The organism is Azospirillum sp. FG154, assembly GCF_057809575.1.
Genome location: NZ_JBMDKF010000005.1, coordinates 112,483 through 223,088 on the forward strand (window position 1 = coordinate 112,483; position 110,606 = coordinate 223,088).

The window sequence follows — 110,606 nt, forward strand, 5'->3', positions numbered from 1 at the left end:
CGAGGCGCTGGGGCTGACCCCGGTCGTCAAGCGCGTGGCCCTGCGCACGCCCTGGCGCCAGCTCAGCCCCTATTTGCGGATCGGCAACCGGTTCGCCGCCAGCGCCAAGGGCGATCCGATCCGCGCGCCCTGGCCCGATCTGTTGATCGGCACCGGGCGGCAGAGCGTCGCCGCCTCGCTGGCGGCGCGGGCGCAATCCGGCGGCAAGACCTTCACCGTGCAGATTCAGGATCCGCAGATCGCGCCCCGCCATTTCGATCTGGTGGTGGTGCCGCGCCACGACAAATTGCGCGGCGACAACGTGCTGGTGACGCGCGGCGCCCTGCACCGGGTGACTCCCGCCATTCTGGCCGACGCGGCGGCCCGATTCGCCCCGCGTCTGGCCCATCTGCCCAGCCCGCGAATCGCGGTGCTGATCGGCGGCGACAACGGCGTCTACCGGCTGACCCCGACCATCATGGGGCAGGTCGCCGACCAACTCGCCAACCTCGCCCGCAACCACGGGGCCGGGCTGATGGTGACGCCGTCGCGCCGCACCGGGGCCGACAATGAGGCGATCTTGCGCGCCCGCCTGTCCGGCCTGGCGGCGGAGGTGTGGGACGGAACCGGCGAGAATCCCTATTTCGGCTATCTCGGGCTGGCCGACGCCGTGGTCGTCACCTGCGACAGCGTGTCGATGACGTCGGAGGCCTGCTCCACCGGAAAACCGACCTATGTGATTGAACTGGACGGCGGATCGCCGAAATTCCGCTCCTTTCACGACGGGCTGTATCAGGATGGCCTCACCCGGCGGTTTGACGGAACGCTCGCCCATTGGGACCATCCGCCGCTCGACGACACCGAACGGGTCGCCGCCGACCTGCGCCATCGGCTGATCGCCCACCGGGCGCGCCACCATCATGGCCAACCTCCTGGATGACCTTTGGACCGTCCAGCGGATGCGCGACCAATCGGCGCACGCCCTGGTATGACCAGTTTTCCGCTTCCCTCCCGCCGCGCGCGTGCCATAAACGCGGCGGGTTTTGTCCCGCGCCACCGATTCCTTCCCGGATGATCCACCGATGACCTCGCCCGCCGCCGCCGTCGCCCAGAGCTTCCTGCGCTGCCTGGACGGCAGCACGTCCGCCGCCCAGCCCTATCGGCACTGGCTGTTGTCCAACGCCCTGCCCGAAGACAGCGCCGACGCCATCGCCGCCCTGCCCTGGGGGCCGCCGCCGGTGTCCGACACCTACGGCAAGCGCGAGACGAACAACGCTTCACGCACCTATTTCGGGGCGGAAAACCGCGCGAACTATGACGTGTGCGAGCAGGTGGCCCAGGCCTTCCAAAGCCGCGCCGTCACCGACGCCATTCAAAAGACCTGCGCCGTCGATCTGTCGGGGACCAACCTGCGCATCGAATATTGCCAGGATACCGAAGGCTTTTGGCTGGAGCCGCACACCGACATCGGCGTGAAGAAATACACGATGCTGGTCTATCTCTCGAAAGGGCCGGGCTGCGAGGATTGGGGAACCGACGTGCTGGACGGGACGAAGACCATCGTCGCCCGCGCGCCCTACGCCTTCAACGAGGGGCTGATCTTCATCCCCGGAACCGACACCTGGCACGGCTTCGCCAAGCGCCCGATCAACGGCGTGCGCAAGTCGATCATCGTCAACTATGTGTCGTCGGAATGGCGGGCGCGCCAAGAGCTGTGCTTCCCCGATCAACCCATTGCGTGATTTATAGCCGCTGACCGTCGGCCCACCCGCCGCGCCTCGCCTGGAGACCCCGCCGATGTCCATGCTTGATCTGGACAAGTTCCGCGCCACCCCCCTGCAACATGATCCCTACGACTTTCTCTGCGTCCCGGGATTCGTGAAGAAAGAGCATCTGGAGGCGTTGCACCGCGATTACCCCAAGGTGGACAAGCCCGGCTCCGTTCCGCTCGGCGTGTTCCCGCAGGGGCCGGCCTTCGACGCGCTGATTGAAGAATTGAAGGGGCCGGAGGTGTGCAAGGCCTTTTCCGACAAGTTCGGAATCGACCTGTCGGATTACCCGACCATGTTCACCGCGCGCGGCATGTGCCGGGCGACCGACGGCAAGATCCACCCGGACTCGGCCAGCAAGATCGTCACCGTGCTGATCTACATGAACCCGCCGTGGGAAGCCACCGGCGGGCGGCTGCGCATCCTGCGCTCCCAGGATCTGGAGGATTACGCGGCGGAGGTTCCGCCGGAGGAAGGCACGCTGATGTGCTTCCGCCGCAGCGACACCTCATGGCACGGCCATTACCCGTTCGAGGGCCAGCGCCGCGCCGTTCAGATGAACTGGGTCAAGGGCAGCGTCTACATCTGGCACGAACAATGGCGCCACCGCGTCGGCGTCTGGGCCAAGAAGCTGTTCGGCGTCGAGCAGAAAGGCTATTGAGCGGGCGCTCGTTTGAGCGCTTGCCCCCACCCCGACCCTCCCCCGCTGTCGCGGGAGAGGGAGCCTTGATTCTTGTCGGCGCGCGGCGGAGTTCCCTCTCCCGCCATAAGGCGGGGGAGTGTTAGGGAGGGGGCGCGGCGCTTTCACCCCGCAAGGGTCCACACCGGCGCGCCCAGATCCTCGCGGAAGGCGAAGCGTTTGAGGTGGTCGATCACCACCTCCTGAAGCCGGGGCAACGCGTCGGCGTCAGCCTCAAGGGCGATGTCCAGCCCTTCGGCGTCGGCGGCCAAGCGGCAGAAACGCCCCTCGCCGAACGGGATTTCGCCCCGGCCATCGCCATGGGTCACGGCGAATTTGTGCGCCCAATGCTTGCACAGTTGAGTCAGATAGCGTTGCGCCTGATCGGTCGCCACGCGGGTCGTCGATGTCGCCATGGTTGGCGTTCTCCTCTTTTGAAATCTTAGGACCGCTCGACCGCCAGCGCGGCGGCGTCGATGGCGGCGGCGACGGCGTCGGTCTGTTCGGGCGTCAGATCGCCGCGCGACAGGCGCAAACGCAGGGCCAGCTTGAAGTTTTCAATCGCCCGGACGATTTGCGGGGCGCGTTCGCCGCCGTGGCGGGCGCGGGCGTGAGCGATTCGTTCGCGGATCGCCGCCACCGTGACGGCGTTGGCCTTCAGCGCGTCGGCGCCGTCGGGCGTGACCTCATAGAGCTTCTTGTTGCCCTCGGTCGAGGCGACCCGGATGTGCCCCTGCTCTTCCAGCATGGTCAGGGTCGGGTAGATGACGCCGGGGCTGGGGCTGTAGGCGCCGCCGACCAGATCCTCGATGGCCTTGATGAGGTCATAGCCGGAATGCGGCTTTTCCTCGATCAACCACAGCAGGACCAACCGCAAATCGCCCTGGTCGAACACCCGGCGCTCGCCACGTTCGCGACCGCCGCCCCAACCGCCGGGACCGCCGAAGCCGCCCCGTCCGCCGCCATGACCGCCGCCATGACCGTGGCGGCCCCGCCCGCCGCCATGACCGTGGCCGTGACCATGGCCGTGATCGTCCGCGTCGTCGGACTCGGGACGGGAAAAACGACGCCCGCAGGCGTGAAACATATGCCGAAGCATGGAACCCTCTTTTGATGCAGTTTCGATATAACGAAAACTTAGATATATCGAAACTCACTCGGTTTCAAGAGGGGTTGCGAGCGGTTCGCAAAAAAAATCCATCGCGGGCCGAATCCGGGCCGCCGGACAAATCTCTGTTGCCCCTTCCGGCGACGGGCTATAACTGCGCCCCGGTTTGTTCCCTTCGCGTGTGTGGCAATGCCCCTTCGGATCGAAACTTTTTCCAACGTCACCGGCGGCTCCAGCTTCTTCAAGGCGGTGGGCCACCCGTTGGCGGCGCCCAAGGCGGCCATTCTGATGGCGCGGCTGGCGTCCTTCGGTCCGGTCGCCTTTTACGACCCGCTGGGGCTGCTGTCGGGTCTGGCCGAGTTCTACGACCTCTCCGCCATCCCGGTCGCCGGGGTGTTCGTGCAGAATGTCGAGCTGGTGGGAACCCAGGTGTTCGGCCATGCGGCGCGAGCGGTGACGGACCTGCCGACCTGCGGCGCGCGCACGGTCTTCGTCGTCGCCTTCGATTCGCAGCGCTGCGAGGGCCACATCGCCCATCTGATTCCGAAGGATGTCGGCGTCGTTTCGCTGGACGCGATGCGCGTGCCGGAGGACATGCTGAACGATCCGGCGCATTACCTGTCGAAATTCAACTGGGCGACCAACTTCGCCTGGTTCCGCGACGAGGGCGGCCACCACACCCGCATCGTGTCGGCCAATTACTGGCCGCGCTATGGGGCCAAAGGCACCCGGCTGTGGGCCTGCCTGTTCGATCAAGCTGGTCGCCCGATCACCGAATGGACGGAGCCGATGCCGCCGGCCGACGGCACGGTGGTGATCGACAGCCAGCAGGTGCGCGCCCGGCTGGGGTTGGGCGATTTCTGCGGCACCCTGTTTCTGCACGTCATCGGCGCCGCCGGGCATGACGTGGTGAAATACGCGCTGGACACCTACGGCGACGACGACGCCGTTCTGTCCTGCACCCACGACGCCAACGCCTGGCCCGCCGAACGCTACGCCGGTCTGCCCGCCCCGCGCGACGATGAGCGGGTGTTGCTGTGGATCCAGAACAGCCACCCGACGCCGATTCCGGCGGGGACCGTCGGGCTGAACCTGATGGGATCGGACGAAATTCGCACGGTCGCGCAGGAGATCGCCCCCTTCGCCACGCTGGCGCTCGACAGCCGCGACCTGTTTCCCGACGCGCGTTGGCCGCTTCAGTTTGAAATCCAGGCGGGCAAGCATTTCGTCCGCCCTCGTTACGAGGTCGTATCGACCAACGGACGCCGCCGCATCGCCCACGCCAACGTCGAACGCACGGATCTGAAGCCCGATCCCAAGCTGGCGCTTCTGACCGGCGGGGCCATCGGCAAGGGCCACATCCTGCCCGCCCCGATCCTGCCGCCCGACCGCTGGCGCACCATCCTGCTGCCCACCCCGATGAGCACGGCGCAGACCGAATTGCCGGTCAAGGCGGTGGTCTATGACCGCGACGGGCGGGAGCTGGTCCAGCGTTCCTTCGGCAATCTGAAGCGGTCGGACAGCGTGGCGTTGGACGTCACCGCCCTGTTGGGCGACCGCGCTTTGCCCGGCGGCTGGGGCCATGTCGAATTGCTGTATGATTTCGATGTCGGAACGATAGCCGACGGCTGGTTGCACGCGCTGGTTCGTTACGAAGACGTAAAGACCGGCCATGTGGCGGAGACCAGCTTCGGCAGCCATCTGTTCAACATGGCGATGATCTACCGCGACGAGCCGCAAAGCTACCATGGCCGCCCGCCCGGCCTGTCCACCCGGCTGTTCCTGCGGCTGGGCGCGACGCCGTGGGACACCTTGTGCCATCTGGTCTATCCGGCCTCCACCCCCTGGCACGCCCAGTCCGACACCGCGTTGATCCTGGTCCGGCGCGACGGCCACGAGATCGCCCGCCGGAAGGTGGAGATCGCCTGCGGCGGGTCGCTGCACTGGCGCTATCACGAGATGTTTTCGGAAGCGGAACGGATGGCGGCGGGCGAGCACGCCTATGTGCTGATCCGCGACACCACCTGCCGCCTGTTCGGCTATCATGGCTGCCTTGCCGGTGACGGCGCCTTCAGCCTCGACCATATGTTTGGTTTCTGACGCCCCTTCCCTGCTTTCGAGACGGTTCCCATGCCCAGCACCCATCACAGCAAGGTTCTCATCATCGGCGCCGGCCCGGCGGGCTACACGGCGGCGATCTACGCCGCGCGCGCCAATCTGGAGCCGCTCATGGTCCAGGGCATGCAGCCGGGCGGCCAGTTGATGATAACCACCGATGTGGAGAATTATCCCGGCTTCGCCGACCCCATCCAGGGGCCGTGGCTGATGGAGCAGATGCAAAAGCAGGCGGAGCATGTCGGCACCAAGATGGTGTTCGACCTGATTACCGACGTCGATTTCAGCCAGCGCCCCTTCGTCTGCAAGGGCGACAGCGGCGACACCTACACCGCCGACAGCGTCATCATCGCCACCGGCGCGCAAGCCCGCTGGCTGGGGCTGTCCAGCGAGGAGATTTATCGCGGCTTCGGCGTGTCGGCCTGCGCCACCTGCGACGGCTTCTTCTTCCGAGGCAAGGAGATCGCGGTCATCGGCGGCGGCAATTCAGCGGTGGAAGAGGCGCTGTATCTGACCAACCACGCCTCAAAGGTCACGATCATCCACCGCCGCGACAGCTTCCGGGCCGAGCGGATCATGCAAGACCGCCTGTTCCGCCACCCGAAGATCGAGGTGGTGTGGGACAGCGCGGTGGAGGAGATCGTCGGCGAGGGCGACGGCAGCCTGGGCAACCCGCGCGGCGTCACCGGCGTGCGCGTGAAGAATGTGAAGACCGGCGACAGCCGCGTGATCCCGGTCGCGGGCGTCTTCGTCGCCATTGGCCATGAACCGGCGACGGCGGTGTTCAAGGGCAAGGTGGCGATGGACGAATCGGGCTACGTCATCACCGCGCCGGATTCGACGGCGACCAACATTCCCGGCGTGTTCGCGGCGGGCGACGTCAAGGACAAGGTCTATCGTCAGGCGGTGACGGCGGCGGGCATGGGCTGCATGGCGGCCCTGGAAGCCGAACGTTGGCTCGCCCATCACGAATAAGCTGCCACGAATAAGCGGGCACGAAAAAGAACGCCGCCGCCAGGGCTGTTCCCCGGCGGCGGCGTTTTTGTTTGTGACGACTATTCCAACAGGCTGCGCAGCATCCAGGCGGTCTTTTCGTGGATTTGCAGGCGCTGGGTCAGCAAATCCGCCGTCGGCTGATCGTCGGCCTTTTCCGCCGCCTTGAAGACGGCGCGGATGGTGCGGGCGGCGGTCTCGTGACCGTCCACCAGTTGGCGGATCATGTCTTCGGCCTTGGGGACGCCCGCCTCTTCCTGGATTGAAGCGAGGGCGCCGAATTGGGTGAAGCTGCCCGGCGCCGGGTGGCCCAGCGCGCGGATGCGCTCCGCCACCTCGTCCAGCGCGGTCCACAGTTCCGTGTATTGCGTCATGAACATGACGTGCAGGGTGTTGAACATCGGCCCCGTCACGTTCCAGTGGAACGAATGGGTCTTCAGATAGAGCGCGAAGGTGTCGGCCAGAACCTTGCTCAGCCCTTCGGTGATGGCCTTGCGGTCGTCCTTCGAGATTCCGATGTCGATCTTCATGGGGGTTTTGCCCTTTTTGCTGTTGGGGGAACTCACGTCCGACAACAGCTTGTGCGCCCGCCGCCGCTTTCAAGGCGGTCTAGGCCGGAAGTTGCCCGCTTGCGGCCTTTTGGCCGCAACCCACGTTCCCCCATCCTCACCCCTGGCGCAAGCGCCAGTCTTCATCCCTGGCGCAAGCGCCCGATGAAATCCTTGACCTCGCGGTTCAGGGCGACCGCCTGACCGTCCAGCAACTCGGCGGCGCGCAGCACTTCGCCCGCCGCGACGCCGGTCTCCCCGGCGCTGGTCGAGACGCCGGTGATGTTCTGCGACACCTCCGCCGTGCCGCTGGCCGCTTCCTGCACGTTGCGGGTGATTTCCTGGGTGGCGGCGGCCTGCTGTTCCATCGAGGTGGCGATGGAGCCGACAATCTCGTCGATGGAGACCACCGTGTCGCCCACGCCCTTGATCGCCGACACCGCCGCGCCCGTCACCTGCTGCATGGTGGTGATCTGGGCGCCGATGTCCTCGGTCGCCTTGGCGGTCTGGGTCGCCAGATGCTTGACCTCGCTGGCGACGACGGCGAATCCCTTGCCCGCCTCGCCCGCGCGGGCCGCCTCGATGGTGGCGTTCAGCGCCAGCAAATTGGTCTGCGCGGCGATGGCGTTGATGAGGCCGACGATTTCGCCGATCCGGTTGGCGGCGTCGGACAGGCCGAGCACATGGCCGTTGGTCTCCTCCACCGCCCGCACCGCGCCGCGCACCATGTCAAAGGAGCGGCGGACCTGGGATCCGATTTCGGAAATGGACGCCGACATTTCTTCCGTCGCGGCGGCGGCGGTCTGCACGCTCATGCCCGCCTGCTGGCTGGCGGCGGCGACGGTGGCGGCCTGCCGGTTGGCGCTGGTCGCGCGGTCGAGCATCCCCGCCGCGTTGCCGCGCACCTGATGGGCGCCGGCGCCGACCTGCTGCACCACCTCGCTGACCCGCGCCTCGAACAGATCGGCCAGCGCGTGGATGGCGCGGCGCTTTTCCTCTTCGGCCTGGGCCTTTTGCCGGGCCTGGTCGGCGGTCAGCCGTTCGACCTCGCGCGCGTTGGTCTGAAAAATCTCCAACGCGCGGGCCATGGCGCCGATTTCGTTCTTCATCCACACGCCGTCGATCACGCTGTCCAACTTGCCCGCCGCCAGATCGGTGGTGGTCTGCGACAGGCGTTGCAGCGGTCGGGTGATGGAGCGCGCCAGCACCAGCCCACCGACCATCATGCCCGCCAGCAACCCGGCCATCACCAGCGCGAAGCGGACGCGGTCGGCGTCCGCCGCGTCGTGCGTCGTCTGGATCGCCTGGGCGGTGGATTGGCCGATGGCCTCCTGCACCGCCATGATGCGGTCGGTCAGCGCCTTGAACTGGTCGTCGGTGTGGGCCATCATCGGGATGCCGATCAGGCGGTCGATGGCCGCCATCTGGTTCATCTCGTCCACCGCCTTGGCGTAGGCGTCAACGCGGGCCGACACGTCGGTCAGCATCGTCCGCTCCGCCTCGGTCAGCGGCATGGCCCGCAGGGCGTCGATCACGCCGCGCGCCTGTTTGGTGTTTTTGGCGATGGCGTCGCGCATCTGTTGCAGCTTGGCGTCTTCGATGCCCGACCCGGACAAAGCCAGATGGCGCGACACGTCGCTGTGAATGACATAGGCGGTGGCGACCAGACGGTCGATCTGCCCGCGCCGTTCCGCCGCCGATTTGTGGATGCCGTCCACCGACGACACCGCCTGATCGGCCTGTCGGTCGGCCAGAAGCAAGGCCCCGACCGTCAGAACGATCCCCATCAAGGGGGCCACGAACACGCGCGCCGCCACCGACAGCCCGGTCAGGCGCTTAAAGATGCCACCGCTCATCACCACCCCCGCCAATTTTGGCCCCCACAATCCAGGCCAAACCGCCCGCGCCCGCCCAACCGTCGCCAGCCGGGCGGGCGCCAACCGCCGTTACTTGTAGACGCCGACGTAAGCAACCAGTTCCTGGTTGGGAACCCGCTTCACGTAGGTGATCTTCGGTTCGATCTTGTTGGTGGCCGGGTTCAGCCAACGGTATTCGACCCAGCCCTCGCCCTTGTCCTTGGCCACGGCCAGAACGTCCTGGACGATGAAGCGCCCGTCGGGATCCTTGACGTTGATGACGGTCTGGCCGACGCCCGCCGGACGCGGCGGATAGACCTTCCAGGTGCCGGTGAAGTCGATGACGTTTACATAGATTTCGCCGAACTTGTATTCGCCGTCGGCGTTGAAGACGGCCGCCGCCTGCTCCAGCCCCTTGGCGGCGATCAGATCGGCGGCCTTCAGGGTGATCGCCTTGGCGTCGTCCTGGGTTGGTTTTGCGGTTTGCGCCACAGCGGTCCCGGCAAGGCCCGTGGCGAAAAGACCAATCATGAGAAAACGAAACACTGCGCGCATGCGTATAATCCCCAAAGCTTGCGACCGGAATACAAAGTGTCGACTCTCGGTCCGATTTGTTGCTGAAGCGTTTTTGCGAAAATTCGACACGCTTCTTATCCGCAGAGGTACTACCAGAAGGTTTCAGGATTTTGTCGAATTGATTTCGCCCCCGTCATACCGCATTGCAGCGTAGCAACATCGGTATCTCAGGCGGCAATCGACGGATTGTTCGACAACATCAACGAAATGAAGCATTTGTGACGATATCTGTCGATGGCGGTCGGACCCGCCGACATCTTGCGGCGCGTCGTCGCAACCGTCCGTTCACAATCCGCTCCCGACGTGACGTCTTGCCGCCCCTTTTTTCCATCGACAGCGCGGCGAATCGGGGGGAGCATCAAGGTCATCGTGGGCCTGCCGTCGGCCCCCCGGAGCCATCGCCGCTCCCCGCCGCCGACACCCCCACCCCAGTTTCGTCTCTTTGATCGTCTCGACACACGAACGGGCCGCCTGTCGCGGTTGGTGTCTGACATCGGACCCGGCGGCCTGACAAACAGCCCCATTGGCCCCTTGGGAGGTGTGAATGCCCCACAACACCATTCGGACGGCGCGCTGCGCGGCGCTGGTCGGCCCCTATCTCGCCGGCAAGACGACGCTGCTGGAAAGCCTGCTGTTCGCGGCGGGCGCCATCACCCGCAAGGGAAGCGTGCGCGACGGCAACAGCGTCGGCGACAGCGCCCCCGAAGCCAAAGCGCGCAAGATGAGCACGGAGGTCAACGCCGCCTCCTTCGAGTATCTGGGCGAACGCTGGTCGATCCTCGACTGCCCCGGCTCGGTCGAGCTGGCCTGCGACAGCCAGAACGCCCTGATGGCCGCCGATCTGGCCGTGGTGGTGGCCGAAGCCGCGCCGGACAAGGCGGTTCTGCTGGCCCCGCTGTTCAAATTCCTCGACGACCGCCGCATCCCGCACATTCTGTTCATCAACAAGATCGACACGCTGGGCGACCAGAGCGTCCGCGCCGTCGTGTCGGCCTATCAAGAGGTGTCGGCCCGCAAGCTGGTGCTGCGCGCCGTGCCGATGCGCGAGAAGGGCGTCGTCACCGGGTTGGTCGATCTGGTCAGCGAACGGGCGTGGCGCTTCAACCCGCACAAGCCGTCCAATCTGGTCAGCCTGCCCGACGCGCTGAAAACCGATGAAGGCGCGGCGCGGCAGGCTCTGTTGGAATCCATCGCCGATTTCGACGACGCGCTGCTGGAAAAGCTGCTGGAGGACATGGCCCCCGACGCCGACGCGGTTTACGACAGTCTGGCCCAGGAACTGGCCAACGACCAGATCGTTCCAGTCTTTTTCGGGTCGGCGGAGAACGACAACGGCGTCCGGCGGCTGTTGAAGGCGTTGCGGCACGAGGGGCCGGAGGTCGCCGTCACCGCCGCCCGCGTGGACGCCCCCGCCCAGGGCGCGGTCGCCGTGCAAATCGTCAAAACCCAAATCGGCTCGCACGCCGGAAAGCTCAGCCTGGCGCGGGTGTGGCGCGGCGAGGTCGCCGACGGCATGATTCTGGGCGGCGAACGGGTGTCGGGCGTCTTCCGCCTGTTCGGCCATGACCAGACCAAGATTCCCACGGCGACGGCGGGCGATCTGGTGGCGCTGGGGCGGTTGGACAAGGCGGCGACCGGCGACCGGCTGACCGACGCCACTGGCGGGAAGGGCAATCTGGGCGCCCCGGCGGATTGGCCGGAACGCCCGGCCCCGGTCTATGGGCTGGCGCTGCACGCCGAAAACCGCAACGACGACGTGAAGCTCTCCTCCGCCATCCAAAAGCTGACGGAGGAGGATCCCTCCCTGGTGCTGGAACAGGCGTCGGACAGCGGCGAATTGGTGCTGTGGGGCCAGGGCGATATCCATCTGCGCATCGCCATGGACCGGCTGCGCGGCAAATTCAACGTCGCGGTCAAGGGGCAGGCCCCGCAAATCCCCTATCGCGAAAGCATCCGCAAGGGGACCAGCCACCACGCCCGCTACAAACGGCAAACCGGCGGCCATGGCCAGTTCGCCGACATCCAGATCGACATCCGCCCCCTGCCGCGCGGGTCGGGCGTCCAGTTCGAGGACGCCGTGGTCGGCGGGTCGGTGCCGCGCCAATACATCGGCTCGGTCGAGGCGGGCATCCGCGACGCGGCGGCGCGCGGCCCCTTGGGCTTTCCCGTGGTCGATTTCGCCGTGACGCTGACCGGCGGGCAGTTCCACCCGGTGGACAGCTCCGACATGGCGTTCAAGACGGCGGCGCGGCAGGCCATCGCCGAGGCGCTGCCCGCCTGCGAGCCGGTGTTGCTGGAACCCCTGCTGACCGTCACCATCGCCGTGCCCAGCGAATTCACCCCGAAGATCCAACGTCTGGTCAGCGGACGGCGCGGCCAGTTGATGGGCTTTGACGCCCGCCCCGGCTGGCCCGGCTGGGACGAGGTGAAGGCCAGCCTGCCGCAAGCCGACATGCAGGATTTGATCGTCGAACTGCGGTCCCTGTCGCTGGGCGTCGGCACCTATGTCTGGGAATTCGACCGCTTGCAAGAGGCGGTGGGCCGCGCCGCCGACCGCGCCGTCGAGATCCGCCGCGAGGCGCTGGCGGCGCAGTGATCGTCCACAAGAAATATGCGGTTATTCCCGTTTGGATATGACGTGGGAGGATGTATCATGGTGCGCCGCACAATCGCGGCGCACCTTTGTCTTTTGCGTCAAGGATGACATTGATGAAACTCAGCGCGCGCAATCAACTCGGCGGCACCATCGTTTCCCTGGACAAGGGGCCGGTCACGAGCAAGGTCAAGATCGACGTCGGCGGCGGCGCGATCATCACCTCCACCGTCACCACGGAAACCGCCGACGATCTGGGTCTGGCCGTCGGCGACAAAGTCACCGCCATCATCAAGGCGTCGGACGTTCTGATCGGGAAATAAGGGCCGTTTGATCGGAACGCCCCCTCCCCCGCGCGCCGCAGGCAAGGCGGGAGAGGGGGTTTCCGGACCATCGACGGCTCATAAGAGCGCTTGAACGCTCCCGCGCGACGCTTGTTCGCAGAACGCGGATCGGGTAACGATTCCCCCCTCTGGAAGCCGCTGAACGACCGCAAGCCGATGCTGGCACGCTGCCGCGCACTGAACGAACGATGGGGGGCGGCGCTTGTTCTGGCGCTGACCCTGGCCTTGTTCGCGCGGCTGCTCGGTCCGTCGATCGGCGCCGCCGACCGCGTCGGCTATGTCGCGATTTGCAGCGGCAGCGAGATCGTCTATGTGCCGGTGACGCAAAACGGCGATCCGGCGCCGAACGACGAAAAACCCGAAAAACCCGCCCCGTCCTCCCTGCACACCCCTTGCAACTGGCTGGGGCAATACGCCGCTCTGCTGCCGGATTTGCAAACGCTGGTCTTGCCCGTCGAGCGCCCGCGCACGCCGGGGCCGCAGCGGCAAGCCGCGTTTCATCCCCTCAAAGACCGCAAGCCGTTCCACTCCCAAGGCCCCCCATCGGTCGCAGCCTGACGCGACACGCCGCCCGATCCCATCGGGCGATGGCTTCCTGCTGACCGAATGGACCTTTCATGGCTCAAACTCTGCAAAGCGGAGCGATCAGCTCCGCCCTGTACCGGGCTGTCTGGCGCTGGCACTTCTTCGCCGGGCTGCTCATCCTGCCTTTTGTCGTCTTGATCGCCGTCACCGGCGCCATTTACCTGTTCAAGGACGAGATCAACGACGGCCTGCACCGCAATCTGCGCATCGTCGCGCCGCAGACCGTCGCCCAGCTCGCCCCGTCCGAACTGGTGGCGAAGGCGCTGGAGGCGCATCCCGGAACCCTCAAGGGCTACGCCCCACCCGCCGCCGCCGACCGTTCGGCGGAGGTGAAAATCGTCGGCGCGGACGGCCTGAAGGACACGCTTTACGTCAACCCCTACAGCGGGCAGGTGCTGGGCGGCCTGTGGGACGCCGGTTTTGCCGGATCCCCGACCCTGTATGTCGTGCGCAAGCTGCACAGCCTGCAATATGTCGGCTGGGTCGCCGAACGGGTGATCGAAGGGGTGGCGGGCTGGATGGTGCTGATGACCGCGTCCGGCGTCTATCTGTGGTGGCCGCGCGGGCAGGCGGGCGGCGTCGTCACCGTGCGCGGGGAACCGGCCAAGCGCGTCTTCTGGCGCGACCTGCACGCCGTCACCGGTGTTTTCGTCAGCCTCTTCATCGTTTTCCTGGCGATGACCGGCCTGCCTTGGTCGGGCTATTGGGGCAAGGCGTTCTACAATTTTTCCTACGCCGTCGGCATGGGCATGCCCGATGGCTATTGGGACAAATACCCGGTCTCCACGATTCCGCTGAAGGACACGGTGGACCGCGCGCCCTGGATCATCGAAAACCAGCCGACTCCCCTGTCCAAAACGGCGACCGGCGTTCCGGCCAAGCTCGACGACGTGGTCAAGACCGTGGAGAGCCTGGGCGTCGCGCCGGGCTACGCGATCAGCATCCCGACTAAGCCCGACGGCGTGTTCACCGCCTCGGTCTATCCCGACGACATCCGCCAAGAGCGCGTCGTCCACCTCGACCAATATTCGGGCGAGGTTCTGTTCGACATGAAGCTGAAGGATCTCGGCGTCTTTGGCCGCATGGCGGAATGGGGAATCAGCATCCACATGGGCCAAGCCTTCGGTCTGGCCAACCAACTGGTTCTGCTCGCCGCGCTCATCGCCATGGTGCTGATGGCCGGGTCCGGCGTCGTCATGTGGTGGAAGCGCCGCCCGGCGGGCACGCTGGGCGCACCGAAACTTCCGGCGAACGCCCAGATTCCCAAGACTCTCCTGGGCATGGCGGTGGTCGCGGGCCTGTTTTTCCCGATGGTGGGGATCTCGATGCTGGCCTTCGCGGCGTTCGAGCTTCTCAGCCACGCCGTCCGCGCGACGCGGACGGCGTGAGCAGGCTCTGACGCAATGAAAAAGGGCCGGAGCAAACGCTCCGGCCCTTCTTTCATCTCAGATCGGCGGAAACCGCCGGGCGCTCAGCTCCGCAGGTTGCCGCAAGCGCGTTGGATGCGCTTGCACGCCTCCTCCAACGCTTCCGTGCTGGTCGCGTAGGAAATGCGGAAGTGCGGGGCGAGGCCGAAGGCCGAACCCTGTACGACGGCGACGCCTTCGGATTCCAGCAGATAGGTGACGAAATCCTCGTCGGACTCGATCACCTTGCCGTCCGGCGTCGTCTTGCCGATGGTCCCAGCGCAAGACGGGTAGACGTAGAAGGCGCCTTCCGGCTTCGGGCAGGTCAGGCCGTTGGCCTGGTTCAGCATCGACACCACCAGATCGCGGCGCTGGCGGAACACCTCGGCGCGCTCCTTGATGAAGTCCTGCGGACCGTTCAGCGCCTCGACGGCGGCGGCCTGGGCGATGGAGGTCGGGTTGGAGGTCGATTGGCTCTGGATGACGCCGATGGCCTTGATGAGGTCCTTCGGGCCGCCCGCGTAGCCGATGCGCCAGCCGGTCATCGCGTAGGACTTCGACACGCCGTTGACGGTCAGGGTGCGATCGTACAGCGACGGCTCCACCTGGGCCGGGGTGACGAACTCCAGGCCGTCATACAGCAGATGCTCGTACATGTCGTCGGTCATGACCCAGACATGCGGGTGCTTGACCAGCACGTCGGTCAACGCCTTCATCTCGGCGCGGGTGTAGGCGGCGCCCGACGGGTTCGACGGCGAGTTCAGGATCAGCCATTTGGTCTTCGGCGTGATCGCCTTTTCCAGATCGGCGGGCTGAAGCTTGAAGCCCTGCTCGGCCGGGCAGGACACCGTCACCGGGGTGCCTTCCGCCAACTCGACCATGTCGGGGTAGCTGACCCAGTAGGGGGCCGGGATGATGACCTCGTCGCCGGGGTTCAGCGTGGCCATCAGGGCGTTGTACAGCACCTGCTTGCCGCCGACGCCGACCGTGATCTGGTCGGGCGTGTAGGTCAGGCCGTTTTCACGCGCGAATTTGGCGCAAATCGCCTTCTTCAGCGCGGGCGTGCCGTCCACGGCGGTGTATTTGGTGTCGCCGCTTTCGATGGCCTTGATCGCGGCGGCCTTGATGTTGTCGGGGGTGTCGAAGTCCGGCTCCCCGGCGCCCAGGCCGATGACGTCGCGACCGGCCGCTTTCAATTCGCGGGCTTTGTTGGTCACGGCGATGGTCGGCGACGGCTTGATGCGGGACAGGCGGGACGCGATAATCGACATGGCGGCAGGCCCCCTCAGGGCAGTGGTGGCGATGGGACGGGTGCGGCGCCCAGTGGCGCGACGCGGACCTTACTGCCGCTCAACCGACGTTGCAAGGTTGACTCCGCCACAATTGCGCGCGGTGAGGCGTCGGCGCCGCAGCCTGCCGCGACGCCGCACGGCCAGCCCGTTCAGATTGGGTTCATCCTGACCGCGCTACAGCGTGACCTGTTTGTTTGTTTTGTGGAATCAGCCCTTTGCCGATCCGCCGCCCGCTTGACAGGCCAAGCAAGGCCGTGCGTATCGTCGCCCCACCCCCCGTTCACCAGCCGAGAGGTTCAAGACCCGTCATGCTGTCCCGCATCGCGCTTGCGGCCACCGCCGCTCTTTTGCTGACCAGCTCCATCGCCTTGGCTCAAGATTCGATCAAGACTCGCCAGGCCGGATTCGGCGATCTCAAAAAGGCGATGGGCGAGATCAAGGACGCGCTGGGCAAGGATCAGGTCGCGGCGACCGCCCCCGTCGCCGCCCGCGTCGGCGCCTTCGCCACCACGATCCCCAGCCTGTTTCCGCCCGGCTCCGACAAGGGCAAGACCGGGGCCAAGGAAGTGATCTGGGCCAATTTCCCGGACTTCACCGCCAAGGCCAAGGGCCTGGAAGACGCCGCCAAGGTTCTGGCCGCCGCCGCCGCGACCGGCGACAAGGCCGCCACCGGCAAGGCCTTCGCCGCGATGGCCGACAGTTGCAAGGCCTGCCACCAGCGTTACCGTTCGGAATGATCCGACCTTTGACGCCCCCGCCCCAGGCTGGACGGGGGCGTCGAAGCCTCAGCCCGCCGCGCGCACCACCAGCGACACCAAACCGACCGCCGCCAGAAGAATCGCCAGCGCCAGCATCGGCGAGGACCGGCGTGGATCGCGGACCGGATGGGCGACGCTCTTGCGCCCGGTTATCATCGGGCGGATCAGATTGTCTTTCTTGACCAGCAGATAGGCCAGCACCGCCGCCACATGCAGCCCGACCAGGATCAAAATTCCGTCGGACAGCAGCCGGTGCAGCGTGCTCAACGCCGCGACCGTCGCGCCTGCCGCCAGCGGAACCAACGGGCCATCGACGACAATGTCGTCGCTGGTGAACAGCCCGCTCCCCGCCTGCGCGCCCAACACCAGCAACAGGACCACCACCATCAAACCGCCCAGCGGGTTGTGTCCCAGCGTGACCGGCGCCGCGCCCGGCGTCTTGCTTTGGGCGACGTAGGCCAAAATGGCGCGCGGCCCCTTGATGAAATCGCTGAAACGCGCGGTCTGGCTGCCGACGATTCCCCAAACCAAGCGAAACAGCACCAGCGCCAGAATTGTTTCCCCAACAAACATATGAACCGACAACACATCCATCTTCGCCGAGACCACCGCGACGGCGACCAGAAGCGCCAGCGTCCAATGAAACAGACGGGTTGGCAGGTCCCACACCCGGACGTCGCGCGCGCGTTGTTCCCGAGTCGCGGTATGACCACTTGCCATCGTTCGATCCTCGCTGTGTTTTCCCGCCCCTCAACTGGGGCATGTCCTGAGTTTTTTTACGGCTGTTCCTGGAAAAGCCAGCGTCTTTGTGGTGACAAAGGGCGAAACCCCTGTCAACAGGCTTGATGGCGCGCCCGCACGGCGGCTATGACTGGGGCAAAAGGTCGGCCCATCGCAACGACCCGACCGTCTCAGCCCTTTCAAAACATCAGCCAAAGGACCGCGTCCCATGCCCGACAAACAACTCCTCCACCTCGTGTTCGGCGGCGAACTCGTGCGCCCGGATTCCGACCAGTTCGTCGATCCGACCAAGCTGCACATCGTCGGCATTTTCCCGAGCTATGACGAGGCTTACAAGGCGTGGCGCGGCGCGACCGGGCAGACCATCGACGACGCCCACACCCGCTATTACATCGTCCACATGCACCGCTTCCTCGACCCGGCGGCGGGCCATCAGGACGGCGACCATCATCATTGACGGCGTGGGACGTTGACGGCGCGCGGTCGCCTTGGCCGCCGCCTCCGTTCCTTGCCTTTCAGCGAATTCTGTTCAGGCCGGTTCTTTCAGCCGTTTGGTCAAAAGCCCAAAGGCCACGTCGGCGGGAACCGGGCGTCCGGTCAGCCAGCCTTGCACCTGGGTGCAATTGTGGTGGCGCAGGAAATTCGCCTGCTCCGTCTTCTCCACCCCTTCGGCCACCACGTCCAGCCCCAGCATGTCGGCCATCGCGATGATGGTGGACACGATGCTGGCGTCCTCGCGTTCCTGCGGCACGCCGTTGATGAAGGAACGGTCGATCTTCAAGGTGGTGATCGGCAGCTTTTTCAAATAGCTCAGCGACGAATGGCCGGTGCCGAAATCATCGACCGCCACCCGGATTCCCATCGCCTTCAACGCGCCCAGCACGCTCATGGCGTGGTCGATGTCCTGCATCACCGCGCCTTCGGTGATTTCCAGCTCGATCAATTCGGGCGGCAGGCGGTGGCGGTCCACGATGCGGCGGAAATCGTCGGCGGTGCGGTGGCGCAGATGGCGCGGCGAGATGTTGACCGCCACCGGCACCGGATTCAGCCCCTGATCCAGCCACGCGCGTTGCTGGCGGCACGCCTCGTCCAGCACCCAATCGCCCAGCGGCACGATGAAGCCGGTTTCCTCGGCCACCGGAATGAACTCGCCGGGCGAAATCATCCCCTGCCCCGGATTGTCCCAACGCAGCAGCGCCTCGAACCCCTCCAGCGCGTAATCGATCAACGACACCTTGGGCTGGTAATGCAGGCGGAACTGCTTGTTGACGAGGGCCGAGCGCAGCTCGCCGTCCAGCGCCAGATGACGGCGCGCCTGATCGGCCAACTCCTTGCGGAAAAAGGCGTGGCGCCGTCCGCCCAGCCGCTTGGCGGCGTACAGCGCGGTGTCGGCGGCGCGGATCAACTCATGCGGTTCCTCCGTATGGTCGGGGAACAGCGCGATGCCGATGGAGGTGCGGACGTAATGCTCGTTCCCCGCCAGGATCACCGGCTGATCGAACGCGGCGAGAACGCGGTCGGCGATGGCCGCCGCCTCGTCGGCGTCGACGATCTCCTCCAGAATGATGGCGAAATCATCCGATCCGATGCGCCCGACCAGATCGGCGGCGCGCACCGTCTCGGCGACGCGCCGCGCCACCTCCTGCAACAGGGCGTCGCCCGCCTGATGGCCCAGCGTGTCGGTGACGAGCTTGAAGCGCGACAGATCCAGGCACATCACGGCGAAGCGGCGGTTGTAGCGGCGGCAGCGCTCGACCGCCGTTTCCAGCAGCGATTCGACCATCGCCCGGTTGGGCAGGCCGGTCAACCGATCGCGGGTGGCCAGCCGCATCAATTCGCGCTCGTGCCGCAGCCGCTGCGTCATGTCGGTCAGCGCGCAGACGAATCCGCGCTTGCCCTGCACCACCAGCGGCGACACGCTGATCGCCGCGTCAATCCGCCCGTCGGCGCGCAGGATGCCCAGCGCCTCGGCCCGCGTCAGCTCGCCCGCCCCACCGGCCCCGGCCAACAGCGCCTGCGCCCGGCCCCGGTCGGATTCCACGAACAGACTGGCCAACGCCCGACCGGGCAGCGTTTCCGCCGCCACGCCGAACAGGGCGACCGCCGCCGGGTTGTGCTCCTCAATCCGGCCACGCTCGTCCACCAGGACAATCGCCTCGCTGACGTTGTTCATGATGCCGGCCAGCCGCTCGTCGCGCTCGATCAAGGCGCCGGCGGAGCGGCGGAAATACTCCATGGCGCGGGCCATCGCGCCGAACTCGTCGCGGCGGTGGCGACCGGGGATGTCGATCTCCGTCCGCCCCTCGGTCAACTGGCGCATGCGGGTTGACAGCGCCTCGATCGGGCCGACGACGTTTTGCGACAGATACATGGAGATCGGCCAGCTCAACACCAGCAGCCCCAGCAGGAACAGGATGAAGGTCATCGCCTCCATCGCGAATTCGCGGTCGATGTCGTCCACGTCGCCCGCCGCCGCGACCACCCAGCCCCACGGCTCGAACGCCGCTTGGCTGATGACCGCGTGTTGAATCGGCGGCCAGCCCGGCGGCACCACCCCATCGGTGAACACGGTGACATGGAAGGGATCGCCGACCAGCGCGCGCAGGGCCAGACGCGCCCGCGCCTGCGCTTCGGCGCGGGGAATGGCGCCCGACGCCGCTTCCCGCTCCAGATCGCTCAACATGGTGCGCGAGGAATCGACCAAAGCGCCGGTCATGCGTTCGCGTTCGGCGATCAGCCCACTGCGCAGCAAATACAAAGCCGGGATCGCCGCCATCAGGCAACCGATCAGGCCAAGCCAGGTCAACCAGCGTATCTTGCGGCGCAGCGTCATATGACTCCCGCGACACTCCCATGACCGTCTCTCGCCCGGACGGTTTCTTGTGCGCAGCGCAGGTTCGCTGTTTCATTTCAAACGTGCAATCGTAATTTTCTTCGCACGCGCAACATTCACAAAGCGCACACGTCCAAAAACGAGAGATGCGGCGTTGTGTCTCGTGTCGCGGCATCGTCGGGCGCGAGCGCCACGACGATGCCGCGATCATCACGCCGCCTCGTCACTCACCCACGGCTGGGATAAAGCCGCTGGAATCCATCGGTCACGCGCGCGATCACCGCCGGGTCGCGCTCCCGCCAATAGCGCGGATCGCGCATCATGGCCCGCAATTCCGCCTCGCCATCGGCGGCGGCGGCCCGGCCCGGCGTCATCGCCAAGGCCGACGGTTCGCCGCCCGACATCATGGCGTGCAAGGCCATGACGCCTTCATAGGTGGTGGACAACCCCTCGACGGCGGCGGGCGGCAGATTCTTGCCCGCCCAGGTCAGAAGCTGGCGGGACACCTCGCGCCATTTCTCCTCGCCGCCAAAACGGGCGACCAGCCGCTCCACCTCGCGTTCGGCCTGGAACTCGGCGGCCAGATGCTGGATCAGCGGCATCATGCGCTCCGCCGCCAGATCATAGAGCAACTGCGCCTGCCCCGGGGTGTAGCCCGCCTCGAACAGCCGACCGTTGATCTCGGGATCCGGTTCAAACAGGCCGTGGTCGCAGGCGATGCAATAGCCCTCCGGCGCGTCGGGGGCGCCCAACGCGCGGCGAAGCTGGATCGGATCCAGCGTGGCCGGATCGAAGGGCGGCGGCGCGACGGGCGAACCGTCCGGCGTCCCATCCGGCGGCGTCCCATCGGGCGGCGGCGCGGCGGACAGGCGGCGTTCCAGCTCCAGATAGGATTTCAGCAACGCGTCCACCCGCACCGCGCCGGTCTTGGGATCGCGGAACTTCTCCGGCACGGGCGGCGGCGGTTGAGGCGAACCGGCGACGGGGGCGATCAGAAGATTATCGGCCATGGGTCACAGACTCCTTGTGGAAAAAGAGGGAAAACAGGGTTTCATGGCTTTTGACCGCAAGCGGGTTTCATTGCTTTTGACCGCGAGCGGGTTTCATTGCTTTTGACCGCGAGCGGGTTTCATTGCTTTTGACCGCGAGCGGTCAGGGCCAACATCACGGCGACCAGATGCCGTTGCCCCTCCAGATGGCGCAGCGCCGCGTCGGGCGCGTCGGGGCCGAGCGTCCGGCCCAAGGTCATGGCCTTCAGCGTGTCGAGCACCCGCAGCCCGTCCGGCCCGGCGAAGCAGCGGGCGAAGACGGGCGCGGGATCCTCGGTCGCTGGAGCCACGTCGGCGCGCGCCGCGCCGTTCAGCCAATCCCAGCCGGTCGGGTCAGCCATGGCTCACCCCCGCGTCAACCGGGACCGGGGCGACGGCGGGCGCGACGGGCGCGACCGCAGGCGACGGAACCGGCGGCTCCTCGGCGCGGATCAGCTTGGCCGGAACGCCGAAGGCTTCGCCCAGCCAGCGGGCCGTGGCGCCGGCGTCCACGGTGGCGGCGGCCTCCGGCCCCAACTGCCGGGTGGTGTCGAGCCAGCGCAGCGTCGCCTGCACGTCGCGCTGGGCCTGCGCCTGGGCCAACGGCGAGCGGTGTTGCAACTCCACCAGCCGCCCATCGACGGCGATGTCGGGAATCTCGCCCCGGCGGCGCAGAATGGCGACGGCGCGCAGCAGCAACGGCGTCAGCATTTCCGCCTGCAACCGGCCATAGGTCGCCCCCAGCAGCCGGGCCATTTCAGAGGATCGCTCCATCACCTCGGTGGCGGTCATCCGCGCCTGCTCGACCGGCCCCAGCCGATCCACCAGCAAGGCGTGACGAATGCGCGACCGCAGATCGTCCAGCACCAGTTGCGACACGTCGAACCGCCCCGGATTGGCCAAGGGCGTCAAACCGGCGGACCCCACCGCCTTGGGAATGATGGTCCCCGGCACCAGACGAATCGTCGCCGGATTCAGCACCCCGTCATCGTCGGCCTGCCAGATGCCGGTGACGGCGATGGAGGCGTTTTTCAGGACCAGCTCGACCACCTTGTTGGCGGTTTTGATGTCGGGCAACGCCTTCATCACTGGGGAGCGGCCATAGGTTTCGCCCGGCGCCTTCAGCCAGCGGAAATTGACGAAGGGCGATTGGGCGAAGCGGCCTTGCCCCAGCCAGGACGGATCGGCCAGACCGCTGTCCAGCACCACCCCCCAGCGATAGGCCAGACCGTCGGGCAACACCGCTTCGATCAGCGGGAAACGGCTGTCGGGTTCGTCGGCGCCGCGTTTGCGCAGCTCCTCGGGCAGCTCGGCGGCGGGGAAGCGGTGGAGGATTTGGGCGAGCGTCGCCTCGCTGCGGCGGAAGGTGGCGTCCAGGCGACCGTCCGGCCCCTCCTCCAGCACCGCTTCGGCCAGCGGCACGGCGGTGAAGCGCAGGCTGGACGGCGCGCCGGGCGCGGCCTCCTCCATCAGCAGGCTGGCGGTGCCGACGGTGACGAGGTCCAGGAACGCCTGATGCACCTCCACCGCGAAGTTGGAGCGGTCGAAATGCGCCTGGACGATCCCGGCGGCCCGGTCGAGCATCGGGGCGATGCGGTCGCGCTCCGCCCCGGTCAAGGCTGGGCCGGGCTGAAAGCCGAACCAGCGCGACCAGGGCGGCGTGAGTTCCGACAACAGGCTGGCGGCGAGCTGCTCCACCGCGTCGGGGGCGGTGCCGTCGAACAGGCGGTCCACCCGCTTTTCACCCGGCGTGCCGCCGCCGCGAAAGGGCTGGCCGTTCGGCAAAGCGTGGTCGTAGCAGTCCTGCCAGTGGCTTTCCCAGACGGACCGGCGTTCGCGCGCCGCCCGGTAGCGGTCCAGCAGGCTTTGCGGGCCGGACGAGTCCGCGTCGCCAAGAGGCGGGAATTGTGAGGGCGGAGGCGCAGCGTGATCGGGCATGTTGGAACTCTCCCTCAAAGGCCGTCGGCGGCGCGGGTCAGGCGGCGGTGCAGTTGCCAGGGCGTCAGGACCAGCGGGGCGTGCAGGCCAAGCAGCCGCTTGACCGCCTCCACGCAGGTGAAGGGCGCCCAGGGGGCCGGACGGGTCAGGCCGCGCCGCAGCGGGGCGGCGACCACGGCCAGCCCCTGATCGCGATACCAGCCCGGCAAATCAAAGACCGGCGGCAGATCCAGAACGGCGACGTCGGTGAAGGGGGCGAGCGGATCGACCACCACCCAACAGCGCCCGTCGTTCAGCAAGGCCAGACAATGGCGGAAGCCCGGCTTGAGAAAACGCAGCCACCACAGCGGCGTTTCCCCCCGGAACACCACCCAGGCGGCGGGCGGGCTGGGCGCCGTCGCCATGGACGGCGCGGCGGCGGGGGATCCCATCGGGCATCGGCTCATCGCACGATGCCCTTGTCGCGCAGGATCGGCGTCAGCCGGTCGAACGCCTCGCCCCACAGAACATGGGCGCGCTGTTCGCGGAAGCGTTCGGGATCGGGGGCGCTGAGCCGCCGCCCGTAATGGGCCAACACATGCAGATGGTCGCGCAGCAGGGCGCGGCTGCGGTACAGGCGATCCACCGCCCGCATCACGTCCGCCGGTTCGCAAGGACGCTGGACCAGCCCGCGCCCGGCGACCACGCGGGCGCCCGCCGCCTTGGCGTCTTCCGCCTGAAGCGACCAGAACCACGCCTCTTCCGCGTTGTCGAAGGGCGTGCCGTCGATGCGGTAGGGATCGCCCCCCCGGAGGATCGCGCCGCGCGGCGGCGGGGACGGACGGGAGGGCGTGGCGGCAAGGGACGGGCACGGCATGGGAGGTCTCCATCAATCAGGCGGGGATCGGCGTCGGGAGGCTTGCCGAAGCATTGTTTCCCAACCGCGCGCCCCAACATCGGCCACCGTCGCCGGTTTTTTCCCGGGATGGTGGCGTTCTTGTTCTTTTTTTGTTCTTATTCTCCCAGGCGTCAATGATTTTATGAAAAAGTTCCTAGGGACGGCGCGGGCCGTTTATGAGATTATCGTCCCATGCTGAAACACACGGACATCTGGCGGGCCATTGATCGCCTCGCGGCGCAAAGCGGCCTTTCCGCGTCGGGTCTGGCACGGCGCGCCGGACTGGATCCGACCACCTTCAACAAAAGCAAACGAACGACCGGCGACGGCAAGCTCCGTTGGCCCTCGACCGAAAGCATCTCCAAGGTGCTGGACGCGACCAGCGTGTCGCTGCCGGATTTCGTGTCGCTGATTGGCGACAGCGCCGGCCCCGGCACGTTCCAGCGGGTGCCGGTCATCGGCTACGCCCAGGCGGGCAGCGCCGGTTATTTCGACGACGCCGGTTTTCCCGTCGGAACCGGCTGGGACGAGCTGCTGTTCCCCAGCCTGGGCGACCCGCAAGCCTACGCGCTGGAGATTTCCGGCGACAGCATGGAGCCGGTCTACCGCGACGGCGACACCATCATCGTGTCGCCCGCCGCGCAAATCCGCCGCAACGACCGCGTCGTCGTCCGCACGCGCGGCGGCGAGGTGATGGCCAAGCAGTTGATCCGCGAAACCGCCACCCGCGTCGAACTTCTGTCGATCAACCGCGCCCACCCCGACCGCACCATCCAACGCGGCGACATCGCCTGGATGGCGCGCATCATCTGGGCCAGTCAGTGAGCGGGCTTCCGTTTTAGGATAATTTTCCTTGATTGGGCGGTCCTGCGGGCGTAACCAAGCCCGCATGGTCCGCACCGACGACGCCACCGGCGATTCCAGCCTGACCGATCTGCACCGCCGCTACGACGGCGCGCCGCCGCGCGACGCTCTGCGCGTCGCCACGCTCGGCGGAACGGCCAAGGCCAACGCCTTGCGCCGGGCCGCCGTCCTCGCCCTGAACGAGCGGTTGGCGGCGGACGCCCGGATCGCGGTGGCTCGCCGCCGCGCCGCCCTGCCCGCCCGCGCCTGTTTGCCAGACGATTGGCTCGCCCGGCTCTGCGCCACCCTGGCCCATCACCGGGACGCCGCCGTTCGCCTGCGCCTCAACGCCCCCGACTCGCAACAGGCCAATCCACAACAGGCCAATCAGCGGAAGGCGTATTCCCAATAAAGCGCCCGCGCCCGCGCGAAGACCGGCCCCGGCGCGAATTCGCGGTGCTCCACCTTCGTCACCGGCACGCATTTGGAATGGTTGCCGGTGGAAAACACCTCGTCGGCGTTCAGCACGTCGTCGGGGGTCAGGGTGACTTCCTCGACCGTGACGCCATCGGCGCGCAGCAGGGCGATGATCCGCTGGCGGGTGATGCCGTTCAGGAAACAGCCGTTGGGAACCGGGGTGCGCGCCACGCCGTCTTTGGCGATGAACAGATTCGCGGTGGCGAACTCCGCCACATTGCCGATGGCGTCCAGCATGATGGCGCTTTGGAAACCGCGCTTGCGCGCCTCGACCAGGGCCAAACCGGCGTTGGGGTAGAGGCAAGCGGCCTTGGCCTCGGTCGGGGCCATGCTGGGGATCGGGCGGCGGCGGGTGGAGAGGCAGGCGGCGAAGCCGGTCGGCTTGGGCAACGGATCCTCATAGACCGACAACACGAAACGGGTGCTGGCCGGGTCGGGGGAGACGAATCCCGCCTCCGCGTAGAACATCGGGCGGATGTAAAGCTCGGCGTCCTTGGGGAAGCGGCGGATACCGTCCCAGCACAATTCTTCGATCTCGCCCGCCGTCACCATCGGGGCCAGCCCCATGGCGATGGCCGAGCGGATGGAGCGGGCGCAATGCAAATCCAGATCGGGGGCGACGCCCTGAAAGGCCCGCGCGCCGTCGAACACCGCCGACGCCAGCCACAGCGCGTGCGACAGCGGCCCGACGATGGGGGGATTGCCCTCGACCCACGCGCCCTGAACCCAACTCCACGCCTGCCCCGTCGTGCCGCCCATAATCGTTCCTTCCCTCTCTTGGCCTTGCTCTTGCGCGTCAAACGCTGATTGCCGACCAAGCATACCCCCTCCCCGCCCCCGGTCAACCGACGACGGCATGGGCATCCTGCCCAAAAAGCGCGCATCCCGCTCTAACAGCCAATCCCAAAACGCAAAACGAGGCGCCCCTTGCGGAGCGCCTCGCTTGCGTCAAAACCCATCCTTGCGGGTTGGGATCAGCGGCGAACCACCATCAGCTTCTTGATCTCGGCGATGGCCTTGGCGGGGTTGAGACCCTTCGGGCACGCCTTGGTGCAGTTCATGATGGTGTGGCAACGGTACAGACGGAACGGATCCTCAAGATTGTCGAGGCGCTCGCCCGTCATCTCGTCGCGGCTGTCGACGATCCAGCGGTAGGCTTGCAGGAGGATCGACGGGCCGAGGTAACGGTCGCCGTTCCACCAATAGCTGGGGCAGGAGGTCGAGCAGCAGAAGCACAGGATGCACTCGTAAAGGCCGTCCAGCTTGGCGCGGTCTTCGGGCGATTGCAGCCGCTCGCGGCTCGGGGCCGGGGATTGCGTCTGCAACCACGGCTTGATCGAGGCGAGCTGCGCGTAGACATGGTTCAGGTCGGGGACCAGATCCTTGACCACCGGCATGTGCGGCAGCGGATAGATCGTGACGTCGCCCTTCACATCCTCGATGGCCTTCAGGCAGGCCAGCGTGTTCGTGCCGTCGATGTTCATCGCGCACGACCCGCAAATGCCTTCACGGCAGGAGCGGCGGAAGGTCAGCGTGCTGTCGACCTGGTTCTTGATGTAGATGATCGCGTCGAGAATCATCGGCCCGAACTTGTCGAGGTCGACGATGTAGGTGTCGACGCGCGGGTTCTGGCCGTCGTCCGGGCTCCAGCGGTAGATCTTGAAGGTCTTCGCCCGCTTGGCGCCGTTCGCGACGTTGATGGTCTTGCCGACACCGACCTTGGAGTTGGCGGGCAGGTTCAATTCGACCATGGTTGCTATCCTTGCCTTGAGCGGGGCCTTAGTACACGCGGGGCTTCGGCGGGAACACCTGGACCTCGTCGGTCAGCGTGTAGAGATGGACCGGACGATAGCCGAAGGTCGTCTTGCCATCCTCGCCCACCCAGATCGCCGTGTGCTTCATCCAATCCACGTCGTCGCGGTTCGGATAATCCTCACGCGCGTGGGCGCCACGGCTTTCGGGACGGTTTTCCGCCGAATGCAGGGTGGCCACGGCCTGATAGAGCAGGTTGTCCAGCTCCAACGCCTCGACCAGATCGGAATTCCACACCAGCGAACGGTCGCTGATCGCAATGTCGCCCTTCTTGGCGAAGACCTGATCGATGAGCTTGACGCCCTCGCTCAGCACGTCGCCGGTGCGGAAGACGGCGCAGTTGTTCTGCATCGTCTTCTGCATCTCCAGGCGCAGATCGGCGGACTTGATCGACCCCTTGGCGTTGCGGATGCGGTCGAACCGCTCCAGCGCCGCGTCGGTGCTGCTGTCCTTGACCGACGGGGCCTTGCCCGGCTGAACGATCTCAGCGGCGCGGATGGCCGCCGAACGGCCAAACACCACCAGATCGAGCAGCGAGTTCGAGCCGAGGCGGTTCGCGCCATGGACCGACACGCAAGCCGCTTCGCCGATCGCCATCAGGCCGGGAACCACCTGGTCGGGGTTCTCGGCGGTCGGGTTGATGACCTCGCAGCGGAAGTTGGTGGGGATGCCGCCCATGTTGTAGTGGACGGTCGGCAGAACCGGGATCGGCTCCTTGGTCACGTCCACATTCGCGAAGATCTTGGCCGTCTCGGCGATGCCGGGCAGGCGCTGATGGATGATCTCCGGCGGCAGATGCTCCAGATGCAGATGGATGTGGTCCTTGTGCTCGCCGACGCCGCGACCCTCGCGGATCTCGATGGTCATCGAGCGGGACACGACGTCGCGCGACGCCAGATCCTTGGCCGACGGCGCGTAACGCTCCATGAAGCGTTCGCCGTTGGAGTTGGTCAGATAGCCGCCCTCGCCGCGCACGCCTTCGGTGATGAGGCAGCCGGAGCCGTAGATGCCGGTCGGGTGGAACTGCACGAACTCCATGTCCTGCAAGGGCAGGCCCGCGCGCAGGATCATGCCGCCGCCGTCGCCGGTGCAGGTGTGGGCCGAGGTCGCGGAGAAGTAGGCGCGGCCATAACCGCCGGTCGCCAGCACGACGAGCTGACCACGGAAGCGGTGGATGGTGCCGTCGTCCAGGTTCCAGGCGAGAACGCCCTTGCAGACGCCGTCTTCCATGATGAGGTCGAGCGCGAAATACTCGACAAAGAATTCGGCCTCATGCTTCAGCGACTGCTGATACAGCGTGTGCAGCATGGCGTGGCCGGTGCGGTCGGCGGCGGCGCAGGTGCGGTAGGCCTGGGTCTTGCCGTACTGCGCGGTCATGCCGCCGAAGGCGCGCTGGTAAATCTTGCCTTCGGGCGTGCGCGAGAACGGCACGCCGTAATGCTCCAGCTCGATGATCGCCGGGATGGCCTCGCGGCACATGTATTCGATGGCGTCCTGGTCGCCCAGCCAGTCCGACCCCTTGACGGTGTCGTACATGTGGTAGCGCCAGTCGTCCTCGCCCATGTTGCCGAGCGCCGCCGAGATGCCGCCCTGGGCGGCGACCGTGTGGCTGCGCGTGGGGAACACCTTGGTGATGCACGCCGTCTTCAGGCCCTTTTCGGCCATGCCGAAGGTGGCGCGCAGACCCGCGCCGCCGGCGCCGACGACGACGACGTCATAGGTGTGATCGATGATCTGATAGGCGGTCGCCATGGTCGTCAGGCTCCGATGAAAATCTTGGCGACGGCGAGCACGCAGGCCAGCGCCAGCGCGACGGACAGGAATTTGACGGCGATGAGCGCCGCCAGCTTCCGCCACTCGCTGTGGATGTAGTCCTCGATCACCACCTGCAAACCCGACTGGGCGTGATGGAAGGTGACGACGGCGACGAGGATCATCATCACCGCCGAAAAGGGCGACTTGATCCAGGCGTGGAAGGCCGCGTAATCGGCCCCCAGATGGCGGATGACGCCGAACACGAACCAGATGGTCAGCGGGACCAGCGCGATGGCGGTCAGACGCTGGCTCCACCAATGTTCGGTGCCGTCCTTGGCCGACCCGAGGCCGCGAGCGTGAGCCAGCGGCGAACGCAGATTTGAGGGGGTGGACGTCATGGGTTCTCTCCTCACCACACGGCCAGGCCGACGACCCACGTCAGCACGGTCAAGGCGGCGGCGGCGCCCAGCACGATCTTGTTGTTGCGCTCGGCGTCCGCCAGCTCGAACGACTTGCCCGCGTCCCACACCAGATGGCGCAGTCCGTTGCACAGGTGGAAATAGAGCGCGGCCGACCAGCCGAACATCAGCAGCAGGCCAAGGCCCGAACCGATGAAGCCCTGCGCGCGCGCGAAGGCTTCGGGGCTGACGGCGGCGGCGACCAGCCACCAGGTCAGGAGAAGGGTGCCGACGGCCAGCCCCACGCCCGTGATGCGGTGCGTGATGGACAAAACCGCCGTCAACGGGAGTTTGTAGATCTGAAGATGCGGGGAGAGCGGCCGACCGCTGCCGTTTGCCATTGCGTCGTCCTCTGTTCGGCGGCCGATCGCGGCGCGACATGACGAGCGCCGCGATGGCTGGGTGGTGCGTGCCCTGGGGATGGAACGGTTTTCCGCTCCGATTGGTTGGCGCAATGAATTACGCTCCCGCAGCATCCGAGTCAACGGCGGGGGCCGGGATGTGACGATTTTGGCATGGCGCGGGAAGTGGCTGAAAAGAAACGGCCTTCGCTGTTCGTGGTATTACCAGCAAAAAGCAGCGCTTGAGGACTGGCCCGCGTTACTTGTCGAACCGCCGCACATTCTCGACCATCATCGAGTACATTTGGGTAATCAGTTCCGCCGGGCGCAGGCGACCGAAGGGGATGTTCTCCTTGGCCCATTCCACCAGCCCTTCGGGCGGCTTCACCGGCGCGACCTCATACCCCGCCTTTTTCAAGGCGCTGGTCACGGCCTTGGCCTGCTTGACGTAATCCTCGTTGAAAAAGGACTTGTCGGCGTCCTTGATCGCCTTGGCGATGAGATCCTCGATGTTCGTCGACATGGCGCGGGCGCGGGCTGCTTCGTCATGGTGAAGGAAATCTTAGCGCCACCGTCGCACAGACGGCGGGCGCTGGCAATCGGGTGGGTGGGAAACTGGCTGCTGTAGGCTAAGGGCATACAAATGGCACCTCCCCATTTTTGACGGAAATCACTCACAAACTCAACTATTTAGGTATAATTACGGCGTTAACGTATGTTTTTGATGCTCAGACACTCGGAGCCTTGTTAGAAGATCAAGACCTTTATCTGTCAATTTCCAAAATATTTCCCCATTACCATTATCAGGCTCATACTCTGAAAACTCAACCAGCCCACTTGCAATTAATTTTATTGAAATTGTATCAAAATCAAATTGGTCTATCTCTAAATTATGAAACGCTTCAGGCTTGTATTTTAATTTGAAATTATATTCTAAAGCAGATTTAACATGATAACTAAATTTTCTTGATATTATAGATGGAGCCAATATACTAAATACATCAATTAACGGAATGTCAATTCTAAATGATTCCCCATTAACACGACAGGTAATACTGCAATTTTTATTTTGGATATAATTTTCTTCCACAGTTTTTATCCTAATTTTAGGGGAGGAATCAGCTATTCTGCGTAATTTCTCATTTTCTAACCGCAACTCATTAATTTGAGTCAAGAGTGCCGTCGTATCAGCGACGTTGCCTCTAACCCAACCAACCGCTGGGTACGTTTTGATGGTGCGATTAAGGCTTGCTGTGACATGGCCAGGAAGTTGGTCTGCTGAAGTCCATTCTTTTACCAACCTCCCTGCTGAAGCCTTCTTTCGGAATTTCTCAAGTCGCTCACGACCTTCATCGGACATCTCCGTCTTTCCAGAGGGGATGCTTTGAGGATCTCCATGAAGAAGCGCGATAATTTTAATGCCTTTGCTCACAGCGTAATCATACTCCTTCTCAGTATAACTGACGCCATCAAGACTAATGGACCCGTACCGCCCTCCTATAATCAAAATATAATAATCAGAATCATCGATAATCCTTTTTATGAAATTAAACTGATCCTCATCCAATGCGGGAAACAACTCCATGCCCGCTGGTATGCAATCTATCTCAAGAACAGCTTGGTACACCTTGTCACGTTCTTGCTTTAGATCAGTAAAGGTCGAACTGATAAACACCTGATATCGTTTTTCCAAAATAGCCTCCGTAAAACTTCAGCGGATTCCGCAATGTAAGTTACTGTAACTTTCTTGAAAAGTTTATTCAACGATGACAGGCAGGCAAAATCGCAAGCAAAGTTCCGCTTCAAATCAGATCCTCCAACGCCCCCTCGAATAGGATCTCTACTATCCAAACCAGCGCTGAATCATATCCACATAGCTCGCGCTCCCAAGCTCCAGCGTCCCCAGAAAAACGTCCAAATCGGACAGAGAGGTGAAGAGTTTTGCCGCTCGCCGTCCAATGGCCAGTTTGGGCGGCGCAGGCCGCCAGGGGCGGAAGGATAGAGGTCATCCCCGCCATGGCGCCTTGCGTCACCCCCGCGCCAGAAACGCCGCCGTCTCCTCCACCGCCCGTTTCAGCCCCACCCGTTTGACCTCCCCCCCCCTCGGGGAAGGCGCCGAACAGGCGGCTGGGCATCATCGGGTCGAGCAGGACGAAGACGCCAGTGGCGGCGGTACGGCGGAGCAGACGGCCAAAGGCTTTGAACGGCGGACTCGGCAGTGGGTCGTGGGGCGCGCCGTCGCTTGGCTCAACCGCAATCGCCGCCTCGCCAAGGACTTCCAGGCCACCATCGAAAGCGCCGTCGCCTGGATCTTCATCGCCAGCGTCAAACCGCTCTCAAGACGGGTGGCCAGGACATAGACACAGCCATGCCGATTCCGAGTCAGACTCTCAAGCGCCGCGTTGAGTCCAACGCCCACAAGCACGACCATCGCCGGAAATCCGACGCTGCCCCCCAGGATACTAAGATCAAGCCATCACGAGGCCCGCTTTCCTTCAGCGGCCAACGATTTGAATTTGGCGTACAGATCCGATGCCCTCTGCACCCCGCCACCCTCGCCGTCGCGGGCGAACAGGACAGCGGCGACAACCGCGTCGGACCCTGATTTGCCGTTGGTCACGGCGTATCGGCGCATTCCCACCATCGATGGTTGGTCGGTGGACGACAGCGAGGAGGACAGCGGCCCGGACAGGATGGACGCCCACAGACCGCTGGCGGTCGCGTCGCCCGAATCCAGATCGACCAGGGTCGTCTGGTCATCAGGCACATCAACGCCACGGTCAAACGCCACAAACGACGTGGTGCTGAGTTCCCCCCGCACCGAACGACTGATGGAGAAAGAGCCGGCGCGCGCCAGCGTCACGTCTGGATCATATTGTGAATCCGGCTCGTTTTTCTCTTTCAAAACCGATGGTTTTTCTGGCGCCCGCAGGCCTTGGCTCTCCTGAAACGTACGGATGATGTCAAGCGCCGCCCCGCTTACGACCGTCGCCTCGTTCTTTGCAACGCCAAAGGTGTTTTTCATGCTCCCGATGCTTGTCTCCCAATGATCCATCAGTTTCTTGGTCCAGTCGGAAAACACGTCCAAGAATTTGGACGCGCCAAGTCGACCGATGGCGCTGGATTGGGGGTCTTTCTTCGGCATGGCGTTGGACAGGTCAACCGCCTCGCTGCGGCCGAACAGGTCATAGGCCCGACCGGGTTCCATGTTTTTTATGGTTGATCGAAGGTCAACGATCACGGCGGGGGATTCGGAGGCGGAGCGCGTCGGCCCGGTTGGCGCGGGGGCCGGCGGTTTCTGCCCGGCGGCTCTCACCTCAGACGATGACCAGTATCCGCCAGTCGGCGATTCAAGCGAAACCTTCATGATGCGCGCCCCTGTTGCGGCAGGACGGCGCAACGTGACGTCACCGCGTTGATCGCGCCATCCCCACACGCTTTCGTAGCACCACCATCCCGCAGCCATAAGGTGGACTTTTGGACTATTTCCTCTCCCAAAACGGATAGAGCCTGTTTCCCAGACCACAGGGCGGCGCCCCATCTTCGGACGCAGGCGCCTCCTCAGGATTCACCCGGTCGCCATCCCGCTCACCCCCGCGCCAGAAACGCCGCCGTCTCCTCCACCGCCTGTTTCAGCCCCACCCGTTTGACCTCGACGCCTTCGGGGAAGGCGCCGAACAGGCGGCTGGGCATCATCGGGTCGAGCAGGACGAAGACGCCGGTGTCGTCGGCGCGGCGGACCAGACGGCCAAAGGCTTGCTTCAGGCGCAGCCGCGCGATCATGTCCTCGTAGCGGCGGCGGCCGAAGGCGTCGCGGCGGGCGCGGTGCAGGATGTCGGGGCGCGGCCAGGGCACGCGGTCGAAGACGATCAGGCGCAGCGAGCGGCCCGGCACGTCCACCCCGTCGCGCACCGCGTCGGTGCCGAGCAGACAGGCGTGCTCGTCGCCCCGGAAAATGTCGATCAGGGTGGCGACGTCGAGCGGATCGACGTGCTGGGCGTAAAGCGGGATCCCCGCCGCGTCCAGCGGCTCGGCGATGCGGTCGCGGACGGCGCGCAGGCGGTTGATCGCGGTGAACAGCCCCAACCCGCCGCCGCCCGCCGCCAGAAACAACGCTTTGTACGCGGCGGCGACCTGCCCCAGATCATCCTTGCGCACGTCGGTGACGACGAAGACGCGGGTGTGATTCGGGTAGTCGAAGGGCGAGGGGACTTGCGCGCGCAGCGCGGGCGTCGGCAGATGCGAGGCGCCGCAGCGATCCTCCGCCGCGCGCCAATCCTGCCCGACGTCGCCGGTGCCGTCGGTCAGCGTCGCCGAGGTGACGACCATGCCATGGGCGGGTCCAGCCAGCGCCTCGGCGAAGGGAACCGTCGGGTCGATCCAGTGGCGGTAGAGGCCGACGTCGACGTCGCGCCCCTCGATCCGCTCCACCGCGAACCAATCGACGAATTGCGCGGGCGTCTCGACGGCCAGCGTGCGCAGCATCGACCGCCACGCCTCGACCGTCAGCGTCCCGCGCCGGTGCAGGCTGCGCGACAAAGCGTCGATACGGCGGCGCTGGTCGGAATCCAGCTCCGTCGCCTCATCCTCCAGCCGGGCGGCCAAACGGCGGGACAGCGCCTCGACCGGCTCCGACAGGCGGACCAGCCCTTCGTCCAGCGCGGTCGCCGCGTCGATCAGCCCATCGACCGGATAGGCCTTGTCGGCCTCCAGGCTGTAAAGACCGCCCTGCCCGGCGGTGCGGGCGTAGACCTGCTGGCGCGCCAGCGTCAGGAAACGTTCGGTCGGCCCCTGCGGGTTGTCGGCGGCCAGACGGGCCGACCAGCCGTCCGCCGGCAGCACCCGCGCGCCCATCAGCACGGCGTCGAGCAGGGCCAACGCCTCCTCGTCGCCCGCCACGATGTCCTCCAGGCGGCGCTTCAGGCCACGGGCGCGGCTGCGCCCGGTGTCCTCCGCCCCCAGCAGCCAGCGCCGAAGCTCCTGCGTCTCGCGCCCGGTCAAATGCCCGGCGAAGGCGCTGTCGGCGGCGTCGAAGACATGGTGGCCCTCGTCAAAGACGTAACGGCTGGGCAGGGTCGCGTCCTCGCCGCCGCCCAGCGCCGCTTGGATCATCACCAGCGCGTGGTTGGCGATGACCACGTCGGCCTTGCGGGCGCGCCGCACGCTCTTTTCGATGTAGCAGCGGCTGTAATGGTCGCAGGCCGAATAGACGCACTCGCCGCGCCGGTCGGCCAGCCCCAGGGTTGGGCCGCGCCCGGCGATGTCCACCAGCCAGCCGGGAAAGTCGCCGCCGGTCATGTCGCCGTCGCGCGTCGCCGCCGCCCAACGCGCCATCAGCCCGACGCCGACGGCGCCCCCCGCCCCGCTTCCGCTGTTGGCCTGGAAATGCATGGCGCGCACCGCCTCTTCCAGATTCAGCAGGCAGAGGTAATTTTCGCGGCCCTTGCGCAGCACCACCTTGCGCGCCTTGGTCGCCGGATCGGGGTAGAGCCGATCCAACTCCGCGTCGATCTGGTGTTGCAGGTTGCGGGTGTAGGTGGAGATCCAGACGGTCCCGCCGTTCTTTTCCGCCCAGACGGTGGCGGGGGCGAGGTAGCCCAGAGTTTTGCCGACGCCGGTTCCCGCCTCCGCCAGAACGACGTTCGGCGCGTCGGGGGCGGCGCGCGGGGCGAAGGCGGCGGACACGGCGCTGGAATAATCGGCCTGCTGCGGACGCGGCTCGGCCTCTTTGCCCAGCGTTTGGACCGACAGCATGGCGGCCAGACGGCGGCGCGCCTCCTCCGGCTCCACCGGATTTTGCGCGGGCGGCGGCAGGGGCGCCCCCTCCTCCCACTCCTTGATCTTGGTCCAGACGCGCAGGCCCGCGCGGGCGGCGCCCTTTTCCGGCCCCTCGGGCTTGCCCAGCGCCGCCAGCACGGCGGGCGCCCAGGGCCAACCGGCCCGCCCCATCTCCCAGGCGAAGGCCAGCGGATCGGACGCCTCCTCCCGCCCCGGCGCGGCCAGCGTGCCGAGCAGACGGCGCACCGCGCGTTGCAGGGCCAGCGCCTCCGCCTCATGCCCCTCGGGAATCGGCAGGTCGAGCGCCTCGGCCACGCCGCGCGGGGTCGGCACGCAAAAACGCGCGGGATGGACGAAGGCGAACAGCTCCAGCACGTCGAAGGCCGGAAAGGGATCGACGCCCAGACGGCGGGCGAAAGCGCGGGCGTGGCAGAGCAAGGGCGCCTGACGGCGAACCCGCTTGGCGGCGGCGGCGAAGGTCATCTCCTCCACCTCGCCGTCCAACGACAACGCGACGACCAGCCGCGCCCCGGCCACCAGGGCGGGCGCGTCGTCAAGCTGGGGAAGCTGGGCGGGAAGCGGCGTCGTGTCCATCGGCGGCACTATAGGGCGCAGCCGCCCGGCAAAGCGAGCGCCGGTTGTTGACGCGCGACCGCAAACGCCCCCATTGAAAGGAGCGGCTTACAAACAGGGGTGACGGGCGGAATGCGGCGGATGGCGCGCAGGCTGGCGCGGGGGGCGTTGATCGGGCTGTTCGGGCTGCTGGCGCTGTCGGTCGCCTGGGCGGCGCTCTATCGCGTGGTCGCGCCGCCGGTCACGCCGCTGATGCTGATCCGCGCGGCGACGGACGGCGCCGGGTTGGCGCGCGATTGGCGACCGCTTGAGGCGCTCTCGCCCCATCTGGTCCGCGCCGTCGTCGCGTCGGAAGACACCAGCTTTTGCGGCCATGGCGGTTTTGATTGGGACGCCATCGAAACCGCCTTCGAGGCCAACAGCGACGGCAAACCGCTGAAGGGCGGCAGCACCATCAGCCAGCAAACCGCCAAGAACGCCTTTCTCTGGCCCAGCCGCGACTGGCTGCGCAAAGGGGCCGAGGCGTGGTTCACCCTGCTGATTGAACAGCTCTGGCCCAAACGGCGGATTCTGGAGGTCTATCTCAACATCATCGAATGGGACGACGGGGTTTATGGGGCCGAAGCCGCCGCCCGCCATCATTTCCACAAGTCGGCGTCGGCCCTGACCCGACGCGAGGCGGCGTTGCTGGCCGTGGTGCTGCCCAGCCCGCGCCATTGGTCGCCGACCAACCCCGGCCCCTATGTCGCCCGCCGGGCGGCGATCATCGACCGGCGGATGGCGGTGGTGGAGCGCGACGGCTTGGCCGACTGCGCCCATTGACCATCGCCACGCTCCGTCAGGGCCCGGTCGGCGTCGGCGCCCGATCCCCCTCGTCGTCCGCGACGCGGCACACCATGCCAATCAGCATCGCGACCCCTTGCAGACAGGCGACGTCGGCGGGGGTCCAGTCCCGCTCCGCCCCGGACTGCTCGCAGCACAGCACGCCGACCGCGACATTTTCGTGCAGAACGATGAAATCCAACAGGCTGCGCACATCCTTTGGTTTAAGATACGCGTCGGCGAACCCCTTGGTCGCGGGGTGGGTCAAAGCGTCACGCGCGACAAGCTTGGCGTTGTTGGTGATGGCCCGAAAATAATCAGGATATTGGCTGCGAAGCAGAACATCTCCTGGAGAATGCGTTCTCCGGGCGCTGTCGTACAAATTTTCGCATGTCAAACTTTGATAAGAACTGTCAAACACCCAAACACTGGCGCGTGTTGCGCCTGTGCGTTCCACGATGTCCTCACAGGCCGCTTTCCAGACATCCGCGACTGTGCTGTGCCCAACCCGCAGTCCAAACACCGCCGCCTGTGTTTTGTGCACTGGCCGTCTCCGCAACGCCGCCTTGGACTTCTTCAATATCCGTAGCAAAACAATCAAGGCGAGTCGAGATATTCGATTATCGAGTTCGATAATTTCACTGGTAATTCCACAATTGATTTCGCTATAGGGTGTATAACTAACCGCCGGATGTATTTCCCAGAGGCTCTATCGAACCGTTCGTTGCCGCAACACAACAAACGGAGTAGGCTTGCCCCGAAGGCAAGGGGGATGGGACTGTCGGTCGTCGGCGATCCCACCTGTCTCGCCGGATCTCCCGCCACCGCTTCAGCCATCAACCGGGGACCCATGCCTGCCGTTCCGTCTCGCCGTGGATTGGGATCGCGTTGCCTTGTTCTCGCGCTGAGCGTGAGCATGGCGGTCGCTGTCCTGATCGGTTCGGCGCAGGCCAACCCGACTCCGAACACCGCCTTCCCGCCCGCCCGGACGTCGATCAAGGTGGCGTTGGACGACAATTACCCGCCTTTCAGTTTCCGCGATTCCGAAGGCGCCCATATGGGCATGCTTCAGGAATTGTGGGCGCTGTGGTCGGAACGAACCGGCGTCGCCGTGGAGTTGGTGGGAACCGACCTCAGCCTTGCCGTCAAAATGGTGGAGCAGGGCAAGGCCGACGTCATCGACACGATTTTCCGCACCCCCGCCCGCGACCGCACGCTCGATTTCTCGGCTCCTTACGCCACGCTGGACGTGCCGATCTATTTCAACGCCGATCTCAGCGGCATCACCGGCCCCGCCTCGCTGCGCGGCTACACGGTGGGGGTCAAGAACGGCGACGCCTGCATCGACTGGCTGAACGATCACGGCATCATCAGCATCAGCCGTTACCCCAGCTTCGCCTCGCTGATCGACGCCGCCATCCACCAGGACATTCTGGTTTTCTGCATCGACGACCCGTCCGCCCGCTATTTTCTGACCAAATACGGCATCCAGGACCGTTTCCGCTTCACCGAACCGCTGTACGCCGGCGAACTCCATTGGGCGGTGCGCAAGGGGGACGAAGAACTCCACGCCCTTGTCACCGAAGGCTTCAAGCGCATCACGCCCGAGGAACGGCGCGCCATCGAAGATCGCTGGTACGGTCGCAAGATCACCGGCGTGCTCGATTCCCAGCGCTTGGCTCTGTTGAGCAAGATCCTGATCCCGGCGCTGCTTCTCGGCTTGGCGACGCTGGCCTGGAACGCCGTCCTGCGCCGCCAGGTCGCCGCCAAGACGGAAAGCCTGCGCGACGCCGTCGCCGCCCTGTCGATCAGCGAACAGCAGTTCCGCACCATCTTCGACAACGTCAACGACGCCATCTTCATCCATGACCTGGACAGCACGGTCATTCTTCAGGTCAACCGCCGGATGATCGAGATGTACCGGCTGGGCGACTACCCGGTGTCGGCCCTGGACATCGGCATGCTCAGCTCCGGCGTCGCCCCCTACACGCTGGACGACGCCGCCGCCTGGGTGCGGAAGGCCGCGACCGGACAATCGCAGATCTTTGAATGGCACGCCCGCACCCTGGACGGCGAGCTGTTCTGGGTCGAGGTCAGCATGCGGCGGGCCGCGCTGGACGGCAACGACCGCCGCCTGCTGGTGGTGGCGCGCGACATTTCCGAACGCAAATCCGCCCAGGAGCGGATGGAGTTCCTGTCCCACCACGACCCGCTGACCCTGCTGCCCAACCGCCTGCTGGTGCAGGACCGCGCGGCGCAGGCCATCGCGCGGTCCGAACGCAACGGGCGGATGGTGGCCTTGCTGGCCTGCGACCTCGACCAGTTCCGCGCCGTCAACGATTCGCTGGGCCACAGCGTCGGCGACGCCCTGTTGCGCGCGGTCGCCGAACGGCTGAAGACGTGCGTGCGCGACACCGACACCGTCAGCCGCCCCGGCGGCGACGAATTCCTGTTGCTGCTGTCCGGTTTGGCCGACACCGATTCCGTGGTGGAAACCGTCGCCTCGCTGCACGAGGCGTTGACCGCGCCCTTCGACATCGACGGCAACGAGCTGACGATCACCCTGTCCACCGGCATCGCCCTGACGCCGACCGACGGGGCCGATTTCCAGACGCTGTTGAAGAACGCCGACACCGCCCTGCACCACGCCAAATCCAGCGGGCGCAACACCCACCGTTTCTTCGCCGAGGCGATGAACGTGGAGGCCGTCGCCCATCTGTCCACCCGCAGCGGCCTGCGCCGGGCGCTGGAGCGCGGCGAGTTCCTGGTCCAGTACCAGCCGCAGATCAATCTGGACAGCGGCGCGGTGATCGGCGCCGAAGCGCTGGTGCGCTGGAACCACCCCGAACGCGGCATGATCCCGCCCGGCTCCTTCATTCCCATCGCCGAAGACAGCGGCCTGATCGTCCCCATCGGCGAATGGGTGCTGCGCGAATCCTGCCGTCAGGCCGCGCTTTGGCAGGCCGCCGGTTTGCCGCTGACCGTCGCCGTCAACCTGTCGGCCCGCCAACTGCAACGCCCCGATCTGGCCGACACGGTGGTGGCGGCCCTGGCCGACAGCGGCCTGGACCCGCTGTTCCTGGAGTTGGAACTCACCGAATCCATGCTGATCGAGAACACCGACGTCGTTCTCGCCAACATCCGCAAGGTCAAGGCGCTGGGCGTCCAACTGTCCATCGACGATTTCGGCACCGGCTATTCCAATCTGGCCTACATCGGACAGCTCGCGGTGGACAAGCTGAAGATCGACCGTTCCTTCATCGCCGATCTGTGCAGCAACCACGACAGCGCCCGCATCACCGCCGCCGTCATCCAAATGGCCCACAGCCTGAGCCTGACCGCCGTGGCTGAAGGCGTCGAGGATCACGGCACGCTCAACCAGCTCCGCTATCTGCGCTGCGACGTCGCCCAAGGCTATCTGCTGGGCCGCCCCGGCTCCGCCGACGTGGTGGAGCGCATGGCCCGACAAACCAGCGCCTTTCCCGTTCCCGTATCCTGAGCGAAGGGGCGGCGCGCTCTCAGGCGTGGCCGCCCGCCATGTGCAGGCTGACCACCCCGGCGACGATCAGGGCGATGCCCGCCACCTTCAGCGCGCTCAGGCTTTCGCCGAAGACGAACACGCCGATGGCGGCGATGGCGGCGGTTCCCGCCGCCGACCAGATCGCGTAGGCGATGCCGACCTCGATCGTTTTCAACGCCTGGGCCAACAGGGTGAAGGCCGCGCCGTAGCAGGCCACCACCACCAGGGCGGGCCACAACCGCGTCATGCCGTCCGACATCTTCATCGCCGAGGTTCCGACGATTTCAAAGACGATCGCCACGACCAGATAAAACCAGCTCATCACCATGCACTCGCTCGCAAGACCAGCCGGGGAACATGGCCCTCCGGCGGCTTCGCCGCAAGTCCTGCGGTTGACGGAACGCCCGCGCCGCCCTAGGGTTGTCGCCCTCTTAAGCAATGTTTCTTTGGTGTTGAAAGGGTCTGACCATGACCGGCGAACGGGATTTGGCGTTGCAGGCGAAGGCTTGGCCGTTTGAGGAGGCGCGCAAACTGGTCGCGCGCTTCAGCAAAGCGCCGCCCGCCAAAGGCTACGTCCTGTTCGAGACCGGCTATGGCCCGTCGGGCCTGCCGCATCTCGGCACCTTCGGCGAGGTCGCGCGCACCAGCATGGTCCGCCACGCCTTCCAGACGATGAGCGACATCCCCACCAAGCTGTTCTGCTTCTCCGACGACATGGACGGGCTGCGCAAGGTTCCCGACAACATCCCCAACAAGGAGATGGTGGCCGCCGCCCTGGGCAAGCCGCTGACCCAGGTTCCCGACCCGTTCGGCACCCATGACAGCTTCGGCGCCCACAACAACGCCCGCCTGCGCGCCTTCCTCGACAGCTTCGGCTTTGAGTATGAGTTCCAGTCCTCCACCGACTGGTACAAGTCGGGCCGTTTCGACGAGGCGTTGCTCGGCGTCCTGCGCCACTATGACGAGGTCATGGCGGTGATGCTGCCGACGCTGGGGGCGGAGCGGCAGGCGACCTACAGCCCGTTCCTGCCGATCTCGCCCGCCACCGGTCGGGTTCTCCAGGTGCCGATGCTGGAACGCGACGCCGAGGCCGGAACCATCGTCTTCCAGGACGAGGACGGCAAGAAGGTCGAACTGCCCGTCACCGGCGGCCATGTGAAGCTGCAATGGAAGCCCGATTGGGGCATGCGCTGGTTTGGTCTCGGCGTCGATTACGAGATGTACGGCAAGGATCTGATCCCGTCCGCCGAACTGGCCGGGAAGATCTGCCGCATCCTCGGCGGCGCGGCGCCAGAAGGCTTCAATTACGAGCTGTTCCTGGACGACAAGGGCCAGAAGATCTCCAAGTCGAAAGGCAACGGCCTGACGATGGAAGAGTGGCTGGCCTACGCCCCGCCGGAAAGCCTCGCGCTCTACATGTTCCAAAAGCCGAAATCGGCCAAGCGCCTGTATTTCGACGTGATCCCGCGCGCGGTGGACGAGTATCTGACCTTTGTGGACAAGGTCCATGGCGAGGAGCCGGCCCGCAAGCTGGAAAACCCGGCCTGGCACATCCATGGCGGCAAGCCGCCCGCCGTGCGGTCGGACGTGTCCTTCATCCTGCTGCTGAATTTGGCGGCGGCGGCGAACGCCGAAACCAAAGACACCATGTGGGGCTTCATCCGCCGCTACGCGCCCGACGCCACGCCGGAGAACAGCCCCTTCCTGGACAGCATGATCGGCTACGCCGTCCGCTATTATCAGGACCAGATCAAGCCGACCAAACAGTTCCGCGCCCCGACCGACGCCGAACGCGCCGCGTTGGACGCCCTGCTGGTCAAGCTGGACGAACTGCCCGCCGACGCCAAGGCCGACGTCATCCAGAACGAGGTGTTCGAGGTCGGCAAGGCCCATGGCTTCACCGAACTGCGGGCGTGGTTCCAGGCGCTGTACGAGGTTCTTCTGGGCCAGACCACCGGCCCGCGCATGGGGTCCTTCATCCAGCTTTACGGAATCGCCGAAACCAAGGCGTTGATCCAGGAAAAACTGGCGGTCTGATTGAGCGGATTCCCTCCCCGGTCCCCGCCGGGGAGGGAAAAGCCCACGCGCGCGGTCATCCCCCCAGCGGCGGACGACGCGTCAGACGCCCCCCGCCAACATGACGACCTTGATCGGGGCGTCATCGACCTGCTGCGCGGCCTGCCGGAGCTGCATTCCCTGCACACCACCAACGGCAAATGGGATCTGGTCGCCGAAATCCGCGCCGCCAGCCTGCCCGATTTCGACCGGGTGTTGCGCGAGGCGCGCGTCATCGACGGCGTTCTGAACAGTGAAACAATTTTTCTTCTCAGTTCCATTTAAGTGTTTCCCACAGGATCCTTGATAAAAAGCGGTGAAGGAGCGATACAGAATACGATATCGCTCTGGCCGGACCGCCAAGATGGTTGACCGTCAATATTATCAATTGTTTGCCAATCATCTCTTTGCACAAAAGTTTACGTATTGGGCAACACCCCAGTCATTTGCACATTTGTTGCGCATAAAAAGAATTATTCCACACTCGGCCATGCGACTGCCGCACCGCACCAATTCCAAAACCGTGGTATCGCTAACACGTCGAAGGTCCTATGCTCCGTCCCGTTACTGCATTTTGCAGTGCGTTTCCTCCCTAGACTTCAAAGGCCGCACCCTTCTGGGTTGCGGCCTTTTTTTCCGCCAAAGGCTGGCGTCGGCTCCCAGAATCATCGCGCCCCTGTGACCGCGATCACAGATGTATTTGCATAAAATACGCGACAATTTGCTTCCATCACCGCCGCCATCACGCGGAAGCGGAGCCAAGGGAGCGTTCCAGGATGTCGACCGATCAACCGCCGTTCGTGCGCCACCACCGCACCGCTCAGGCTCTGGTCAGCACCTTTCAGGAAGCGCTGGAGCCGCAATTCGCCGCCAAGGGCGCCCTGTCGCGTGAGGAGTTCACCCGCGCCATGGGGCTGATGATGGCGCATTGGCCCACGGTCCTGCCACTGTTCGCCAGCATCTGCCAATCTTGCGCCATGGCGTCGAGTTGTCAGGGCGGGGGGTGCGGAAACGCGGGCGGCGGCGACGCCCCGCGCATGGTGTTCAAACCCGACGGACGGCGGCGGGATTTCGTGACCCGGCTGATGTTCTCCACCGTCTTGCTGAAGGTGCCGGAAAGCGTCGATCCCATCAGCGGCGAGGTCTTTCCCCAAGTGATCGCGTCGGGGCTGCAAACCAGCATCAGCGGCCTGTTCTATGAAAAAGAATGGGAGGCGCTGAACGCCAACGCCATCACCATCTACAACCAGATCGGCACGGACCATGACGAAGAGATCTGGAGCCGCATCAGCCGCGAGGATTCGCTGGCGGTTCTGGTCGACACCATGTTTGTCCGCGTGATGCTGCGTTTCAAACAATTCCACCAGCAACGCCAAACCTTCATGCGGCGGATGACCGACCTGCTGCGCGACAAGCGGTTCATCTTCGCAGGCCCCCATTTCGACACGCTGTTCGACACGATGTTCGGGCGTTTGCGCGACAGCCTGCGCAGCGAACTGGACCGCGCGCGCGTGGACATTCACTACGGTGACGGCACCTCGGACAATTTGATGCGGATCTTCGACCAGTTCGACAAGCACAAGCTGGAACAGGCGCAGCCGATCCAGATGCTGGGCGGACGGCGCGCGCCCCGTCCGATGCTGGCGCAACGCCCGATGCTGGGGGCGACCCCGGCGGCCAAGCGGCGTTGACGGGCGACTCGGCGTGATGGCGCATTAGGCGTCCGTTAACTCAAACAGCGTCCGATGGAGGCATGATGACGCCCAGCTTCCTGCCCGACACCGGGTTTCCCCAACACAGGCGCGTGGTCCGGTGACGCCCCGGCGCGCGCCCGCCCCGCCGCCGTCCGGCGCGCCCACCCACGCGGAGGGCGAGTCCGGCGTCGCGCCCGAACTGTTGTCATACCTGTTCGACGGGCCGGACGACTCCGCCTTTCCGCTTCCGGCTCTCGCCACGGCGCATTCCCCCATCGCCCCGGCCTCTCCCCTGGCGTCCCCGTCGCCCCCCCGATCCGCCGGTCAACGAGTCGGCGACGCGCTGGTCGAATCGCGGCTCGCCGGGATGGGCGACGCCAGCGTGCGCGCCTCGCTGGCGCGAAAGCTGTGCCGCCTGCTGCCCGATTTGCCGCCCGGCGGGGCCGACGCCGTCACCAGCGTGGCGGTCCGCGCCCTGGAGCAGCTTGCCCGCGACCACATCACCCGCGTGCGCGAAGCCTTGGCGACCTCGATCAAGGATGTGGCCTGCGCGCCGCCCACCGTCGTCCGCAGCCTGGCGCGCGACGTCGAACGCACGGTGGCCGAACCGGTTCTGCGCTGCTGCGCCGCCCTGACCGACGAGGATTTGCTGGACATCGTCGCCAGCGCCCCGGCGGGCTGGGCCTTGTCGGCCATCGCCCGGCGGCATCGGGTCGGCGCGTCGCTGGCCGACGCCATCGCGGGCAGCGGCGACGACGACGCCACCGGGGTGCTGCTCGACAATAACGGCGCGGTGATCGCCGAGGCGACGCTGGAAACCCTGGTCGAGGAGTCGGCCCATCACCCGGAATGGCAGGAAAAGCTGGCCCGCCGCCCGGCCCTGCCCCGCCGTCTGGCGGTGCGCTTGGCCGATTTCATCGACCTGACGGTGGTGGAGGCGCTGCGGGGCCGCACCGATTACGACGACGCGACGGTGGCCGAGATCGCCGCCGCCACCCGCCGCCGGATCGACTGGGCCGACGCCGCCGACCAGGGCGACAGCCCGGAACGCCGCGCCGTCCGCCTGCACCGCCAAGGCAAATTGACCGAAACCGCGCTGGGCGACGCCCTGTCCTGGAACGAGACCGGCTTCGTCCACACCGCGCTCGCCCTGCGCGCCCGCGTGGCGCCGGAGGTGGTGGAGCGCATTTTGACCGCGCGGGATCCCCACGCGGTGACGGCGCTGGTCTGGCGCGCTGGTTTTTCCATGCGCTGCGCCATGCAGATTCAGGCGCGCGCCGCCGGGATCAACCCGCGCGCCATGCTCAACGCCCGCCAGGGCCGCGCCTTTCCGCTCAGCGCGGCGGACATGACGCGGCATCTGATCCGCTACGGCGTGCGGGAATAGCCTTACGCCGTCCCGCGCCGCCGCTTCGATGGTTTACGGCGTGCCGACGCGGCGCAGCGCCCGGCCCGCGCGCGGGGGCGTCGCCTCGTCCGGCACGGTCGGATCGCGGTAATAGGGCTGATCGACCGGCTCCTTGTAGGCCTCCGCCGGAGTCACGATCTGCTCGCCGGTGCCGCCGTCAAACGCGATCAGCGGCAGCTTGCGGGCCTCGGCGCACGCCTCGCGATTCTGGACGAGCGTCGGCTCCTCGGAACCGTTGATGGTCACGAGCGGCAGAACCCACGCGGCGCGCTTGCTTTCGGGAATCGCCGTGTAGACGTAGTTGGTCAACGTGCGGCAGCCCGCCGCGTCGACGACCGTCGCGGTCTCCAGAGCGGTTTTGTAGTCCGCGACGGTTTGTCCCACCGCAGCGCCAGCCATCAGCGCCAGCGGCAGGGACAAGGACAGAATGGTGGTGAAACGGGCCATGCGGCGCTCTCCCTCGTGCCATATCAAACGGTTCGCGAAACAACTCTCCCAGATACGTATAGTGCCGATCAACCCGGCTGTGCGAAATGAAGATCCGGCCTGCGACGCGACGCTGCATTGCTGCGGACGCGTCCGGGCTTGCTCTCTGCGTCAAAACGCGCTACCTACCCTTCCGAAATCTCGGGGCGCTGGATCCCTAAGACGTTAGAATGACCATTGGTTCTGTCCCCCGCTGAATGGGGGATGCTCAACGTTTTAGGGAACGCTCCAAAATGGCTCGCAAGAAGATTGCGCTCGTCGGCGCCGGTCAAATCGGCGGCACGCTGGCCCTGCTGGCTGCCCAGAAGGAACTGGGCGACGTCGTCCTGTTCGACATCGCCGAAGGCATGCCCGCTGGCAAGGCCCTGGATCTGGCCGAGACCGCCCCGGTCGAGGGCTTCAACGCCAGCCTGACCGGCGGCAACGACTATTCCGTCATTGAAGGCGCGGACGTCGTCATCGTCACCGCCGGCATCCCGCGCAAGCCGGGCATGAGCCGCGACGACCTGATCGGCATCAACAGCGGCGTCTGCAAGACCGTTGGTCAGGCCATTGGCAAGTACGCCCCGAACGCCTTCGTCATCGTCATCACCAACCCGCTCGACGTCATGGTGTGGGTGCTCCAGCAGGCCTCCGGCCTGCCGCCGGAGCGCGTGGTCGGCATGGCGGGCGTGCTCGACTCGGCCCGTTTCCGCTTCTTCCTGGCCGAAGAGTTCAACGTCTCGGTCGAAGACGTCACCGCCTTCGTGCTGGGCGGCCATGGCGACACCATGGTCCCGCTCGTCCGCTACTCGACCGTCGCCGGCATTCCGCTGCCCGATCTGGTCAAGATGGGCTGGACCACGCAGGAGAAGCTGGACGCCATCGTTCAGCGCACCCGTGACGGCGGCGCCGAGATCGTCAAGCTGCTGAAGACCGGCTCGGCCTTCTACGCTCCGGCGGCGTCGGCCATCCAGATGGCGGAATCCTACCTCAAGGATCAAAAGCGCGTTCTGCCGGTCGCCGCCCACCTGAGCGGCCAGTATGGCCAGGACGACCTCTACGTCGGCGTTCCGACGATCATCGGCGCCGGCGGCGTCGAGAAGATCATCGAGATCGAGCTGAACGACGACGAGAAGGCGATGTTCCAGAACTCGGTCGACGCCGTGAAGACCCTGGTCGACGTCGTCAAGAAGCTGGACGCCGAAAAGGCCGCTTCCTAAGACGCCCCGGTCCCGCGCGATTCGGCCGCATGACGGAACAGGAACGGTGGTTTGATCCATCCGCGTCCAATGTTACGGTCAGCGGCCCGCATCATCCGCCCTTCGGCGCAAGTCCCGCAAAAGACGAACGCCGAAGGTCGGACGCGCGACGCGCAAGGACCGAAGTCCATGGCCGATCCTTTGTTTCGACCTTTCGATCATTCTCTGTCGTCAGTCGATCCGATTTCGTCAGCCGAACCAAAAAACAGATGGACGCCCGATGAACATCCATGAGTACCAGGCCAAAAGCCTGCTGAAGAAATACGGCGTCGCGGTCCCGCGCGGCGGCGTCGCCTACACCCCGCAAGAGGCCGAGACGGTCGCCCGCGAACTCGGCGGTCCGGTTTGGGTCGTGAAGTCCCAGATCCACGCCGGTGGCCGTGGCGCTGGCCGCTTCAAGAACAACCCCGAAGGCAAGGGCGGCGTCCGCGTCGTCAAGTCGATCGAGGAAGTCGGCAAGAACGCCGGGGAGATGCTGAACAACGTTCTCATCACCAAGCAGACCGGCCCCGAAGGCCGCGAGGTCAAGCGCCTCTACGTCGAGGAAGGCGCCGACATCAAGCGCGAGCTGTATCTCGGCCTGCTGACCGACCGCGCCACCGGCCGCGTCACCATCATGGCGTCGACCGAAGGCGGCATGGAGATCGAGGAAGTCGCCCACAACACCCCGGAAAAGATCGCCAAGGTCGCCATCGACCCGGCGACCGGCATCCAGGGCTTCCACACCCGCAAGATCGCCTTCGCGCTGGGTCTGGAAGGCAAGCAGGTGGGATCCGCCGCGAAGTTCATCACCGCCGCCTACAAGGCGTTCGTTGATCTGGACTGCGCGATCGTCGAAATCAACCCGCTGATCGTCACCGGCGCGGGCGACATCCTGGCGCTCGACGCCAAGATCAGCTTCGATGACAACGCGCTGTTCCGTCACAAGGACATCGAAGAGCTGCGCGACGAAGCCGAAGAAGATCCGTACGAGATCGAAGCGGCCAAGCACAGCCTCAACTACGTCAAGCTCGACGGCAACATCGGCTGCATGGTGAACGGCGCCGGTCTGGCGATGGCCACCATGGACATCATCAAGCTGTATGGCGGCGAACCGGCCAACTTCCTGGACGTCGGCGGCGGCGCCACGAAGGAGCGCGTCACGGCGGCCTTCAAGCTGATCCTGTCCGACAGCAACGTCGAAGGCATTCTGGTCAACATCTTCGGCGGCATCATGCGTTGCGACGTGATCGCCGAGGGCGTCGTCGCGGCGGCCCGCGAAGTGCACCTGCATGTTCCGCTGGTCGTCCGCCTGGAAGGCACCAACGTCGATCTCGGCAAGAAGATCCTTGCTGAATCCGGTCTGCCGATCCTGTCGGCCGACAATCTTGCCGACGCCGCCGAAAAGGTGGTCAAGGCCGTGAAGGAGGCCGCGTGAAATGGCTGTTCTCGTCGATAAGAACACCAAGGTGATCTGCCAGGGCTTCACCGGAGCCCAGGGCACCTTCCATTCCGAGCAGGCCATCGCCTACGGCACCAAGATGGTTGGCGGCGTGACGCCCGGCAAGGGCGGCGCCAAGCACCTCGACCTGCCGATCTTCGACACGGTCGCCGACGCGGTCCACAAGACCGGCGCCAACGCCTCCGTGATCTACGTGCCGCCTCCCTTCGCGGCGGACGCGATCCTGGAAGCCATCGACGCCGAAATCGCGCTGGTCGTCTGCATCACCGAAGGCATTCCGGTGCTGGACATGGTGCGCGTCAAGCGCGCCCTGCAAGGCTCCGCGACCCGTCTGATCGGGCCGAACTGCCCGGGCGTCATCACGCCCGACGAATGCAAGATCGGCATCATGCCGGGCCACATCCACAAGCGCGGCAAGATCGGCATCGTGTCGCGCTCCGGCACGCTGACCTACGAAGCCGTGGCGCAAACCACGGCGGCGGGCCTGGGTCAGACGACCTGCATCGGCATCGGCGGCGACCCGGTCAACGGCACCAACTTCGTCGACAGCCTTGAGCTGTTCGTGAAGGACCCGGAGACCGAGGGCATCATCATGATCGGCGAAATCGGCGGCGACGCCGAGGTCAAGGGCGCCGAATTCCTGAAGGCGTCGGGCACGAAGAAGCCGGTCGTCGGCTTCATCGCCGGTCGCACCGCTCCTCCGGGCCGCCGCATGGGTCATGCGGGCGCGGTGATTTCGGGCGGCAACGACACCGCCGACTTCAAGATCGACTTCATGAAGTCGGTCGGCATCGCCGTGGCGGACAGCCCGGCGTCGCTCGGCTCGACCATGCTGAAGGTCTTCAAGGGCTGAGGCGCTGGCGCGGGGGGCTGGCGACAGTTCCCCCGCGCCGTCCTTGGTTCCTGGCCGCTGTCGGCTCTTGGGCCGACGGTCGCCGGATCCTTCTCGCACGGGATCCGGCGGCGGGCGGCTCGTCATCGCACGATAAAAACTCCCACAGGGAATCGGGCGAAAAGCCCGAAGTGAATCATGTCGGCAAATTTGGAGCAGACCTCGTTCCTGTTCGGATCGAACGCCGGTTACGTCGCCGAACTCTACGCCCGCTTTCTGGCGGATCCGGCTGCGGTCGATCCGAGCTGGAACGGCTTTTTCAAGGATCTGGACGACGATTCGCGCGCCGTTCTTGACGAGCTGCGCGGCGCCTCCTGGACCTTGCGGGACGATGAGACGAACGGGGCTGCCCCGGATGCCGTGGGGCATGGTCTGGCCGGTCCCGGCAACGGCGCCATGGTCGCCCATGCCCAGCAGGTTTACGGCGGCGTCAGCCCGCAGCAGCTCCGCGCGGCGACGCTGGACAGCATCCGCGCCCTGATGCTGATCCGCGTGTTCCGCGTGCGCGGCCACATGAACGCGCATTTCGACCCGTTGGGCCTGGAAAAGCGCGAGCCGCACCCGGAACTGGATCCGGCGACCTACGGCTTCGGCCCCGGCGACCTCGACCGCCCGATCTTCCTGAACTACTCGCTTGGCCTGGAAACGGCGACCCTGCGCCAGATCCTGGAAATCCTGCACAAGACCTATTGCGGGACGGTCGGCGTCGAGTTCATGCACATCCAGGACCCGGAAGAAAAGGCCTGGATCCAGGAGCGCATCGAGGGTGGCCGCAACCACACCGACTTCACGGTCAACGGCAAGCGCGCCATTCTGGAGCGTCTGACCGCCGCCGAGGGGTTCGAGAAGTTCCTGCAACTGAAATACACCGGCACCAAGCGCTTCGGCCTTGAGGGCGGCGAGTCGATGATCCCGGCGCTGGAGCAGATCCTCAAGCGCGGCGGCCAGCTCGGCCTGAAGGAAGCGGTCGTCGGCATGGCACACCGTGGCCGCCTGAACATGCTGACCAACTTCATGGGCAAGCCCTTCGCGGCGGTGTTCTCGGAATTCCAGGGCAACCCGTCCAGCCCGACGGACGTCCAGGGGTCGGGCGACGTGAAGTACCATCTCGGCACCTCGTCGGACCGCGATTTCAACGGCAACATCGTCCATCTGTCGCTGACCGCCAACCCGTCCCACCTGGAATGGGTCAACCCGGTGGTGCTGGGCAAGGTGCGCGCCAAGCAGGCGCAGCGCCGCGACCTGGACCGCGAGCAGGTGATGGGCGTGCTGATCCACGGCGACGCCGCCTTCGCCGGTCAGGGCATCGTCGCCGAAACGCTGGGCCTGTCGGAGCTGCGCGGCTACCGCACCGGCGGCACCATGCATTTCGTCATCAACAACCAGATCGGCTTCACCACGAACCCGACCTACTCGCGGTCGGGCGTCTATTGCACCGACATGGCGAAGATGGTGCAGGCGCCGATCTTCCATGTGAACGGCGACGATCCCGAATCGGTGGTGCATGTCAGCCGCATCGCCATTGAGTACCGTCAGAAGTTCAAGCGCGACGTCGTCATCGACATGGTGTGCTACCGCCGTCATGGTCACAACGAAGGCGACGAGCCGGGCTTCACCCAGCCGCTGATGTACAAGAAGATCCGCAGCCACGCGACGACGCGCGAGCTGTACGCCAAGCAACTGGTCGATGAAAACGTCATCACCCAGGCCGAAGGCGACCAGATCAACGCCGACTTCATGAAGAAGCTGGAAGCCGAGTTCGAGGCGTCGACCACCTACAAGCCCAACAAGGCCGACTGGCTGGAAGGCAAGTGGGCGGGCCTGCAACAGCAGGACGAGAACACCGAGCATCGCGGCGCCACCGGCGTTTCGATCGACCTGCTGAAGGAAATTGGCTTCAAGCTCTGCCAATATCCGAAGGATTTCGCGATCAATCCCAAGATCGCCCGCCAGTTGGAAGCCAAGAAGAAGACCATCGAGTCCGGCGAGGGCATCGATTGGGCGACCGCCGAGGCGCTGGCCTATGGCTCGCTGGTGGTCGAAGGCACCGGCGTGCGTCTGTCCGGTCAGGATTCGGGACGCGGCACCTTCTCGCACCGCCACGCGGTGATGTACGACCAAAACACCGAAGCCAAATATCTGCCGCTGACCAACCTGCACCCGGAGCAGGGCCATTTCGAGGTCCATGACAGCCCGCTGTCGGAAGCGGCGGTGGTCGGCTTTGAATACGGCTATTCGCTGGCCGAACCGCATGATCTGGTGCTGTGGGAAGCGCAGTTCGGCGATTTCGCCAACACCGCGCAGACCATCATCGACCAGTTCATTTCGTCGGGCGAATCCAAGTGGCTGCGCATGTCCGGTCTGGTCATGCTGCTGCCGCACGGCTATGAGGGCCAGGGGCCGGAACACTCCTCCGCCCGGCCGGAGCGTTTCCTCCAGAACTCCGCCGAGGACAACTGGCAGATCTGCAACGTCACCACCCCGGCCAACCTGTTCCACATCTTCCGCCGTCAGGTCCGCCGCTCCTTCCGCAAGCCGCTGGTCCTGTTCACGCCGAAGTCGCTGCTGCGCCACAAGCTGTGCGTCTCCGATCTGGCGGAGTTGGGTCCGAACACCCATTTCCACCGCGTGCTGGGCGAAACCGCCAACGATCTGGTCGAGAACGACAAGATCCGTCGCGTCGTCGTCTGCACCGGCAAGGTCTATTACGACCTGCTGCAAGAGCGGATGAACCGGGGAATCAAGGACGTCGTCCTGATCCGTCTGGAGCAGATGTACCCCTTCCCCAAGGCCACCCTGTCCGACGAGTTCGCGAAATACCCGAACGCCGAAGTCGTGTGGTGCCAGGAAGAGCCGGAAAACCAGGGCGGCTGGACCTTCGTCGACCGCCGTCTGGAAGGCAGCCTGAAGGCCATCGGCCACAAGGCGGGCCGTCCCAGCTACGCCGGTCGCCCGGCCACCGCATCGCCCGCCACGGGTCTGCTGAAGCGCCACAACCAGGAGCAAGCCAAGCTTCTGGACGACGCGCTGACCATCGTCTGATCCGATCACCCAAGCGACCAAAAAAGACGCACGAGGAAGTTATGACCATCGAAATCAAAGTCCCCACGCTGGGTGAATCCGTTTCCGAAGCCACCGTCGCCCGTTGGCTGAAGAAGGTCGGCGACGTCGTCAAGATGGACGAGGCGCTGGTCGAGCTGGAAACCGACAAGGTGACGTTGGAAGTCAACGCCCCGGCGGCTGGCACGTTGGCCGAGATCACCGCCCCGGAAGGCGAGAACGTCGTCGTCAACGCCCTGCTGGGCGTGCTGACCGAAGGCGCGGCTGGCGCGGTCGCCGCTCCGTCGGCGGCCCCCGCCGCCGCCCCGGCCCCGGCTCCGGTCGCCGCTGCGGCTCCGTCCACCGCCCCCGGCAATCTCGCCGCCTCCGGCCCCGCCGCCCGCAAGCTGGCCGATGAGAAGGGCGTGGACGCCTCGACCATCGCCGGAAGCGGCAAGGATGGCCGCGTGACCAAGGGCGACGTGCTGGCCGCTCCGGCGGCCAAGCCCGCCGCCCCGGCAGCGGCGCCCGCGCCGAAGATGGTGTGGGCCGCCGGCACGCAGGGCGACCGCCCGCGCGCCGCGCAGGAGGAGCGGGTCCGCATGACCCGTCTGCGCCAGCGCATCGCCGAGCGTCTGAAGGAGGCCCAGAACAGCGCCGCCATGCTGACCACCTTCAACGAGGTGGACATGAGCGCGGCGATGGCCCTGCGCGCCGAATACAAGGACTTCTTCGAGAAGCGCCACAAGGTGCGTCTCGGCTTCATGTCCTTCTTCCTGAAGGCCGCCGTCCAGGCGCTGAAGGAAATTCCGGCGGTCAACGCCGAGATCGACGGCACCGACATCGTTTACAAGAACTACTACGACATCGGCGTCGCCGTCGGCACGCCGCAGGGTCTGGTGGTTCCGGTCGTCCGCGACGCCGACAAGCTGGACTTCGCCGGGGTTGAGGGCACCATCGCCGCGCTGGGCAAGAAGGGCCGCGACGGCAAGCTGTCGATGGACGAGCTGACCGGCGGCACCTTCACCATCTCCAACGGCGGCGTCTATGGCTCGTTGATGTCGACCCCGATCATCAACCCGCCGCAGTCCGCCATCCTGGGCATGCACAAGACGATGGACCGCGCCGTCGTCGTCAACGGCAAGATCGAAGTCCGCCCGATGATGTATCTGGCGCTGTCCTACGATCACCGCATCATCGACGGCAAGGAAGCGGTCACGTTCCTGGTTCGCATCAAGGAACTGATCGAAGATCCGCGCCGCCTGCTGCTGGACGTCTGATCGACCCGTTCGGAACCGGCGCGGCTTCGCCCGCGCCGCAGCAAAACGGCGCCCTTTCGGGGGCGCCGTTTTTCGTTGGACAGGAAAGAGCGAGAGGCACGCCGCTTGGCGGCGACGGCGTGGCGCGGCCCGTCAGGCGATGTTCCGAATGGCGCGCTGACGGCCTTTGGGGGACCGCAGGCACAGCGCCTCGAAATCATGACGGGGCATCGGTCGGCCAAACAAATACCCCTGCAAGAGATCGCAATGATGGACGTCGCCCAACAGATGGGCTTCGGCCTCCGTTTCCACCCCCTCCGCCACGACCGTCAGGTTCAGGCTGCGGGCAAGGCCGATGGTCGCCGTGCAGATCAACAGGCCACGCGCGCCCTGCCCAATCCCGGACACAAAGGACCGATCAATCTTGAGCTGGTCGATCGGCAGCGTGCTGAGGTAGGACAAGGACGAATAGCCCGTCCCGAAATCATCGAGCGAGAAGGTGACGCCAAGCTCCTTGAGCTGCGCCATGGCCACGGAGACCTTTTGCGGGTGATCGGCCATCACGCTTTCGGTCAGCTCAATTTTCAATCGCCGTGGATCGACGCCGGTGCGGCGAAAAACATCCGTCGCCTGCGCCACGAAATCGTCGCTCTGAAATTGCTTGGCGCTGACGTTGACGGACAGAACCAGACGCGACAATTCCGTCCGCGTCTTCCAATCGGCCAGAATCGCGCAGGATTCCTCAAGAACCCACAACCCCATGGGGACAATCATCCCGCTCCGCTCGGCTTGTCCAATAAACTCGTTGGGCTGGACAAAGCCACGAACGGGGTGGTTCCACCGGATGAGGGCCTCGGCGGCTTGAATCTCCTGGGTTTCAAAATCAACTTGAGGCTGGAGATGCAGCGTGAACTGACGCTCCGCAAGGGCGACGCGCATATCCGCCTCCAGCGCCGCCGCCGCAACCGCCGACCGTTCCAGATCGTCGTCGAAGAAATGGAAGCCATCCCCCCCGGACTGCTTGGCCTTATACATTGCAAGGTCGGCTTGCTTGAGCAGATCCTCAATGCTCAGCGCCCCGCCGTCGCTCACCGCGATGCCGATGCTGGCCGTGCAATGATGCACGGTGTCGCCAAGGTCGTAGGGTATCCGGATTTCAGTCAGCAGACGCTCCACCGCCTGCTGCGCCTGCTGTTGCAGGTCGTCGCGCGATGAGGCCGCCAGCGCCTTCAAAATAATCGCGAACTCATCCCCGCCGAGCCGCGCCACCGTGTCGCCGTCGCGCGTGTTTTCACTCAGACGCGACGCCACCTGTTGCAGCAAACGGTCTCCGCAGGCGTGCCCTCGCGTGTCGTTCAACACCTTGAACTGGTCCAGGTCCACCAGGACAAAGGCGCAAAAGCGGTTGGTGCGGGCGGCGTCGGCCAGCGCCACCGTCAGCCGGTCGTTCAACAATGTCCGATTGGGCAGGCCGGTGAGTTGATCGTGATAGGCCAATTCACGGATCCGCTCCTCCGATTGACGCCGTTGCGTGACGTCACGGCCAACCCCGCGATAGCCGAGAAACGCGCCATCCTGAGAAAAGACCGGATCGCCGCTGACGCTGACGCACATGTCCCGGCCCCCTGGCATCCGCCGCATCGTCTCGACGTTGCGAAATGAACAATGAGCGTCGAGGGCCGCCCGCTGAATTTTGCAGGCCACCTCATCCGCAGCGACGCTCTGAACCTCCCAATAAAATTTCCCGACAAAGGGATGACGGTCCGACGACCCATCATCGCCGTCGCTGGCGGCGTGAAGCGTGAAACGATGCTCGGCGTCGGTTTCCCAATAAAAATCGGACGACATGTCGCTCAGGCTGCGAAACCGCTCCTCGCTCCGCCGCAACGCCTCGGTCCTCTCGGCGACCCGTTCATCCAAGCGATGATTCACGCTTTCCAGGCGCGCCACATACACATCCACCGTGGCCCGAGCGCGCCGGACCACCCAGACAAACGCGACCCAAACGACGCCGAAAACCGCCAGAATCTCCAGCGCTTGCTCGGCCCGCGATTGATCGATCTGCTCGACCAAATCGCTGATGTCCTGATACTGCTCAAAGACCGCCACGACCCGGCCACCCTCCGCAACCGGCACATAGCTCGCCAGGAGATGGACGTTGAAACGATCGCCATCAAACGCGTTGACGCGATTTCGCCACACAAGGTTGCTGACGACCAAACCGGAGCGCGCTTGCAAAAAGCCCGCGTTTTCCCCCTGGTTTTCGCCAATCTGCTTGGCGTCCGTGGAAAACAGCGTGGTTCCGTCAAGGCTGTAGATCTTGACCTTGGCAACCCTTGAACCGCTCAAGATTTTTAAGAATCTTTTTGAAAGGTCCAGCGATTCCGGCAGTTGACGCAAGCTGTCCGGCGACGGGTTGGCCGCGCTTGCGAGAAGTTTTTTGACGTCGTCCCGAAACATGACCGACAAGGCGCTGGTCATGTCGATGTTGCGCGCCTCCGCCAGACGAAAGATGAGCTGGGTTTGGCTGTTGTGGAGATTCCAGAGAATGACCACCCCGGCGCCAAGCAGGGTGACGCAGGAGAACATGGCGAACGCATGCTTGACGACAAAGCCAAACACACGGGTTCGGACCAGCCGCATCATTCTCATCATCGCGCCGCCATGCCCCCAAACCTGCCGAAAAGGCGACCGAATGAACCGTTGGGTCGCGCCAAGGTCATCCATCTTTCCGTCAAAACATGTTAACGCCGGATGTCATCCCCTATTGGGAGAAGCCCCAAATTAGGGGGCGGTTTGATGGATGATTCCTTGGAAACCGGCTGAAACTGCCCTGACGGATCAACGGCGGCGTGATCGGCTCTTGTTCACGCTAATTAATTCGATTATTGTCGAAATATGGAATCAAAAGACACCCCGTCGAAAGCCGCCATCGACGCCTTCGCCGCGCTGGCCCACGACACCCGGCTCACCGTGTTCCGGCTGCTGGTTCAGGCTGGCCCCAGCGGGCTGAGCGCCGGGGACATCGCCCAGCGCGTCGGCGTTCCCGCCTCGACCCTGTCGCATCATCTCGCCATTCTGGAACGCGCGGCCCTGCTGCGCTCCTGGCGGGTCCAGCGGCAGATTTTCTACGCCAGCGACTATGACGGCGCCCGGCGGCTGATCGCCTTCCTGATGGAGGATTGCTGCCAGGGACGGCCCGAATTGTGCGGCTCCGCCATTCTCGACGCCGCCGCTTGCGCGCCCGCCAGCGGCGGCTCCGCACCTTTGACCGACGCCCCCCTGACTGACGCCCCCCTGACTGACAAGGCCCCGCGATGACCGACCGCGTCTTCAACGTCCTGTTTCTCTGCACCCACAACAGCGCCCGCAGCGTGATGGCGGAATGCATCCTGAACCGCATCGGTCGGGGCCGTTTCCGCGCCTTCAGCGCGGGCAGCATGCCGTCCGGCCAAATCAACCCGCAGGTCAAGGCGCTGTTGGAGCGCTTGGGCTACCCGCTGGCCGACGTCCGGTCAAAATCCTGGGACGAGTTCGCCGCCGCTGGCGCCCCGCCAATGGATTTCGTCTTCACCGTTTGCGACAACGCGGCGGGGGAGGTCTGCCCGATCTGGCCCGGCATGCCGATGACCGCCCATTGGGGCTTCCCCGACCCGTCCAGCGCCGAAGGGACTCCGGCGGAAAAGGCGACCGTCATCGCCGCCGTCTATGGCCAGATCGAACGCCGTCTGCGCGCCTTCGCCGCCCTGCCGCTCGACACGCTGGACCGCATGGCGATCAAGCGCCGCCTGAGCGCGATGGCGGACGGCCACGCCGACGACCAAGCGGACAACCAAGCCGACCACGCCTCGGAGAGCGCCCAATGACCGCCGTGCCGCAAACAGCCCCGCCCCCAGCGATGTCTCTCTTCGAGCGCTTTTTGACCCTTTGGGTTGGGCTGTGCATCGTCGTCGGCGTCGCGCTGGGCCATGTCTTGCCCGGCCTGTTCGCCAGCGTCGCGGCGGCGGAAGTCGCCAAGGTCAATCTGCCGGTCGCCGCCCTGGTCTGGCTGATGATTGTCCCGATGCTGCTGAAGATTGATTTCGCCGCGCTGGGCGCGGTGAAGGAGCATTGGCGCGGCGTCGCCGTCACCCTGGTCGTCAATTGGGCGGTGAAGCCCTTTTCCATGGCGCTGCTCGGCGCGCTGTTCGTCGGCCATCTGTTCGCCGGTCTGCTGCCGCCGGACCAGATCGACTCCTACATCGCCGGGCTGATCCTGCTGGCGGCGGCGCCCTGCACCGCCATGGTCTTCGTCTGGTCGAACCTGTGCGACGGCGAGCCGCACTACACGCTGAGCCAAGTCGCCCTGAACGACCTCATCATGGTTTTCGCCTTCGCGCCGCTGGTCGGGCTGCTGCTGGGCATCAGCGCCATCACCGTGCCGTGGGACACGCTGGTTCTGTCGGTGGTTCTCTACATCGTCGTGCCGGTGGCGGCGGCGCAAACGCTGCGCCGCGCGCTGTTGAGCCGTGGCGGTCCGGCGGCGCTGGCCGTCACGCTGCATCGGATGCAGCCGGTTTCCCTGTTGGCGCTGCTCGCCACGCTGGTGCTGCTGTTCGGCTTTCAGGGCCGGGCCATTCTCGATCAACCGCTGGTCATCGGGCTGTTGGCGGTTCCGATCATCATCCAGGTCTATCTGAACGCCGGGCTGGCCTATTGGCTGTCGCGCCGTTTCGGCGTGGCCTGGCGCGTCGCCGCCCCAGCGGCGTTGATCGGCGCGTCGAATTTCTTCGAGCTGTCGGTCGCCGCCGCCATCAGCCTGTTCGGCCTGAATTCCGGCGCGGCGCTGGCCACCGTCGTCGGCGTGCTGGTCGAGGTGCCGGTCATGCTGTCGGTCGTGCGTTTGGTTAAGACCACCCGCCTGTGGTACGAGCGCAAGGCCCCCTGACGCACGCGCGAGGAAAGCGCCGCGACACCTGAAATGTTGCGGCGCATCCTGTCACAGCGCAGGACAGTCGTCAGAAAAGCAGACGGTTTTCATCAGGCTCCCTTCGCCAATATTGGCGGAATCTCTCAACAATGCGCTTGGCACGCATTTTGTAATCGTGATTGTCGCGCAACCCGCCGGATCGCGCAGAATGACGCGCCGCGCCGCCGTCCGCCACGCCGCCGTCCGACGGGTCAACGACAATCACGCATTATGGGAGACTTTGATGAACGCTCGGGTTCGCCGTCACGCGCTGCTCGCCACCGGCCTGCTGACGCTGGCCACCGTCGCCACACACGCGCAGGCCGCGCCGCTGCAAGCCTACAATGTTGATCCGGCGTCGGTGTCGGTGTCCGGCCTGTCGTCGGGCGGCTTCATGGCGGCCCAATTGGGCGTGGCCTATTCATCAATCTTCCAGGCCGGTTTCGGCGTCTTCGCCGGCGGGCCGTTCGATTGCGCCCGCAATCAGAATTACACCGCCTGCATGTACAACGCCACCCCGTCGATCACCACGCCCAACGCCAACATCAACGCCTGGAGCGGCAACCAGATCGACGCCAAATCCAACCTGACCAACCGCAAAATCTATCTGTGGGGCGGGACCAGCGACACCACGGTCGGCCCCAACGTGATGAATCAGTTGAAGTCGCAGATGACGACGTTCGGCAGCGCCGCCAACATCAAATACGACACCACCAGCGGCGCGGCCCACACCTTCCCCACCGATTTCGCCGGAACCGGGAACAACGCGTGCAGTTCCGCCTCCTCGCCCTACATCAGCAATTGCAGCTTCGACGGCGCGGGCGCGGTGCTGAAGCATCTGTACGGCGCCGGGCTGAACGCCCGCAACACCGGCACGCTGGGCGGAACCGTGACGTCCTTCGACCAGTCGGCCTATCTGTCGGCGGCCAATGGCGGCGGGGCCACCGGCTACGCCTATGTCCCGGCCAACTGCGCCCCCGGCGGGGCGACCGTCTGCAAACTGCACGTCGCCCTGCACGGCTGCCAGCAGAACTACGGCAAGATCGGCGACAAGTTCATTCAGAACACCGGCTACAACAAATGGGCCGACACCAACAACATCGTGATTCTCTACCCGCAAACCACGGTGGACAACACCAGCCATTCGACCTGGAGCGGCTCGCTGGCCAACCCGAACGCCTGCTGGGATTGGATCGGCTGGTACGGCGCCAACGCCGATCAAAAGGGCGGAACCCAGATGGCGGCCCTGGTCGCCATGGTCAACAAGGTGACGAGCGGCTACAGCGGCGGCGGCGGCACGACCCCGCCCGCCACGGTTCCGGCGGCCCCTGCGGGCCTGTCGGTCTCGGCCACCACCGCCAACAGCGTCAGCCTGAGCTGGTCCGCCGCCAGCACCGCGACCAGCTATAAGATCTATCGCGGCGGCGCCAATGTCGGGACCAGCACCGGCACGAGCTACACCGACAGCGGCCTGACCGCCAGCACCAGCTACAGCTACACCGTCAGCGCGCTGAACGCGGTGGGCGAGGGCGTGCAATCCAGCGCCGTCAGCGCCGCGACCCAGGCCGCCGTGTCCTACTCCCAATCCGTCACCGCGACCGTCACCACCCATTATGTGGCGGGCCGCCTGACGGTGACGCAATACAACCAGATGGGCGCGAAGTACGGCTACAACGCCAACATGACGCTGTATCTGTGCGGATCGACCTGGACCAACTCGGCGACCTGCGGCCCGCTGAGCTGACGCCTTGCCCCCTCCCTAGCCCTCCCCCGCTTCGCGGGCTACGGCATTCACACATCTTTTTCTTGCTGCAACCAATTGGAATGAAACGGATTTTCCGTCATCCCCGCGCAGGCGGGGATCCAGAGTTTGCCAGACGAACCCTATGGGTAAGTCTGGATTCCCGCCTGCGCGGGAATGACGGAGAAAAATTCTTTTTCTTCCAATGAGTTGCCTAAACCAAAGATGTGTGCATCCAGTAGGCTTCGCGGGAGAGGGAACTCGGGCGAGGGAATTGGGGCTTGCGACAGCGGAGGGCCTCCCGGCGACGGGGGGCCTTTCGTCCGTGGGGCCGACCATCAGAAATCCGGCGGCTCCCGCCATTCCACCACGCGGTAGGGGGTGGGCGATTTGACGTCCGACAGCACGACCACCGCCTCGGCCAGCGCCTCCGCCCCATCCTTGGACGCGCGCACCCGCACGGTCAGCGTCCGCCCGACGATGGGGAAGCCGCCTTCGGGATCCAGCTCCACCCCCGCCGCCGCCGCGCGTTCGGCCAAACCGGAGTCCGCCGCGCCGCCAGCCCCGCCCCCAGCCCCACCCGTCCCCCAGCCGCCCGCCAGCGCGATCACCGCCGCGCGATCCGCCGCCGACAGGTTCGGCAGGGACGCCAGCGTCAGCGGCCCCGCCGCCGCGACCGACAGACGGCCCGGCGCGCCGTCCACCGTCACCTCGTCCCACAGCCGCCGCAGCAGGTCGGGCGTCACCCCCGGCACCGTCGCCAACTCCGCCACCGACAGGAAGGGGCGGTGGGGTTGGCCATCCTCCCGCGCGCGGCTGGCCATGGTGTCGCCGCGCCGCGCCGCGACCGTGTCGGCGATGGCGCGGGCGTTGTCGGCCTCCTCCCCCACCGCTTCGATCAGGCCGCGCAGCAGCAGCGGGTTGGAGCGGTTGAGATCGACCCGCCCCCAATCCTCGAACACCCGGATGTCGAGCGTCGCGTCGCCCAACCCGACCCGCGCCGCCGGACCCGCCGGGCGAAAGCGGCGGGCGCGCAAGGGCCGGTCGGCGTCGAACGCCGCCAGCGCCACCCCGGCGTCCAACAGCGCGCGCGCCTTGCCCGCCGCCGTCATGTTGGCGGCGCGGCGCACCTCCAACCGGCTGGTCTGGGCCAGCCCCAGCGCCAGCGCGGCGATGAGCGCCAGCGTGCCGAGCACCAGAACCAGGGCGAAACCGTCCTGCCCGTTCTCTTGGCCCCGCTCCGCATTCTGGTCTGACGCCGCGCCCGGCATGGCCGTTCCGCTCCTTCGCTCGTCGGGCGCGCCGCCCTGGGTTACTCTGTTCGCGACACGCATTGCGGCTCAAGGAAACATCATGCCCCCGCGCCGGACGCAAGCCGGATTCACTCTGCTGGAGCTGCTGGTCGTGCTGGTCATCGCCGGGCTGTTGCTGGGGCTGGTCCCGCCCGCCGCCGGGCGCGGGTCGGACGGCGTGCGGCTGCGCGCCGCCGTCCACGCCTTGGCCGGGTCCATCGCGCTGGCCCGCAGCGAGGCCGTGTTGACCAACGCCGAGGCCGCCTTCGCGCTGGACCTCGCCGCCCGCCGCTTCGGCGTCGCCGGGCAAAGGCTGGAGGGAAGCCTCGACGCCGACCTCAGCGTCGCCCTGACCACCGACGCCCGGTCGGTTCGGACCGGCGGCGCGGGCGACGCCGGACGCGGCGAGATCCGCTTCCGCCCCGATGGCGGATCGCCGGGCGGGGAGTTGCGCGTCGCCAACCGGGCGGGCGCGATGACCATCCGCGTCGATTGGTTGACCGGGCGCACCCGCATCCTGCGTGATCCGGCATGACGACGCCCCCCGCCAACCACCAACCCAACCGCCAACCCCACCGCCAGCACGGCTTCAGCCTGATCGAGGTTCTGGTCGCCGTCGCCATCCTCGCCATCGTCCTCGGCGCCGCCTTGCGGGTTCAGCGCCAGGGGTTGGCGGCGTTGGAGCGGGCGGAAGACGCCAGCCGGTCGATGCTGGTCGCCGATTCGGTGTTGGCCCTGGTGACGGCGCGCGAGGCGGGGGCCGGTTCCTGGTCGGGCGCGTTGGACGGCGTTCGTTGGCAGGCGACGGCCCGTCCGCTGAATCACCCCGATTTCGCCGGAACCACCCGCAGCGGCTTCGAGCCGCTGGCGATTCAGATCACCGTCTTCGGCCCGGATGGGCCGCGCTACGAGCTGCGCTCCGTCCGCTTGGGCCGCCGCTCATGACCTGCCCCGCCGCCCGACGCGCGAAGGCTGACCAAGCGGGCTTCACCCTGCTGGAGTTGCTGGCCGTTTTGATGGTGCTGGGGCTGGTGATGACGGCGGTCGGCGGCGGCGTGCGCTTCGCCAGCCGGGGCTTTGACCGCGCCGCCGCGACGGCGACCGAACTGTCGTCCTACAGCCTCGCCGCCGACGTTCTGCGCCGCCGGGGCGAGCGGCTGTTCCCGCTGTCCGTCGGTTGGGGGGCCGACAGCCAATTTGTTTTTCTGGGCGAGGCCGACCGTCTGGCCGGACCGATCCTGTCAACGCCGACCGAGCAGCAAGCGCCCGGCCCGCCGTTGCGCTACGCCCTGTTCCAGATCGAAACGTTGGAGGGCGGCGGCTCCCGCCTGATTCACCGCGAACACCGGCTCGTCACCGACCCCGGCCTGCGGGTGATCGAACCCGCCGACCACGCGGTCAGCCTGTATGAGAGCGCCGCCGCGATGCGCTTTTCCTACCATGACGGCGCGCGCTGGCTCGACCGCTGGGCCGCGCCGCGCGACCTGCCCCGCCTGATCCGCCTGTCCTTCACCGACGCCAGCGGCCACCCGACGCGCCCGGCCCTGATCCTGCGCCCGCGTCTGGACGGCGACCGGGGATGCGCCAGCGACGCCGCCGCCAGCCACGCCGCCCTGCCCTGCCGCGACCGGCCTTGAAGCCGCCGACTTTGACGCCCAACCTTCTACAATGAATCAGGAGGCGCGGCGCAACGGCGCGTGATCGTCGTGATGAAGCGCCGGACGCCCGGTCTTGGCCAAACGCACCAGCGCGCCGCCCGGCAGACGTTGCGCCAGAGTCGGTTCGGCCCCGTTCAAGGCCCAGCCATAGGCCGCCGCGATCTGCACCCGATCCCGCCCCTCGACCGCCAGAACGCGAACCTTGCGGCTGGGGTCCAGCCCGCCCGCGATCTGGCCGAAACGATCCGCCTGCGCCGCGTCGGCGACGAGAACCGCGCACCGCTCCACCTCCGCCCGCCCAAGCGGGGCGAACAGCAGCGGCGCGAGCTGCGCCATCACGGCCTCGCCGTCGGCGCCGGTCAAGCCACGCAGATCGACGACCAACCCAACCGCCCTCCGCCGCCCGCCGCAAGACTCGACCGCCGCCCGCCATTCGGCGTCCCAACGCTGAAGCTCAGCCGCCGCCATGGCCCGACGCAAAACGGTGTGAACGCCCCAGGCGTTGATCGCGATCGAGAATCCCATGATGCGAAAACCTCCGAACAATCAGTGACGCGAACAATGCTATCACGCTCCATCGTGATACGCTCGCCCAATGTCACGGCGATGTCCGTTCCATCACGTTTCAGAAACACAGGATTTCGCGGGCGACAGACAAGCGCGCCAACACGCCCAAGTTGGGGATGATGATGCGGCAACGCTCAGATGGGCAGCCGGAATCGAACATCCTCCAGCGCTTCCCCGGTCATCAGCCCGGTCAACGGGAAGTCGGCGTTATGACCGTGTCGCCGCGAGCGACAACGCCACATTCCCTGCGCCACCCCCGCATGTTGCGGGGCGTGCATTCCAAAGGAAGCGGCGACTTGGGGATATAACGGAGGAGATCTTCCGGCGCCATGTCCTCGATGCGGATCGCCGCAGCGCGGATCAGTTCGCAGTTGCCAGAAAAGAGAACGGTCATTTCCAATTCTTTTTTCCGTTCCGACAGTGATTCATCCTGCTCAATGATTTTCCGCGCCTTGTCCATTAGGGCCAAAAGCGCGGGAGGGGGAGAGATCCGGGTGTCGCCCGGGCCGTAACCAAATCCAATCGACTGGGCCACCCTCCAATCATGGTTGACGATGAAGTCATCGAGGTCAAAGACCCGAATAAACAGCTTGTTGCCTAATCGTACGTAGGGAAAGCGAAACCAAGTCATGGCCTCCGCCATCTCGTCAACGAAGACATCTCGCATCGGACCATCGAAGTAATGGCGAATTTCCATGCCGCCACAGGAGGGACGATAGCGCTGAATCGGCGCATAGACGAGCACAAGGATAAGGGCGACCAGAAGGCCCATCGTCATGAGCCACCACCGGACGCCCCATCGCCTCATTCCAGATTCCCCCATAAGGTCTTCAGCAGGGTGATCGTCCCGTCCGGCTCGTACCGCGCTTGCGCTTCAACAGCCTGCCGCCGCTGGTAGTCCATTGCAAACGGTTTTGCCAGTCCCGCCCTTTCAAGAACACGCGCTTCAGGACTGCCGATTTGTCCCGGATTGAAGTCAAACGTCTCAGTGTCGTGGCCTTGATCTCCGAGCCGATTGAGCACTCTGCCGGAAATCGTCAGGATATCGCCACTTCTGGTGGCGGCGAAGTCTCCATCGGACCGAACGCCGCTACGGCCAAAGGCGAAATACGTTGACGATTGACTGAAGTTGTATTTACCGAACGAGTTTATGTTTCTGTCCCAGCCGTCTTGAAACGGCGTTGTTTGTCCATCCTGCAACCCAGTTCGGTCAACGGTACGCTGGCGTTATGATCGTGTCGCCTCGAACGACAGCGCCGCATTGCCTGCGCCACCCCCGCATGTTGCGGGGCGTGCATTCCAAAGGAAGCGGCGATTTGGGGATATAACGGAGAAGATCTTCCGGCGCCATGTCCTCAATGTGGATCGCCGCAGCCCGAATCAGTTCGCAATCATTTCTGAAAAGAAAATCTATTTTCTTTTTTTTCTCAAATTCTGAAAGTGATTGATCAAACTCTATGATTTCTTGTGATTTTTCCATAAGCAATAGAAGCGTCGGCGGAGCGGGAATCCGCGTATTGCCGGGACCATGACCATGACCAATTGATTCAGAAATTTTCCACTCATTGTTAAGAATGAAATCATCAAAGTCGTACGATCTGATAAAAATCTCCCTCCCAACACGGATATAGGGAAAACCATCCTCCATCATTGCCTCCGTCATCATGTCGACAAAGACATCTCGCATCGGACCATCGAAGTAATGGCGAATTTCCGCGCCGCCACAAGAGGGACGATAGCGCTGAATCGGCGCATAGACGAGCACAAGGAAAAGGGCGACCAGAAAGCCCATCGTCACAAGCCACCACCGGACGCCCCATCGCCTCATTCCAGATTGCCCCATAAGGTCTTCAGCAGGGTGATCGTCCCGTCCGGCTCGTACCGCGCTTGCGCTTCAACAGCCTGCCGCCGCTGGTAGTCCATTGCAAACGGTTTTGCCAGTCCCGCCCTTTCAAGAACACGCGCTTCAGGACTGCCGATTTGTCCCGGATTGAAGTCGAACGTCTCGGTGTCGTTGTCTTTGTTACCCAGCCGATTGAGCACTCTGCCGGAAATCGTCAGGTTGTCGCCACTTCTGGTAGCTGTGAAGTCACCGTCCGAACGAATGCTGCTGCGACCGAAGGCAAAATACGTTGACGGTTGGCTGAAGTTGTATGTGTCGAACGAGTTTATGTTTCTGTCCCAGCCGTCTTGAAACGGCGTTGTTTGTCCATCCTGCAATCCAAGAAGTTTTTCCCTAACCCCTTCTTTTTTGGTATTGCCTGTGAACGTGCGGCTTTCAAACAGAGTTCGGTTGTGATCCATGGCGTCGCCGTAGGCCGGGTGCTTGTTCATCTCCTCCGCTGTGTAGGACACTGTTCCGCCCTCACCCGACCGGTAGTGGCGTAGGTTGTCGGCGGCTGTGTCATATCCGAACAGGTCGAAAAGACCCTCCGCGATGTCCATGAAGTCGTTGGAGCTGTCTTCCGCCGACTGATCGAACTCGTCGTCCGAAACGCCGTAGAGGTTGTACGTCATCGCCGCGCCCTCCCGAGCAAGCGGGCGAGTTCGACGCACAGCGCACACTCCGTCTCCCCGCCCGGCGCCAAGTAGCCGTCGCGGCGCAAGCCGCGATCACGTTGATAGTTCAAAATCGCTTCGTTTAGCGTGCGGTCGATGTAGGGATGGGGCGCGCCGCCGTGATTGTAGCGGCCAAGGCGGCGAAGCGCCTCTTTTACCCAGAGAATATCCCGTGATTTGTTGGGAAGGCCGTTGCCGGTGCGGTCACGGAGATTCGAGGTTTGTCGATTTGACTCTTTGGCTTGGCTCATCTTTGCCCTACCCTATGGATCTGCGTAATAAGTTTATATTCCTATTTTGCGACCACAGTCAAGACCCTCAAGCCCAGCAGGGATCAGATCGCTTCGACCAATCGTTCAGACAAGAATGCAGTGAGATGAGGACAGGACTTATGCCGACGGACGCCATGGCCCGACGACTGCGGCTGCGTAACCGTCAACACCGCAGCCCAGGGAAAATTCGGTCCCGGGATCTTCCGGGAAACTGGCGGAGGGAGAGGGATTCGAACCCTCGATACGCTTTTGACGTATACACACTTTCCAGGCGTGCGCCTTCAACCGCTCGGCCACCCCTCCCCGGAGGACGGCGTTATAGCCAGGGCGGCGGCGGGGCGCAAGCCCTTCGTCGCCGCTTTGCGCTTTTTTTTCAAACCTCGGTCGAAAGGCTGGACTCCCCGGCCAGATCGCGGACCAGATCGCCGACCGTGCGGCAGAGCAGCGCCAGATCCTGCGGGCGGGACAGGCGGTGGTCGCCGTCCTTGACCAGAGTCACCCGCACGTCGTCGCCGGTCAGGGCGGCGGCCAGCGACAGGCTGACTTGCCACGGCACGTCGGGATCGCGCTGGCCATGCAGCAGGCGCACGGGGCCGGTGAAGGGAATGGGGCCGCGCAGCAGCAGATGGTTGCGGCCATCCTCGATCAGGGCGCGGGTGATCGGTTGCGGGTCGGGGCCATAGTCCGACGGGCGCAGCCAAACGCCGTCGTCAAGGATGGCGCGGCGGATGGCGGGGTCGAAGAGATCCCACATCAAATCCTCGGTGAAGTCGGGGGCCGGGGCGATGCCGACCAGACCCGCCACCCGCTCGGGCCGCCGCAGCGCGGTCAGCAGCATCATCCAACCGCCCATCGAGGAGCCGACGAGGATCTGCGGCCCGCTCGTCACCCGGTCCAGCACCTCCAGCGCGTCGTCGGCCCACAGCCCGATGGTCCCGTCGGCGAATCGCCCGCTCGACGCGCCATGGCCCTGATAGTCGAAACGGGTGAAGGCCAGCCCCTGCCCGACCGCCCAGGCTTCCAGCGCCGTCGCCTTGCCGCCGGTCATGTCCGACATGAAGCCGCCCAGGAAGACGATTCCCGGCAAATCGCCGCCATGCCCGTGATGGGCGGCGGGGGTGTGATGATAGGCTATGGTCGCGGCGCCGCGCCTTAGGCTATGGTGCGCGCCGCCCGTGGCGGCTGCGGTTTCGGTCATATGGACACCCATGGACGAAGCTCTCGTGGACGGATCGGGCCGACTCTTTCCCAGCGCCGGCACCATGCAACGCGAACCGCAATTTACCACCGACGCCCCCGCATTCAACGACGCCCAGGCCAACGACGCCCCGGCGTTCCACGATTTTTGGCCGGGCGGGCGGGCGCCGACGGTGCTGCAAGTCGTGCCGACGCTCATCACCGGCGGGGCCGAACGCGGCTGCGTCGACATGGCGCTGGCGCTGGCCGAGGCGGGCGGCACGCCGCTGGTCGCCTCGCAAGGCGGGGCGATGGTGCGCGAATTGGACCGCGCCGGGATCCGCCACATCACCTTGCCGTTGGCCTCGAAAAACCCGCTGACCATCCGCAAGAACGCCCGCAAGCTGGCGGCGATCATCGCGGAGCGTAAGGTGGACATCGTTCACGCCCGCTCGCGCGCGCCAGCCTGGAGCGCCTGGATGGCCTGCCGCGACACCGGCGCGCGCTTCATGACCACCTTCCACGCGCCCTACAACATCGGCAGCGGGATGAAGCGCTGGTACAATTCGGTGATGGCGCGGGGTGAGCGGGTGATCGCCATTTCCGATTTCGTCCGCCGCCACATTCTGGAGAATTACGAGACCGACCCGGCCAACATCCGCACCATCCATCGCGGCATCGACCGGGCGGTCTTCGCCCCCGACCGGGTCAGCTCGGCCCGGCTGATTCAGTTGACGCGGCAATGGCATCTGCCCGCCGACCGCCCGGTGATCCTGCTGCCCGCCCGGCTGACCCGCTGGAAGGGCCAGACCGTGTTGATTGAGGCGTTGGAAAAGCTGGGGCGCAAGGACGTCGTTTGCCTGCTGGTCGGCTCCGACCAGGGCCGTTCCGGCTACCGGCACGAGTTGGAAAGCCGGATCGCGCGGGCGGGGCTGGGCAACACCGTGGTGATGACCGACCATTGCGCCGACATGGCCGCCGCCTATCTGCTGTCCACCGTCGTCGTGTCGGCCTCGCGCGAGCCGGAAGCCTTCGGGCGGGTGATCGTCGAGGCGCAGGCGATGGGCAAGCCGGTGATCGTCTCGGCCATCGGCGCCTATCAGGAAACCGTGATGCCGGGGGAAACCGCCTGGGTGGTTCCGCCCGACAACGCCGACGCGCTGGCCGACGCCCTGCGCGAAGCCCTGTCGCTGACGCCCGAGCAGCGCGACGCCATCGGCGCCCGCGCCCAAGCCTTCGTCGCCGACCGCTACACCCGCGAGCGCATGTGCGCCGACACGCTGGGCGTTTACGCCGAACTGCTCTAACCCGTCTCTCCATCCTCACTTTCACCGGACATCATGGCCGCCATTCGACAGATCCCCGGCATCAGCAGCGTCATCGACCAGTATGACGGCGTCATCCTCGATCTTTGGGGGGTGCTGCATGACGGGGAACGCGCCTATCCCGGCGTTCCCGATTGCCTGGACCGCATGAACGCGGCGGGCAAGACGCTGTGCCTGCTGTCCAACGCGCCGCGCCGCACCGATGGGGTGATCGCCAAGCTGGCGGGCATGGGGCTGGGCCGCGACCGTTACCATCATGTGATGACCTCGGGCGAGGCGACGTACGAGGCGTTGCGCGACCGCGCCGACCCGTGGCACGCCCGGCTGGGGCGGCGGCTGTATCACATCGGGCCGGAGCGCGACACCGACGTGTATGAGGGGTTGGGTTACAGCGTCGCCGCAACGCCGGAGGAGGCCGATTTCGTCCTGAACACCGGCATCGTCGTGTTCGGGGAAACGCTGGCCGATTACCAGCCGCAGTTGGACGCCTGCCTGCGCGCCCGCCTGCCGATGATCTGCGCCAACCCCGATCTGATCGTCATGGTCGGCCCGCAAATGGTGATCTGCGCCGGAACGCTGGCCGCGCGCTATGACGAGATGGGCGGCGACGTGACGCAGCACGGCAAGCCCTACCCCTCCGTCTATGACCGCTGCTTGTCGCTGATGGGGATCGCCGACAAGCGCCGCATCCTGGCGGTGGGCGACAGCCTGCGCACCGACGTGGCGGGGGCCAACGCCGCCGGTCTGGACGTGGCGCTGGTCACGGCGGGCATCCACCAGGAGGAGTTGGGCGGGGCCGCCTGGGGCGAGTCGGTCGACGCAGCCAAGCTGCAAGCCGTCGCCGACGCGGCGGGACACACGCCAACCTACGCGGTTCCCAGCCTGCGCTGGTGAGGGTTGGGCCAAGCCGCCACCCGAAATTGTTCACACGATGGCCCGCACGGTGACGCGCGGGCCATTTTTCCATTCCAATCAATAAGTTGTCTCGATTGTTCATTGATGGAAACAATTGTTTTTCTCTTTTTCACATTGATACAAATATCGCCACCACCTTGACGCTACTTCGTTGCAAAAAATCAAATCAAAGAGCGCAGAACTCTGCGACGTTTCGCAACGGGGGACACATCAACAATGAACGCACGCTTTTGGATGTATGGCGGCCTGCCCGCCGCCGCGTTGACCGCCTGTCTGGCCGTCAATCCGGCTTTGGCCCAGGAAAGCAAGAAATGTCCGATGGACATTCCCGTCACCTACGAGATGCCCTACCCCTGCGGCGACGGCAGCACGGGCGGCGTCGATATGGACGCGGGCGCGGCTTACGCCTGGAAGGCGCTGATCGCCCTGAGTTGGCCCGCGCAATCGGACACGCGCGACGCCCCCGACAAGACCAAGAATTTTGGCGACCCCGGCGCGCGGGTGTGGGAGACCATGCGCGCCAAAGTCGAGCTTTACCCCGGCAACGGTTCGCCGACGCAGGCGCCCCATGGCGTGACGCTCAAGGACGGCAAACCCACCAACGGGCCGCGCTTTGGTTATAACGAGCCTCCGGTCTACGTCTATTCCCCCGAAGGCGTGAAGACCGCCGACGGTCAGGTCAGGGCCTGCAAGGGTCAGGAGCCGGTGAAGACCCCCGCCTGGACCGTGCTGGACGAGACCACCCAGATCGGCAACAACCAGACCTTCGCTGGCGTCCTGCCCGCCACGCCCACCAAGAAGAACAGCCAGCCGCAACTGATCCGTTACGGCGTCAAGATGAATCAGGACGTCTACAGCAACATTGTGCAAAATCAATATTGGTACTCCGGCGACAAATCGGCGTTGAGCGTTGCGGCCGCCAACTACACCAAGGCGCTTGCCGACAAGAACCACCCCAACCCCACGCCGCCCTACGTTGATTTCGCCGCCCCGTTCGCCCCGTCCAAACAAGACGTCTCCGCGACCGACGTGAACAAGACGTCTTCGGTCGAGGTGAAGATGTCGTGGCGACCGCTGACCGAAAAAGAAGCCGCCTCCGGTCGCTTCTTCCAGGCCCCCGTCCGCTATTTCGAGGTTGAGGACAACGCCCCCTGCTGGCGCGAAGACCGTTGGGGTCTGGTGGGGATGCATCTGATCTCCTTCACCGCCGCCGCCCCTTGGGGGATCTGGTCCACCTTTGAACAGGCCGACAACATCCTGACCGCCGACGGCAAGCCGACCGAAGACGTCAACGGAAACATCATCGTTTCCGGTTCCGGCCCAACCCCGACCTCGCCGGAACTGACCTCGAACCCCAACGTCTTGAAGCCGACCGTCACCAAGAACGGCGACTATTGCGCGACGCCGGGCGCCCGCCTGTTCTTCCGCGAAAACCCCAAATACGGCACCATGCCGTCGGACGGCGCCATCTGCGTCAACAGCCGCTGGCACGCCATTCCCAAGGGCATCGCCGCCATCAACGACAAAGCCCACAACGCGATTCGCGAGAATCTTACCAAAACCGGAAAGGCCAGTTCGCCCTGGCTCTATTACAAGCTGATCAACGTTCAGGCGACTCCGGTCGATTTCGACGGGAAGGACAACGCCCGCTTCAGCAGCACCGCGTCCTATTATCTGGCCAACGCGACCATTGAGACCGATTACTCGCTGGGCATGTTCACCGGCGACCTAAAGCATGGCGTGCCGCGAAACATCACCGACACGTCGGGCGTGTATTACAACACGCAGTTGCTGCCCTTCCAGGCCGCCAATCTCGGCTTCCTGGAAAAGCCGATCCGCATGGGCGGGTGCGCCGGTTGCCACGCCTTCGCCGCCACCATCGGTCAGGATTTCAGCTTCGCCTTGGGTGACAATGTGAAGGCGCCGGAATCGCCGACTCCGTTCAAGAAGACGTCGACCTTCCGCAACTACAAGCCCTGATCGACGGCCTGTCCGCTCATCCTTTTGACCCGCTGGCGCCAGACCGACGCCAGCGGGTTGAACGGATTGAAAAGCGTTTGCTATGGACGCGCCCCCCCTTGGGCGGCGTCCCCGTCAATCTTCCAAAGGCACCGCGTCATCCAACGCCCGGCGCAAAATGGGCGACGGCCCATCTTCCGCAAAGCCCCGGTTGCCAATGGCGGTGCGGTAATAGCTGACGATGAAGACGCGGATGGACGCCGTCAGATTGGCGTCCCCCCGGCGTCCGTCGATCTGCGTGCAAATTTCGTTGAGAGTCAGCCGCTCGCGCTCGCAGATTTCCTTCAGCGAGTCCCAAATATACGGCTCCATCCGCAGGCTGGTGCGGCGACCGCTGACCTTCACGTTGCGGCAGACCAGGACCGACCCTTCCTTACCCCCGCCTGTACCCGCCATGTGACGTCCTGATCCCCACCCGTTGCGAATCCGCCATCCCCTCAGGCGGACATACATCCATTTGTGTGAAGATATTGCAAGTGGCGTGTGCCATCAAAGCCAATTTCGACCGCTGGTCGCGGTATATCAGCGCGGCGGCGTCGCCCAGCGAAAATCTGCCCGCCACATGTCCGATACGGCCCCGGCAAAACCCGCTTCCCTTCCCTTTCGCTTCGCTATACCAGTGGCTTGATGGTGACGACCCGACGGGAGGGAATGGGGTGATGGTGCGACCGGCGAACGGACGATTCGCGGCAACCCTGGCGCTGGCGCTGATGGTCGGCGGCGCGGCGGCGATCACGTCGGCGGTCCTCGCGATTCCCCCGGCCCGCGCCGCCGAAATCTCCGCCGAAGAGGCGATCCGCAACGATCTGGCCCGGCTGGTTCCGCCGCTCTGGCGCCTTGACTCGGTCACGGTGGATGTGGCGCCGCCGCCGCCAACCTCGCCCAAGGACGGCAAGCCCGCCGACCAACGCGCCACCGCCAAGCTGACGCTTGGGTTGACGCTGGGCAAACCGACCTACCTGATTGACAGCCGCGAAGGCCCGGTGACGTTCCTGCGCCCGGTCGCCGCCGAAGGGTTGGAAAAGACCCTGAACGCCAAGGCGGTCGCCACCCGCAGCGCCAGCGGCTGGACCGTCCGTTTCACCCCGCAAAACCCCGAGGTGCTCGACGGCCTTGGCAAGCCCGCCGACGAATGGCCGGGCCAGCCCGTCGTGCTCGGCACCGACGCGGCGAAAACCTTGCGGGAGCAGATCGACCGCGACGCCCAACAGCGCGCCGCCGACGAAGCGGCCCGCCGCAACCGCGACGAAGAATGGCTGGTCCAACACGACGCGGCGGCGAAGATCGCGGCGGAACGGGCCGAAAAGGAACGTCAAACCGCCGAGGCGCGCGCCGCCCAGATCACCGATTTGCGGGCCAAGCTGTTGGGGGCGGACCGTGCGGTCAAGATCGCCGCCTATGAGGCCGCGTTGGGCGGCAACGACCCGGCTCTGCGCCAGATGGCGAACGAGGCGGCGTTGCAAAGCCGCGATCCGCTGCTGGGCAATTTGGCGCTGAAGGACTGGATCGCCCGCCGCCGCGCCATCCCGGTGCAACTCTTCGCCACCAAGGAAGACGCCAACTCGGAAACCGTGTTGCAGAATCTGGGGCCGTTCACGGTGGAGATCGACAGCTTCACCCCGGTCAACGGCGCCATCGCCGGACGGATGGGCGCGCCCGGCTACAGCATCGCCAAAATGTCCACCATCATCGGGTCGCTGGCCCAGACCGAACTGACCCTCAGCTCCTACGGCTGCGCGCTGTCTCTGCGGCTGAGCGAGCATCAGACGCTGGACGGGCTGTTGCGCTGCCAGACTCTGCCGACGCTGATCGCCCGGATCACCCTGGATTGAGGATGATGGCGGCGAAGGTCACACCCACACGGCTGGTCCTGCTGGCGCTGTCGTCAGCAATTCTTGGGACGATCGCGGGAGCCGTTCCGGGAATCGCCAACGCCGCCGCGCCTGCGGAGGAACGCGTCACCCCGACGCCGCCGCCCTCGGTGGCCTTGCCCCGCCTGACCCCGCTGAACGCGCCGCTGGGCGACGTCGCGCCGAAGCCATACCCAGCCGCTCCGCCGCAGGCAGCCCCTGCGCTGTCCCCGGTGCGGACGCCGGGCGCGCCGCCAAAGGCGCCGTCGGTCAGGCCGACCGCCAGCGCCGCCAAACCATCGACCGCGCCCGTGGTCAAACCGGCGGAGCCGCCGCCGCCCGCGAGCGCCCCGCCGACGCCCGTCGCCGAGCCATCCGCCAAACCACCCGCCCCCAGGGTGGAGGCCGCGCCCGCGTCCGATTCGGCGCCCGCGCCGGTCGAGCCGCCCCAAAGCGAAACGGCCAAAGCACCCGCCTCCACCCCGACGGCCCCCACCCCGACGAAGCCGCGCGACGTCGTGACCACCGCCGGGGTCTATCTGCGCGCCACGCCCAGCGGCAAGGGGCGGGTGATCGACGCCTTGGATCGCGGGCAAAGGTTGGAGATGATCGGCGCGACCTCCGACGGTTGGGCGCAGGTTGGCCGCAAGGGCAAGAGCATCGGCTACGTCTCAGCCGATTATCTGACCGACGCCCCCTCCACAAAGCCGCCCGCGAACGGCGGCGCGCCCGCCCCCGCCGCCAACATCCCGCCCTCCTACGCCAAGGCCGCGCGCGGCGACCGGGGCTGCGCGCTGCCCGACGATCTGCCCCCGTCCAAACAGCGGGCCACGCTTCCCGTCGGCGCCCGCGCCCGCGTGACGGCGGACGCCAATCTGCGGGTCGCCCCCGTCTGCGACGCCAAGGTTCTCGACGTGCTGGACGCGGGCGAGCGCGTGACCATCCAAGGCGTCAGCGGCTCCTGGTATCGGGTGGCGCGGCGGAACCGGATGATCGGTTACGTCGGCGCGGCGCTGCTGGCGGCGAAACCAGAGCGGTGACGCCCAAACAATGACGCAGGGACATTGACGGGAGCCGAGCGCCGCCGCAGGCTGGGGCGCGAAACCACGCCGCTTCAGGACGCCCGCTCATGACCCTGCGCCGCCTTGCGCTCCTTCTTCTGCTTGTCTGCGCGGCCATGGCGACGGAGACCCCCGCCCGCGCGCAGGGACTGACCCAGACCTTGCAGCCCGTCCCCGTCCGTTACAGCGACGGAACCGCGTTGACGCTGGAAGGCTTGCTGATCCGCCCGACCGGGCCAGGCCCCTTCCCCATCGCCATCGTCAGCCATGGCTCGCCGCGCGACGCGGCGGAGCGGGCGACCATGACGCCGCTGCGGTTGGCGCCCCAGGCGATGGAGTTCGCCCGGCGCGGTTGGGCGACGCTGATCGTCATGCGGCGCGGCTATGGCGGGTCGGGCGGCGGCTTCGTTGAGAGCAACGGACCATGCGACAACCCCAACTATGTCCTGTCGGGCGAACGCAGCGCCGACGACATCCGGCAGGCGATCCACTTCATGGCCCAGCAGCCCTTCGCCGACGCCTCGCGAATCATCGCCGTCGGCGTGTCGGCGGGCGGCTTGGCCAGCGTGGCGCTCAGCGCCAACCCGCCGCCGGGCTTGGCGGCGGTCATCAGCTTCGCCGGGGGGCGCGGATCGCGCGGCGACAATGACGTGTGCAAGTCCGACCGTCTGGCCGCCGCCTTCGGCGTCTTCGGCCGCACCTCGCGCACGCCGAATCTGTGGGTCTACGCGGAGAACGACCTGTTTTTCGGCCCGGAACTGGCCCACCGCCTCCACGCCGCCTTCACCGCGTCCGGCGGCAAAGCGGAGTTGATCGACGCCCCGGCCAACGGCAAGGACGGCCATTTCCTGTTTTCCGCCGCCATCCCGCTGTGGACGCCCTATGTGGACCGCTTTCTGTCCGACCACAATCTGGCCCCGCGCAAGACGTTGATCGCTCTGCCCGAATCCAAACTGGCCCCACCGCCGGAATTGGGGGAGCGCAACCGCAAAGGCTTCCTTGAGTATCTCGCCGCGCCGGACCACAAGGCGTTCGCGGTGTCGCCCGACGGCGCCTATGGCTGGAAATCCGGCCAGCGCGATCAGGCGATGGCCCGGCAATTGGCGTTGGAGAATTGCGTCAAACACACGCAAAAGGGCTGCCGCGTCGCGGTGGTCAACGACACGCCGATGCGGTAGCGGAATGCGGGGAAACGGGATCCGGGGAAGCGGGATGACCGTTTCCCTTTCGTTTGACAACGCATGCTCCACGCGCAATGATCGGACCATGCGCACGCGCCCGGCCCTCCGCAGCACCGCGACTACCACCACGACCGCCACCGGCGGACGTTGGAGGATGCGCGCCTAAGCTGACGCGCCGGTTTCCAGACGCCCCGCCGACCATCGGATCGGGGCGTCCGTCAAGCGCTCCGTTCCGTCTTTCTTCCAAACGGAATGTCGAGTCCTGACCCATGAACGATCCCAATCCGCCTGATGAGGCTTGCGCGTTGAGCGCCGCCGCGCTTGACAGCCCCCCGTCTCCCATTGGAAGTTTCGCGCTCCCGGCCCAAAACCGGGGTCCATCCAACACACATGATACGGTGACTTCGGTGACGTCCAACATCGCCATCACGCTGCCCGACGGCAGCGTCCGGGAGTTCGACCGGCCGGTGACGGGGGCGGAGATCGCCTTCTCCATCGGGCCGCGCCTCGCGAAAGACGCTCTTGCGGTCAAGATCGACGGGCAGGTGCTGGACCTCACCACCACCGTCTCCAGCAACGCGAAGATCGAAATCGTCACGCGCAACCACCCCGACGCCATCGAGGTGATCCGTCACGACGCCGCCCATGTGCTGGCCGACGCGGTGCAAAAGCTCTATCCCGGCACGCAGGTGACGATCGGTCCGTCGATCGCCACCGGCTTCTATTACGACTTCGCCCGTGAGGAGCCGTTCACGCCCGACGATCTGGACAAGATCGAAGCGAAGATGCGCGAGCTGGTCGCCGCCGACATTCCCATCGTCCGCGAGGTGTGGGACCGCGACGACGCCATCGCCTATTTCAAGAATCTGGGCGAGCATTACAAGGCCGAACTGATCGAGGCGATCCCGCAGGGCGAGCCGGTGTCGGTCTACCGCCAGGGCGATTGGCTGGATCTGTGCCGTGGCCCGCACGCGCCGACCACGGGCAAGATCGGCAATGGTTTCAAGCTGATGAAGGTGGCCGGGGCCTATTGGCGCGGCGACAGCCGCAACCCGATGCTTCAGCGCATCTACGGCACGGCGTGGCGCGACGAGAAGGAGCTGAAGGCCTATCTGCACCAGATCGAGGAGGCCGAGAAGCGCGATCACCGCAAGCTTGGCAAGGAACTCGACCTGTTCCATGTGCAGGAGGAGGCCGTCGGTTCGGTGTTCTGGCACCCCAAGGGCTGGACGCTGTACCGGACGCTGGAAACCTACATCCGCACCAAGCTGCAAGCCGCCGGTTACGTCGAGGTGAAGACGCCGCAGTTGATCGACAGCTCGCTGTTCAAGGCGTCGGGCCACTGGGACATGTACGGCGACAACATGTTCAAGGTCGAGGCGGACGAGGGGGAAAAGATCCTTGGCGTCAAGCCGATGAACTGCCCCGGCCATGTGCAGATCTTCAAGCACGGCCTGCGCTCTTACCGCGATCTGCCGATCCGCATGGCGGAATTCGGCGCCTGCCACCGCAACGAGCCGTCGGGCGCGCTGCACGGCATCATGCGCGTGCGCGCCTTCACCCAGGACGACGCGCACATCTTCTGCACCGAAGATCAAGTGTCGAGCGAGTCGGCGGAGTATTTCAAGCTCCAGCTTGGCGTCTACAAGGATCTCGGTTTCGACAAGATTTCGGTCAAGCTGGCGCTGCGTCCCGACGTGCGCACCGGCTCGGATGAGTTGTGGGACCGCGCCGAGGGCGCTCTGGCCGAGGCGCTGCGCGCCGCCGGTCTGGAGTATGAAGAACTGCCGGGCGAGGGCGCTTTCTATGGCCCCAAGGTGGAGTTCCACCTGACCGACGCCATCGGGCGCACCTGGCAGTGCGGCACCTTGCAGTATGACCCGAACCTGCCGAACCGGCTCGACGCCAGCTACATCGGCGAGGATGGCGCGCGCCACCGCCCGATCATGCTGCACCGGGCGATTCTCGGGTCGATGGAGCGCTTCATCGGCATGCTGATCGAGCATTACGCCGGGAAGTTCCCGCTGTGGCTCGCCCCGGTCCAGGTGGTGGTGACGACGATCACCAGCGAAGCCGACGGCTACGCCGCCGAAGTGGTCAAGCTGTTGAAGCGCCGTGGGGTTCGCGTCGAACTCGACGTCCGCAACGAGAAGATCAACCTGAAGGTTCGCGAGCACAGCCTGAAGAAAGTGCCGCTGATGCTGGTGGTCGGCAAGCGCGAAGCCGAAGAGCGCACGGTGGCGTTGCGCGTGTTGGGCGGCAAGGATCAAGAAATGCTTGCGCTCGACGCCGCCCTTACTAAAATTGTTGATGAAACCCGGTCGCCTGCCGGTGATCTGGTTGCCGATTCGCCGTTTTAACCGACCGCGTCTCAACCGCCGACCGTTCGAGGGAACGGTCGGTCGGGCGCGGTTTCCAGCGATGGAGAAGCGTCCATATCCCGGATACCGTCCGAAGCCGCCCCGACCCGCGATGGACCGCGCGTGAACCGGGAGATTACGGCTCGCTCCGTTCGTCTCGTCGGCGCTGATGGCGAGATGATCGGCGTCGTGTCGCTGCGCGACGCGCTTTACGCCGCCGAAGACGCCGGTCTCGATCTGGTCGAGGTCGCGCCCCAGGCCGAACCGCCCGTCTGCAAGATCCTCGATTTTGGCAAATTCAAATACGAGGCGCAGAAAAAGGCGAACGAAGCCCGCAAAAAGCAGAAGATCATCGAGGTGAAGGAGCTGAAGCTCCGCCCCAACATCGATGACAACGATTATGACGTGAAGATGCGCGCCGCCCGCCGTTTTCTGGAAGAGGGCGACAAGGTCAAAGTGACCATGCGCTTTCGCGGGCGCGAAATGGCCCACCAGGACATCGGCATGAGCGTGCTGATGCGGGTGCGCGAGGCGCTGGAAGACATCGTCAAGGTCGAACAGACGCCCAAGCTGGAAGGCCGCCAGATGATTATGGTGCTGGCGCCCAAGTAAGGATGGCTGGCGCGCGGAGGTCGGCGTCGCCGCCCGCGCCTTCCCCGCCTCACCCCGGCTTGCGGCTCAATCTTGGTTCGCCGAACAGGTAGCCCTGGCCGAAGTCAAAGCCGGTGTCGAGAATCTCGATGAGCTGGTTTTCCGTTTCAATCTTCTCAACGATCAAATCGACGCCTTCGGACGCGAAGCGGCGGCGCAGATCCTTGATTTGTCCGGCCTGCGCCGGGTCAAGCACCAGCGCGCGGTCGAGCTTCACATAACGGAACTCGTGGCGCAGCAGCAGATCAATGTCGATGTCCAGGCTCGTCACTTGATCCATCGAGAAATGGAATCCCAGCCGCCCCAGTTGCGACAGGATCCCCAAGGTGACGGCCCCGCCCGCCCGCAAGTCTGCTTGGCTCATCTCGAAGACCAGCTTGGGCACCAGCGCCTGATTGGACGTCATCAGATGCAGGAACTGCCGCATGAAATCGCCGTCGGACAGGGTGGCGGCGGAAATGTTGGCGAAAAAACCGATGGAATGCTGGCGCCGCTCCGTTTCGCGGATCAATTGGATGCAGCGGACCAGCAGCAGATTGTCGATGGTGGCGATCAACCCCTCGCGTTCGGCGATCTCCAGATAACGGTCGGGCATGATCTGGTGGCCGTCGCCCGCGCGCACCCGCGAAAACACCTCGTAAAAACGATGCTTGCGCTGGGGCAGGCTGACGATGGGTTGCAGATAAATGTCGATGCGGTCGGCCTTCAGCGCGTCGCGCACCGCCTCCAGAACCGACGCGTCGTTCATCGGCCCAAAGGCGGCGGCAGGCGCGGGCGGCGGCGGCGTGGTGGAGATCGACTCGCCGCTGCCGGGGCCGCGCCGCTCCGACGCGGCGACGGGCGGGCGCGGCGCGGCGCGGCGTTCGGTCAGCTTGGAGACCAGCGATTGCAGCAACCGCACCTCTTGCATGACCGCGTCGTAACGGGCGGTTCCAGGGTTGCGGGCGCCGTCGTCAAGAACCGACCGCAAGGTCGCCACCTCTTCGGCCAGCGACTCGACCACGCCATGCAGACGGTGGGCGCGCTGGGCGGCTTTCCGTTCGCGCTCCAGCCGGGTGATGATCTCGTGCAGGACGCCGCCCGCCAAAACCACCACCGCGCCGGTCAACCAGCCCAACAGCGGGTCAGCCTCGGGCCGCATCAACGGCAACGTCGCCCCGACCGAAACCCCGGCCACGATGTAAGCGAGCGCGTAAACGATGTGGGTCAGAACGGTCATGGCCTTCACGTGAAACATCGGAACAAGCCGGGACGAACGACTGTCCGTCGCCCCGGCTTGACGATCCGTTAATTCTACGTCCCCCCGCCGCCGGTCCTGCGCCAACGGCTCCGTCAACCTCAGCGGTGATCGGCCCCCACCGCGTCGGCCACATGGGCGAAACCGTCACGGCGCAGCAGGGCGGCCAGTTCCGCGCGGACGCGCAGAACCAGGGCCGGGCCGCCATAGACCATGGCCGAATAGAATTGCACCAGCGAGGCGCCCGCCCGGATCTTGGCGTAGGCGTCGGCGCCCGACGCGACGCCGCCCGCGCCGACCAGCGGCAGCTTGCCGCCCGTCAGCCCATACATCTCCTTCAACACCAGCGTGGACGGCGCGAACAGCGGACGGCCCGACAGACCGCCAGCCTCCGAACGCAGCGGCTCCGGGATGTCGGCGGGGCGGGCGATGGTGGTGTTCGACACGATCAGCCCATCGACGCCCGATTCCAACGCCACGGCGGCGATGTCGCTCTTGTCCTCGTCGGTCAGATCGGGGGCGATTTTCAGCAGCAAGGGCGGATCGCGCGTCAGCTTGCAGGCCGCCCGCGCGTCAAGCGCCCGGCCCAGCAAGTCGCGCAGCGGCTCCCGCCCCTGCAAGGCGCGCAGGCCCGGCGTGTTGGGGGAGGAGACGTTGACCACCAGATAATCGGCCAACGGGGCCAGACGGCGCACGCCGATCACATAATCGTCGGCGGCGTCCACCGTGTCCTTGTTCTTGCCCAGATTGGCCCCGACCAGACCGGCGGCGCGGCGCGGATCGTCGCGACGGCGCTCCAGCCTTGCGGCGAACGCCTCCAGCCCTTCGTTGTTGAAACCCATGCGGTTGAGCACCGCGCCCTGCTCGATGGCGCGGAACAGGCGTGGGCGCGGGTTGCCGGGCTGCGGGCGCGGGGTGACGCTGCCCGCCTCGACAAAGCCGAAGCCCAGCCGCAGCATGGCGTCCACCACCTCGGCGTTCTTGTCAAACCCGGCGGCCAGCCCCACCGGGTTGGCGAAGTCCAGCCCCCAGACGCGGGTCCGCAAGGACGGCTCGTCGCCGCCGCGCTGGGCCGGAACCAGCCCGCTCTTCAACGCCTTGATGGTCAGCCCATGCGCGGTTTCCGGGTCAAAGCGGAACAGCAGCGGCCCAACGATGGGGAACAGGTCGATCACGGCGCGAGATCCTCGATGGCGAAGGGGAAGCCCGCCGGGAAGACGTGCCGCCCGTCGGAGCCGAGCGGCAGCGGGTCGGCGCGCAGAACGGCGGACACCGGCAAAGCCGCGTAGAGATGGGGGAAGAGCTGGCCGCCGCGCGACGGCTCCCAACGCAGGGCCGCGCCCAGCCGGTCGGCGTCCACGGTCAGCAGGATCAGGCCATCCTGCCCGGCGCGGTGCTTGGCCGCGCTCTCCACCACCTGCCCGGCGGTGGAAAAATGGATGAAGCCGTCCTGGACGTCCTGCGAGGAGCCAGGATAGGAGCCTGCGGCGCGGGCGGCGTCCCACTCGTCCGCGCGGCACATGTGATGGATGATGCGGTCGGTCATGATGGGCGGACACTAGCCCAACCGCCGGGCAGCGGCCAGACGCTTCGCCGCGCCGGTTCCCGGAATGCAAAACGCAAGGCGCTGGACAACCAGGGCGCTTTGCATTTTGCAAACGCGTGACGAAATGAAACAGCATTTTGCGGGTATTTTTGAGGATTCCAATCCAATTGACGCCGACAAACCTTAGGTCGTTCTTGGGCAAGGCGGCGGCAAGGCGGCGGCAACCTTAGCGAATCCCCGATTCACCGCCCTCGCAAAACAGTTGGCATCCCTTTTGCTGTAAGGAGACAAACGCAACGGAGGCTCAGCCATGAACGCGATCGCCCTGCACATGCCCAAGACCAACCAGACCCACGACAACGCCCTGAACGCCTCCGTCACCGCCATGGGCGCCCTGTGCGAACCGGGACACACCGCCGTTCCGCTGAAGCCCAGCGCCACCATGTTGGCGGCGGGCGCGCGGGCGGGCGGCGTGTCCGTCGAAATCGCCTGGAAGATCTATCAGGCGATGATTCACCACGCCGACTGAAGCCGACATGCGCTGTCGCTCTCCCTTGCGGTTCAAAAGCGGGCCGTCACCGACGCCCGCTGTCCGCAAACGGCGCGCAGCCCGATTCCAGTTTGTTTTCGATGCGCAGCAGATGGTCGGTCAGACGCTGCTCGACATCCTTTAAGGTCGCGAAGGACACATAGGTCTTGGCGACTTCCAGCTTGTAAGCGGCCAGACTTTCCCGCACCTGCGCTTGCGCGGTTTCGGCGCGGGTCCGCAGATTTTCCAGCGCGGTTTCGGCGTCGTTGCGCAGCCGGGCGATCAGCCAGAACAGGCCGCCCATCACCGGCAACTCGACGGCGGTGATCCACCACGCGACATCCAGAGTTTCGTGCATCCGAGTCTCCCATGAAGTGATGCGAGGCCACCCCCGCCCGAAGCGGCGCGGGGGATCGAAAAGATGTGGTCACAAATCCCAATCCGACGGAGCCACCACGGACCCGCCGCCCCGCCAATCGGCGCGGCGTTCGGGCGGTTGGGCGCTGCGGTCGAAGCGGTGCGGTTCGGCGGACAGGCAGCCGGCGACCGCGTCCAACCCGTCGTCGGGGCCGGTGTAACGGCCATCGGGCCGCCATTCCCGCATTTCGCGGATGAGCGGCGTGTCCCAGACCAGCCGGTGCGCCAACAGCCGCCGGTCGGCCAGCAGCGCGTCGAACGCCTCGGCGATGCGGCGGGCCTTCGGCGTGTGGCTGGACCGCTCCACCACGCTGGCGGCCAGCGCGTCCTTGCGCAGCCGTTCGCGCAGCAGTCCGGGCAGGAAGCGCCCGATTCCGTTGGTTTCCAGATGGATCGCGGGCAGATGCAGCGCGGCCAGCAGATCGGAGACCTGTCGGCATTGCTGATCCGCCTCGCTGTCGGGGTTGGCCGGATCGACGCGCAGATACAGCACGCGGTGCAGGTAAAAGCGCCCGTCGTCCCCGCCGAACAGGGCGGCGACGACGCTGCCGTCGCCGGGCGGCCCCCCCTCCCCCCGTGGTCGGGCGAAGGCCGGATCCCACCAGCAACTGGCCGAGGCCATGCGCACGCCGTCCAGCGTCAGCACGGCGCGGCCCAGCGCCTCGCGGTATTCCAGTTCCGCGTCGTAGCGACCCAGCTTGTCGACGTCGAGGAACCCCTCGGCGACGTTCACCGGCTGCAACAGCATCTGGCTGGTGAATTTGGCCGGGCCGGTGGTCTTGCGGATGCGGTTGACGTGAGCCTCGCCAAACCGCTCCTTCCAGGCGTAGCGGCGCTTGCCGGTCGCGTCCTCCTGGTAGACCGGCAGGACCAGGCGGTCGAAGCCGTCGAGAAAGGGCGCGACCTCCCCCGCCTCCGCCCGCGCCTCGTCGGCGTAGATGGTGTAGTAGCTGTGCGGCGTGCCGACATAAAGCTGGGCGCCGCCGGGGACCAGCACATACTCCAACTCGGCCAGCCGTTCGCGCAAACCCGCCCGCTTGTTGGCGCTGTCGGCGTTGCGCGGCACCTCGACGTCGTCGCAGATCACCACGTCGGCGCGGCTGCCGGTGATGTTGCCGCCGACGCCGCTCGCCGCCATCGAGGGATCGCGCAGTTCCATCGGGCGAACGACGGTGAATTGCTCGTTCCCCCACTGGTCGCGGTCCTTGGCCGGTGGTTTCAGATGTTTGGTGTCGGGATGGCGCTCCAGAATGCGTTTGACGTTGCGAACCATCTTCTTGGCCAGCCGCAGATCGGCGGCCAGCACCAGAAGGCGGCGGTTGGGATCGCGGCAGAGCAGCCACGCGGCGAACAGGCCGACCAGGGTCGATTTTCCCGACCCGCGAAAGGCCATCAGCAGCATGCGGCGGTTGCCGTTCTGGCTCTGCGTCTCCAACCAGCGGGCGATGTCGCGGTGATGCTTGGGCGTGCCCAGCTCCGACAGGCTGTTCCAGCGTTGCACGAAGTCATGAAACCCTAAGGCGGCCTCCGTCATGAATTCCGCCCCAGAATGTGCCAACCCGCGCCGTTCGACATCGCCGTCACCGCGTGGCCCTGGCCGGTCAGGGGAATCGCCTCGTTGTCGGGGCCGGTTCCGGTCTGGCTGGTGACGGTGACGCGGTGGCCGCTGGTGTCGGACTTCTTGATCGTCACCGTGCGGCCCACCGCGTGGGCGGCGCTGGGGGCGGGCAAGCGCGCCTCGACGTCGCCGCCCCAGGCGCTGACCAGATAAAGCGACTGGTTCAGGTCCGGCTCGAACAGGCCGGCGCCCTCGTGATAATGCGCGTTGGCGGGCAGGCTGTTGGCGGCGACGATCCACCAATTGGCCCCGTTCGACACCAGCGTGACGAAATCATAGCGGTTGCCCAGCGCCACCCGCCGCCCGTCCGGCCCCGGCCCGCCGGTTTCGCTGATGGTCAGGATGTTGGCCGAGGCGTCGGTCTTCTTGATCGTCACCGTGTGGCCATTGGCCGATCCGGCGGACGGCAGCCGCGCTTCCACCGGCCCGCCATAGGCGCTCATCAGATAGATCGAGCTGGTCAGGTCAAGCTCCACCACCCCGCCATGCTCCGGCTCGACAAACTCGGTGTCAAAGCGCAGGGCCTCGACGGTCAATCGCGTCACCCGGCTGGCTTGCAGGCGGTTCTTGTCGGGATAGCCCGCGTTGACCGCCGTGAATTGCCCGCCCGACAGATCCTGAATCGCCGGACCGGCGGCGGCGGAGAACAGATTGACGATCGCGGTTTCCACCGACCCGGCGTCCAGCCGCACATTGGGCACGGCTCCCAGCGATTCGGCATAGAAATTGACGATCAACGTCTTGTCGGTGTCGGCCCCGACCCGAAAGCAGGACTCGGCCATGCTCGACAGATTGGCTTCGCAATCGAAGAAGCTGTTGTTGTATTTGCCCTGTTCGACATAGAAGCCGCTGCCCGAAATCGGGGCCGACAGCGAATAGACGCGCACGCTGTGAAAGCGGTTGGCGTTCGGCGTGTCGCCCGCCCCCGTCCGCGTCAACCACACCCCGTGCAGCGACGGACGCGCCACCAGAACCCGCGCGACGTTGTTCCAGTAGCAGGGGAAATTCGGATCCGTGTAACCGTCGAAGACCAGCCCGACCTGCGGATCCCACAGGGTCAGATCGCTCAGGCTGTTCTGCACGCACGGCCCGTCACGGCCAAACAGCCGCACCCCGGCCTTGCCCTGCTCCAGCCGCAGATTGGACAGGGTGGCGTAGCCGTCGGGGATCTGGATCAGGTCGAAGGTGGTGGACGCCCCCTTGATGACCGCGCTTTGCCCGGCCCCAATCAGCGATTTGCCATGGCCAAGCGTCAGCGTGTTGGTGATCCGGTAGGTTCCCGGCGGCACATGCACCGCCTTGGCCGTGGTCAAGGCCGCCTGGATCGCCAACGTGTCGTCCACCGTGCCGTCGCCGACCGCGCCGAAATCCTTGATCGACACGACGTCCGCCAGCTTGTCGCGCACCGGGCGGCTGACCGCCCCCGCGCCCGGCGGCGCATAGGTGGACAGCGCCTCCTCGTCCACCGGCGGGCGGACGGTCGGGTTGCCCGCGCTGTCGAAGCTCAACAACTTGCCCTGCCGCTCCGCGCGGCCCGGCAATTGGGTGGAGGCCGGAAGATCGGTGTCGGCGTAGCGCAGCATCAGGTCTTGGTCGCCCGCCACCTGCTGCACCGACGCGGTCAGTCGGCTGAACTCCTGGTTGAGGGCGGAGGCGGGCAGCGGCCCGCTCTCGCGGAAATCGCTGGTCCGCTCGACCGTCAAGCGGCGGCGCAACGTCACCGCCGTTCCCGCCGTCGGCGCCGCGTCGAAGGTGACGGCGCCGCCCGCCGTCGTCCCGGCCCCGCTGACGCTGTACCCGGCGCTCTGCGACGCCGCGCCCAGAAACACCTGGAGATCCTCGGCGGCGAAGATGGGAAACGGGTAGGTGAAGACCCGCAACGCGCCGTCGGCGATGTATTGCACGCGCGGCGTTCCGCGCGGGATGAGAAGAGAACTGGTCATCGGGAGGCTCCGCGTTGCCGGCGCCGGTCACGGCGGACCGTCAGAAATATTTGCTCATGAATTCCAGCTTCTGCCGGTCGGCGAGCTGCGCCTGTTCCAACAGGTTCCGCCGCTTGATCGCGTCGAGATTCTGCTGGATCGCCTGCTGCTTGAGCTGGTCCACCGCCTGGGCGTTTTGCCGCTCGGTCTGCGTGTCCTTGGTCAGCCCCAACAGGATGGCCTCGCCCGACCCGTCCCCGGCGGCGACGCCGCGCGCGCCCAGGCTGGCGCGGGTCTTGCTCATATTTTGGCGCAGCGCCTCGACCCGGCGTTTTTCCGCCGCGTCGGCGGCGGCGGCGAGTTGGGCTGATTGGGCCTGCGCCTCCTTGTCCTGCGCCTGATAGGCCGCCTCCTGGCTGGCCCGCAACTGCGCCAGCGTCTGTTCCTGGCTGGCGCGGTAGCTGTTCATCTCGTTGGCGCGGGCCTGTTCGGCGGCGACGCGGGCGGCCTCGTCCTTCTGGCGCTGGAGTTCGGCGTCTTGTTGACGCAACTGGTCTTGCCGCGCCCATTCGCGCGCCTGCGCTTCGGCGGACAATTGCGCCTGTTGTTGGCGCGCCGCCTCCGCCGCCGCCGCCGCGCGCTCCGCCGCCGTCCGGTCTTCGGCGTATTTGCGTTCCAGCGCCGCCTGCTCGGCGGCGGCGCGGGCGGCGTCTTGCTGACGCTTGTACTCAAGCTCGGCGGCGGCCTGCTGCGCCGCCGCGTTGCTGGTGGAGTTGCTGGTGCTGCGCACCGTGTTGATGACCGATCCCGCCAACGGCAGGGCCGACGTCACCAGAGGCGTGATGCCACCCATCAGTCGTTCACCTTCATGTCCATGGTTACGGAAAGCAGCGTGAAGGGCAGCGGCGCGTCCTGTTCAATGCGCCACAGCGGCACGTCGATGTCGCGCCGCCAGCCCAACGCCCGCAGCCGACGGTCGCCCGACACGCGCGGCGGCACGCCGCCTGCGGGTTGCGGTCCCAGCCGGTGCAGCGGCAAATCCTGAAGCCCGCGCCCCAGATCGACGCGCAGCGCCGCCGTGTCCTCCAGCCGGAAGGTGACGGCGATCAACCGCACCAGATCGGCCCCGCTCGCCTGCCCCAACAGGTTGGCGGGCAGCGGTTCGATGCGGTGGCTGTAGGGCAGACCGGCTTCGACATGGCGGGCGGGCGGCGACAGGGTGATGGTCCCGGCCTGCACGGCGACGGGCGGGCGCACCACCCCATCGGCCAGCACGGTCAGCGTCCGCCCTTCCAGATGCGCGAAGCCGGTCCACACGGCTGTGTCTTCGGCCTTGTCGGCCACCACCGCCGCGTCGAGGTTGAGCGCGTCGTCGAACCGCTCGACGCTCCACACGCCCGCGCGGTCGATCAACGCGAACACGTCGTCGCCGACCACCGCGACCGACCGCGCCAGCCCATCGGTTTCCAACCGGGTCCAGGCGGTGACGTCCTCCGTCCGGTAGACGGTCAGGGTGCAGAGCGAGCCGTCCTCCATCGCCACGAACAGCAGGCGGCGGGTCTGGTCGTAATCCTGGTCGCGCGGGTTCACCACCAGATGGCGGGCCAGCAGCGCCAGATCGTTCGCCTGATAGGCCGCTTCGGTGTCGGTGTAGAGGAATTCGCGGATTTCCCGCCGGTTGCGCGGCACGAACAGCGTCGCCCCGTCCACGTCGCGCGGCGGGATGCTGCGGTCGAGCGGCGAGCCGATGCGGGTCTGCCGATGCACCTGGATGCTCTGCGGCGTCAGCGGATCGCCCGTCACCGTGTATTCGGCGCCCGAGGTGAAGACCTGCAAATGGCGGCCCGAAAACACGGCGCGGATGGCGTTGACCTGATCGGACAGGATGCCGAACTCGATGGCCTCGTCGTCCAGCCCGGTCCCCAGATCGAAATTCCAGATGTTGGCGGAGCGCGACAGCCACAGCCGGTTGGGCAGATCGCGCGACCCGCCGATGACCAGCCGGTCCTGATGAAAGGCCGCCGACACCGGCCAGCCGCGCAAAGTCGAAAAGGCCTGCTCCTCCCAATCGGTCGTCGCCGCCACGCCCGCCAGGGTTTCCTTGACGGTGGCGTTGATCTGGGTGGCCGACGCCACGCCGGTGACGAGCAGTTGCTTGTCCTGAATGCGGATGCGCGTCCCGTCGTGGCGCTGGTCGAACACCGGGGCCGAGGCTGTGACCGTGATCGCCCCGCCGGTTCCCGACGGGGTCAGCGTCACCGCCGGATCGGCGAAGCGGTAAAAGGGCAGCCGGATCACCTCATTCTGGACGACGTAGGACCACTCCGACAGGGTCCAGGCGTCGTTGTCGCCGCGCGTCAGCTTGCGCGGGCTGACGTCGGGGTGGCAGATCAGCAGGGTGTCGGCGCTCTGCGTCCAGGTGATCTGGGCCAGTTGCGCGCCGCTCCACGGCGCGTCCACGCTGGCCAAATGGACGCCGCCGCGCAGCACGTCGATTTTCCCCGCCGAAAAGGCCAGCAGATAGGTCTGTTCGGTGTTGAACTCGAAGGCCGCCAGACGCCCGTCGCCGCGCGCCAGCCATGTGAAGGCCAAGCCGGATCGCCGCGTCACCCCGCCCGTCGGGTCGATGAAGACGTTGCGCAGGGCCAGCGCCCCGTTGTCGTAGGCGCGCAGATCGCCCCGCCCCAACAGACGGCGGCCGATCTCGCCCGCCGTGAAGTTGGTTTTGACCTGTTGCAAGCGGCCCATCACGCCCTCGCGTCGATCAGGGTGAAATCTTCGAATCCCGGCTGGTTGTCCTGCTGGGCGTCGATCTGGCGGGCGCGACGGAACTCCGCCTCGGCCAGCCCGACCAGCGCCTCGGCCCGGCTGCTGCTTTCGGTCAGCGGGATGCAGAATTCGGCGGCCAGCCGGGCGATCAACGCCTGATCGAAGAAGGGCGGAAAATCCTCCTCGTCGGGCCGCCCGACATAGGTCAGCGTCACCCGGTCGGAATCGCAATGCAGCGCCCGCCCGGCGATGCGATAGGCCAAGCCCCGCCCGCGCCCGGTCCCGCCCGCCCCCAACGCCCGCAGGAAATCGGTTGGAAGCTGAAAGGCGTTGGCGTAATCGGCGACCGGCTCCACCGCCAGACGCGGCAAATTGGCCTGCATGGTGGCGAAGCTCCAGGCGTTGGCCGAGAGCAGCGCGTCGCGCGCCGGACCATAAAGCGCCGACGCCACCTCCGCCTCGGCGGATCCGTCGTCGAAACTGGCGATGGCGGTCGCGCCGATCTTGATGAGCGCGCGTCCGCACAGACCGATGGCGGTGAGGGCCATGGCGGGAGTCTCCAGATGGGTTTTGGGGAGGGATAAGCGACGGCCCCCTCCCCAACCCTCCCCCGCTTTCGCGGGAGAGGGGGCCTTGGGAAAAAGCGGCGCCCATCCCCTCTCCCGCGTGAGCGGGGGAGGGTTAGGGAGGGGGCAAGCGTGGCGCGGCAAGAGTTGACAAAGGAGACAGCACCCCCCTCAGACAAACTCCGCCTGCATCCACGTCCCGCCATTGGCCAGCAGGTCGAAGGGCGAGAAGGAGGTCTGATCGAGATAGACGTCGAACCAATCCCCCGCCGACACCGGCAACCAGGGGGTGGCCGTCATCGGCGCGACGTTGCGCGACGACATGTTGCCATGGCCATGGGTCGCGGCCCGGCCCGGATACTCAAAGCCGCCGTTCCGCCGGATGGTCAGATCGCGGAAGCCGTCCATCGCCGCGTCGATCTCCAACCGGGCGGTCAGCCGGGCGAAACGCGCCCAGGACGGCGTCACCACGCGGGTTGGCGTCACCGGCTGAAAACAACCGTCGCTGTCCCACACCACCGTGGTCCAGATCACCCGCCCGCCGACGCCCGGCCCGAAGCTTTGCGGCTCGGCCAAGGTCAGCAGGCAGCCGCGCAGCGGCCCCAGCGCGCCGTAACGGTCGAGCTTGGCCTTGTCCGCCGCGCTCATGAAGCCGTCGGCCTCCGCGCTCGCCGCCGCGTGCGCCGCGCCGCCCGCCCCGACATGGGACAGCGGCGTGGCGTCGAGGATGCCGAAGCCCGACAGGGTGCGCGGGGCGTTTCGCACCTCCGCCCATTCCACATCGCTGGTTTCAAAGGTCGGCGAGGCCAACGACACCAAGGCGACGTTGCCGTTGCCGTCGAAGGCCAGCGCCTTTCCGGCGCGGGCCTGGCTCGACGGCAATTCCGCCGACAGGGACGGGCTGTCGCCCAGCGGAAAGCGCACCGACCGGCTGGCGGAATCCTGCCCCTGTTGGGCCAGCAGCGCCAGCCGGTCGAACGCCTGATCCGCCGGAACGCCGGGATAGCCATGGTCCAGCGCGGGCATGGTCCGCGCGATGACCACGCTGCGCCCCGGCGGCGGCGGCGCCGGAAAGACGATGGTCCCGCCGCCCGGCGCGCCGACGCCGGTGACGGTGTAGTGGGTGTTGAGGACCTGCGCCGTCTCCGCCCCGGTCACAGACTCGCGCAGCGTCACCGTCAGGTGGGCGGCGTCGAGGATGCGAAAGCCGTAGGCGAAGGCGGCCTGCGCGCCATCCGCCGGATGACTGGTCCGGCACCCGTTCGTCAGCACGCTCATGGCCCGGCTCCTCAGTCGCTGTTGGCGGCGCCGAACGGGGTCAGGTTGGCGACGTCCACCACCCCCGCCGCGTTGGAGGCGACGACCAACACGCCGCCCGACGGCGCGGCGCCCACCGCGCAATTGGCCAGAACCATGTCGCCGACCCGCAACAGGTCGGCGGCGCCGTTGAAATAGCCGATGGTGTCGACGTCGGCGGCGAGGTCGTGGGTGGTGTAATGCCAAAGCGTGAAGCCGTTGGCGTAGGCAAGCACGCTCAAATCCTTGGACGCGTAGGCCATGGATCAAGTCTCCGGGGATTGGGTGGGAGCGAGGAGGACCGTCCCCCTCCCGACACGGGAGGGGGCGTTCGTCGTCAGCTTTCCAGGCAGCGCAGGGTGACGACGCCGGTCGGGTCGATCAGGGCGGCGCCCTGGCTCATCATGTTGTTGACGAAGTGGGCGGCGCGGTCGCCGTGCCAACTGATGTCGGTCTTGACGTCGGCGCCCGCCGCGTGGCCGACCGCCGTCTTGTGATACCAGTGGCAGAGCCGGACGTTGCCGGTCGCCTTCAGCCCGGAATGCGGGATCCACAGCGTGCCGAGCCAGCGTTTGGCCTGGGTGCCGCGCCACGGCAGCTCGTCCGGCCCGACATAGTCGGCGCTGGCGAACTCCTCGATGCCCAGCATCTGGCTCCACTGCTTCCAGCCGACCACGGCGAAGCGCTGGCCGTCGTCGGGCACGTCGGATTCGCCCATCATCTCGAAGGCGTCGAGCACCTTGGCCTTGGTCAGCCCGTCGGTGTCGCCGCCCGCGAAGTTGGTGGATTTGTTCAGCTCGGCCAGCAGCAGCTCGTCGGTTTTGCGGCCCAACGCGTAGGCCCCGGCGTTGGCGATGATCTGGCGTTCGTCGATGTTGGTCTTCAGCTCGTCGAGCCGATCCACCCAATCACCGGCGTAGAAATCATACAGCGGGCATTCGACCGGGCTGTGGTCGAGATTCATCACCGGCACCACGCCGTGGCGCGATTTGGTGGAGGCGGCGCCCTTGCCGACCTTCTGGAAGACGGTGGAGGCGCCCTGCACGTTGTTCTTGGTGCGCACCGTGCCGCGCAGCTTGGATCCCATGCGCTGGTAGGCCTCGTGGACCTCGCGCTCGAATTGTTTGACGAAGGATTGGGCGATGCTGGTGGACATGGCGAGAATGTTCCTTTCGCGTTCCTTGCGGATCCCGTCCAGGGGAAGGTCGTTCCGCCACCCGGTTGTCGGCGCGCGCGAAAGCGTGGCGTCGGCCGCAGGCGGAACGCGAAAACAAAAAAGGGGCTGGCCGGGCCTTTCGGTTGTCCGGCCAGCCCCTTTCAGGACAGGCGTTTGGGGAGGCGTCGCGGCCCGAGGTCCGGGGGATGGACCACTGGCCTTGACAGGACTGTTTTTAGGACAGCCCACCCAACACGTAAAGGATTATTTTCATAAATCCAGCGCCGCTCAAAACCAGCGCCGTTCAGTGGCGAACCGGCCCGGCCACCCAATGGCTGACGATGGTTTCCGCCTGGGCCTGCGTGCTGTCCGGGTGGTGGTAACGGTAGACCGTCACCGCCGCTTCCAGCGCGTGGCGTTCGGGTTGGCCGCATTGGCACAAGCCGGTGTAACAGCGCTGAACCGCGTCGCGGCAGGCGGGCATCCCGTCACCCTGGCAGGGATCTCCCTCGCAAGGGTCGAAGCCGCCCTTCATTGCTCCTTCCCCGTATCACCCGGCCCCTGGCCGTCCGCCCCGGCGTCGTCCAAGGGAACGCCGTAAATTTCCAGCCGATGGCCGACGATTTTGTAGCCAAGGTCGCGGGCGATGCGTTCCTTGATCGCCTCCAACTCCGGGCTGGCGAATTCGATGATGCGCCCGCTGCGGGTGTCGATCAGGTGATGATGATGATCCGCCGAGGCTTCCTCGTACCGCGCGCGCCCATCGCCCAGATCGACCCGTTCGATCACCTCGACGTCTTCCAGCAGCCGCATGGTGCGGTAGACGGTGGCGATGGAAATGCGCGCGTCGATCAACGCGGCGCGGCGGTGCACCTCTTCCACATCGGGGTGGTCGTCGGCGTCCGACAACACCTGCGCGATGACCCGGCGCTGGCCGGTCATCTTCAATCCCTTTTCCAGGCACAACGTTTCAAGCCGCGACGTCATCGGAACGAACCCTTGGTCTTTTGATCCCACGGCCCCATCATACTGCAAACCGTTCGCAATCCCAACCCGCTGTTTGCGACGGTTTCAACGACATGATTTCAACGGCAGACTGTCTAAAGACGCGCCGCCAACCCGGAGGACAACGCCCATGATCCGCTCCACCATCGCCCCCACCCTGTTCGCGCTCGCCACGCTGACCGCCCTTCCCCTGACCGCCGCCGCGCAAACCGCCGCCCCGCTGGCCCCCGCGCCGCTGGCGACAGCGGCGGTGGCCGACGCGCAAGGCAAGCCGCTGGGCGGCGTCACCTTCACCAAATACCCGCACGGCGTCGTCCTGCACGGCGAGTTGAGCGGGCTGACGCCAGGTTGGCACGGAATCCACATCCACGAAAACGGCGCCTGCGCGCCGGATTTCAAGGCGGCGGGCGGCCATTTCGCGGCGGCGGGGGCCAAGCATGGGTTGGAGGCCGACCACAGCCATTATGGCGAACTCCCCAACATCTGGGCGAACGAGGCGGGCAAGGCCGGGTTCGAGGCGATCACCCACAGCGTCACCCTGACCGACGCCGCCGACGGCCTGTTCAAGACCGGCGGCACATCCATCGTCGTCCACGCGCAGGTTGACGATTATCTCAGCCAACCGGCGGGCAACTCCGGCGACCGCGTCGGCTGCGGCGTCATCACCAAGAAATAAGCGCGCCGTCGGGGTGGCCGCGCGCCGTCCACCCCGACGCAGCCCAGCCGCGCGCCGAGTTTTCTTGCCAAATCAAGACATCAGCCTTATGTGTGCAGGGTTGGACGGCACCACAGCCGCGTTCCGATGGCATCGCCAGGAACGCGCGCGCCGCGCCGACGGCTCCGCGCCATCCCGCCGCGGAGCGCGCAAGCCCGGCTGCTCCCTTGTGGCGCGGCCCCCATTCCGGTGGACCAGGACCATTTCCTCCATGACTGATTTTTCCGGCCTCGGCCTGATCGAGCCTATTCTGCGCGCCGTCGCCGAAGAGGGTTACACCACGGCCACGCCGATTCAGGCCGGCGCCATCCCGTTGCTGTTGCAGGGGCGCGACATGCTCGGCCTCGCCCAGACGGGCACCGGCAAAACCGCCGCCTTCACCCTGCCGATTCTCCAGCATCTGTTTGAAAACAAGAAGCGCGTCGCCGCCAAGTCGCCGCGCGCGCTGATCCTGACGCCGACGCGCGAGTTGGCCTTGCAGATCGCCGACAGCTTCAGCACCTATGGCCGCCATCTGCCGATCCGCCGCACGGTGGTGCATGGCGGCGTCGGCCAAAGCCCGCAGATCGCCGCGCTGACCCGTGGGGTCGAGGTGCTGATCGCCACGCCGGGCCGTCTGCTCGACCTGATGGCGCAGAATCACTGCAAGCTCGACGCCATCGAGTTCTTCGTCCTCGACGAGGCCGACCGGATGCTCGACATGGGCTTCATCCGCGACGTCCGCAAGGTCGTGGCGGTGATGGCCAAGCAGCGCCAAACCCTGCTGTTCTCGGCCACCATGCCGGAAGCGGTGACGGAGCTGGCGAACAGCATTCTGAACAACCCGGAGCGGATCGAAGTCACCCCGCAATCGACGACGGTGGAGCGCATCAACCAGCGCGTCCTGTTCGTCGACCGTTCCGACAAGCGTCGTTTGCTGGCCGACCTGCTGCTGGACAGCAAGGTGGCGCGGACCATCGTCTTCGCCCGCACCAAGCACGGCGCCGACCGGGTGGCGGAGCATCTGAAAAAGTCCGGCGTCGCCGCCGACGCCATCCACGGCGACAAGTCGCAGTCGGCCCGCGTCCGCGCGCTGGAAGCCTTCCGCGCGGGCGAGCTGCGGGCGCTGGTCGCCACCGACATCGCGGCGCGCGGCATCGACGTGGACGGCATCAGCCACGTCATCAATTTCGACCTGCCGAACGAGCCGGAAAGCTACGTTCACCGCATCGGCCGCACCGCGCGCGCCGGGACCGAGGGCAGCGCCGTGTCCTTTTGCGACCATGAAGAGGTCGGCTATCTGAAGGACATCGAAAAGACGATCCGCCAGCCGATTCCCATCGACAACACCCACCCGTTCCACGCGGTGGACGTCGCGCAGATCCACGCCTCGTCCAAGCCGCCGCCCCGCCCCAAGGCGCCGGGCAGCAACCGCAACCAGAACAACAACCAAAACGGCGGCCAAAACGGCGGCGGTCGCGGTCAGCAACAGCCCGCCCGCAACGCCCAGGCCCGCCCGGCGGCGTCCGCCCAGCCGAAGGCCGCCGCGCCCAAGCCCGCGACTCCGAAACCCGCGCAGGCCCGTCCGCCGCAGGGGGCCAAGCCCGCCAGCCACCCGCAGGCCAGCAAGACGCCCAAGCCCGGCGCGCCGCAGAACCGCCACGACCGGCGCCCCCCGGCCCACGCCGCCCCCGCGCCGCGCCCGTCCAGCGCCGACGCGCCCCTGAAAAAGAAGACCAGCGCCGCCTGACCGGCGACGTCGCCACCAGCAAAAAGCCCCGCCTCTCGCGAGACGGGGCTTTTTCTTTGGCTGACGGACTTCAGCCCTGCGCTTCCGCCGCCAAGGCCGCCTGAACCGCCGGACGGGCGGCGACGCGCGCCGAGAAGGCCTGAAGATTGGGCCAGGGCGACAGATCCAGCCCCATGCGCGGCAACCAACTGAGCACCACGAACAGGTAGGCGTCCGCCACGGTGAAGGCGTCGCCGGTCAAATGGCTCTTGCCGCTGAGCTGCTGGTCCACGACCGCGAATTTCCCCGACAGGACCTTCCAGGCGAAGTCCCGGTAGCTCTCCGGCGTGATCTCGCGGAACATCGGAAACAGCGGGACCATGCCCTTGTGCAGTTCGCTGCCGATGTGGTTCAGCCATTCCTGAACCCGGTAGCGCTCCAGGCTGCCGACGGGCGGCAACAGGCCGCTGTCGGGCGCTTGGTCGGCGATGTATTGGACGATCACCGCCCCTTCGGTCAGGATCGTTCCATCGTCCAACGCCAGCGTCGGCACCTGCCCCTTGGGGTTGATCGCCCGGAAGTCGCTCCCGTCCGCCAGGGTCTTCGTGACCAAATCGACCTTGACCAGATCGAACGGCGCACCGGCCTCACGCAACACAATGTGCGGGGAGAGGGAGCAGGCGCCGGGCTTGTAATACAGCTTCATCGTGGATGATCCGCGTTGGATGGGTGGACGCCGATGACAGGCTTAGCAGAGATAGGAGGTGGGCGCGGCGCGTTCCAGCCCCGCCCCCGTCGCGATCAATCCGCCAGCCGCCGCCCATGCGCCGCGTCGAACAGATGCAGCGCGCCCGGTTGCGGGGCGACCGTCAGCCGGTCGCCCTCCTTGCAAGACGGCAGACCGGCCATGCGGATCAACAGGGATTCGCCGTCGGGCAAGCGGCCATAGACCACGGTGTCGGCCCCCAGCGCCTCCACCAGCTCGACCAGGATCGGCGAGGCGGCGAGGCCGTCGCTGATCGCCAGATGCTCGGGCCGGACGCCCAGCTTGACCGGGCGGCTGGCGTCGTCGGGGCGCGGGCGGGGCAGCGGCAGCAGCGCGCCGCCCGGCATCACCACGCCCTGGCCGCTGGCGTCGATGACGCCGTCCAGCACATTCATCGGCGGCGAGCCGATGAACCCGGCGACGAACAGGCTGGCCGGGCGCTGGTAGACCTCCAGCGGCGTGCCGATCTGTTCGGCGACGCCGTGATTCATCACCAGGATGCGGTCGGCCAGCGTCATCGCCTCCACCTGATCGTGGGTGACGTAGAGGCTGGTGATGCCAAGCCGGTCCTGCAAGCGCTTGATTTCGATGCGCATCTGGGTGCGCAGCTTGGCGTCCAGGTTGGACAGCGGCTCGTCGAACAGGAAGGCCGCCGGTTCGCGCACGATGGCGCGGCCCATGGCGACGCGCTGGCGCTGGCCGCCCGACAATTGGCTGGGACGGCGGGTCAGGAAACGGCCAAGCTCCAGAATCTCGGCGGCCTTGGCGACGCGGGTTTCGATCTCCGGCTTTGGCACGCCCCGGATCTTCAGGCCATAGGCCATGTTGTCGAACACGCTCATGTGCGGGTAGAGCGCGTAATTCTGGAACACCATCGCGATGTCGCGATCCTTGGGATCCAGCTCGTTCACCACCCGCCCGCCGATGACGACCTGACCGCCGGTGATGCTTTCCAGCCCGGCGACCATGCGCAGCAAGGTGGATTTCCCGCAGCCGCTCGGCCCCAGCAGGACGAGGAACTCGCCGTCCTGAACGGCGATGTCGATGCCCTTGATCGCCTCGACCGGGCCATAGGACTTGCGGACGTTTTTGATCTCTACGGTTGCCATGTCTGTTTACTTCTCGCTGTCCACAAGGCCCTTGATGAACCACCGCTGCATGAAGATCACGACGGCGACCGGCGGCAGCATCGCCAGAACGGTGGTCGCCATGATGAGATTCCAGTCGTTGGCCGCTTCGCCGGTGCCGATCATCTTGGTGATGCCAATGACGATGGTTTCCATGTCGGCGCTGTTCGTGACCAGCAACGGCCACAGATATTGATTCCAGCCATAAATGAAGAGGATGACGAACAGCGCCGCGATGTTCGTTTTCGACAAGGGAAGCAGGATGTCGAAGAAAAAGCGCAGCGGCCCAGCCCCGTCGATCTTCGCCGCCTCCACCAGCTCATCCGGGATGGTCAGAAAGAACTGGCGGAACAGCAGCGTCGCGGTGGCCGACGCGATCAGCGGAATCGACAGCCCGGCGTAGGTGTCGATCATCCCCAGATCGGCGACCACCTTGTAGGTCGGGATGATGCGCACCTCGACCGGCAGCATCAGGGTGATGAAGATCATCCAGAAAAAGACCATGCGCAGCGGAAAACGGAAAAAAGCCACCGCGTAGGCCGACAGGATGGAGATGGCGATTTTGCCGACGGCGATGGACAGCGCCATGATGACGCTGTTCATCATCATGACGCGCACCGGCGTGTAGCTCGCCCGCTCGCCGTGCGATTCGCTCCAAACCTGGCTGTAGTTGGTCCAGGCTTCCCCGCCCGGCGTCATCGGCAGGGCGCCCCGCCCAATGGTGGCGGCGTCCCAGGTCGAACCGATCAGCGTGACGTAAATCGGAAAGGCGAAGATCAGAACGCCCACAATCAGCACGATGTGGGGAACCAGATCGATCAGACGTCGCCCGATCCTGTGCGAGTTGCTCATGAGTAATGCACCTTGCGCTCGACGAAGCGGAACTGGATGGTCGTCAGCACGATCAAAATGACCATCAGCAGCACCGATTGGGCCGAGGACGCGCCCAGATCGTTGTTGACCACGCCGTCCTGATAGACGCGGAAGATCAAGGTTTCCGTCGCCTTGCCGGGACCGCCTTGCGTCAAAGCGTGGATGGTGCCGAACGTCTCGCAAAAGGCGTAGACCATGTCCACCACCAGCAAAAAGAAGGTGGTCGGCGACAGCAGCGGAAAGGTGATCGACCAGAAACGGCGCACCGGCCCGGCCCCGTCGATGCTCGCGGCCTCCAGCACCGAACGCGGAATGGCCTGCAAGCCCGCCAGGAAAAAGATGAAGTTGTAGGACACCTGTTTCCAACTGGCCGCCAGGATGACCATGGTCAGCGCCTGATCGCCGTTCAGCCGGTAATCCCAATGGTATCCCCACCCGTTGAGCAGCCGCCCGAGCGAGCCGATTTCCGGGTTGAAGATGAACATCCACAGCACCGCCGCCACGGCGGGGGCCAGCGCGTAGGGCCAGATCAGCAGCGTCTTGTAGACCGGCGCGCCCTTGATCTTGCTGTCCGCCAACGACGCCAGCAACAGCGCCACCGTCAGCGACAGCACCGTCACCGAAACGCTGAAGATCGCGGTGATGCGCAGCGTGCCGACGTAATTCGGGTCGGTGAAGATCGCGGCGAAATTCTCAAACCACACGAACTCGCTGCGCAAACCGAAGGCGTCCTGGATGTGGACCGATTGCCAAATCGCCTGGGCGGCGGGCCAAATGAAAAACACCAGCGTCACCGCCACCTGCGGCGCCAGCAGCAGGTAAGGCAACAGCTTGTTGTCAAAGATCACACGACGCTGCAAAGTTCCGGCCTCTTTCCATTGAATCCCTCTCCCGTCTTGGGAGAGGGAGGAGACTCAATCACCGCATCAGTTCTTGTTCGCGCGCTCGAAGTTGCGCAGGACGACGTTGCCGCGCTGGACCGAGGAATCAAGCGCCTGCTGGACCGTCACCTGCCCCTGGAAGGCCTTTTCCAGCTCTTCCTGGATGATGTTGCGGATTTCCGGCAGGTTGCCCAAACGCAGGCCCATCGTGTTTTCGGTGGTCGGCGTGCGGGTCAACTGGGCGGCGGGAACGTCGGCGCCCGGGTTCTTTTCATAGAAGCCCGCAGCCTTGGCCTTTTCCACGCCCTTGAACGTCACCGGGACATAGCCGGTGTCCATGTGCCATTTGGCGTCCACCTCCGGCTGGGCGAGGTAGGTGAAGAATTCCGACACCGCCTTGTATTCGGCGGGGGTGCGCTTGGGCGAGGTCATCACCCAGAAAGCCGCGCCGCCGATGATGCCGTTCTTCGGCTCGCCCTTAATCATATCGGGCCAGTACGGCAGCGGGGCGGCGCCCCAGGCGAAGGTCGCCTCCTTGACGATGCGGCTGCGCAGGCCGGACGAGCCTTGGATGATCGCGCATTCGCCCGACGGGAACAGGCCGTCCGGCTTGTTGTCGCGACCGCCATACTTGAACTGGCCGTCCTTCTGGAGATCGACCAGCATCTGGATGTGCTTCACATAGAGCGGGGCGTTGATCTTCAGCTCGGCGTTCAGCCCGCCAAAGCCGTTGGCTTGCGTGGCGAAGGGCGTGTCATGGATCGCGCCCAACTGCTCGAACTGCACCCAGGTCGGCCAGGAGGTGGTGAAGGGGCAGGCCACGCCCGCCGCCTTCAGCGCCTTGGTCGCGGCGATCAGCTCCGGCCAGGTGGCGGGGGCCTTGTTCGGATCCAGGCCCGCCTTGGCGAACAGATCCTTGTTGTAGAACATGATGGAGGTGGAGCTGTTGAAGGGCAGCGCCATCATCTTGCCGTCTTTGGACGCGTAATAACCGGCGACCGCCGGGATGTAGGCCTTGGGATCCAGCGCCGCGCCGGTTTCCTTCATCAGCTCGTGCACCGGCTTGATCGCCGGACCGGCGGCCATCATGGTGGCGGTGCCGACCTCGAACATCTGGACGACGTGCGGGGCGTTGCCCGCGCGGAACGCCGCGATGGCGGCCTGCATGGTTTCCGGGTAGCTGCCCTTGAAGGACGCGTTGACCTGGACCTTGTCCTGGCTGTCGTTGAAGCCCTTCACCACCTGCTCAAGCTGGCCGCCCAGCGGCTGGGGCAGGCCGTGCCAGAATTCGATGACGGTCTTCTGCGCCGTGGCCGCGCCCGACAGGCTGACGGTGAGGGCGAAGGCGGCCGTCGAAAGGCCAAGCGTGCGACGGGTCAACATGGGGGTCATCTCCCTGTCCGGGTTGGTTGTGTCTCGGGTGATGTGGATGAGCGCAAGCGGTTGCGATCCCGAGACGAACGCATGAAGTTTTTGTGGCGGGCGCATACGGGAACAGTCGGAAACGGTCAGCCGCCCTTAAAAACGGGGCCGCCCTGAAAAGCGGAACCGTTGACCGGATCGCCGCGACGACGTGATCGGGTCACAGAGAAAGGTGACGACGGCGAGCGGCCCGGCGCGACAGGCGGGCGGCTCGGCGGTGTGGGCCGATGCGGCATGACGATGACCTCCCCAAAACGCTTTCACCGGGGCCATTGTTTGGCTCCCGTTAACGTCAGGGTGCGCGCCCGTTTGGGCGTCTGTCAATCGGACGTGTGAGCCGCCAATGCGTGTTGCGGCGCACGCGGCACGTCCACCGCGAAAATCGCCCCGCGTCCCGGCCTGGAACGCACCGTTACCGGGAGATCGAGCACCCGCGCCAGCCGACGCACCACGCCCAACCCCAAACCAACCCCCTGCCCCGGCGGCGCGCGGCGTTCCAACTCGGCGTGGGTGATTCGGTGGAAATCCTCGAAAATCGCCGCGTGGTTGGCCGGGTCGATGCCGACGCCGCTGTCCCACACCTCGATCCGCACAACATCGGATCGCCGCCGGGTCGCCAGCAGGATCCCGCCCTTGCGGGTGTAGCGCACGGCGTTGGCCAGAATGGGCCGCAACAGCCGCTCCAGCAGCAGCGGGTCGCTCAGCACCTCGACCTCCGCCGGGCGGACGTTGAAGCGCAGGCCCTTGGCCTCGGCCTCCGGGGCGAATTCCTGCAACAGATGGCTCAGGGTGTCGTCGATGGGAAAGGCGCGCGGCTGCGCCACCACCAGCCCGGCCTCCAGCCGCGACACCTCCAGCAACGCGTTCAGCAGATTTTCCGCCCCCTGGATCGACTGGCCCAGCTTGTTGGCCAGATCGATTCCCGACGGGTCGCTCTGCCGCCCGGCCAGCAGATGGTGAAACAGATGCATCGCCTGGAAGGGCTGGCGCAGATCGTGGCTGGCCTTCGCCAGAAACCGCCCGGAGGAAACCCGCGCCTGCGCCGTTTCCTGTCTGGCCAGCGCCAGTTGAGCGTCCTCGCCGATGAGCGCCAGCGCCGTCACCGCGCCATCCGCCCCCCGCGCCGGGCGCAACGCGACGTCGTTTCCGGCCAACACGCCGACCAGCGTCGCCGTTTCGCCGGTCGCCGCCACGCGCGCGCGATGCGCCTCAACCGCCTCGGCCAACGCCGCCGCGCCCGCGACGGCGGCGAGCGGTTTTCCCTCGACCTCCGCCGCGTCCCGTCCGAGAGCCTGAGAAAACGCCCGGTTCGCGGCAAGACATCGACCATCGAGATTCAAAAGCGCGTGCGGCGCGTCATTCGCCGACAGCAGCGTGTTGAGAAAATCCTCGCGCTTGGTTCTATGCCCATCGGTCAGAGTCATGATGGTCTACTCATGGACGTCTTGGGGACATCGGCGGAAAGATTTCAAAGGACAGGGCCGACCTTGCTCCATTTATCGGATCGACGGGGGCATCCTGTCAAATCTGACCTTCCGCCAAGCATCGCGCTGAACTCGGTCGAAAGATTCTCCAAAGGACCGCTTGACGTTTGCGCGGGCGGCGCTCGCTTGCCCTGGTTGGCCTTGGCGGTTGGAGCGGCTATAAGACGGCATGGTGTCCCGCCGCCCCGCCCCCGCCCGCCGTCCCAAACGCGCCCCGGCTGTGAAGCCGAAGCCGCCGCGCGCCCTGGAGATCACCGGCTTGCCCGCGCCGCTGGAGCTGCGCGAAAGCGCCCGCGCCACCCGGATGACGCTGAAGGTCGATCCCGGGCGCGGTCTGATTCAGGTGGTGATTCCAGTCGGCGTGTCGGAAAGCGACGCGCGGCGCTTCGTCGGGCGGCATGACGGCTGGTTGCGGGCGCGAATCGCCGCCCTGCCGCCGTCCCTGCCCTTCGAGGATGGCGCGTCGATTCCGTACCTGGGCGTCGAGCACCGGATCCGCCATACGCCCGACCTGCGCGGCCCGACCCGGATCGAAGAGGGCGCGCTGCTGGTCGGCGGCCAGCCCGAGCATGTCGCCCGCCGCGTCCGCGATTTCCTGGTCAACGAGGCCCGGCGCGAGATCGGAACGCGGGCGCGCGTCAAGGCGACGCTGATCGGGGCGCGGATCGCCGCCATCACCCTGCGCGACACCAAAAGCCGCTGGGGAAGCTGTTCGTCCACCGGGCGGCTGTCCTTTTCCTGGCGGCTGATCCTGACGCCGGAATCGGTGCTCGATTATGTGGTCGGCCATGAGGTGGCGCATCTGCGCGAGATGAACCACTCCGCCCGCTTTTGGGCCTTGTGCGCCAGCCTGACCGCCGGTCTGAACCCGGACGTCGACGCCCCGCGCGGCTGGCTGAAAAGCAACGGCGCCCGGCTGCTGCGCTATGGTTGAGCGTTCCGCCCAACGCTCGCCCTCCGACGCCAAGGGAGTGGCGGGCGCCCCGAAATTCCGCTAGGATCGGCGTCAAGGAGAACCCGACATGAGCGCTGAGTCCAAGGAGCTGTTGACCCACATCGTCTCCATGCTGGAGGTGTTGGCCAAGGACGTCGCCGACCTGAAGGTCGGCCAAACCGCCATGGCGTCGCGGCTCGACAAACTGGAGGCCGGACAGGCCAAACTCGAAGAGGGCCAAGCCAAGCTGGAAGCCGGACAGGCCAAACTGGAAGCTGGTCTGGCTAAGCTTGACGCCGGGCACGTCGATCTGAAGACCGGTCAGGCGGTTTTGTCGGCCCGGCTGGATGAGCAACGCAGCATTCTGGCGGCCATGGTTCCGACGCGCTTGGCCGCAATCCCCGCCTCAGCGGCCTGACCTCAACCATCCGTCACGGTTTACCGCAACCTGAAAGCCCGCGCCCCCGGACTCGGCGCGACCCCTGGATGGCAGACGCGCGCGCGCCGCGCAAGCGGCCATTGATTTCATCTGATACAGTGCCGCGCCTTGTCGCCTCCTGGGTTGTCCCCGTCCATGCCCCGTTCCGATTCCCTGGTGATCCGCGTCCTGTTAACCGCGCTGGTCGCCTTCGGCCCGCTGTCCACCGACCTCTATCTGCCCTCCTTGCCGATTTTGGTGCGGGTGTTCGACACCGACATCGCCACGGTGCAATTGACGCTGTCGGTCTTTCTGATCGGCTTCGCGGTGTCGCAATTGGTCTATGGCCCGATGTCCGACCGATTCGGGCGGCGCCCGACCCTGCTGGTCGGCGTCAGCGTCTATCTGGTGGCCAGCGCCGTTTGCGCTCTGACCACCAGCGTCGAGGGGCTGATCGCCGCCCGCTTCTTCCAGGCGCTTGGGGCCTGCTGCGGCCCGGTGGTCGGACGGGCGGTGGTGCGCGACGTCTTCGGGCGCGACCGGGCGGCCACCGTGCTGGCCTACATGTCGATGGCGATGACCCTGGCCCCCGCCGTCGGCCCGGTGCTGGGCGGCGCGCTGACCGAGCTGTTCGGCTGGCGGTCCAACTTCATCCTGCTGACCGGCTTCGCCGTGGCGATCCTCGCCGCCGTCTGGAGCCTGCTGGGCGAAACCAACACGACTCGCGACAGCGAGGCGCTGAACCCCGGACGGATGGCCGCCAATTACCTGATGCTGCTGCGCAACCGCCGTTTCGTCGGCTACGTCCTGATCGTCGCCTGTTCTTACAGCGGGATTTTCTCCTTCATTTCCGGCTCGTCCTTTCTGCTGATCGGGCAAATGCATCTGTCGCCCGCCCAATATGGGATGAGCTTCGCCACCGTCGTCCTCGGCTACACGCTGGGATCCTTCCTGGCGGGCAAGCTGTCGCGCCGGCTGGGCGGCGCCCGGATGATCCGCGTCGGCACGCTGGTGTCGGTCGGCGGCGGCGCGTTGGGGGTGGGGTTGGCGCTGGCGGGCGTGCTTCAGATCGCCAGCGTCGTTCTGCCGGTCTTCCTGTTCATTCTGGGGGCCGGGTTGACCCTGCCCAACGCCACCGCCAACGCGGTCGGCCCCTACCCGACGATGGCCGGATTGGCGTCGTCGCTGCTGGGCTTTTTCCAGATGACCATCGCCGCTCTGGTCGGGCTTGGAGTCGGCCATCTGCACGACGGCACGGCGCTGCCGATGATGGGGGCCATCGGGCTGGTTGGGCTGGGGGCGTTGCTGTCGCACCGCCTGCTGGTCGTTCCGGGATCGGAACAGAGCGCCTCAAGCCCTTGAAAAGCCCCGTTTCCCGCGACGCGGCGCGTGACCGCCCGCCTGGATCAGCATGACCAATTCATTGAATTTGTTACGGATTTTTTCTCAAACCTCGGGGCTGTGATTTTTTTGGAAGGCTGGGCATTTTTCCCTTTGCATCGCGGCCCTATGGATCTATGTAACGGCAACTCGCAAGCGCACGTGCCGCTGGCCCGCCCCTCGGCTATTCACCGAGATGTGGTTATGCAACGACGTAACGCGTGATCCCCGACCGTCCCCTAAACAAGGCGGCGTCTTGGAGGTTACGATGGTTCATGTTGTTGTGGGTGGGCGCGTGTCCACCCGTCTCCGAAATCTGCCGGTCCTGGCCGCCGCCACCATGATTCGATCGTGTACGGGCAAAACCAGTATCAGCGGCCTTTAACGCCTGACCTGCAAAATCTGCTGTTGGTCTGCTGAGCGTTAGGCCGCTCCGATCCCCCGACTCCGCCTTTTCCGATCCATCATCTTGCGTCCCAGGAGACTGAGATGACCCAGAAGATTGCGCGCTTTTTTGAAGAGCAGCGCCCGCAGACCCCGTGCCTCGTCGTCGATCTGGACGTGGTTGAGCAGAATTACAACGATCTGCACGACGCGTTGCCCGACGCCCGCATTTTCTACGCGGTGAAGGCCAACCCGGCGGCGGAAATTCTGGCCCTGTTGGCCCGCCTCGGCTCGGCCTTCGATTGCGCCTCGGTCCCGGAAATCCAGATGGCGCTGGCCGCCGGGGCCACGCCGGAGCGGATTTCCTTCGGCAACACCATCAAGAAGGAAGGCGACATCCGCCGCGCCTTCGAGCTGGGCGTCCGCCTGTTCGCCTTTGACAGCGAGCCGGAGTTGGAAAAGATCGAGCGCGCCGCCCCCGGCGCCCGCGTCTTCTGCCGCATCCTGACCTCGGGCGAGGGCGCCGAATGGCCGCTGTCGCGCAAGTTCGGCTGCGACCTGACCATGGCGCGCGAGCTGCTGCTGAAGGCCCGCGACATGAACGTGCAGCCCTATGGCGTGTCGTTCCATGTCGGCTCGCAGCAAAAGGATCTGATGCAGTGGGACCACGCCATCTTCCAGGTGGCGCAGTTGTTCCGCGAGCTTGAAATCCTCGGCGTCGATCTGGGCATGATTAACTTGGGCGGCGGCTTCCCCACCCGCTACCGCACCGACGTGCCGGAATCCACCGCCTATGGTCAGGCGATCTTCGACTCGCTGCGCACCCATTTCGGCAACCATCTGCCGGAAACCATCGTCGAGCCGGGGCGCGGCATGGTCGGCAGCGCCGGCATCATCGAAAGCGAAGTCGTGCTGGTCTCGCGCAAGTCGGCGAACGACGACAAGCGTTGGGTCTATCTCGACATCGGCAAGTTCAGCGGCTTGGCCGAAACCATGGACGAGGCCATCCAGTACCCGATTGAGGTGCTGGGCGACGACCAGGACGGCGACCGCGAGGCCGTCATCCTCGCTGGACCGACCTGCGATTCCGCCGACGTGATGTATGAACGGGCCGACTACAAGATGCCGATGGCTCTGAAGGCGGGCGACCGCGTTCGCATCCACGCCACCGGCGCCTACACGACGACCTATTCGGCCGTCTGCTTCAACGGCTTCGAGCCGCTCAAGCATTACTGCATCTGAAGAGCGCGCGGGGGGCGTTCCCTCTCGCGACGGTTCAGCGTCCTGCGATCCGCCGACCGATCCATCCCGGTCGGCGGATCAACGGGATGAAAACCAGCGGCCCCAAGACTCCAAGCAAATTCTGGACATGAAAAAGGGCCGCTCTCCTTACCGGAGGCGGCCCTTTTCGCGCCAAGGGCGCTCATTCGCGCCAGAACGGCTTGGACATTTCTTCGTCAGCGTCGGTGCGGCTGAAACCGATGTCCTGGAGCATGCGTTCGTCCAGGCGGCTCAGCTCACGACGGGTCACGACGCGCTGGCGCCACAAACCGAGCATGCTGAAGCCCGTCTCGAACAGATGAGCCAAAGAGAGGGAGCCGCGATCGGCCTGCGCCGAATGCAGAAGGGTGGCCATGGTGTGATTCCTAATGTTTTGTTGTGCGAGGGGTCCGCCAGTGCGGCGACCACGTCCTCTGTCTGTGGAAAGATAGTTACGCCTGTTTGCCCCACTCTGCCACCCCCTTCGGCAACATGCCCGCTTTGCAGGCAACGAGGGACTGAGTAGGGAATGTTTTCAAACTGTGGCGGAACTGTCATTTCGGGGACTTATCGTCCGTGCCCCCCACAAAATACCCTGACTGGACACTCGCCCTTTCTTCCGTCATCTTTGTTTTACTTACGGACCATACGGCCTCATCATGATTGACACCATCGGCTTCGACGGCGACGACACGCTCTGGCACAATGAATCGCTGTTTTCGATGACGCAGGAGCGGTTCCGCGCCCTGCTGGCCCACGCCGCCGATCCCGAAGACCTCGACCGCCGCCTGCTGGAGGCGGAGCGGGCGAATTTGAAAGTCTATGGTTACGGCATCAAGGGCTTCGTCCTGTCGATGATCGAATCCGCCATCTCCGTCACCGATGGACGGGTTCCCGCCCGCGATTTGCAGAGCCTGATCGATTTCGGCAAGGCGATGCTGGAGCATCCGGTCGAACTGCTGCCCGACATCGCCGATGTGGTCGAGGCGCTGTCCTACCGTTATCGCCTGATCCTCATCACCAAGGGCGATCTGTTCGACCAGGAGAGCAAGGTCGCCCGCTCCGGGCTGGCCGGGCGCTTCGACGCGGTGGAGATCGTCAGCGAAAAGGATCCGGCCAGCTACCGCCGCGTTCTGGAACGCCACAGCGTCGATCCCAAACGCTTCGTCATGGTCGGCAACTCGGTGCGCTCCGACATTCTGCCGGTTCTCGCCATCGGCGGCCACGCCGTCCACATCCCCTACGCCATCACCTGGGCGCATGAAGAGGCCGAGCCGCCGGACGAGCATTACCGCCGCATCGACTCCGTGCTGGACCTGCCGCCGCTGCTGGCGGCTTGGTAAGCCGTCCCCACAGGAAAGGAACCCGCCGACATGACCACCGCCGCCCCGCCGCTGTCCGTCCTGGGCGACGCCATCCCTGAAACCGGCGCGCCCGCCCCCGACCGCCTGCTGAGCGGATCGCCGGTCTTCACCACCTGGAACAGCTACGAATCGGCCAACGGCAAGCGCTTCGCCGGGATCTGGCGCTCCACCCCCGGCGCGTGGCGGATCGTCTACGACGAGTGGGAATATTGCGAAATACTGGAGGGCGAAAGCGTCGTCGCCCACGCCGATGGCCGGAGTTGGACGCTGAAACCCGGCGACCGCTTCGTCATCGAGCCGGGTTTTGAAGGACGCTGGACCGTGGTCGCCACGACCACCAAACGCTACGTCGTCGTCCTCGACTGATTCGCCGATTCGGCCAAAGGAAAAGCCCCCGCACGCCACCCTCTCCCCCGCTGCGGCTGGCCCGCGATTCGGAGCCTGGCCAAAGGAGGAACCCGTCCCAACCGGACGGGAGAGAGGTTGGTCTGCGGGGGCGGCGCCCCTTCAGGTCAGCCGACGGACACGGAACTCGTCACGCTGGCGTGGTGCAGGACGGTCACGGCCTTGCGCCCGATCTCGACCGCCAAAACCCCCAGCATCAGCATCGACCCGACCAGCATCACGCGGGCGATGTCGCGCGACCATGCCCGCTTTTTGGCGTTGACCCGGCGGTGTTGGCGGATCATCCGAGCGCGAGCGGACTGACGACGGCCTTCCAGACGCTTTTCGATCCATCCCGTCGCCGTCATGACAACCCCCGCCGCCACCGCATCAATTCGATAAGCTTTTGTATAAAATTTTACGTAAATGCGCAAGGGAGGAATCTGCGGCGGGGTGACGCAGATAGAGAGAGGACGAGCGCGAAGCCGTCGCGCCACACAACCCCGACGCGGAAGAGGGGTGTGAAACAGCCCCGCCGCCAGCCGCCAAACTCACCCGCGCCGAACCGGATCCCGGCTCAGCCCCTTGGCGTCGAGTTCGGCCAGATAGTCGGCCCACAGCCGATCCTGCTCCGCGCCGATCTCATAGAGATAGGTCCAGGAGAAGATGCCGCTGTCGTGCAGATCGTCGAACAGGATGCGGATGGCGTAGTTGCCGACCGACTCCACGCCCATGATCCCGACATGGCGGCGGCCCGCCACCGTCTGCTTCTGGCTGGCGTTGTGGCCCTGCACCTCGGCGGACGGGCTGACCACCCGCAGAAACTCCGCCGGGTAGGCGAAGCGGCGGCCATCGTCGAAATCGACCTCCAACCGCTTCTCGTCCTTCTTCAGACGGATTTCCAGCGGCCAATGCGCCGTGCCGAACGACTCCGACGCAAAGCGCTCCTCCGTCGCCATCAGGCGGCCCCGGTCTTGTCGAGGCTGCGCGCCTCGTCAATCAGCATGATCGGGATGCCGTCGCGGATCGGATAGGCCAGCCCGGCGCGTTCGCTGACCAGTTCGCCGCGTTCGGCGTTGTAGCGCAGCGGCCCCTTGGTCAGCGGGCAGACCAGGATTTCCAGCAGCTTGGGATCGACGCGGGCGCCGCCCTTGGAGTCGCTGGTCTTGTCGTCGGGCGTGGTCATCGGAACATCTCGCACAGAAGAGGGAACAAACGGTCAGTGACAGGGGGAACCGTCACCGTCGCGGCAATCGAGAATGGCCATCTCGATCAATCCGATCAAGAGCTTCCCGCGTTCGGCCAAGGTCGGCGCTTCCAACAGGCCCTGTTTTTCCGCCGCGCTGAACGGACAGATCATCGCCAGGGAGTTGACCAGCCGCTCGTCCAGCGTGGTTTCGATGGATTGCCAATCGACCGACAGGCTGTTGGCCTGGAAATAGGTCTTCAGCAGGGCCAGAAGACGGCCCCGCTCAATCTCGCCGCAGCGTTCCGGCTCCAGATCCTCGGCGAAGCAATCCCAGCAGGGAATCACCCGTCGGTAGCCGTTGACGCCCTCGATCTCCCGCTCAACGCCAAAGCGGGTCAGGCCGGACAGGGTGATGAGGAAACGTCCATCCTCGGTTTCGCTGAAGCTGGAGATCCGCCCGGCGCACCCGACGTCATAGACGGCGGGATCCCGCGCCCGGCAATCCGGGTTGACCGGCTGGATCATGCCGATCATCCGATCCGCCCGCAGCGCGTCTTCGACCATCGCCACATAGCGTGGTTCAAAGATGTTCAGCGGCAGACGGGCGCGCGGCAGCAGCAGCGCCCCGGCCAGCGGGAAGATCGGCAGCGTCGGCGGCAGACGGTCGAAGCTGAGGTCGAAGGGGTTCCGGGTCATGACCAATCAGATAGAACCCCGTCGCCACAAAAACAGGAGGGTTAGCTGAACAGAATCGTCGACAGCTTGCGAC

General features: G+C 65.8%; 112 protein-coding genes, 1 tRNA gene and 1 pseudogene (2 of these 114 only partly in view). 50 read left to right on the forward strand and 64 right to left on the reverse strand.

Annotated features, from left to right (window positions below; translation table 11 throughout):
* From ACODS4_RS07765 to ACODS4_RS07775, 3 genes are all read left to right on the forward strand, one after another.
* Nucleotides 1-919 carry the 3' portion of a mitochondrial fission ELM1 family protein gene (locus ACODS4_RS07765; RefSeq protein WP_488862354.1) on the forward strand. It extends 74 nt beyond the left edge of the window, so only the last 919 of its 993 coding nucleotides appear in the window; its start codon lies beyond the left edge, outside the window; its stop codon occupies nt 917-919.
* A 142-nt stretch (nt 920-1,061) separates the two neighbouring features.
* Nucleotides 1,062-1,721, forward strand: coding sequence for a 2OG-Fe(II) oxygenase (locus tag ACODS4_RS07770; protein ID WP_488862356.1), 660 nt, complete (start codon nt 1,062-1,064; stop codon nt 1,719-1,721).
* 55 nt (nt 1,722-1,776) lie between these two features.
* Nucleotides 1,777-2,409 carry a 2OG-Fe(II) oxygenase gene (locus tag ACODS4_RS07775; RefSeq protein ID WP_488862358.1) on the forward strand — a complete coding sequence of 211 codons (633 nt, stop codon included), beginning with the start codon at nt 1,777-1,779 and terminating at the stop codon, nt 2,407-2,409.
* Nucleotides 2,410-2,552: 143 nt separating this feature from the next.
* Here ACODS4_RS07775 and ACODS4_RS07780 read toward each other — a convergent pair whose 3' ends face one another.
* Complete coding sequence (locus ACODS4_RS07780; RefSeq protein ID WP_488862360.1) at nt 2,553-2,843, reverse strand: DUF2218 domain-containing protein; 291 nt, start codon at nt 2,841-2,843, stop codon at nt 2,553-2,555.
* A gap of 26 nt (nt 2,844-2,869) precedes the next feature.
* Nucleotides 2,870-3,526: a PadR family transcriptional regulator gene (locus ACODS4_RS07785; protein ID WP_488862362.1), complete on the reverse strand. Its 657-nt coding sequence runs from the start codon at nt 3,524-3,526 to the stop codon at nt 2,870-2,872.
* A 198-nt stretch (nt 3,527-3,724) separates the two neighbouring features.
* Here ACODS4_RS07785 and ACODS4_RS07790 point away from each other — a divergent pair, with 198 nt between their 5' ends.
* Both ACODS4_RS07790 and trxB read left to right on the forward strand, forming a co-directional pair.
* A complete protein-coding gene (locus ACODS4_RS07790) occupies nt 3,725-5,635 on the forward strand; it encodes a hypothetical protein (RefSeq protein WP_488862364.1) in 1,911 nt (636 codons plus the stop codon).
* Between the two features lie 30 nt (nt 5,636-5,665).
* Nucleotides 5,666-6,625, forward strand: a complete 960-nt coding sequence (gene trxB, locus ACODS4_RS07795) for a thioredoxin-disulfide reductase (protein WP_488862366.1) — start codon at nt 5,666-5,668, stop codon at nt 6,623-6,625.
* 80 nt (nt 6,626-6,705) lie between these two features.
* Here trxB and ACODS4_RS07800 read toward each other — a convergent pair whose 3' ends face one another.
* The 4 genes from ACODS4_RS07800 to ACODS4_RS07815 form a co-directional block, all read right to left on the reverse strand.
* A complete protein-coding gene (locus tag ACODS4_RS07800; RefSeq protein ID WP_488862368.1) occupies nt 6,706-7,173 on the reverse strand; it encodes a Dps family protein in 468 nt (155 codons plus the stop codon).
* Between the two features lie 161 nt (nt 7,174-7,334).
* The gene (locus tag ACODS4_RS07805; RefSeq protein ID WP_488862370.1) at nt 7,335-9,047 is read right to left on the reverse strand and encodes a methyl-accepting chemotaxis protein; all 1,713 of its coding nucleotides are present in this window, start codon (nt 9,045-9,047) and stop codon (nt 7,335-7,337) included.
* 90 nt (nt 9,048-9,137) lie between these two features.
* Nucleotides 9,138-9,602: a cache domain-containing protein gene (locus ACODS4_RS07810; RefSeq protein ID WP_488862372.1), complete on the reverse strand. Its 465-nt coding sequence runs from the start codon at nt 9,600-9,602 to the stop codon at nt 9,138-9,140.
* Nucleotides 9,603-9,790: 188 nt separating this feature from the next.
* Nucleotides 9,791-9,991, reverse strand: a complete 201-nt coding sequence (locus ACODS4_RS07815; protein WP_488862374.1) for a hypothetical protein — start codon at nt 9,989-9,991, stop codon at nt 9,791-9,793.
* A 176-nt stretch (nt 9,992-10,167) separates the two neighbouring features.
* On the opposite strand from ACODS4_RS07815, the gene ACODS4_RS07820 reads away from it, so the two are divergent.
* The 4 genes from ACODS4_RS07820 (at nt 10,168) to ACODS4_RS07835 (ending at nt 14,533) form a co-directional block, all read left to right on the forward strand.
* Complete coding sequence (locus ACODS4_RS07820) at nt 10,168-12,219, forward strand: elongation factor G (protein WP_488862376.1); 2,052 nt, start codon at nt 10,168-10,170, stop codon at nt 12,217-12,219.
* Nucleotides 12,220-12,332: 113 nt separating this feature from the next.
* Nucleotides 12,333-12,539: a TOBE domain-containing protein gene (locus tag ACODS4_RS07825; RefSeq protein ID WP_488862378.1), complete on the forward strand. Its 207-nt coding sequence runs from the start codon at nt 12,333-12,335 to the stop codon at nt 12,537-12,539.
* A gap of 177 nt (nt 12,540-12,716) precedes the next feature.
* Complete coding sequence (locus ACODS4_RS07830) at nt 12,717-13,118, forward strand: hypothetical protein (RefSeq protein WP_488862379.1); 402 nt, start codon at nt 12,717-12,719, stop codon at nt 13,116-13,118.
* A 59-nt stretch (nt 13,119-13,177) separates the two neighbouring features.
* Entirely contained in the window at nt 13,178-14,533 is a 1,356-nt protein-coding gene (locus ACODS4_RS07835) for a PepSY-associated TM helix domain-containing protein (protein WP_488862381.1), read from the forward strand.
* 83 nt (nt 14,534-14,616) lie between these two features.
* Here ACODS4_RS07835 and ACODS4_RS07840 read toward each other — a convergent pair whose 3' ends face one another.
* Nucleotides 14,617-15,822 (reverse strand): aspartate transaminase, encoded by a 1,206-nt coding sequence (locus tag ACODS4_RS07840; RefSeq protein ID WP_488862383.1) that lies wholly within the window; start codon nt 15,820-15,822, stop codon nt 14,617-14,619.
* A gap of 329 nt (nt 15,823-16,151) precedes the next feature.
* Between ACODS4_RS07840 and ACODS4_RS07845 the strand changes: the two genes are divergently transcribed.
* Nucleotides 16,152-16,580 (forward strand): c-type cytochrome, encoded by a 429-nt coding sequence (locus tag ACODS4_RS07845; protein ID WP_488862385.1) that lies wholly within the window; start codon nt 16,152-16,154, stop codon nt 16,578-16,580.
* 48 nt (nt 16,581-16,628) lie between these two features.
* On the opposite strand, the gene ACODS4_RS07850 is transcribed toward ACODS4_RS07845, so the two are convergent.
* Nucleotides 16,629-17,321, reverse strand: a complete 693-nt coding sequence (locus ACODS4_RS07850) for a cytochrome b/b6 domain-containing protein (protein WP_488862387.1) — start codon at nt 17,319-17,321, stop codon at nt 16,629-16,631.
* A gap of 229 nt (nt 17,322-17,550) precedes the next feature.
* On the opposite strand from ACODS4_RS07850, the gene ACODS4_RS07855 reads away from it, so the two are divergent.
* Nucleotides 17,551-17,799 carry a DUF4170 domain-containing protein gene (locus ACODS4_RS07855; RefSeq protein WP_119831974.1) on the forward strand — a complete coding sequence of 83 codons (249 nt, stop codon included), beginning with the start codon at nt 17,551-17,553 and terminating at the stop codon, nt 17,797-17,799.
* 72 nt (nt 17,800-17,871) lie between these two features.
* Here ACODS4_RS07855 and ACODS4_RS07860 read toward each other — a convergent pair whose 3' ends face one another.
* The 6 genes from ACODS4_RS07860 to ACODS4_RS07885 form a co-directional block, all read right to left on the reverse strand.
* Nucleotides 17,872-20,175, reverse strand: coding sequence for a putative bifunctional diguanylate cyclase/phosphodiesterase (locus ACODS4_RS07860; RefSeq protein WP_488862390.1), 2,304 nt, complete (start codon nt 20,173-20,175; stop codon nt 17,872-17,874).
* A gap of 227 nt (nt 20,176-20,402) precedes the next feature.
* The gene (locus tag ACODS4_RS07865) at nt 20,403-21,185 is read right to left on the reverse strand and encodes a capsid assembly protein (protein ID WP_488862392.1); all 783 of its coding nucleotides are present in this window, start codon (nt 21,183-21,185) and stop codon (nt 20,403-20,405) included.
* A gap of 119 nt (nt 21,186-21,304) precedes the next feature.
* Nucleotides 21,305-21,565, reverse strand: coding sequence for a Bbp19 family protein (locus ACODS4_RS07870; RefSeq protein ID WP_488862394.1), 261 nt, complete (start codon nt 21,563-21,565; stop codon nt 21,305-21,307).
* Complete coding sequence (locus ACODS4_RS07875) at nt 21,558-23,141, reverse strand: portal protein (protein WP_488862396.1); 1,584 nt, start codon at nt 23,139-23,141, stop codon at nt 21,558-21,560. The genes ACODS4_RS07870 and ACODS4_RS07875 overlap by 8 nt, the downstream gene beginning before the upstream one ends.
* Before the next feature lie 14 nt (nt 23,142-23,155).
* Nucleotides 23,156-23,587, reverse strand: coding sequence for a hypothetical protein (locus ACODS4_RS07880; RefSeq protein WP_488862398.1), 432 nt, complete (start codon nt 23,585-23,587; stop codon nt 23,156-23,158).
* Nucleotides 23,584-23,997, reverse strand: a complete 414-nt coding sequence (locus ACODS4_RS07885; RefSeq protein WP_488862400.1) for a hypothetical protein — start codon at nt 23,995-23,997, stop codon at nt 23,584-23,586. Before ACODS4_RS07885 ends, ACODS4_RS07880 begins: the two co-directional genes overlap by 4 nt.
* Before the next feature lie 213 nt (nt 23,998-24,210).
* Here ACODS4_RS07885 and ACODS4_RS07890 point away from each other — a divergent pair, with 213 nt between their 5' ends.
* Nucleotides 24,211-24,843, forward strand: coding sequence for a S24 family peptidase (locus tag ACODS4_RS07890; protein ID WP_488862402.1), 633 nt, complete (start codon nt 24,211-24,213; stop codon nt 24,841-24,843).
* 64 nt (nt 24,844-24,907) lie between these two features.
* Nucleotides 24,908-25,273 carry a hypothetical protein gene (locus tag ACODS4_RS07895; protein WP_488862404.1) on the forward strand — a complete coding sequence of 122 codons (366 nt, stop codon included), beginning with the start codon at nt 24,908-24,910 and terminating at the stop codon, nt 25,271-25,273.
* Here ACODS4_RS07895 and ACODS4_RS07900 read toward each other — a convergent pair.
* The 7 genes from ACODS4_RS07900 to ACODS4_RS07930 form a co-directional block, all read right to left on the reverse strand.
* Nucleotides 25,249-26,097, reverse strand: coding sequence for a branched-chain amino acid aminotransferase (locus ACODS4_RS07900; protein ID WP_488862406.1), 849 nt, complete (start codon nt 26,095-26,097; stop codon nt 25,249-25,251). The two genes, ACODS4_RS07895 and ACODS4_RS07900, sit on opposite strands and share 25 nt — an antisense overlap.
* A gap of 215 nt (nt 26,098-26,312) precedes the next feature.
* Nucleotides 26,313-27,089 (reverse strand): succinate dehydrogenase iron-sulfur subunit, encoded by a 777-nt coding sequence (locus ACODS4_RS07905; RefSeq protein ID WP_488862408.1) that lies wholly within the window; start codon nt 27,087-27,089, stop codon nt 26,313-26,315.
* 28 nt (nt 27,090-27,117) lie between these two features.
* A complete protein-coding gene (gene sdhA, locus ACODS4_RS07910; protein ID WP_488862409.1) occupies nt 27,118-28,902 on the reverse strand; it encodes a succinate dehydrogenase flavoprotein subunit in 1,785 nt (594 codons plus the stop codon).
* A gap of 5 nt (nt 28,903-28,907) precedes the next feature.
* Entirely contained in the window at nt 28,908-29,303 is a 396-nt protein-coding gene (sdhD, locus tag ACODS4_RS07915) for a succinate dehydrogenase, hydrophobic membrane anchor protein (RefSeq protein WP_488862411.1), read from the reverse strand.
* 11 nt (nt 29,304-29,314) lie between these two features.
* The gene (gene sdhC / locus ACODS4_RS07920; protein ID WP_488862413.1) at nt 29,315-29,704 is read right to left on the reverse strand and encodes a succinate dehydrogenase, cytochrome b556 subunit; all 390 of its coding nucleotides are present in this window, start codon (nt 29,702-29,704) and stop codon (nt 29,315-29,317) included.
* A 259-nt stretch (nt 29,705-29,963) separates the two neighbouring features.
* The gene (locus ACODS4_RS07925; protein ID WP_488862415.1) at nt 29,964-30,227 is read right to left on the reverse strand and encodes a hypothetical protein; all 264 of its coding nucleotides are present in this window, start codon (nt 30,225-30,227) and stop codon (nt 29,964-29,966) included.
* 177 nt (nt 30,228-30,404) lie between these two features.
* Complete coding sequence (locus tag ACODS4_RS07930; RefSeq protein WP_488862417.1) at nt 30,405-31,379, reverse strand: DUF4062 domain-containing protein; 975 nt, start codon at nt 31,377-31,379, stop codon at nt 30,405-30,407.
* Between the two features lie 514 nt (nt 31,380-31,893).
* On the opposite strand from ACODS4_RS07930, the pseudogene ACODS4_RS07935 reads away from it, so the two are divergent.
* Nucleotides 31,894-32,064 (forward strand): annotated as a pseudogene (locus ACODS4_RS07935) (IS5/IS1182 family transposase); the annotation flags it as partial.
* A gap of 116 nt (nt 32,065-32,180) precedes the next feature.
* On the opposite strand, the gene ACODS4_RS07940 reads toward ACODS4_RS07935, so the two are convergent.
* Complete coding sequence (locus ACODS4_RS07940; protein WP_488862419.1) at nt 32,181-33,071, reverse strand: hypothetical protein; 891 nt, start codon at nt 33,069-33,071, stop codon at nt 32,181-32,183.
* A 221-nt stretch (nt 33,072-33,292) separates the two neighbouring features.
* Complete coding sequence (locus ACODS4_RS07945) at nt 33,293-36,076, reverse strand: ATP-dependent DNA helicase (RefSeq protein ID WP_488862421.1); 2,784 nt, start codon at nt 36,074-36,076, stop codon at nt 33,293-33,295.
* A 120-nt stretch (nt 36,077-36,196) separates the two neighbouring features.
* Here ACODS4_RS07945 and mtgA point away from each other — a divergent pair, with 120 nt between their 5' ends.
* Entirely contained in the window at nt 36,197-36,877 is a 681-nt protein-coding gene (mtgA, locus tag ACODS4_RS07950) for a monofunctional biosynthetic peptidoglycan transglycosylase (protein WP_488862423.1), read from the forward strand.
* Nucleotides 36,878-36,893: 16 nt separating this feature from the next.
* On the opposite strand, the gene ACODS4_RS07955 is transcribed toward mtgA, so the two are convergent.
* On the reverse strand, nt 36,894-37,421 hold the full coding sequence (locus ACODS4_RS07955) for a GAF domain-containing protein (protein WP_488862425.1): 528 nt from the start codon (nt 37,419-37,421) through the stop codon (nt 36,894-36,896).
* A 372-nt stretch (nt 37,422-37,793) separates the two neighbouring features.
* Here ACODS4_RS07955 and ACODS4_RS07960 point away from each other — a divergent pair, with 372 nt between their 5' ends.
* Nucleotides 37,794-40,376: an EAL domain-containing protein gene (locus tag ACODS4_RS07960; protein ID WP_488862427.1), complete on the forward strand. Its 2,583-nt coding sequence runs from the start codon at nt 37,794-37,796 to the stop codon at nt 40,374-40,376.
* Nucleotides 40,377-40,395: 19 nt separating this feature from the next.
* On the opposite strand, the gene ACODS4_RS07965 is transcribed toward ACODS4_RS07960, so the two are convergent.
* On the reverse strand, nt 40,396-40,719 hold the full coding sequence (locus ACODS4_RS07965; protein WP_119831939.1) for a DMT family transporter: 324 nt from the start codon (nt 40,717-40,719) through the stop codon (nt 40,396-40,398).
* A 146-nt stretch (nt 40,720-40,865) separates the two neighbouring features.
* On the opposite strand from ACODS4_RS07965, the gene ACODS4_RS07970 reads away from it, so the two are divergent.
* The 4 genes from ACODS4_RS07970 (at nt 40,866) to ACODS4_RS07985 (ending at nt 45,533) form a co-directional block, all read left to right on the forward strand.
* Nucleotides 40,866-42,434 carry a lysine--tRNA ligase gene (locus ACODS4_RS07970; protein ID WP_488862430.1) on the forward strand — a complete coding sequence of 523 codons (1,569 nt, stop codon included), beginning with the start codon at nt 40,866-40,868 and terminating at the stop codon, nt 42,432-42,434.
* Nucleotides 42,435-42,737 (forward strand): Lrp/AsnC ligand binding domain-containing protein, encoded by a 303-nt coding sequence (locus tag ACODS4_RS07975; protein ID WP_488862432.1) that lies wholly within the window; start codon nt 42,435-42,437, stop codon nt 42,735-42,737.
* 491 nt (nt 42,738-43,228) lie between these two features.
* On the forward strand, nt 43,229-44,143 hold the full coding sequence (locus tag ACODS4_RS07980) for a hypothetical protein (protein ID WP_488862434.1): 915 nt from the start codon (nt 43,229-43,231) through the stop codon (nt 44,141-44,143).
* A gap of 121 nt (nt 44,144-44,264) precedes the next feature.
* The gene (locus ACODS4_RS07985) at nt 44,265-45,533 is read left to right on the forward strand and encodes a DUF2336 domain-containing protein (protein ID WP_488862436.1); all 1,269 of its coding nucleotides are present in this window, start codon (nt 44,265-44,267) and stop codon (nt 45,531-45,533) included.
* A 33-nt stretch (nt 45,534-45,566) separates the two neighbouring features.
* On the opposite strand, the gene ACODS4_RS07990 is transcribed toward ACODS4_RS07985, so the two are convergent.
* A complete protein-coding gene (locus ACODS4_RS07990) occupies nt 45,567-46,001 on the reverse strand; it encodes a hypothetical protein (RefSeq protein ID WP_488862438.1) in 435 nt (144 codons plus the stop codon).
* Nucleotides 46,002-46,273: 272 nt separating this feature from the next.
* On the opposite strand from ACODS4_RS07990, the gene mdh reads away from it, so the two are divergent.
* The 5 genes from mdh (at nt 46,274) to odhB (ending at nt 53,933) form a co-directional block, all read left to right on the forward strand.
* Nucleotides 46,274-47,242, forward strand: a complete 969-nt coding sequence (mdh, locus tag ACODS4_RS07995) for a malate dehydrogenase (protein WP_488862440.1) — start codon at nt 46,274-46,276, stop codon at nt 47,240-47,242.
* Between the two features lie 259 nt (nt 47,243-47,501).
* Nucleotides 47,502-48,698 (forward strand): ADP-forming succinate--CoA ligase subunit beta, encoded by a 1,197-nt coding sequence (gene sucC / locus ACODS4_RS08000; protein ID WP_488862442.1) that lies wholly within the window; start codon nt 47,502-47,504, stop codon nt 48,696-48,698.
* A 1-nt stretch (nt 48,699) separates the two neighbouring features.
* Nucleotides 48,700-49,575, forward strand: a complete 876-nt coding sequence (sucD, locus tag ACODS4_RS08005; protein WP_488862444.1) for a succinate--CoA ligase subunit alpha — start codon at nt 48,700-48,702, stop codon at nt 49,573-49,575.
* 177 nt (nt 49,576-49,752) lie between these two features.
* A complete protein-coding gene (locus ACODS4_RS08010) occupies nt 49,753-52,656 on the forward strand; it encodes a 2-oxoglutarate dehydrogenase E1 component (RefSeq protein ID WP_488862446.1) in 2,904 nt (967 codons plus the stop codon).
* A gap of 41 nt (nt 52,657-52,697) precedes the next feature.
* Nucleotides 52,698-53,933 (forward strand): 2-oxoglutarate dehydrogenase complex dihydrolipoyllysine-residue succinyltransferase, encoded by a 1,236-nt coding sequence (gene odhB, locus ACODS4_RS08015; protein ID WP_488862448.1) that lies wholly within the window; start codon nt 52,698-52,700, stop codon nt 53,931-53,933.
* A gap of 132 nt (nt 53,934-54,065) precedes the next feature.
* On the opposite strand, the gene ACODS4_RS08020 is transcribed toward odhB, so the two are convergent.
* The gene (locus ACODS4_RS08020) at nt 54,066-56,558 is read right to left on the reverse strand and encodes a putative bifunctional diguanylate cyclase/phosphodiesterase (protein WP_488862450.1); all 2,493 of its coding nucleotides are present in this window, start codon (nt 56,556-56,558) and stop codon (nt 54,066-54,068) included.
* Nucleotides 56,559-56,810: 252 nt separating this feature from the next.
* Here ACODS4_RS08020 and ACODS4_RS08025 point away from each other — a divergent pair, with 252 nt between their 5' ends.
* From ACODS4_RS08025 to ACODS4_RS08040, 4 genes are all read left to right on the forward strand, one after another.
* On the forward strand, nt 56,811-57,233 hold the full coding sequence (locus tag ACODS4_RS08025) for an ArsR/SmtB family transcription factor (RefSeq protein ID WP_488862452.1): 423 nt from the start codon (nt 56,811-56,813) through the stop codon (nt 57,231-57,233).
* A complete protein-coding gene (locus tag ACODS4_RS08030) occupies nt 57,230-57,778 on the forward strand; it encodes an arsenate reductase ArsC (RefSeq protein ID WP_488862454.1) in 549 nt (182 codons plus the stop codon). Before ACODS4_RS08025 ends, ACODS4_RS08030 begins: the two co-directional genes overlap by 4 nt.
* A 32-nt stretch (nt 57,779-57,810) precedes the next feature.
* Nucleotides 57,811-58,839 carry an ACR3 family arsenite efflux transporter gene (gene arsB / locus ACODS4_RS08035; protein ID WP_488862654.1) on the forward strand — a complete coding sequence of 343 codons (1,029 nt, stop codon included), beginning with the start codon at nt 57,811-57,813 and terminating at the stop codon, nt 58,837-58,839.
* A 265-nt stretch (nt 58,840-59,104) separates the two neighbouring features.
* On the forward strand, nt 59,105-60,604 hold the full coding sequence (locus tag ACODS4_RS08040; RefSeq protein ID WP_488862456.1) for an extracellular catalytic domain type 2 short-chain-length polyhydroxyalkanoate depolymerase: 1,500 nt from the start codon (nt 59,105-59,107) through the stop codon (nt 60,602-60,604).
* Between the two features lie 335 nt (nt 60,605-60,939).
* Here ACODS4_RS08040 and ACODS4_RS08045 read toward each other — a convergent pair whose 3' ends face one another.
* Complete coding sequence (locus tag ACODS4_RS08045; protein WP_488862458.1) at nt 60,940-61,872, reverse strand: hypothetical protein; 933 nt, start codon at nt 61,870-61,872, stop codon at nt 60,940-60,942.
* A gap of 82 nt (nt 61,873-61,954) precedes the next feature.
* Here ACODS4_RS08045 and ACODS4_RS08050 point away from each other — a divergent pair, with 82 nt between their 5' ends.
* From ACODS4_RS08050 to ACODS4_RS08060, 3 genes are read left to right on the forward strand one after another with little or no spacing between them, the layout of a single operon-like run.
* A complete protein-coding gene (locus ACODS4_RS08050) occupies nt 61,955-62,428 on the forward strand; it encodes a GspH/FimT family pseudopilin (RefSeq protein ID WP_488862460.1) in 474 nt (157 codons plus the stop codon).
* The gene (locus ACODS4_RS08055) at nt 62,425-62,838 is read left to right on the forward strand and encodes a type IV pilus modification PilV family protein (protein WP_488862462.1); all 414 of its coding nucleotides are present in this window, start codon (nt 62,425-62,427) and stop codon (nt 62,836-62,838) included. Before ACODS4_RS08050 ends, ACODS4_RS08055 begins: the two co-directional genes overlap by 4 nt.
* On the forward strand, nt 62,835-63,530 hold the full coding sequence (locus ACODS4_RS08060) for a type II secretion system protein (protein WP_488862464.1): 696 nt from the start codon (nt 62,835-62,837) through the stop codon (nt 63,528-63,530). The genes ACODS4_RS08055 and ACODS4_RS08060 overlap by 4 nt, the downstream gene beginning before the upstream one ends.
* Before the next feature lie 36 nt (nt 63,531-63,566).
* Here the strand turns inward: ACODS4_RS08060 and ACODS4_RS08065 are convergent, their stop codons facing one another.
* The 8 genes from ACODS4_RS08065 to ACODS4_RS08100 all read right to left on the reverse strand — a co-directional run bounded on the left by ACODS4_RS08065 (nt 63,567) and on the right by ACODS4_RS08100 (nt 68,147).
* Nucleotides 63,567-64,076 carry a hypothetical protein gene (locus tag ACODS4_RS08065; RefSeq protein ID WP_488862466.1) on the reverse strand — a complete coding sequence of 170 codons (510 nt, stop codon included), beginning with the start codon at nt 64,074-64,076 and terminating at the stop codon, nt 63,567-63,569.
* Between the two features lie 232 nt (nt 64,077-64,308).
* Entirely contained in the window at nt 64,309-64,896 is a 588-nt protein-coding gene (locus ACODS4_RS08070; RefSeq protein WP_488862468.1) for a hypothetical protein, read from the reverse strand.
* A 26-nt stretch (nt 64,897-64,922) separates the two neighbouring features.
* Nucleotides 64,923-65,318 (reverse strand): hypothetical protein, encoded by a 396-nt coding sequence (locus ACODS4_RS08075; protein ID WP_488862470.1) that lies wholly within the window; start codon nt 65,316-65,318, stop codon nt 64,923-64,925.
* A 10-nt stretch (nt 65,319-65,328) separates the two neighbouring features.
* Nucleotides 65,329-65,910 carry a hypothetical protein gene (locus ACODS4_RS08080; RefSeq protein WP_488862472.1) on the reverse strand — a complete coding sequence of 194 codons (582 nt, stop codon included), beginning with the start codon at nt 65,908-65,910 and terminating at the stop codon, nt 65,329-65,331.
* 32 nt (nt 65,911-65,942) lie between these two features.
* Nucleotides 65,943-66,635, reverse strand: coding sequence for a hypothetical protein (locus tag ACODS4_RS08085; RefSeq protein ID WP_488862474.1), 693 nt, complete (start codon nt 66,633-66,635; stop codon nt 65,943-65,945).
* The gene (locus tag ACODS4_RS08090) at nt 66,632-66,928 is read right to left on the reverse strand and encodes a peptidoglycan-binding protein (protein WP_488862476.1); all 297 of its coding nucleotides are present in this window, start codon (nt 66,926-66,928) and stop codon (nt 66,632-66,634) included. Before ACODS4_RS08090 ends, ACODS4_RS08085 begins: the two co-directional genes overlap by 4 nt.
* Before the next feature lie 233 nt (nt 66,929-67,161).
* Nucleotides 67,162-67,252, reverse strand: a tRNA-Ser gene (locus ACODS4_RS08095).
* A gap of 70 nt (nt 67,253-67,322) precedes the next feature.
* Complete coding sequence (locus ACODS4_RS08100; protein ID WP_488862478.1) at nt 67,323-68,147, reverse strand: alpha/beta hydrolase; 825 nt, start codon at nt 68,145-68,147, stop codon at nt 67,323-67,325.
* 64 nt (nt 68,148-68,211) lie between these two features.
* Here ACODS4_RS08100 and ACODS4_RS08105 point away from each other — a divergent pair, with 64 nt between their 5' ends.
* The 3 genes from ACODS4_RS08105 to ACODS4_RS08115 all read left to right on the forward strand — a co-directional run bounded on the left by ACODS4_RS08105 (nt 68,212) and on the right by ACODS4_RS08115 (nt 72,345).
* Complete coding sequence (locus tag ACODS4_RS08105) at nt 68,212-69,432, forward strand: glycosyltransferase family 4 protein (RefSeq protein WP_488862656.1); 1,221 nt, start codon at nt 68,212-68,214, stop codon at nt 69,430-69,432.
* 33 nt (nt 69,433-69,465) lie between these two features.
* Nucleotides 69,466-70,344, forward strand: coding sequence for a TIGR01459 family HAD-type hydrolase (locus ACODS4_RS08110; protein ID WP_488862480.1), 879 nt, complete (start codon nt 69,466-69,468; stop codon nt 70,342-70,344).
* A 237-nt stretch (nt 70,345-70,581) separates the two neighbouring features.
* Nucleotides 70,582-72,345, forward strand: coding sequence for a hypothetical protein (locus ACODS4_RS08115; RefSeq protein WP_488862482.1), 1,764 nt, complete (start codon nt 70,582-70,584; stop codon nt 72,343-72,345).
* Nucleotides 72,346-72,459: 114 nt separating this feature from the next.
* Here ACODS4_RS08115 and ACODS4_RS08120 read toward each other — a convergent pair whose 3' ends face one another.
* Nucleotides 72,460-72,780: a ribbon-helix-helix domain-containing protein gene (locus ACODS4_RS08120; protein ID WP_488862484.1), complete on the reverse strand. Its 321-nt coding sequence runs from the start codon at nt 72,778-72,780 to the stop codon at nt 72,460-72,462.
* A 263-nt stretch (nt 72,781-73,043) separates the two neighbouring features.
* Here ACODS4_RS08120 and ACODS4_RS08125 point away from each other — a divergent pair, with 263 nt between their 5' ends.
* On the forward strand, nt 73,044-74,216 hold the full coding sequence (locus tag ACODS4_RS08125; protein WP_488862486.1) for a hypothetical protein: 1,173 nt from the start codon (nt 73,044-73,046) through the stop codon (nt 74,214-74,216).
* On the opposite strand, the gene ACODS4_RS08130 is transcribed toward ACODS4_RS08125, so the two are convergent.
* Complete coding sequence (locus tag ACODS4_RS08130) at nt 74,203-74,760, reverse strand: hypothetical protein (RefSeq protein WP_488862487.1); 558 nt, start codon at nt 74,758-74,760, stop codon at nt 74,203-74,205. The two genes, ACODS4_RS08125 and ACODS4_RS08130, sit on opposite strands and share 14 nt — an antisense overlap.
* Here ACODS4_RS08130 and ACODS4_RS08135 point away from each other — a divergent pair.
* The 4 genes from ACODS4_RS08135 (at nt 74,753) to infC (ending at nt 79,448) form a co-directional block, all read left to right on the forward strand.
* Nucleotides 74,753-75,274, forward strand: a complete 522-nt coding sequence (locus ACODS4_RS08135) for an SH3 domain-containing protein (protein ID WP_488862489.1) — start codon at nt 74,753-74,755, stop codon at nt 75,272-75,274. The two genes, ACODS4_RS08130 and ACODS4_RS08135, sit on opposite strands and share 8 nt — an antisense overlap.
* Before the next feature lie 89 nt (nt 75,275-75,363).
* Nucleotides 75,364-76,473: a CocE/NonD family hydrolase gene (locus ACODS4_RS08140; protein WP_488862491.1), complete on the forward strand. Its 1,110-nt coding sequence runs from the start codon at nt 75,364-75,366 to the stop codon at nt 76,471-76,473.
* A 410-nt stretch (nt 76,474-76,883) separates the two neighbouring features.
* Nucleotides 76,884-78,836 carry a threonine--tRNA ligase gene (gene thrS, locus ACODS4_RS08145; protein ID WP_488862493.1) on the forward strand — a complete coding sequence of 651 codons (1,953 nt, stop codon included), beginning with the start codon at nt 76,884-76,886 and terminating at the stop codon, nt 78,834-78,836.
* 84 nt (nt 78,837-78,920) lie between these two features.
* Nucleotides 78,921-79,448, forward strand: coding sequence for a translation initiation factor IF-3 (gene infC / locus ACODS4_RS08150; RefSeq protein ID WP_488862658.1), 528 nt, complete (start codon nt 78,921-78,923; stop codon nt 79,446-79,448).
* A 49-nt stretch (nt 79,449-79,497) separates the two neighbouring features.
* Here infC and ACODS4_RS08155 read toward each other — a convergent pair whose 3' ends face one another.
* The 3 genes from ACODS4_RS08155 to ACODS4_RS08165 form a co-directional block, all read right to left on the reverse strand.
* Nucleotides 79,498-80,706 (reverse strand): EAL domain-containing protein, encoded by a 1,209-nt coding sequence (locus ACODS4_RS08155; RefSeq protein WP_488862495.1) that lies wholly within the window; start codon nt 80,704-80,706, stop codon nt 79,498-79,500.
* Between the two features lie 119 nt (nt 80,707-80,825).
* A complete protein-coding gene (locus tag ACODS4_RS08160) occupies nt 80,826-81,899 on the reverse strand; it encodes a quinone-dependent dihydroorotate dehydrogenase (RefSeq protein WP_488862497.1) in 1,074 nt (357 codons plus the stop codon).
* Entirely contained in the window at nt 81,896-82,270 is a 375-nt protein-coding gene (locus tag ACODS4_RS08165; protein ID WP_488862499.1) for a DUF952 domain-containing protein, read from the reverse strand. Before ACODS4_RS08165 ends, ACODS4_RS08160 begins: the two co-directional genes overlap by 4 nt.
* A gap of 310 nt (nt 82,271-82,580) precedes the next feature.
* On the opposite strand from ACODS4_RS08165, the gene ACODS4_RS08170 reads away from it, so the two are divergent.
* On the forward strand, nt 82,581-82,799 hold the full coding sequence (locus tag ACODS4_RS08170) for a hypothetical protein (RefSeq protein ID WP_488862501.1): 219 nt from the start codon (nt 82,581-82,583) through the stop codon (nt 82,797-82,799).
* A gap of 46 nt (nt 82,800-82,845) precedes the next feature.
* Here ACODS4_RS08170 and ACODS4_RS08175 read toward each other — a convergent pair whose 3' ends face one another.
* From ACODS4_RS08175 to ACODS4_RS08225, 11 genes are all read right to left on the reverse strand, one after another.
* Entirely contained in the window at nt 82,846-83,157 is a 312-nt protein-coding gene (locus tag ACODS4_RS08175) for a hypothetical protein (protein ID WP_488862503.1), read from the reverse strand.
* Between the two features lie 69 nt (nt 83,158-83,226).
* The gene (terL, locus tag ACODS4_RS08180; protein WP_488862505.1) at nt 83,227-84,750 is read right to left on the reverse strand and encodes a phage terminase large subunit; all 1,524 of its coding nucleotides are present in this window, start codon (nt 84,748-84,750) and stop codon (nt 83,227-83,229) included.
* The gene (locus ACODS4_RS08185) at nt 84,747-86,777 is read right to left on the reverse strand and encodes a glycosyl hydrolase family 28-related protein (RefSeq protein WP_488862507.1); all 2,031 of its coding nucleotides are present in this window, start codon (nt 86,775-86,777) and stop codon (nt 84,747-84,749) included. The genes terL and ACODS4_RS08185 overlap by 4 nt, the downstream gene beginning before the upstream one ends.
* A 40-nt stretch (nt 86,778-86,817) precedes the next feature.
* Nucleotides 86,818-87,609 (reverse strand): hypothetical protein, encoded by a 792-nt coding sequence (locus ACODS4_RS08190; protein WP_488862509.1) that lies wholly within the window; start codon nt 87,607-87,609, stop codon nt 86,818-86,820.
* Nucleotides 87,609-89,504 (reverse strand): phage tail protein, encoded by a 1,896-nt coding sequence (locus ACODS4_RS08195; RefSeq protein WP_488862511.1) that lies wholly within the window; start codon nt 89,502-89,504, stop codon nt 87,609-87,611. The genes ACODS4_RS08190 and ACODS4_RS08195 overlap by 1 nt, the downstream gene beginning before the upstream one ends.
* Nucleotides 89,504-90,073: a phage connector family protein gene (locus ACODS4_RS08200; protein WP_488862513.1), complete on the reverse strand. Its 570-nt coding sequence runs from the start codon at nt 90,071-90,073 to the stop codon at nt 89,504-89,506. The genes ACODS4_RS08195 and ACODS4_RS08200 overlap by 1 nt, the downstream gene beginning before the upstream one ends.
* Before the next feature lie 189 nt (nt 90,074-90,262).
* Complete coding sequence (locus tag ACODS4_RS08205; protein ID WP_488862515.1) at nt 90,263-91,369, reverse strand: hypothetical protein; 1,107 nt, start codon at nt 91,367-91,369, stop codon at nt 90,263-90,265.
* A gap of 11 nt (nt 91,370-91,380) precedes the next feature.
* On the reverse strand, nt 91,381-91,650 hold the full coding sequence (locus ACODS4_RS08210; RefSeq protein WP_488862517.1) for a hypothetical protein: 270 nt from the start codon (nt 91,648-91,650) through the stop codon (nt 91,381-91,383).
* A gap of 74 nt (nt 91,651-91,724) precedes the next feature.
* Entirely contained in the window at nt 91,725-92,543 is an 819-nt protein-coding gene (locus tag ACODS4_RS08215) for a phage capsid protein (protein WP_488862519.1), read from the reverse strand.
* Nucleotides 92,544-92,847: 304 nt separating this feature from the next.
* Nucleotides 92,848-93,027 (reverse strand): hypothetical protein, encoded by a 180-nt coding sequence (locus ACODS4_RS08220; protein WP_488862521.1) that lies wholly within the window; start codon nt 93,025-93,027, stop codon nt 92,848-92,850.
* 47 nt (nt 93,028-93,074) lie between these two features.
* Nucleotides 93,075-93,530, reverse strand: coding sequence for a Fur family transcriptional regulator (locus ACODS4_RS08225; RefSeq protein ID WP_488862523.1), 456 nt, complete (start codon nt 93,528-93,530; stop codon nt 93,075-93,077).
* Between the two features lie 148 nt (nt 93,531-93,678).
* Between ACODS4_RS08225 and ACODS4_RS08230 the strand changes: the two genes are divergently transcribed.
* Nucleotides 93,679-94,224, forward strand: a complete 546-nt coding sequence (locus ACODS4_RS08230; protein ID WP_488862525.1) for a superoxide dismutase family protein — start codon at nt 93,679-93,681, stop codon at nt 94,222-94,224.
* A gap of 250 nt (nt 94,225-94,474) precedes the next feature.
* Nucleotides 94,475-95,992 carry a DEAD/DEAH box helicase gene (locus ACODS4_RS08235; protein WP_488862527.1) on the forward strand — a complete coding sequence of 506 codons (1,518 nt, stop codon included), beginning with the start codon at nt 94,475-94,477 and terminating at the stop codon, nt 95,990-95,992.
* A gap of 70 nt (nt 95,993-96,062) precedes the next feature.
* Here ACODS4_RS08235 and gstA read toward each other — a convergent pair whose 3' ends face one another.
* The 6 genes from gstA to ACODS4_RS08265 form a co-directional block, all read right to left on the reverse strand.
* Nucleotides 96,063-96,677 (reverse strand): glutathione transferase GstA, encoded by a 615-nt coding sequence (gstA, locus tag ACODS4_RS08240; protein ID WP_488862529.1) that lies wholly within the window; start codon nt 96,675-96,677, stop codon nt 96,063-96,065.
* Nucleotides 96,678-96,772: 95 nt separating this feature from the next.
* Nucleotides 96,773-97,846, reverse strand: coding sequence for a sn-glycerol-3-phosphate import ATP-binding protein UgpC (locus ACODS4_RS08245; protein WP_488862531.1), 1,074 nt, complete (start codon nt 97,844-97,846; stop codon nt 96,773-96,775).
* Between the two features lie 6 nt (nt 97,847-97,852).
* Nucleotides 97,853-98,716, reverse strand: a complete 864-nt coding sequence (gene ugpE / locus ACODS4_RS08250) for a sn-glycerol-3-phosphate ABC transporter permease UgpE (RefSeq protein WP_488862533.1) — start codon at nt 98,714-98,716, stop codon at nt 97,853-97,855.
* On the reverse strand, nt 98,713-99,597 hold the full coding sequence (ugpA, locus tag ACODS4_RS08255) for a sn-glycerol-3-phosphate ABC transporter permease UgpA (protein ID WP_488862535.1): 885 nt from the start codon (nt 99,595-99,597) through the stop codon (nt 98,713-98,715). The genes ugpE and ugpA overlap by 4 nt, the downstream gene beginning before the upstream one ends.
* A 66-nt stretch (nt 99,598-99,663) precedes the next feature.
* Nucleotides 99,664-101,001: a sn-glycerol-3-phosphate ABC transporter substrate-binding protein UgpB gene (gene ugpB / locus ACODS4_RS08260; protein WP_488862537.1), complete on the reverse strand. Its 1,338-nt coding sequence runs from the start codon at nt 100,999-101,001 to the stop codon at nt 99,664-99,666.
* Nucleotides 101,002-101,360: 359 nt separating this feature from the next.
* The gene (locus ACODS4_RS08265) at nt 101,361-102,464 is read right to left on the reverse strand and encodes a PAS domain-containing sensor histidine kinase (protein ID WP_488862539.1); all 1,104 of its coding nucleotides are present in this window, start codon (nt 102,462-102,464) and stop codon (nt 101,361-101,363) included.
* 229 nt (nt 102,465-102,693) lie between these two features.
* Between ACODS4_RS08265 and ACODS4_RS08270 the strand changes: the two genes are divergently transcribed.
* From ACODS4_RS08270 to ACODS4_RS08290, 5 genes are all read left to right on the forward strand, one after another.
* Nucleotides 102,694-103,458 carry a M48 family metallopeptidase gene (locus ACODS4_RS08270; protein WP_488862541.1) on the forward strand — a complete coding sequence of 255 codons (765 nt, stop codon included), beginning with the start codon at nt 102,694-102,696 and terminating at the stop codon, nt 103,456-103,458.
* A gap of 88 nt (nt 103,459-103,546) precedes the next feature.
* On the forward strand, nt 103,547-103,876 hold the full coding sequence (locus ACODS4_RS08275; protein ID WP_488862543.1) for a hypothetical protein: 330 nt from the start codon (nt 103,547-103,549) through the stop codon (nt 103,874-103,876).
* A gap of 156 nt (nt 103,877-104,032) precedes the next feature.
* On the forward strand, nt 104,033-105,238 hold the full coding sequence (locus tag ACODS4_RS08280) for a multidrug effflux MFS transporter (RefSeq protein ID WP_488862545.1): 1,206 nt from the start codon (nt 104,033-104,035) through the stop codon (nt 105,236-105,238).
* 27 nt (nt 105,239-105,265) lie between these two features.
* On the forward strand, nt 105,266-105,481 hold the full coding sequence (locus ACODS4_RS08285) for a hypothetical protein (RefSeq protein ID WP_488862547.1): 216 nt from the start codon (nt 105,266-105,268) through the stop codon (nt 105,479-105,481).
* Nucleotides 105,482-105,745: 264 nt separating this feature from the next.
* Nucleotides 105,746-106,882, forward strand: coding sequence for a type III PLP-dependent enzyme (locus ACODS4_RS08290; protein WP_488862549.1), 1,137 nt, complete (start codon nt 105,746-105,748; stop codon nt 106,880-106,882).
* Between the two features lie 181 nt (nt 106,883-107,063).
* Here the strand turns inward: ACODS4_RS08290 and ACODS4_RS08295 are convergent, their stop codons facing one another.
* Entirely contained in the window at nt 107,064-107,276 is a 213-nt protein-coding gene (locus tag ACODS4_RS08295; RefSeq protein ID WP_488862551.1) for a DUF1127 domain-containing protein, read from the reverse strand.
* Nucleotides 107,277-107,559: 283 nt separating this feature from the next.
* Between ACODS4_RS08295 and ACODS4_RS08300 the strand changes: the two genes are divergently transcribed.
* The gene (locus tag ACODS4_RS08300; protein ID WP_488862553.1) at nt 107,560-108,243 is read left to right on the forward strand and encodes an HAD family hydrolase; all 684 of its coding nucleotides are present in this window, start codon (nt 107,560-107,562) and stop codon (nt 108,241-108,243) included.
* A gap of 30 nt (nt 108,244-108,273) precedes the next feature.
* A complete protein-coding gene (locus tag ACODS4_RS08305; protein WP_488862555.1) occupies nt 108,274-108,630 on the forward strand; it encodes a cupin domain-containing protein in 357 nt (118 codons plus the stop codon).
* A gap of 146 nt (nt 108,631-108,776) precedes the next feature.
* Here the strand turns inward: ACODS4_RS08305 and ACODS4_RS08310 are convergent, their stop codons facing one another.
* The 5 genes from ACODS4_RS08310 to ACODS4_RS08330 form a co-directional block, all read right to left on the reverse strand.
* Nucleotides 108,777-109,016: a hypothetical protein gene (locus ACODS4_RS08310; RefSeq protein ID WP_488862557.1), complete on the reverse strand. Its 240-nt coding sequence runs from the start codon at nt 109,014-109,016 to the stop codon at nt 108,777-108,779.
* Nucleotides 109,017-109,199: 183 nt separating this feature from the next.
* Nucleotides 109,200-109,607, reverse strand: coding sequence for a gamma-butyrobetaine hydroxylase family protein (locus tag ACODS4_RS08315; protein ID WP_488862559.1), 408 nt, complete (start codon nt 109,605-109,607; stop codon nt 109,200-109,202).
* Nucleotides 109,607-109,834 (reverse strand): Trm112 family protein, encoded by a 228-nt coding sequence (locus ACODS4_RS08320; RefSeq protein WP_119831879.1) that lies wholly within the window; start codon nt 109,832-109,834, stop codon nt 109,607-109,609. The genes ACODS4_RS08315 and ACODS4_RS08320 overlap by 1 nt, the downstream gene beginning before the upstream one ends.
* A 33-nt stretch (nt 109,835-109,867) precedes the next feature.
* The gene (locus tag ACODS4_RS08325; RefSeq protein ID WP_488862561.1) at nt 109,868-110,533 is read right to left on the reverse strand and encodes an LON peptidase substrate-binding domain-containing protein; all 666 of its coding nucleotides are present in this window, start codon (nt 110,531-110,533) and stop codon (nt 109,868-109,870) included.
* Nucleotides 110,534-110,574: 41 nt separating this feature from the next.
* Nucleotides 110,575-110,606 carry the final stretch of a tetratricopeptide repeat protein gene (locus ACODS4_RS08330; protein WP_488862563.1) on the reverse strand. It continues 934 nt past the right edge of the window, so the window shows 32 of its 966 coding nt (coding positions 935-966); its start codon lies beyond the right edge, outside the window; its stop codon occupies nt 110,575-110,577.

Coding starts and splice junctions, on each gene's coding strand:
- ACODS4_RS07830 (WP_488862379.1), top strand. CDS start 12,717: ATGCTGGCACGCTGCCGCGCACTGAACGAACGATGGGGGGCGGCGCTT.
- ACODS4_RS08020 (WP_488862450.1), bottom strand. CDS start 56,558: ATGATGCGGCTGGTCCGAACCCGTGTGTTTGGCTTTGTCGTCAAGCAT.
- ACODS4_RS08270 (WP_488862541.1), top strand. CDS start 102,694: ATGGTGTCCCGCCGCCCCGCCCCCGCCCGCCGTCCCAAACGCGCCCCG.
- ACODS4_RS08165 (WP_488862499.1), bottom strand. CDS start 82,270: ATGACCGACCGCATCATCCATCACATGTGCCGCGCGGACGAGTGGGAC.
- ACODS4_RS07805 (WP_488862370.1), bottom strand. CDS start 9,047: ATGAGCGGTGGCATCTTTAAGCGCCTGACCGGGCTGTCGGTGGCGGCG.
- sucD (WP_488862444.1), top strand. CDS start 48,700: ATGGCTGTTCTCGTCGATAAGAACACCAAGGTGATCTGCCAGGGCTTC.
- ACODS4_RS07875 (WP_488862396.1), bottom strand. CDS start 23,141: ATGCCCGATCACGCTGCGCCTCCGCCCTCACAATTCCCGCCTCTTGGC.
- ACODS4_RS08280 (WP_488862545.1), top strand. CDS start 104,033: ATGCCCCGTTCCGATTCCCTGGTGATCCGCGTCCTGTTAACCGCGCTG.
- ACODS4_RS08235 (WP_488862527.1), top strand. CDS start 94,475: ATGACTGATTTTTCCGGCCTCGGCCTGATCGAGCCTATTCTGCGCGCC.
- ACODS4_RS07960 (WP_488862427.1), top strand. CDS start 37,794: ATGGCGGTCGCTGTCCTGATCGGTTCGGCGCAGGCCAACCCGACTCCG.
- ACODS4_RS07780 (WP_488862360.1), bottom strand. CDS start 2,843: ATGGCGACATCGACGACCCGCGTGGCGACCGATCAGGCGCAACGCTAT.
- ACODS4_RS08140 (WP_488862491.1), top strand. CDS start 75,364: ATGACCCTGCGCCGCCTTGCGCTCCTTCTTCTGCTTGTCTGCGCGGCC.
- ACODS4_RS08305 (WP_488862555.1), top strand. CDS start 108,274: ATGACCACCGCCGCCCCGCCGCTGTCCGTCCTGGGCGACGCCATCCCT.
- ACODS4_RS07770 (WP_488862356.1), top strand. CDS start 1,062: ATGACCTCGCCCGCCGCCGCCGTCGCCCAGAGCTTCCTGCGCTGCCTG.
- ACODS4_RS08290 (WP_488862549.1), top strand. CDS start 105,746: ATGACCCAGAAGATTGCGCGCTTTTTTGAAGAGCAGCGCCCGCAGACC.
- ACODS4_RS07790 (WP_488862364.1), top strand. CDS start 3,725: ATGCCCCTTCGGATCGAAACTTTTTCCAACGTCACCGGCGGCTCCAGC.
- ACODS4_RS07775 (WP_488862358.1), top strand. CDS start 1,777: ATGTCCATGCTTGATCTGGACAAGTTCCGCGCCACCCCCCTGCAACAT.
- ACODS4_RS07865 (WP_488862392.1), bottom strand. CDS start 21,185: ATGGCCGATAATCTTCTGATCGCCCCCGTCGCCGGTTCGCCTCAACCG.
- ACODS4_RS08190 (WP_488862509.1), bottom strand. CDS start 87,609: ATGGGTGGCATCACGCCTCTGGTGACGTCGGCCCTGCCGTTGGCGGGA.
- ACODS4_RS07835 (WP_488862381.1), top strand. CDS start 13,178: ATGGCTCAAACTCTGCAAAGCGGAGCGATCAGCTCCGCCCTGTACCGG.
- sdhC (WP_488862413.1), bottom strand. CDS start 29,704: ATGGCAAACGGCAGCGGTCGGCCGCTCTCCCCGCATCTTCAGATCTAC.
- ACODS4_RS08200 (WP_488862513.1), bottom strand. CDS start 90,073: ATGGCCCTCACCGCCATCGGTCTGTGCGGACGCGCGCTCATCAAGATC.
- ACODS4_RS08045 (WP_488862458.1), bottom strand. CDS start 61,872: ATGCCGGGCGCGGCGTCAGACCAGAATGCGGAGCGGGGCCAAGAGAAC.
- ACODS4_RS07800 (WP_488862368.1), bottom strand. CDS start 7,173: ATGAAGATCGACATCGGAATCTCGAAGGACGACCGCAAGGCCATCACC.
- ACODS4_RS07885 (WP_488862400.1), bottom strand. CDS start 23,997: ATGCCGTGCCCGTCCCTTGCCGCCACGCCCTCCCGTCCGTCCCCGCCG.
- ACODS4_RS08300 (WP_488862553.1), top strand. CDS start 107,560: ATGATTGACACCATCGGCTTCGACGGCGACGACACGCTCTGGCACAAT.
- ACODS4_RS07850 (WP_488862387.1), bottom strand. CDS start 17,321: ATGGCAAGTGGTCATACCGCGACTCGGGAACAACGCGCGCGCGACGTC.
- ACODS4_RS08065 (WP_488862466.1), bottom strand. CDS start 64,076: ATGGGATTCTCGATCGCGATCAACGCCTGGGGCGTTCACACCGTTTTG.
- ACODS4_RS07925 (WP_488862415.1), bottom strand. CDS start 30,227: ATGTCGACGAACATCGAGGATCTCATCGCCAAGGCGATCAAGGACGCC.
- ACODS4_RS07905 (WP_488862408.1), bottom strand. CDS start 27,089: ATGGTCGAATTGAACCTGCCCGCCAACTCCAAGGTCGGTGTCGGCAAG.
- ugpE (WP_488862533.1), bottom strand. CDS start 98,716: ATGAGCAACTCGCACAGGATCGGGCGACGTCTGATCGATCTGGTTCCC.
- gstA (WP_488862529.1), bottom strand. CDS start 96,677: ATGAAGCTGTATTACAAGCCCGGCGCCTGCTCCCTCTCCCCGCACATT.
- ACODS4_RS07845 (WP_488862385.1), top strand. CDS start 16,152: ATGCTGTCCCGCATCGCGCTTGCGGCCACCGCCGCTCTTTTGCTGACC.
- ACODS4_RS07810 (WP_488862372.1), bottom strand. CDS start 9,602: ATGCGCGCAGTGTTTCGTTTTCTCATGATTGGTCTTTTCGCCACGGGC.
- ACODS4_RS08245 (WP_488862531.1), bottom strand. CDS start 97,846: ATGGCAACCGTAGAGATCAAAAACGTCCGCAAGTCCTATGGCCCGGTC.
- ACODS4_RS07815 (WP_488862374.1), bottom strand. CDS start 9,991: ATGACCTTGATGCTCCCCCCGATTCGCCGCGCTGTCGATGGAAAAAAG.
- ACODS4_RS08070 (WP_488862468.1), bottom strand. CDS start 64,896: ATGACGATGGGCCTTCTGGTCGCCCTTATCCTTGTGCTCGTCTATGCG.
- ACODS4_RS07860 (WP_488862390.1), bottom strand. CDS start 20,175: ATGACGCTGCGCCGCAAGATACGCTGGTTGACCTGGCTTGGCCTGATC.
- ACODS4_RS07880 (WP_488862398.1), bottom strand. CDS start 23,587: ATGAGCCGATGCCCGATGGGATCCCCCGCCGCCGCGCCGTCCATGGCG.
- odhB (WP_488862448.1), top strand. CDS start 52,698: ATGACCATCGAAATCAAAGTCCCCACGCTGGGTGAATCCGTTTCCGAA.
- ACODS4_RS08170 (WP_488862501.1), top strand. CDS start 82,581: ATGAACGCGATCGCCCTGCACATGCCCAAGACCAACCAGACCCACGAC.
- ACODS4_RS07895 (WP_488862404.1), top strand. CDS start 24,908: ATGGTCCGCACCGACGACGCCACCGGCGATTCCAGCCTGACCGATCTG.
- ACODS4_RS08295 (WP_488862551.1), bottom strand. CDS start 107,276: ATGGCCACCCTTCTGCATTCGGCGCAGGCCGATCGCGGCTCCCTCTCT.
- ACODS4_RS08210 (WP_488862517.1), bottom strand. CDS start 91,650: ATGGCCTACGCGTCCAAGGATTTGAGCGTGCTTGCCTACGCCAACGGC.
- ACODS4_RS08100 (WP_488862478.1), bottom strand. CDS start 68,147: ATGACCGAAACCGCAGCCGCCACGGGCGGCGCGCACCATAGCCTAAGG.
- ACODS4_RS08055 (WP_488862462.1), top strand. CDS start 62,425: ATGACGACGCCCCCCGCCAACCACCAACCCAACCGCCAACCCCACCGC.
- ACODS4_RS08010 (WP_488862446.1), top strand. CDS start 49,753: ATGTCGGCAAATTTGGAGCAGACCTCGTTCCTGTTCGGATCGAACGCC.
- sdhD (WP_488862411.1), bottom strand. CDS start 29,303: ATGACGTCCACCCCCTCAAATCTGCGTTCGCCGCTGGCTCACGCTCGC.
- mdh (WP_488862440.1), top strand. CDS start 46,274: ATGGCTCGCAAGAAGATTGCGCTCGTCGGCGCCGGTCAAATCGGCGGC.
- ACODS4_RS08040 (WP_488862456.1), top strand. CDS start 59,105: ATGAACGCTCGGGTTCGCCGTCACGCGCTGCTCGCCACCGGCCTGCTG.
- ACODS4_RS07870 (WP_488862394.1), bottom strand. CDS start 21,565: ATGGCTGACCCGACCGGCTGGGATTGGCTGAACGGCGCGGCGCGCGCC.
- ACODS4_RS08125 (WP_488862486.1), top strand. CDS start 73,044: ATGGTGCGACCGGCGAACGGACGATTCGCGGCAACCCTGGCGCTGGCG.
- ACODS4_RS08230 (WP_488862525.1), top strand. CDS start 93,679: ATGATCCGCTCCACCATCGCCCCCACCCTGTTCGCGCTCGCCACGCTG.
- ACODS4_RS08025 (WP_488862452.1), top strand. CDS start 56,811: ATGGAATCAAAAGACACCCCGTCGAAAGCCGCCATCGACGCCTTCGCC.
- ACODS4_RS07990 (WP_488862438.1), bottom strand. CDS start 46,001: ATGGCCCGTTTCACCACCATTCTGTCCTTGTCCCTGCCGCTGGCGCTG.
- trxB (WP_488862366.1), top strand. CDS start 5,666: ATGCCCAGCACCCATCACAGCAAGGTTCTCATCATCGGCGCCGGCCCG.
- ACODS4_RS08090 (WP_488862476.1), bottom strand. CDS start 66,928: ATGAGCCAAGCCAAAGAGTCAAATCGACAAACCTCGAATCTCCGTGAC.
- ACODS4_RS07900 (WP_488862406.1), bottom strand. CDS start 26,097: ATGGGCGGCACGACGGGGCAGGCGTGGAGTTGGGTTCAGGGCGCGTGG.
- ACODS4_RS08225 (WP_488862523.1), bottom strand. CDS start 93,530: ATGACGTCGCGGCTTGAAACGTTGTGCCTGGAAAAGGGATTGAAGATG.
- ACODS4_RS07825 (WP_488862378.1), top strand. CDS start 12,333: ATGAAACTCAGCGCGCGCAATCAACTCGGCGGCACCATCGTTTCCCTG.
- ACODS4_RS08050 (WP_488862460.1), top strand. CDS start 61,955: ATGCCCCCGCGCCGGACGCAAGCCGGATTCACTCTGCTGGAGCTGCTG.
- ACODS4_RS08085 (WP_488862474.1), bottom strand. CDS start 66,635: ATGACGTACAACCTCTACGGCGTTTCGGACGACGAGTTCGATCAGTCG.
- ACODS4_RS08185 (WP_488862507.1), bottom strand. CDS start 86,777: ATGACCAGTTCTCTTCTCATCCCGCGCGGAACGCCGCGCGTGCAATAC.
- ACODS4_RS08265 (WP_488862539.1), bottom strand. CDS start 102,464: ATGACTCTGACCGATGGGCATAGAACCAAGCGCGAGGATTTTCTCAAC.
- ACODS4_RS08215 (WP_488862519.1), bottom strand. CDS start 92,543: ATGTCCACCAGCATCGCCCAATCCTTCGTCAAACAATTCGAGCGCGAG.
- ACODS4_RS07940 (WP_488862419.1), bottom strand. CDS start 33,071: ATGAAGGTTTCGCTTGAATCGCCGACTGGCGGATACTGGTCATCGTCT.
- arsB (WP_488862654.1), top strand. CDS start 57,811: ATGTCTCTCTTCGAGCGCTTTTTGACCCTTTGGGTTGGGCTGTGCATC.
- ACODS4_RS08195 (WP_488862511.1), bottom strand. CDS start 89,504: ATGGGCCGCTTGCAACAGGTCAAAACCAACTTCACGGCGGGCGAGATC.
- ACODS4_RS08325 (WP_488862561.1), bottom strand. CDS start 110,533: ATGACCCGGAACCCCTTCGACCTCAGCTTCGACCGTCTGCCGCCGACG.
- ugpB (WP_488862537.1), bottom strand. CDS start 101,001: ATGTTGACCCGTCGCACGCTTGGCCTTTCGACGGCCGCCTTCGCCCTC.
- ACODS4_RS08320 (WP_119831879.1), bottom strand. CDS start 109,834: ATGACCACGCCCGACGACAAGACCAGCGACTCCAAGGGCGGCGCCCGC.
- ACODS4_RS08175 (WP_488862503.1), bottom strand. CDS start 83,157: ATGCACGAAACTCTGGATGTCGCGTGGTGGATCACCGCCGTCGAGTTG.
- ACODS4_RS08115 (WP_488862482.1), top strand. CDS start 70,582: ATGAACGCACGCTTTTGGATGTATGGCGGCCTGCCCGCCGCCGCGTTG.
- ACODS4_RS08155 (WP_488862495.1), bottom strand. CDS start 80,706: ATGACCGTTCTGACCCACATCGTTTACGCGCTCGCTTACATCGTGGCC.
- sdhA (WP_488862409.1), bottom strand. CDS start 28,902: ATGGCGACCGCCTATCAGATCATCGATCACACCTATGACGTCGTCGTC.
- mtgA (WP_488862423.1), top strand. CDS start 36,197: ATGGCGCGCAGGCTGGCGCGGGGGGCGTTGATCGGGCTGTTCGGGCTG.
- ACODS4_RS07855 (WP_119831974.1), top strand. CDS start 17,551: ATGCCCGACAAACAACTCCTCCACCTCGTGTTCGGCGGCGAACTCGTG.
- sucC (WP_488862442.1), top strand. CDS start 47,502: ATGAACATCCATGAGTACCAGGCCAAAAGCCTGCTGAAGAAATACGGC.
- ACODS4_RS08030 (WP_488862454.1), top strand. CDS start 57,230: ATGACCGACCGCGTCTTCAACGTCCTGTTTCTCTGCACCCACAACAGC.
- ACODS4_RS08275 (WP_488862543.1), top strand. CDS start 103,547: ATGAGCGCTGAGTCCAAGGAGCTGTTGACCCACATCGTCTCCATGCTG.
- ACODS4_RS08120 (WP_488862484.1), bottom strand. CDS start 72,780: ATGGCGGGTACAGGCGGGGGTAAGGAAGGGTCGGTCCTGGTCTGCCGC.
- ACODS4_RS08220 (WP_488862521.1), bottom strand. CDS start 93,027: ATGCCCGCCTGCCGCGACGCGGTTCAGCGCTGTTACACCGGCTTGTGC.
- ACODS4_RS07970 (WP_488862430.1), top strand. CDS start 40,866: ATGACCGGCGAACGGGATTTGGCGTTGCAGGCGAAGGCTTGGCCGTTT.
- ACODS4_RS08080 (WP_488862472.1), bottom strand. CDS start 65,910: ATGGGCTTTCTGGTCGCCCTTTTCCTTGTGCTCGTCTATGCGCCGATT.
- ACODS4_RS07840 (WP_488862383.1), bottom strand. CDS start 15,822: ATGTCGATTATCGCGTCCCGCCTGTCCCGCATCAAGCCGTCGCCGACC.
- ACODS4_RS07890 (WP_488862402.1), top strand. CDS start 24,211: ATGCTGAAACACACGGACATCTGGCGGGCCATTGATCGCCTCGCGGCG.
- ACODS4_RS07820 (WP_488862376.1), top strand. CDS start 10,168: ATGCCCCACAACACCATTCGGACGGCGCGCTGCGCGGCGCTGGTCGGC.
- ACODS4_RS08060 (WP_488862464.1), top strand. CDS start 62,835: ATGACCTGCCCCGCCGCCCGACGCGCGAAGGCTGACCAAGCGGGCTTC.
- ACODS4_RS07980 (WP_488862434.1), top strand. CDS start 43,229: ATGTCGACCGATCAACCGCCGTTCGTGCGCCACCACCGCACCGCTCAG.
- terL (WP_488862505.1), bottom strand. CDS start 84,750: ATGACGGAGGCCGCCTTAGGGTTTCATGACTTCGTGCAACGCTGGAAC.
- ACODS4_RS07785 (WP_488862362.1), bottom strand. CDS start 3,526: ATGCTTCGGCATATGTTTCACGCCTGCGGGCGTCGTTTTTCCCGTCCC.
- ACODS4_RS07945 (WP_488862421.1), bottom strand. CDS start 36,076: ATGGACACGACGCCGCTTCCCGCCCAGCTTCCCCAGCTTGACGACGCG.
- ACODS4_RS08110 (WP_488862480.1), top strand. CDS start 69,466: ATGGCCGCCATTCGACAGATCCCCGGCATCAGCAGCGTCATCGACCAG.
- ACODS4_RS08310 (WP_488862557.1), bottom strand. CDS start 109,016: ATGACGGCGACGGGATGGATCGAAAAGCGTCTGGAAGGCCGTCGTCAG.
- ACODS4_RS08315 (WP_488862559.1), bottom strand. CDS start 109,607: ATGGCGACGGAGGAGCGCTTTGCGTCGGAGTCGTTCGGCACGGCGCAT.
- ACODS4_RS08205 (WP_488862515.1), bottom strand. CDS start 91,369: ATGAGCGTGCTGACGAACGGGTGCCGGACCAGTCATCCGGCGGATGGC.
- ACODS4_RS08105 (WP_488862656.1), top strand. CDS start 68,212: ATGCAACGCGAACCGCAATTTACCACCGACGCCCCCGCATTCAACGAC.
- ACODS4_RS07965 (WP_119831939.1), bottom strand. CDS start 40,719: ATGAGCTGGTTTTATCTGGTCGTGGCGATCGTCTTTGAAATCGTCGGA.